Origin of the sequence: Paraburkholderia sp. LEh10 (genome assembly GCF_017814945.1) — a bacterium.
In the GTDB taxonomy this organism is placed as follows: Bacteria; Pseudomonadota; Gammaproteobacteria; order Burkholderiales; family Burkholderiaceae; genus Paraburkholderia.
In genome coordinates this window covers 115,344-209,328 of sequence record NZ_JAGIPX010000009.1, presented here as the reverse complement: position 1 = coordinate 209,328, position 93,985 = coordinate 115,344, and the positions used below count along the sequence as shown (strand labels likewise).

General features: G+C 65.5%; 85 protein-coding genes and 10 pseudogenes (1 of these 95 running past the window's edge). 44 read left to right on the top strand and 51 right to left on the bottom strand.

Annotated features, from left to right (window positions below; translation table 11 throughout):
- Positions 1-85 precede the first annotated feature (85 nt).
- A pseudogene (locus J8I87_RS45950) lies at positions 86-415 on the bottom strand (transposase); the annotation flags it as partial.
- Positions 416-488: 73 nt separating this feature from the next.
- Positions 489-686: pseudogene (locus J8I87_RS44620) on the bottom strand (type VI secretion system baseplate subunit TssG); the annotation flags it as partial.
- A 45-nt stretch (positions 687-731) separates the two neighbouring features.
- On the opposite strand from J8I87_RS44620, the pseudogene J8I87_RS44615 reads away from it, so the two are divergent.
- Both J8I87_RS44615 and tssG read left to right on the top strand, forming a co-directional pair.
- Positions 732-884: pseudogene (locus J8I87_RS44615) on the top strand (type VI secretion system baseplate subunit TssG); the annotation flags it as partial.
- Between the two features lie 58 nt (positions 885-942).
- Positions 943-1,398: pseudogene (gene tssG / locus J8I87_RS10605) on the top strand (type VI secretion system baseplate subunit TssG); the annotation flags it as partial.
- A gap of 5 nt (positions 1,399-1,403) precedes the next feature.
- On the opposite strand, the pseudogene J8I87_RS10600 reads toward tssG, so the two are convergent.
- Together J8I87_RS10600 and J8I87_RS10595 are read right to left on the bottom strand one after the other, a co-directional pair.
- A pseudogene (locus tag J8I87_RS10600) lies at positions 1,404-1,561 on the bottom strand (type VI secretion system baseplate subunit TssF); the annotation flags it as partial.
- On the bottom strand, positions 1,522-1,755 hold the full coding sequence (locus tag J8I87_RS10595; protein ID WP_209931411.1) for a hypothetical protein: 234 nt from the start codon (positions 1,753-1,755) through the stop codon (positions 1,522-1,524). The gene J8I87_RS10595 and the pseudogene J8I87_RS10600, both read right to left, overlap by 40 nt.
- 363 nt (positions 1,756-2,118) lie before the next feature.
- On the opposite strand from J8I87_RS10595, the pseudogene J8I87_RS10590 reads away from it, so the two are divergent.
- Positions 2,119-2,429, top strand: a pseudogene (locus tag J8I87_RS10590) (DUF4148 domain-containing protein).
- A gap of 460 nt (positions 2,430-2,889) precedes the next feature.
- Positions 2,890-3,081, top strand: coding sequence for a hypothetical protein (locus J8I87_RS10585; protein ID WP_209931399.1), 192 nt, complete (start codon positions 2,890-2,892; stop codon positions 3,079-3,081).
- 67 nt (positions 3,082-3,148) lie between these two features.
- Here J8I87_RS10585 and J8I87_RS10580 read toward each other — a convergent pair whose 3' ends face one another.
- The gene (locus tag J8I87_RS10580) at positions 3,149-3,550 is read right to left on the bottom strand and encodes a hypothetical protein (protein WP_209931398.1); all 402 of its coding nucleotides are present in this window, start codon (positions 3,548-3,550) and stop codon (positions 3,149-3,151) included.
- Positions 3,551-3,930: 380 nt separating this feature from the next.
- Here J8I87_RS10580 and J8I87_RS10575 point away from each other — a divergent pair, with 380 nt between their 5' ends.
- Both J8I87_RS10575 and J8I87_RS10570 read left to right on the top strand, forming a co-directional pair.
- Positions 3,931-4,815, top strand: a complete 885-nt coding sequence (locus tag J8I87_RS10575) for an SGNH/GDSL hydrolase family protein (protein WP_209931397.1) — start codon at positions 3,931-3,933, stop codon at positions 4,813-4,815.
- Between the two features lie 146 nt (positions 4,816-4,961).
- Positions 4,962-5,276, top strand: a complete 315-nt coding sequence (locus J8I87_RS10570; protein ID WP_209931396.1) for a DUF4148 domain-containing protein — start codon at positions 4,962-4,964, stop codon at positions 5,274-5,276.
- A 100-nt stretch (positions 5,277-5,376) separates the two neighbouring features.
- On the opposite strand, the gene J8I87_RS10565 is transcribed toward J8I87_RS10570, so the two are convergent.
- A complete protein-coding gene (locus tag J8I87_RS10565; RefSeq protein ID WP_209931395.1) occupies positions 5,377-5,619 on the bottom strand; it encodes a hypothetical protein in 243 nt (80 codons plus the stop codon).
- A gap of 80 nt (positions 5,620-5,699) precedes the next feature.
- Between J8I87_RS10565 and J8I87_RS10560 the strand changes: the two genes are divergently transcribed.
- From J8I87_RS10560 to J8I87_RS10510, 11 genes and pseudogenes are all read left to right on the top strand, one after another.
- Positions 5,700-5,879 carry a hypothetical protein gene (locus tag J8I87_RS10560; protein ID WP_209931394.1) on the top strand — a complete coding sequence of 60 codons (180 nt, stop codon included), beginning with the start codon at positions 5,700-5,702 and terminating at the stop codon, positions 5,877-5,879.
- Positions 5,876-6,801: pseudogene (locus J8I87_RS10555) on the top strand (efflux RND transporter permease subunit); the annotation flags it as partial. The gene J8I87_RS10560 and the pseudogene J8I87_RS10555, both read left to right, overlap by 4 nt.
- Before the next feature lie 313 nt (positions 6,802-7,114).
- On the top strand, positions 7,115-9,700 hold the full coding sequence (gene acnB, locus J8I87_RS10550; protein ID WP_209931410.1) for a bifunctional aconitate hydratase 2/2-methylisocitrate dehydratase: 2,586 nt from the start codon (positions 7,115-7,117) through the stop codon (positions 9,698-9,700).
- 703 nt (positions 9,701-10,403) lie between these two features.
- Entirely contained in the window at positions 10,404-10,727 is a 324-nt protein-coding gene (locus tag J8I87_RS10545; RefSeq protein ID WP_209931393.1) for a DUF4148 domain-containing protein, read from the top strand.
- A 192-nt stretch (positions 10,728-10,919) separates the two neighbouring features.
- Positions 10,920-11,402, top strand: coding sequence for a hypothetical protein (locus J8I87_RS44610; protein ID WP_245253834.1), 483 nt, complete (start codon positions 10,920-10,922; stop codon positions 11,400-11,402).
- 84 nt (positions 11,403-11,486) lie between these two features.
- Complete coding sequence (locus J8I87_RS10535; RefSeq protein ID WP_209931409.1) at positions 11,487-11,900, top strand: hypothetical protein; 414 nt, start codon at positions 11,487-11,489, stop codon at positions 11,898-11,900.
- Positions 11,901-12,243: 343 nt separating this feature from the next.
- Positions 12,244-12,762, top strand: coding sequence for a MarR family winged helix-turn-helix transcriptional regulator (locus tag J8I87_RS10530; protein ID WP_209931392.1), 519 nt, complete (start codon positions 12,244-12,246; stop codon positions 12,760-12,762).
- Between the two features lie 16 nt (positions 12,763-12,778).
- Positions 12,779-14,956 carry an FUSC family protein gene (locus tag J8I87_RS10525; protein ID WP_209931391.1) on the top strand — a complete coding sequence of 726 codons (2,178 nt, stop codon included), beginning with the start codon at positions 12,779-12,781 and terminating at the stop codon, positions 14,954-14,956.
- Positions 14,957-14,990: 34 nt separating this feature from the next.
- Positions 14,991-15,200, top strand: coding sequence for a DUF1656 domain-containing protein (locus J8I87_RS10520; RefSeq protein ID WP_209931390.1), 210 nt, complete (start codon positions 14,991-14,993; stop codon positions 15,198-15,200).
- On the top strand, positions 15,197-16,264 hold the full coding sequence (locus tag J8I87_RS10515; protein WP_209931389.1) for an HlyD family secretion protein: 1,068 nt from the start codon (positions 15,197-15,199) through the stop codon (positions 16,262-16,264). The genes J8I87_RS10520 and J8I87_RS10515 overlap by 4 nt, the downstream gene beginning before the upstream one ends.
- Positions 16,261-17,829, top strand: coding sequence for an efflux transporter outer membrane subunit (locus J8I87_RS10510; protein WP_209931388.1), 1,569 nt, complete (start codon positions 16,261-16,263; stop codon positions 17,827-17,829). The genes J8I87_RS10515 and J8I87_RS10510 overlap by 4 nt, the downstream gene beginning before the upstream one ends.
- A gap of 17 nt (positions 17,830-17,846) precedes the next feature.
- On the opposite strand, the gene J8I87_RS10505 is transcribed toward J8I87_RS10510, so the two are convergent.
- The 3 genes from J8I87_RS10505 to J8I87_RS10495 all read right to left on the bottom strand — a co-directional run bounded on the left by J8I87_RS10505 (position 17,847) and on the right by J8I87_RS10495 (position 22,350).
- Positions 17,847-18,716: an alpha/beta fold hydrolase gene (locus J8I87_RS10505; protein ID WP_209931387.1), complete on the bottom strand. Its 870-nt coding sequence runs from the start codon at positions 18,714-18,716 to the stop codon at positions 17,847-17,849.
- A gap of 46 nt (positions 18,717-18,762) precedes the next feature.
- Entirely contained in the window at positions 18,763-19,995 is a 1,233-nt protein-coding gene (locus tag J8I87_RS10500; protein ID WP_209931408.1) for an MFS transporter, read from the bottom strand.
- Between the two features lie 111 nt (positions 19,996-20,106).
- Entirely contained in the window at positions 20,107-22,350 is a 2,244-nt protein-coding gene (locus J8I87_RS10495) for an NADP-dependent isocitrate dehydrogenase (RefSeq protein ID WP_209931386.1), read from the bottom strand.
- Positions 22,351-22,746: 396 nt separating this feature from the next.
- On the opposite strand from J8I87_RS10495, the gene J8I87_RS10490 reads away from it, so the two are divergent.
- Positions 22,747-23,955, top strand: a complete 1,209-nt coding sequence (locus J8I87_RS10490) for an MBL fold metallo-hydrolase (protein ID WP_209931385.1) — start codon at positions 22,747-22,749, stop codon at positions 23,953-23,955.
- Between the two features lie 201 nt (positions 23,956-24,156).
- Positions 24,157-24,522 (top strand): hypothetical protein, encoded by a 366-nt coding sequence (locus tag J8I87_RS10485; RefSeq protein WP_209931384.1) that lies wholly within the window; start codon positions 24,157-24,159, stop codon positions 24,520-24,522.
- 153 nt (positions 24,523-24,675) lie between these two features.
- On the opposite strand, the gene J8I87_RS10480 is transcribed toward J8I87_RS10485, so the two are convergent.
- From J8I87_RS10480 to J8I87_RS10460, 5 genes are all read right to left on the bottom strand, one after another.
- Positions 24,676-25,386, bottom strand: a complete 711-nt coding sequence (locus J8I87_RS10480; RefSeq protein WP_209931383.1) for a DUF899 family protein — start codon at positions 25,384-25,386, stop codon at positions 24,676-24,678.
- A 94-nt stretch (positions 25,387-25,480) separates the two neighbouring features.
- Positions 25,481-26,134 carry a glutathione S-transferase family protein gene (locus tag J8I87_RS10475; RefSeq protein WP_209931382.1) on the bottom strand — a complete coding sequence of 218 codons (654 nt, stop codon included), beginning with the start codon at positions 26,132-26,134 and terminating at the stop codon, positions 25,481-25,483.
- A 153-nt stretch (positions 26,135-26,287) separates the two neighbouring features.
- On the bottom strand, positions 26,288-27,016 hold the full coding sequence (locus J8I87_RS10470) for an FprA family A-type flavoprotein (protein ID WP_209931381.1): 729 nt from the start codon (positions 27,014-27,016) through the stop codon (positions 26,288-26,290).
- A 59-nt stretch (positions 27,017-27,075) separates the two neighbouring features.
- Positions 27,076-27,414: a DOPA 4,5-dioxygenase family protein gene (locus tag J8I87_RS10465; protein ID WP_209931380.1), complete on the bottom strand. Its 339-nt coding sequence runs from the start codon at positions 27,412-27,414 to the stop codon at positions 27,076-27,078.
- Between the two features lie 154 nt (positions 27,415-27,568).
- Positions 27,569-28,633, bottom strand: coding sequence for a phytoene/squalene synthase family protein (locus J8I87_RS10460; protein WP_209931379.1), 1,065 nt, complete (start codon positions 28,631-28,633; stop codon positions 27,569-27,571).
- 477 nt (positions 28,634-29,110) lie between these two features.
- Here J8I87_RS10460 and J8I87_RS10455 point away from each other — a divergent pair, with 477 nt between their 5' ends.
- Positions 29,111-30,991 (top strand): ABC transporter ATP-binding protein, encoded by a 1,881-nt coding sequence (locus J8I87_RS10455; RefSeq protein ID WP_209931378.1) that lies wholly within the window; start codon positions 29,111-29,113, stop codon positions 30,989-30,991.
- Positions 30,992-31,159: 168 nt separating this feature from the next.
- Positions 31,160-32,080 (top strand): serine/threonine dehydratase family protein, encoded by a 921-nt coding sequence (locus J8I87_RS10450; RefSeq protein WP_209931377.1) that lies wholly within the window; start codon positions 31,160-31,162, stop codon positions 32,078-32,080.
- A 66-nt stretch (positions 32,081-32,146) separates the two neighbouring features.
- Here the strand turns inward: J8I87_RS10450 and J8I87_RS10445 are convergent, their stop codons facing one another.
- Genes J8I87_RS10445 through J8I87_RS10430 form a run of 4 tightly spaced genes read right to left on the bottom strand, consistent with a single transcriptional unit; the run spans position 32,147 to position 36,382 of the window.
- On the bottom strand, positions 32,147-33,346 hold the full coding sequence (locus J8I87_RS10445) for a cytochrome P450 (protein WP_209931376.1): 1,200 nt from the start codon (positions 33,344-33,346) through the stop codon (positions 32,147-32,149).
- A 38-nt stretch (positions 33,347-33,384) separates the two neighbouring features.
- Positions 33,385-34,368: a 2-dehydropantoate 2-reductase gene (locus tag J8I87_RS10440; RefSeq protein WP_209931375.1), complete on the bottom strand. Its 984-nt coding sequence runs from the start codon at positions 34,366-34,368 to the stop codon at positions 33,385-33,387.
- Positions 34,369-34,386: 18 nt separating this feature from the next.
- A complete protein-coding gene (locus J8I87_RS10435) occupies positions 34,387-35,163 on the bottom strand; it encodes a class II aldolase/adducin family protein (RefSeq protein ID WP_209931374.1) in 777 nt (258 codons plus the stop codon).
- Between the two features lie 10 nt (positions 35,164-35,173).
- Positions 35,174-36,382: an amino acid aminotransferase gene (locus J8I87_RS10430; RefSeq protein ID WP_209931373.1), complete on the bottom strand. Its 1,209-nt coding sequence runs from the start codon at positions 36,380-36,382 to the stop codon at positions 35,174-35,176.
- A 147-nt stretch (positions 36,383-36,529) separates the two neighbouring features.
- Between J8I87_RS10430 and J8I87_RS10425 the strand changes: the two genes are divergently transcribed.
- The gene (locus J8I87_RS10425) at positions 36,530-37,465 is read left to right on the top strand and encodes a LysR family transcriptional regulator (protein ID WP_209931372.1); all 936 of its coding nucleotides are present in this window, start codon (positions 36,530-36,532) and stop codon (positions 37,463-37,465) included.
- Between the two features lie 221 nt (positions 37,466-37,686).
- Positions 37,687-38,205: a TlpA disulfide reductase family protein gene (locus J8I87_RS10420; RefSeq protein WP_209931371.1), complete on the top strand. Its 519-nt coding sequence runs from the start codon at positions 37,687-37,689 to the stop codon at positions 38,203-38,205.
- Positions 38,206-38,328: 123 nt separating this feature from the next.
- Here the strand turns inward: J8I87_RS10420 and J8I87_RS10415 are convergent, their stop codons facing one another.
- The 16 genes from J8I87_RS10415 to J8I87_RS10340 all read right to left on the bottom strand — a co-directional run bounded on the left by J8I87_RS10415 (position 38,329) and on the right by J8I87_RS10340 (position 56,401).
- On the bottom strand, positions 38,329-38,745 hold the full coding sequence (locus J8I87_RS10415) for a DUF302 domain-containing protein (protein WP_209931370.1): 417 nt from the start codon (positions 38,743-38,745) through the stop codon (positions 38,329-38,331).
- 35 nt (positions 38,746-38,780) lie between these two features.
- Positions 38,781-39,275, bottom strand: a complete 495-nt coding sequence (locus J8I87_RS10410; protein WP_209931369.1) for a hypothetical protein — start codon at positions 39,273-39,275, stop codon at positions 38,781-38,783.
- 500 nt (positions 39,276-39,775) lie between these two features.
- On the bottom strand, positions 39,776-41,224 hold the full coding sequence (locus tag J8I87_RS10405; RefSeq protein WP_209931368.1) for an NAD-dependent succinate-semialdehyde dehydrogenase: 1,449 nt from the start codon (positions 41,222-41,224) through the stop codon (positions 39,776-39,778).
- A gap of 240 nt (positions 41,225-41,464) precedes the next feature.
- A complete protein-coding gene (locus J8I87_RS10400) occupies positions 41,465-41,845 on the bottom strand; it encodes a PaaI family thioesterase (protein ID WP_209931367.1) in 381 nt (126 codons plus the stop codon).
- A 66-nt stretch (positions 41,846-41,911) separates the two neighbouring features.
- Positions 41,912-42,925: a substrate-binding domain-containing protein gene (locus J8I87_RS10395; RefSeq protein ID WP_209931366.1), complete on the bottom strand. Its 1,014-nt coding sequence runs from the start codon at positions 42,923-42,925 to the stop codon at positions 41,912-41,914.
- Between the two features lie 36 nt (positions 42,926-42,961).
- Positions 42,962-44,059 carry an ABC transporter ATP-binding protein gene (locus tag J8I87_RS10390; RefSeq protein WP_209931365.1) on the bottom strand — a complete coding sequence of 366 codons (1,098 nt, stop codon included), beginning with the start codon at positions 44,057-44,059 and terminating at the stop codon, positions 42,962-42,964.
- 9 nt (positions 44,060-44,068) lie between these two features.
- Complete coding sequence (locus tag J8I87_RS10385; RefSeq protein ID WP_209931364.1) at positions 44,069-44,986, bottom strand: carbohydrate ABC transporter permease; 918 nt, start codon at positions 44,984-44,986, stop codon at positions 44,069-44,071.
- Positions 44,986-45,942, bottom strand: a complete 957-nt coding sequence (locus J8I87_RS10380) for a carbohydrate ABC transporter permease (RefSeq protein ID WP_209931363.1) — start codon at positions 45,940-45,942, stop codon at positions 44,986-44,988. The genes J8I87_RS10385 and J8I87_RS10380 overlap by 1 nt, the downstream gene beginning before the upstream one ends.
- Positions 45,943-45,950: 8 nt before the next feature.
- Complete coding sequence (locus J8I87_RS10375) at positions 45,951-47,195, bottom strand: ABC transporter substrate-binding protein (protein ID WP_209931362.1); 1,245 nt, start codon at positions 47,193-47,195, stop codon at positions 45,951-45,953.
- Between the two features lie 68 nt (positions 47,196-47,263).
- Entirely contained in the window at positions 47,264-48,655 is a 1,392-nt protein-coding gene (locus tag J8I87_RS10370) for a GH1 family beta-glucosidase (RefSeq protein ID WP_209931361.1), read from the bottom strand.
- Between the two features lie 373 nt (positions 48,656-49,028).
- Positions 49,029-50,090, bottom strand: coding sequence for a hypothetical protein (locus J8I87_RS10365; RefSeq protein WP_409518744.1), 1,062 nt, complete (start codon positions 50,088-50,090; stop codon positions 49,029-49,031).
- Positions 50,091-50,261: 171 nt separating this feature from the next.
- Positions 50,262-50,432, bottom strand: coding sequence for a hypothetical protein (locus tag J8I87_RS10360; RefSeq protein WP_209931359.1), 171 nt, complete (start codon positions 50,430-50,432; stop codon positions 50,262-50,264).
- A gap of 72 nt (positions 50,433-50,504) precedes the next feature.
- Entirely contained in the window at positions 50,505-52,331 is a 1,827-nt protein-coding gene (locus J8I87_RS10355; protein ID WP_209931358.1) for a diguanylate cyclase domain-containing protein, read from the bottom strand.
- Positions 52,331-53,437 (bottom strand): extracellular solute-binding protein, encoded by a 1,107-nt coding sequence (locus tag J8I87_RS10350; protein WP_209931357.1) that lies wholly within the window; start codon positions 53,435-53,437, stop codon positions 52,331-52,333. The genes J8I87_RS10355 and J8I87_RS10350 overlap by 1 nt, the downstream gene beginning before the upstream one ends.
- Positions 53,438-54,143: 706 nt before the next feature.
- Positions 54,144-55,673: a HAMP domain-containing sensor histidine kinase gene (locus J8I87_RS10345; protein WP_209931356.1), complete on the bottom strand. Its 1,530-nt coding sequence runs from the start codon at positions 55,671-55,673 to the stop codon at positions 54,144-54,146.
- Positions 55,670-56,401, bottom strand: coding sequence for a response regulator transcription factor (locus J8I87_RS10340; RefSeq protein ID WP_209931355.1), 732 nt, complete (start codon positions 56,399-56,401; stop codon positions 55,670-55,672). Before J8I87_RS10340 ends, J8I87_RS10345 begins: the two co-directional genes overlap by 4 nt.
- Positions 56,402-56,688: 287 nt before the next feature.
- On the opposite strand from J8I87_RS10340, the gene msrB reads away from it, so the two are divergent.
- Genes msrB through msrA form a run of 3 tightly spaced genes read left to right on the top strand, consistent with a single transcriptional unit; the run spans position 56,689 to position 59,884 of the window.
- The gene (gene msrB, locus J8I87_RS10335; RefSeq protein WP_209931354.1) at positions 56,689-57,204 is read left to right on the top strand and encodes a peptide-methionine (R)-S-oxide reductase MsrB; all 516 of its coding nucleotides are present in this window, start codon (positions 56,689-56,691) and stop codon (positions 57,202-57,204) included.
- A gap of 51 nt (positions 57,205-57,255) precedes the next feature.
- A complete protein-coding gene (locus tag J8I87_RS10330) occupies positions 57,256-59,100 on the top strand; it encodes a cytochrome c biogenesis protein DipZ (RefSeq protein WP_209931353.1) in 1,845 nt (614 codons plus the stop codon).
- 37 nt (positions 59,101-59,137) lie between these two features.
- Positions 59,138-59,884, top strand: coding sequence for a peptide-methionine (S)-S-oxide reductase MsrA (gene msrA, locus J8I87_RS10325; protein ID WP_209931352.1), 747 nt, complete (start codon positions 59,138-59,140; stop codon positions 59,882-59,884).
- A gap of 57 nt (positions 59,885-59,941) precedes the next feature.
- On the opposite strand, the gene J8I87_RS10320 is transcribed toward msrA, so the two are convergent.
- The 3 genes from J8I87_RS10320 to J8I87_RS10310 all read right to left on the bottom strand — a co-directional run bounded on the left by J8I87_RS10320 (position 59,942) and on the right by J8I87_RS10310 (position 62,589).
- A complete protein-coding gene (locus tag J8I87_RS10320; protein ID WP_409518743.1) occupies positions 59,942-60,826 on the bottom strand; it encodes an aldo/keto reductase in 885 nt (294 codons plus the stop codon).
- 82 nt (positions 60,827-60,908) lie between these two features.
- Positions 60,909-61,310: a RidA family protein gene (locus J8I87_RS10315; protein ID WP_209931350.1), complete on the bottom strand. Its 402-nt coding sequence runs from the start codon at positions 61,308-61,310 to the stop codon at positions 60,909-60,911.
- 151 nt (positions 61,311-61,461) lie between these two features.
- The gene (locus J8I87_RS10310; RefSeq protein WP_209931349.1) at positions 61,462-62,589 is read right to left on the bottom strand and encodes an MBL fold metallo-hydrolase; all 1,128 of its coding nucleotides are present in this window, start codon (positions 62,587-62,589) and stop codon (positions 61,462-61,464) included.
- Positions 62,590-62,669: 80 nt separating this feature from the next.
- Between J8I87_RS10310 and J8I87_RS10305 the strand changes: the two genes are divergently transcribed.
- Positions 62,670-63,305, top strand: a complete 636-nt coding sequence (locus J8I87_RS10305) for a TetR/AcrR family transcriptional regulator (protein WP_209931348.1) — start codon at positions 62,670-62,672, stop codon at positions 63,303-63,305.
- Between the two features lie 153 nt (positions 63,306-63,458).
- Here the strand turns inward: J8I87_RS10305 and J8I87_RS10300 are convergent, their stop codons facing one another.
- The 3 genes from J8I87_RS10300 to J8I87_RS10290 all read right to left on the bottom strand — a co-directional run bounded on the left by J8I87_RS10300 (position 63,459) and on the right by J8I87_RS10290 (position 66,090).
- Positions 63,459-64,112, bottom strand: coding sequence for a glycosyltransferase (locus tag J8I87_RS10300; RefSeq protein WP_209931347.1), 654 nt, complete (start codon positions 64,110-64,112; stop codon positions 63,459-63,461).
- Positions 64,109-64,708, bottom strand: coding sequence for an SAM-dependent methyltransferase (locus J8I87_RS10295; RefSeq protein WP_209931346.1), 600 nt, complete (start codon positions 64,706-64,708; stop codon positions 64,109-64,111). Before J8I87_RS10295 ends, J8I87_RS10300 begins: the two co-directional genes overlap by 4 nt.
- Positions 64,709-64,947: 239 nt before the next feature.
- Positions 64,948-66,090, bottom strand: a complete 1,143-nt coding sequence (locus tag J8I87_RS10290) for an acyl-CoA dehydrogenase (RefSeq protein ID WP_209931345.1) — start codon at positions 66,088-66,090, stop codon at positions 64,948-64,950.
- 533 nt (positions 66,091-66,623) lie between these two features.
- Between J8I87_RS10290 and J8I87_RS10285 the strand changes: the two genes are divergently transcribed.
- Positions 66,624-68,192, top strand: a complete 1,569-nt coding sequence (locus J8I87_RS10285; protein ID WP_209931344.1) for an FAD-dependent oxidoreductase — start codon at positions 66,624-66,626, stop codon at positions 68,190-68,192.
- A 198-nt stretch (positions 68,193-68,390) separates the two neighbouring features.
- Here J8I87_RS10285 and J8I87_RS10280 read toward each other — a convergent pair whose 3' ends face one another.
- Complete coding sequence (locus J8I87_RS10280; protein WP_209931343.1) at positions 68,391-68,621, bottom strand: hypothetical protein; 231 nt, start codon at positions 68,619-68,621, stop codon at positions 68,391-68,393.
- Positions 68,622-69,063: 442 nt separating this feature from the next.
- On the opposite strand from J8I87_RS10280, the gene J8I87_RS10275 reads away from it, so the two are divergent.
- From J8I87_RS10275 to J8I87_RS10265, 3 genes are all read left to right on the top strand, one after another.
- Positions 69,064-71,319, top strand: coding sequence for a VTT domain-containing protein (locus J8I87_RS10275; protein ID WP_245253833.1), 2,256 nt, complete (start codon positions 69,064-69,066; stop codon positions 71,317-71,319).
- Positions 71,316-72,089, top strand: coding sequence for an endonuclease/exonuclease/phosphatase family protein (locus J8I87_RS10270; protein WP_209931342.1), 774 nt, complete (start codon positions 71,316-71,318; stop codon positions 72,087-72,089). Before J8I87_RS10275 ends, J8I87_RS10270 begins: the two co-directional genes overlap by 4 nt.
- Before the next feature lie 73 nt (positions 72,090-72,162).
- Positions 72,163-72,324, top strand: coding sequence for a hypothetical protein (locus J8I87_RS10265; RefSeq protein ID WP_209931341.1), 162 nt, complete (start codon positions 72,163-72,165; stop codon positions 72,322-72,324).
- A gap of 114 nt (positions 72,325-72,438) precedes the next feature.
- On the opposite strand, the gene J8I87_RS10260 is transcribed toward J8I87_RS10265, so the two are convergent.
- Together J8I87_RS10260 and J8I87_RS10255 are read right to left on the bottom strand one after the other, a co-directional pair.
- On the bottom strand, positions 72,439-73,053 hold the full coding sequence (locus J8I87_RS10260) for a glycine zipper domain-containing protein (protein ID WP_209931340.1): 615 nt from the start codon (positions 73,051-73,053) through the stop codon (positions 72,439-72,441).
- Positions 73,054-73,266: 213 nt separating this feature from the next.
- Positions 73,267-73,698, bottom strand: a complete 432-nt coding sequence (locus tag J8I87_RS10255; RefSeq protein WP_313064379.1) for a chemotaxis protein — start codon at positions 73,696-73,698, stop codon at positions 73,267-73,269.
- A 195-nt stretch (positions 73,699-73,893) separates the two neighbouring features.
- On the opposite strand from J8I87_RS10255, the gene J8I87_RS10250 reads away from it, so the two are divergent.
- Positions 73,894-74,592, top strand: a complete 699-nt coding sequence (locus J8I87_RS10250; protein WP_209931338.1) for a UdgX family uracil-DNA binding protein — start codon at positions 73,894-73,896, stop codon at positions 74,590-74,592.
- A gap of 43 nt (positions 74,593-74,635) precedes the next feature.
- On the opposite strand, the gene J8I87_RS10245 is transcribed toward J8I87_RS10250, so the two are convergent.
- Entirely contained in the window at positions 74,636-77,059 is a 2,424-nt protein-coding gene (locus tag J8I87_RS10245; RefSeq protein ID WP_209931337.1) for a PAS domain S-box protein, read from the bottom strand.
- Positions 77,060-77,345: 286 nt separating this feature from the next.
- Positions 77,346-77,855: an Lrp/AsnC family transcriptional regulator gene (locus J8I87_RS10240; RefSeq protein WP_209931336.1), complete on the bottom strand. Its 510-nt coding sequence runs from the start codon at positions 77,853-77,855 to the stop codon at positions 77,346-77,348.
- A 158-nt stretch (positions 77,856-78,013) separates the two neighbouring features.
- Here J8I87_RS10240 and J8I87_RS10235 point away from each other — a divergent pair, with 158 nt between their 5' ends.
- Positions 78,014-79,030, top strand: a complete 1,017-nt coding sequence (locus J8I87_RS10235) for a 1-aminocyclopropane-1-carboxylate deaminase (RefSeq protein ID WP_209931335.1) — start codon at positions 78,014-78,016, stop codon at positions 79,028-79,030.
- Between the two features lie 216 nt (positions 79,031-79,246).
- Here J8I87_RS10235 and J8I87_RS10230 read toward each other — a convergent pair whose 3' ends face one another.
- Entirely contained in the window at positions 79,247-80,014 is a 768-nt protein-coding gene (locus tag J8I87_RS10230) for a DUF4410 domain-containing protein (RefSeq protein WP_209931334.1), read from the bottom strand.
- Positions 80,015-80,346: 332 nt separating this feature from the next.
- Positions 80,347-80,535, bottom strand: a pseudogene (locus J8I87_RS10225) (hypothetical protein); the annotation flags it as partial.
- A gap of 1 nt (position 80,536) precedes the next feature.
- Here J8I87_RS10225 and J8I87_RS10220 point away from each other — a divergent pair.
- The 3 genes and pseudogenes from J8I87_RS10220 to J8I87_RS10210 all read left to right on the top strand — a co-directional run.
- Positions 80,537-81,343, top strand: a pseudogene (locus tag J8I87_RS10220) (MFS transporter); the annotation flags it as partial.
- A 30-nt stretch (positions 81,344-81,373) separates the two neighbouring features.
- The gene (locus J8I87_RS10215) at positions 81,374-82,189 is read left to right on the top strand and encodes an NAD(P)-dependent oxidoreductase (RefSeq protein ID WP_209931333.1); all 816 of its coding nucleotides are present in this window, start codon (positions 81,374-81,376) and stop codon (positions 82,187-82,189) included.
- Between the two features lie 83 nt (positions 82,190-82,272).
- Complete coding sequence (locus J8I87_RS10210) at positions 82,273-83,043, top strand: HpcH/HpaI aldolase family protein (protein ID WP_209931332.1); 771 nt, start codon at positions 82,273-82,275, stop codon at positions 83,041-83,043.
- A gap of 225 nt (positions 83,044-83,268) precedes the next feature.
- Here J8I87_RS10210 and J8I87_RS10205 read toward each other — a convergent pair.
- Both J8I87_RS10205 and J8I87_RS10200 read right to left on the bottom strand, forming a co-directional pair.
- A pseudogene (locus J8I87_RS10205) lies at positions 83,269-83,535 on the bottom strand (dihydroxy-acid dehydratase); the annotation flags it as partial.
- A 197-nt stretch (positions 83,536-83,732) separates the two neighbouring features.
- Positions 83,733-84,671, bottom strand: coding sequence for a dihydrodipicolinate synthase family protein (locus tag J8I87_RS10200; RefSeq protein WP_209931331.1), 939 nt, complete (start codon positions 84,669-84,671; stop codon positions 83,733-83,735).
- Between the two features lie 249 nt (positions 84,672-84,920).
- Here J8I87_RS10200 and J8I87_RS10195 point away from each other — a divergent pair, with 249 nt between their 5' ends.
- Both J8I87_RS10195 and J8I87_RS10190 read left to right on the top strand, forming a co-directional pair.
- On the top strand, positions 84,921-85,226 hold the full coding sequence (locus J8I87_RS10195) for a putative quinol monooxygenase (protein WP_209931406.1): 306 nt from the start codon (positions 84,921-84,923) through the stop codon (positions 85,224-85,226).
- 50 nt (positions 85,227-85,276) lie between these two features.
- On the top strand, positions 85,277-85,663 hold the full coding sequence (locus tag J8I87_RS10190) for a DUF488 domain-containing protein (protein ID WP_209931330.1): 387 nt from the start codon (positions 85,277-85,279) through the stop codon (positions 85,661-85,663).
- 142 nt (positions 85,664-85,805) lie between these two features.
- Here J8I87_RS10190 and J8I87_RS10185 read toward each other — a convergent pair whose 3' ends face one another.
- The gene (locus J8I87_RS10185) at positions 85,806-86,381 is read right to left on the bottom strand and encodes an ester cyclase (RefSeq protein ID WP_209931329.1); all 576 of its coding nucleotides are present in this window, start codon (positions 86,379-86,381) and stop codon (positions 85,806-85,808) included.
- 109 nt (positions 86,382-86,490) lie between these two features.
- Here J8I87_RS10185 and J8I87_RS10180 point away from each other — a divergent pair, with 109 nt between their 5' ends.
- The gene (locus J8I87_RS10180; protein ID WP_209931328.1) at positions 86,491-87,405 is read left to right on the top strand and encodes a LysR family transcriptional regulator; all 915 of its coding nucleotides are present in this window, start codon (positions 86,491-86,493) and stop codon (positions 87,403-87,405) included.
- Between the two features lie 51 nt (positions 87,406-87,456).
- Here J8I87_RS10180 and J8I87_RS10175 read toward each other — a convergent pair whose 3' ends face one another.
- The gene (locus J8I87_RS10175; protein ID WP_245253831.1) at positions 87,457-87,819 is read right to left on the bottom strand and encodes an MFS transporter; all 363 of its coding nucleotides are present in this window, start codon (positions 87,817-87,819) and stop codon (positions 87,457-87,459) included.
- Between the two features lie 364 nt (positions 87,820-88,183).
- Here J8I87_RS10175 and J8I87_RS10170 point away from each other — a divergent pair, with 364 nt between their 5' ends.
- The 5 genes from J8I87_RS10170 to J8I87_RS10150 form a co-directional block, all read left to right on the top strand.
- Positions 88,184-89,860, top strand: a complete 1,677-nt coding sequence (locus tag J8I87_RS10170; RefSeq protein WP_209931327.1) for a methyl-accepting chemotaxis protein — start codon at positions 88,184-88,186, stop codon at positions 89,858-89,860.
- Between the two features lie 39 nt (positions 89,861-89,899).
- Positions 89,900-90,391 (top strand): chemotaxis protein CheW, encoded by a 492-nt coding sequence (locus tag J8I87_RS10165; protein WP_209931405.1) that lies wholly within the window; start codon positions 89,900-89,902, stop codon positions 90,389-90,391.
- Positions 90,392-90,534: 143 nt separating this feature from the next.
- The gene (locus J8I87_RS10160) at positions 90,535-91,968 is read left to right on the top strand and encodes a CheR family methyltransferase (RefSeq protein WP_209931326.1); all 1,434 of its coding nucleotides are present in this window, start codon (positions 90,535-90,537) and stop codon (positions 91,966-91,968) included.
- On the top strand, positions 91,949-92,773 hold the full coding sequence (locus J8I87_RS10155) for a chemotaxis protein CheW (protein ID WP_209931325.1): 825 nt from the start codon (positions 91,949-91,951) through the stop codon (positions 92,771-92,773). Before J8I87_RS10160 ends, J8I87_RS10155 begins: the two co-directional genes overlap by 20 nt.
- On the top strand, positions 92,770-93,985 hold the beginning of the coding sequence (locus J8I87_RS10150; RefSeq protein WP_209931324.1) for a hybrid sensor histidine kinase/response regulator. Its footprint extends 1,286 nt past the window's final position; 1,216 of the gene's 2,502 nt are visible here — the first part of the coding sequence; it begins with the start codon at positions 92,770-92,772; its stop codon lies off the right edge, out of view. Before J8I87_RS10155 ends, J8I87_RS10150 begins: the two co-directional genes overlap by 4 nt.

The window sequence follows — 93,985 nt, the reverse complement described above, 5'->3', positions numbered from 1 at the left end:
GGTGAACCGGCTCTTCTTCATGACTTCCTTTCTCCGTTGGAAGCCATTCTCTCAAGTTTCAGCTGGTCCGAAAATTCCACGGCAGGTCAGTTGGATGGGCAATCGCCTTTTGCATGACTGTCGTGTCTACAATCACGCGCTTCACACTCAAGGCCTTGACCACGCCTGCGCGCTTTGCCGCTTCAATCGTCTCGGCCAGCAGCTCTTCAATGCCGGCTTCGTCTAGCCGCTTGCGCCAGCGCGTCAGGCTCGACGGGTCGACCGGCGGCTCGGTCTGCAGGTACGTTTCGCCGGTGAACACCTGCCAGTACGGGTTTTCCACCCACTGCCAGACGACCTTCGCGCCCAGCACCACGAACTCCGGGTCGTATTCAAGGTCCACGCCGCATGGCGCCTCGTCGCTGACAGGACTCATCCAGCCATGAACGGCAACCGTCTTCGCCGCGTTCTGCGAAGTTTTTGTGTTCCTGCTCACGCCATATCCTTCATCAGTCGGGCTTCAGCATCCGCTTCAGTTGCGCCGCGTAGCCTTCGGGCTCGAAGCGCATGCCTGTCACGGGCACATGGGTTGGCGACTCGCCCAGCCATCCCGACCAGCCAAGCTGCTGCTCACCTTCGAGCACGGCGGGCGACGCGCTCTGCGGCCTGATCTGCAGTTCCAGTTCCCACCGTATCTCCTCGCCAACGATTTTCGCGTGCCCGTGCGCATTGAGGAGTACGTATTTAACTGGATGGAGCGGCCTTTGCAGAGGCAAAGCCGGCTGGGTTTGCCCGGCGCGTCTTCCACAATGGGCGTGAACGCGATGCTCGGGGACCATATTCCGGACCGGCAGTGCAAGTTCCGCATCGTGATCGGACCGCTCGATCTGAGGGAGTACCTGCGTTTTACGCCACAGGGCACGCAACTGCTGCGCCTGATCGAATGGGTGCGGGCATTCGCTTCCGCAGACCGAACCGTTCCGGCTGGGCCAGTTGCCGTACCTGGCGTTCGCGCCCAGCGAGATTGCCCGCGTGGCCGTGGAGCACGGGCGTCTGAAAGCCCGGCTCTTCGGGCTGGGCATGCTCGGTCCCAACGGTCCGTTGCCCATCCACGTGACAGAGATCGCACGGGAGCGCGAGGAGTTGCGGCACGATCCGACGCTCAGCCGCTTCCTGGATCTATTCCATCACCGCTATTTCACGATCTTCTACCGGGCGTGGGCAACGGCGCAGGCGACAGCCGGACTCGATCGTCCCGGTCACGAGAAGTTCACGTTCTACATCGCGAGTCTCACGGGCCATGACGTCAGGGAGATCGGGCAGGGGCCGCTGCCGTCGCACGCACGGCTTGCCGCAGCACCGCATCTGATTCGCGAAGCCCGGAATCCCGATGGAATGGCGGCGACCCTGTCGCACTATGTGTCGAACGCATCATCGAGGCGTTCTGCATACGGATCCCCCACTTCGCCCGCCTGCATGCCTAGGCGCGCGGCGATCTTGGGATGCTGTTGCGCGAACTCCCCCGCGAGTTCCGCATATAGATCAATTCATGGTTGTAGTACTCCAGCAGCCGCGGATCCATTCAAAAATAACTCTAATTCGTTGTACGTATAAACGCCGTCGGCAATTTTTAACACCATCAGCATGCCGATGCAATTTTTGAGAATTTAAAAGCGGTAAACGTTTGTCAGATTCCTTCGCGCGGTCGAGATCGAGCCCGCCGAACTCCCAGAACGAACCGCCCATCGTATAGATCATGCCCGCGGCCATGTTCATCGGGCAGAAGCCGCCTTGCGCTGCATAATTTGGAGTGCCGAACTGCTTCGCGAACAGGCCTCGACTCCTGATCGCTTTCGTTGCGTTGGCCGCAGCGAGATCGCGCCTGGGGCGAGCCGGAAATCGACTGTCTCTCCCGCGCGGTCAACTGCACGGTAGGGATTAAATCCCTTCGACGCGGACTTTCATATACATCTGGCCGATTCTCCATGACGTCACCATTCCCCGGGTTTCCCACATTCAACAACAATCTCCTCCAGAACCGTGCCTTAATCTTACGAGCCTGCTTACCTAGACTGTGGTCACTGGATTACGAACAGGTCCGTTCGTAGCTGGACAAGACAAGGTCTGGAGGTAGTCGCCATGAAATCCCTTATTCAAGCTGTCGTCGTTGCCGCCGCACTCGTTGCTCCGGCTGTGTCGTTCGCGCAGTCGAATGCGCCGTCACGCGTGCGCAAGTGCGTGCCGAACTGATCCAGATCGAGAAGGCTGGATATAACCCGGCTCGCGGCGAAGACCCGTCCTACCCCGCCGACATCCAGGCTGCCGAAGCCAAGGTGGCCGCGCAAAACGGCGCAGCCAGCGGTTACGGTAGTGGTATGAATGGTTCGTCAGAGGCGGGACGCCCGGCCGTATCGAAAGCGGAGTGGAACGCAATGTACAACCGTCCCTGATGGGCGGCTTCAGGCGCACAGCCCGTATGCTGTAAAGAAGTATCCGGTCTGAGCAGCGCTCTGAGCGCGCACGCCTCGCTTTAAGGCACTGGCTCGCTAGCGGGGACGCCCGATAGCGGGCCACAGTTATATCGAATACCTCCGCTTTCGGCGCTTCACGTTCGATGGCTTCGCCCAGAGACTCGAACGATCATTTCGTCGCGGCACGGCTAATGCTGCCTCGCTTAATGCTGGCAGGTCCGCATCGAACTGCCCGCTTGGAACCGTGCGGCGGCCTTGGCTCGCTCGACGCGACGCCTGCACGAAACGGCGCAACGTTCTGCTGCATCTGCATGATCGAGGTCGTCGGCGCCCGCGTTTCTGTATCTGACATCAGTTGCGCAAGCGGATAGGCTTTGCGCCGGACTCACCGCTGCGGACTAAAATTCTTGCTATGCGACCGATGCGCGGGAGGGCGATCATGATGAGACTGTTCGGCATACTGGCTCTGGCCGCGGGCGTTGCGGGATGTGCCGTCCCCCAGCCGTACAACGGCTACCCGGCTTACGGAGACGGTCCAGGCTATTACGCGCCAGGTCCCAGCATTGGCGTCGGCGTCGGCGGTGGCAGCTTCGGTGGCGGTGTGGGTGTGGGCGTGGGCGTCGGTTTCTAGCGCCCTGCTTCACGAGCCGTCAGGGTTGCGTACCGTTTAGAGAAGCTGCGACCCGGCCCGCGCGCTGTCAGCCGTGCGACCCGGTGCGCATGCCGCCCACGCCAACCTTGCCTCGACGGCTTTTGCGATGCGCCGAACTGCTCGGGCGATGCTTCTTCCTGGTGACGGCGGTGAGTGTGACCTGATCCGCGGGGTAGTAAATCGCCCTGTGCACCGCTACGCGACAGGCCGGCTGGTTCGGATGGGGAGAAAGCTTGACCGTTCTGGCGCCGTAAAATTTACCCCTGTCCTTGATGACGCTTCCCGGTGCGACCGACAGCGATTTGCCACCCGGCGCAGGCGCGTTCGCAGTTTCGAGCGGGTCGAACCAGGCATCCGCACGCACGATTGCATGCCTGGCGCCGTCGACAGTGACATATGTCGCCCTTTCGACGAGCGCGTAGTTGGAAACCTTGAATTCGATTGCCATGATGGACATCTCTGCGGACGATGCCGACACTAATAGTTTAGTGGCATTGCCCCGATCGATGCTGCTTGCTACACGCCGCCGATCCGCGGTTTGCTGACGTCATAGCGCTGCGGCTACGTGTCGAGGCCGGGCACGGAATACTCGAAGCAGCCATAAGCCGTTAGGGCGCGATGTGGCCTCTGATCTGATGACGCAGCAGTTCGCCATCGGCGATGCGTCCGCACAGCCGCGTGCAAATGCCAGCCGCCAATGCGCGCGTTGCCCCGACGGGTCCTCCTGCTTTCTCACACGTTCCCCCGGACAAAGGCGACGGCGAAAGTACAATGACTCCCTGAACGCGCGCGCACCGGCGCACTCCCTGCAGGCGCAACGGAGAAACCATGACAGGTCCGGCGAACAACCACTATGAGAGCTGGCAGGAGCAGATCCAGCAGGATCTGAAGGCGCGCATCAAGGCGCACCAGCACGACGTGCAACGGGCGAAAGCGCTGCATGCCCGGGGCGCCAGCGCTCCCGCGCCGCTCATCCTCGTCGGCGACGGCGATTCCTGGTTCGACTACCCGCTGCCGGATCCGCTTCACCCCACGGACGTGTTGCAGGCGCTGAGGACTGCGGGCGAACCCGCTCCGATGATCCTCAAGCTGGCGCACTACAGCGACGCGACCACGACGCTGCTAGGCGTGACCAAGCGCAACCGCCTCATTGCCCAGTTACAGGATCCCGCCAATGGCCCCATCGAAGCCCTGCTCTTTTCCGGCGGCGGCAACGATGTCGTCGGCGACCAGTTCCGCTTCTGGCTCAACGACGCGAGCGCCGTCGGCAACGATTCTGCGCTGGGCGTCAACATCCAGCGCCTCGGCGACATCTTCGGTGTGGTCGAGAGCGCCTATCTCGACCTGATCCGCATCCGCGACCAGTGCGCGCCTCACGCGCCGATCTTCGTGCACGCGTACGACTTTGCAATTCCCACGGGCATCGCGGCCTGCCATCTCGCGGGACCGTGGCTGCGTCCGTCTCTCGTCGATCGTGGCTGGTCAGGCCTTGCGCCCGGCGCGCTGATCGTCAAGACAATCCTCGCCCAGTTCCGCGCGATGCTGCAGCGGCTGGCCAGCGAGCCTACCCACAACATGGTGCTGGTCGAGACGCAAGGCACGCTCGCGCCAGGCGACTGGGCCAACGAACTGCATCCCACCGGAGCGGGTTTCGCCAAGATCGCCGCCCGTTTCAGGGCCGCGCTCGCCACGCGGTTTGCGCATCGCATTTGAAAGATCCGCTGGGTGTCGCATTGTCTTAAATCCCGCAAAATAAAATTGGCAATGTAGGCGTTTACCCTGTATCTGGCGATCGCTAGAATCTTTTTGATGGTTACGGAACACCGTGATAACCGAAAGCAAGATTCTGGAGGTAAATCGTGAAGTCGTTCATCAGGGCCGTGGCACTCGCTGCAATCATCGTTGCTCCCGTCGTATCGTTCGCCCAACCGAACAGTGGGGTCACACGCGCACAGGTTCGCGCGGAGCTCGTGCAGCTGGAGAAGGCAGGATACAACCCGGCGACGGCCAATCCGGATGACTATCCGCAGAACATTCAGGCTGCCGAAGCGAAGGTCGCTATTCAGAATGGCGACGCAAGTGGCTATGGCTCGGTCGCCAACGGTGCTAGTCACTCGGGAAATCGTGTGGCAGCCGGTCCCACCGGGCCGCATTCGACTTACTTCGGCAACTGAAAAAGCCTCGAAGGGATTTCCACCCTCGAAGGCGACCGTGCACCCACGTGCAGTAAAACAAACGCAAATTCCAGACAAAACTGTCGGCGAAGACGCCTGATTAAAAGAAGAGAATTTGCGTCACACCACTCGCGCGCCGTCGCGCCTGAATGACAGATGCGCACCCATCGACGGGACCATGAACAGCTTCGCGCGATGCGATCCATTGCACGCGGACGGCTTGCACGCACCGGCTTCGTCTGAAGAACCGGTCACGGTCTGACACGCGCGAAGCGTCCGGCGTTGGCGCTTTCGACGCGACAAAGAAACCACTGAAGCCGGCTTTATCGAAGGCGAGATCCATACTTCCTCCAACGCTGCGTGGCTCGTAGCAGCGCGCAAACCGTCATCTCAATCATCGACATTTATTAAGGAATCCAATTGATGTCACGCAAGCTCAGACGCGGCAACCTGCGCGTGCCAGACGCGGGCCTCGGGCCAGGCGAGCGCATCGTCGTCAACGGACTGATGTGCGCGCGCCGCTACGACACCATAAAGCCACATCTCGTCGACATGGCCGATGCGGCGAAACCGGCTGCCTCACAGGCAAGAGGCTCATCATGAACATATCCAGGTTCTTTATCGACCGGCCCATCTTCGCGGCCGTGCTGTCCGTGGTCATCCTGCTCGCGGGTCTGATCGCGCTCACGAAGCTGCCCACGGCCGAGTATCCCGAAGTGGTGCCGCCTTCCGTCGTGATCCGCGCGCAGTATCCCGGCGCGAATCCGAAGGTGATCGCCGAGACGGTGGCCTCTCCCGTCGAGGAGCAGATCAACGGTGTCGAGAACATGTTGTACATGCAGTCGCAGGCCAACAGCGACGGCAACATGACGACAACTGTCACGTTCAGGCTCGGCACCGATCCGGACAAGGCGCAACAACTCGTGCAGAACCGTGTGTCGCAGGCGCTGCCGCGTCTTCCCGAAGACGTGCAGCGTCTGGGCGTGACCACGGTCAAGTCGTCGCCCACGCTCACGATGGGCGTGAACCTCGTGTCGCCGAACGATCGCTACGACCTCACCTACCTGCGCAACTATGCGCTGATCAACATCAAGGACCGCTTCGCGCAGGTACCCGGCGTCGGCGAAGTGGTGCTGTGGGGCTCGGGCGATTATTCAATGCGGGTGTTGCTCGACCCGACCAGGGTGGCGAGCCAGAACCTGACGGCCAGCGATGTCGTCAAGGCGATTCGCGAGCAGAACGTGCAGGTCGCCGCCGGCATCGTCGGCGGCGCGCCGATGACCAGCAACGTCCCGCTGCAACTGAGCGTGAACGCGCAAGGGCGCTCAAGTCGGAGAAAGAATTCCGCCGCATCATCGTGAAGACTTCGCCCGATGGCGCCGTCACGCATCTCGGCGATGTCTCGCGCGTCGAAATGGGCGCGTCGGAGTATGCGCTGCGCGCGAGCATGGACGGCAAGAAGGCGGTGCAGATCATCATCTTCCAGCAGCCCAACGCTAACTCGCTGCAGATCTCCGACCACATCCCGCAAGCCCACGGCCGACATGCAGAAGGACAAGGACATGCCCGGGGATGAAGCCGAGATCGTCGCTGCGCACAGGGAAATGAACGGCGCCTGAACGTCATGATGTCATCCCAAACGCCGTTTCGGGATGACCGCTTTCGTGCTGGTGCAGCGTTCACGGCGGCCTCGAACGGGGCGGTCAACTCTTATATAAGACATAAGACATTTGACGTAGCAGGGCATTACAATTAGAATCGCGATCAAAGCAGTGGCCGGAACAGCTTCGGCGTGCCTGAAAAGCCCTCCCCTGAAACGTAATACCAGCAGGTCTCCCATGCTTGAAAACTTTCGCGCTCATGTAGCCGCACGCGCCGCGCTCGGCATTCCTCCCCTACCGCTGACGGCTCAGCAGACCGCCGATCTGGTGGAACTGCTGACGAAGCCGCCCGCAGGCGAAGAGCAGACCCTGCTCGACCTGATCACCAACCGCGTGCCCGCAGGCGTGGACGAAGCCGCCCGCGTGAAGGCGGGCTTCCTCGCCGCCGTGGCCAAAGGCCAGACCGCCTGCGCGCTGATCTCGCGCGAGCGCGCCACCGAACTGCTCGGCACGATGCTCGGCGGCTACAACATCGCCCCGCTGATCGAGCTGCTGTCGGACGCCGAAGTCGGCGCCGTGGCCGCCGACGCGCTGAAGAAAACCCTGCTGATGTTCGACCAGTTCCACGACGTCAAGGACCTGGCCGACAAGGGCAACGCCAACGCCCGCGCGGTGATGCAAAGCTGGGCCGACGCCGAATGGTTCACGAGCCGTCCGGAAGTGCCGCAAAGCCTGACCATCACCGTCTTCAAGGTGACAGGCGAAACGAACACCGACGACCTGTCGCCGGCCCCCGACGCCACCACCCGCCCGGACATTCCGCTGCACGCACTGGCGATGCTGAAGAACGCGCGTCCCGGCATTACGCCGGAAGAGGACGGCAAGCGTGGTCCCGTCGGGTTCATCGAGTCGCTGAAGGAAAAGGGCCACCTGGTCGCGTATGTGGGCGACGTGGTCGGCACCGGCTCCTCGCGCAAGTCGGCCACCAATTCGGTGCTGTGGTTCACGGGTGAAGACATCCCCTTCATTCCGAACAAGCGTTTTGGCGGCGTGTGTCTGGGCGGCAAGATCGCCCCCATCTTCTACAACACGATGGAAGACGCCGGCGCGCTGCCGATCGAACTCGACGTGTCGAAGATGGAAATGGGCGACGTGGTCGAACTGCGCCCATACGAAGGCAAGGCTCTGAAGAACGGCGAAGTGATCGCCGAGTTCCAGGTCAAGTCCGACGTGCTGTTCGATGAAGTGCGCGCCGGCGGCCGCATTCCCCTCATCATCGGCCGCGGACTGACGGCCAAGGCACGTGAAGCGCTGGGCCTCGCGCCGTCGACGCTGTTCCGCCTGCCGCAGCAGCCGGCCGACAGCGGCAAGGGCTTCTCGCTGGCCCAGAAGATGGTCGGCCGCGCCTGCGGCCTGCCGGAAGGCCAGGGCGTGCGACCGGGCACGTACTGCGAACCGAGGATGACCTCGGTCGGCTCGCAGGACACCACGGGTCCCATGACCCGCGACGAGCTGAAGGACCTGGCATGCCTGGGCTTCTCGGCCGACCTCGTGATGCAGTCGTTCTGCCACACGGCCGCCTATCCAAAGCCGGTGGACGTGAAGACTCACCAGACGCTGCCGAACTTCATCAGCACCCGTGGCGGCATCGCGCTGCGCCCGGGCGATGGCGTGATCCACTCGTGGCTGAACCGCATGCTGCTGCCCGACACCGTGGGCACGGGCGGTGACTCGCACACCCGCTTCCCGATCGGCATCAGCTTCCCGGCCGGTTCGGGTCTGGTCGCCTTCGCGGCCGCCACGGCCACGATGCCGCTCGACATGCCGGAGTCGGTGCTGGTCCGCTTCAAGGGCAAGATGCAGCCGGGTGTGACCCTGCGTGATCTCGTCAACGCAATTCCGCTGTACGCGATCAAGCAAGGCATGCTGACGGTCGCCAAGCAGGGCAAGAAGAACATCTTCTCGGGCCGCATTCTCGAAATCGAAGGCCTGCCCGATCTGAAGGTCGAGCAGGCGTTCGAATTGTCGGATGCTTCCGCCGAGCGTTCGGCCGCCGGTTGCACGGTCCACCTGAACAAGGAACCGATCATCGAATACCTCAACAGCAACATCACGCTGCTGAAGTGGATGATCGCCCAAGGCTACCAGGACCCGCGCAGCCTGCAGCGCCGCATCAAGGCGATGGAGCAGTGGCTGGCCGACCCGCAACTGCTGTCGCCCGATGCCGACGCCGAGTACGCAGCCGTCATCGAGATCGATCTCGCCGACATCCACGAGCCAATCGTGGCCTGCCCGAATGATCCCGACGACGTGAAGACGCTGTCGGACGTTGCGGGCGCCAAGATCGACGAGGTGTTCATCGGCTCGTGCATGACCAACATCGGCCACTTCCGCGCCGCGTCGAAGCTGCTGGAAGGTAAGCGCGACATCCCGGTCAAGCTGTGGGTGGCCCCGCCGACCAAGATGGACCAGAAGCAGCTGACGGAAGAAGGTCACTACGGCGTGTTCGGCACCGCGGGTGCCCGTACCGAAATGCCGGGCTGCTCGCTGTGCATGGGCAACCAGGCACAGGTGCGCGAAGGCGCGACGGTCATGTCGACGTCGACCCGCAACTTCCCGAACCGCCTGGGCAAGAACACGAACGTGTACCTCGGCTCGGCGGAACTGGCGGCGATCTGCTCACGCCTGGGCAAGATCCCGACCAAAGCCGAGTACATGGCCGACATCGGCGTGATCAACGCCAACGGCGACAAGATCTATCAATACATGAACTTCGACCAGATCGAGGACTTCAAGGAAGTCGCCGACACCGTGGAAATGTAAGCGTGCTGTCGGGCTACGGCGTGCTGTTTTCGCCGTAGCGCCACGAAATGGCGCCGTGGGCTGAATGCCCGCGGCGTTTTTTTTGGGCACTACGCCGCAGTGGGATCATTTGACAGCCTCACGAAAAGGGCTGTCGCTGAATGGCTTCCTGTGCTCTCCCGTATCGTCCGCTGGGATCCGATCACAGTGGCCTGCCAAGGCTGGCAAAAACATGACGCGTAAGGCCGTCGCAGCACAATGATTCAAGCCACCGCGCACACTAAAACTGAGTACGCGTCCGGTTGCCCTATACGAGTACTTCGCGGCCGCCGGCTACCTGCCGTTCAAATGTTGCCGAAACTGCATTCATCGCGGAATGCCTGGCCCGAACGAGAAAAAACATAAACTCGGGAATAGAAAGCGGACTTGCGTCGTATCACCTTGCGTGACTCCCTCGTGCGCTCTGCACGCACACCGAAAGCCACGCGTAAGTCAGGTGTGGCCTTAAGAATTCACCACATCTGTTTCGCCCAGGAGCTTGCTGACAAGCCGTTACGTTGTCCGCGTTCCTGATCGTCTTGTTAATGCCGGTGCGTTCAATAGCGCACTGCGTTGCGCATCTCATCGGGCCTGGGCCGGCATATCAGCGTTAGAAGTTTGTCAGCATGGATGTCGCGGGCCGGCAGCACGCCTACGGTGGCACGGACATCAAAAGGAGCTCATCATGAAATCGCTCGTTTTCGCAATCTCGGCAGTGTCGGCCCTGGCACTGCCGCTCACTGCCTTCTCACAGACCGACGCGGCGCCAACGCGAGCGCAGGTGCGTGCCGAGTTGCAACAACTCGAACAGGCGGGCTATGACCCTGCGAAAGGTGAAGATCCGAATTACCCGGTAGACGTTCAGGCGGCCGAGGCGCGAGTGTCGGCGGCCAACGGAGCCACAGCTTATGGGGGCACTTCTTCGGGCTCATCTTCGTCGGGGTCACGCGCAACGACACGTCCGGCTTCCGGCGACGAGCTGCGCCAGATTTACTTTGGCGGAGAATAGGCGTTTCGCTAACCTCGACAGTCTCTGCTGCTCGGCGCGACAAATCCGGGCGCCGTAAAGATAGGGCTTGGGCCCGCCTCGTTTGATCGAGCGGGCGCAGCCCATTGCGCCGTACGCAGCGTTTCCTGACATTGCGTGACGCCCGCACGACACGGCGATCACTTCCGTCGCCGCACCCGGCGCCCGCGCAGAATGCCTTTCCGCGACCCGCCAGCACGACGGCACGACGGCACGACGGCACGACGGCACGACGGCACGACGGCACGGATAATCGTCATTCGCGCCGAGTTCCGTCAATGCCTCATCAAGTTCTCCAATCACGATTTCATTGAGAGCGTCACGCACGGCCGGCTGTTCAGCCAGATGGTCGCGACGCCATTCCCGATAACCACTTCGATAGTTCGATTGCTCACGACAGCGTTTCAATATGACTTCGGCAACCCCAATGCCTTCTCGGCAATGAAGCACAGGATCAGTTGCGGGCTGACGGGCGCGAGGCGTGAATCCACGGAGCCGATGCTCCAGACCTATGCGGGCCGCGATCTCGTCGCTCTTCCCTATGAGACGGCGATATTCGAAAGCAGGCTGAGGCTCTTCTATCGCAGGAAGACGTACATGTCGCCTGCCGTGCAGAAGTTTCGCCCGACGTGGCACGAAGCGTTATCGTCCACGTGAAGGCGCGCGTGCTCCGTTTACCGACCCGTTGCGCGAGATGCCATTACAATCCAGCACTTCGATCCGACAGCATTGAACTGCGCGATGATCAACCTTCTTGCATCGACCTTCGCGGCGGCTATCGCCGCCGCGAGCCTCGCCACCAGCACGGCCGCGCTGGCCGACACCGCAGGGGGCGGCGGCAGCGGCGCCCAGCAGTGCGCGATTGGGTATGTGACGGGCGTCGGCGGATCGATGCAGAGCTTTCGTGAATACCTGGCGACGCCCGACAGAGACAAATTCCGCTACCTGGCGGACAACGAGCTTCACTGCCAGATCTCCGACGAGGGCCGCACGTCGGCGTGCATGGGCGTCACCAACCTGCGCAATGAAAAAGTCAGCGTGTACGACGATATCGACAGCACGACGATGGCCGTCGTCGCCCGCGTTGAGCTCGAACGGGGCACCTACCCGGTGATCATCGTCGTCCGGAAGCAGGACGTTCGGTGCGAAGAATGATCTCCCCGAAGCGCTGATCTCACGCGCAAGCGGCCGTCGATCGCGTCCCGCGCAGCCGTTTCGCGACAGGCCGGCGAACTCGCGTTGCGATCGGGCTCATTCGACTCATATCCCACACTTCGGGCCGCGCTCGCCAGTCAGTTCTCGATCCGTCAAGCTCCCGCAACATCCCTGCCTCAAGCTGCTTCACCGCGGTCCGCTTTGCTTCCCCATCGCTGCCCTTCGCAGCCTTTGAGGGCGCTCACCCTCCAAAACATACCGAAAGAAAATTTTGAAGCATTCCCTTAAAAAGTCCAGGTCGATAGGATGCTAACGAACCAAAACCGACATACAATCCCGCCCCATGGCTAATCTCCACCTTCTGCGCCGCTCGGTCAGCAGCACGCTGGTTCTCGCCGCGCGCCGCTGGCGCCGCACGAGCCATAGCGTGCTGTCCGCGTATAACGTTTCCGAGGCCTGCGCGGGGCCGCTCCTCGCGGCCAACCGTCTGGGCGAGGCCGTGCGCCAGGTGACGCTCGCGGAACACGTCGGCATCGAAGGGCCGTCGCTCGTGCGCCTGCTCGATCAGCTGTGCGCGGCGGGACTCGTGCGCCGCGACGAAGACCCCGACGACAAACGCGCCAAGACCATCACGCTGACGGACGAAGGCCGCGCCGTCACCGCGCGCATGGAAGAGCGGCTGATGGAACTGCGCGCGCGCGTGCTCAAAGGCGTGAGCCGCGAGGATCTGGAAACGACGCTGCGCGTGCTCAACGCGTTCAACGCATCGCTGGATGCGACGGTTGCGCCCGGCAGCAAGGGGGCGTCCGGCGCGCCTGTCCGCTCCATCCCGGCGGGATCGGACAGCCGGCGCAAGACATGAGCGACGCATAACCGCCATGGTCTATCCTTCAGCCCGCGACTGGCTGTTTTCCGCCAAGACGTTCGCGGCCGCGATGATCGCGCTGTATATCGGCCTTGCGCTCGAATTGCCGCGCCCTTACTGGGCGATGGCGTCCGTCTATATCGTCTCGAACCCGTTCGTCGGCGCGACGCGCTCGAAGGCGCTGTACCGCGCGCTCGGCACCGCCCTCGGCGCGGCGGGCGCGGTGCTGATCGTGCCGCCGTTCGTCGAGTCGCCGTTTCTGTTCAGCGCGATCGTCGCGCTGTGGACGGGCACCCTGCTCTATCTGTCGATGAACGACCGCTCCGCGCGCAGCTATGTGTTCCTGCTCGCGGGCTACTCGCTGCCGCTGATCGCGCTGCCCGCCGTCACCAATCCAACCGCCGTCTTCGATCTCGCCATCACGCGCACGGAAGAGATTCTGCTCGGCATCGTGGTCGCGAGCACCGTGGGCAGCGTCGTGTTTCCGAGCCGCCTCGCGCCGACGCTGATCGAACGCACTGACGCCTGGTTCCGCGACGCCGCGTTCTACGCGAGCGAAACGCTGTCGGGCCGCATCGCGGGCGCGCCCATTTCGGCCGCGCGGCAGCGGCTCGCCGCGACCGTCAACGGGCTGGAAATCCTGCTGAGCCAACTGACGTACGACCACACCCGCCCCGACATCGTGCGCCGCGCGCGCGCGTTGCAGGGGCGCATGCAGATCTTCCTGCCGCTGATTTCGTCGATGGCCGATCCTTTGATCGAACTGATGCGCGAGCGCGGCGCGCATCCCCCCGAGGTCGAAGCGCTGCTCGCGGACGTCGCGAAGTGGATCAGGTCGCCCGCGCTCGAAGCGAAACACGCGGACGAGCCGGACCTCGAGGCGCAAGCGCTGCACGAGCGCGCCGCCGCGCTGCGCCCGCCTGCCGAAGCGCTCGCTGACTGGGGCGGCGCGTTGCTGTCGAACGCGCTCTGGCGGCTTGGGCAGGTCATCGACGTCTGGCAGGACATCCGCTGCCTGCGCGCGGCCATCGTCCACGAGACGGCCCTGTGGCGCCCGCGCTTTCGTCACTGGCGGTTGGGCGGCACCGAGCGCTTTTTCGATCGCGGGATGATGCTGTTTTCGACGGCGTCGGCCGTCGGCGCGATCATGGTGGCGTGCGGGCTATGGATCACATCCGGCTGGAACGACGGAGCAGGCGCGGTGACGCTCGCGGCCGTGTCGTGCTGCTTCTTCGCGGCGCTCGACGAACCCGCGCCCGCGGTCTTCAAGTTCTTCCTGTCGACCTGCGCGAGCGTCGTGCTGGCGGGCCTCTACGTGTTCGTCGTGCTGCCGCATGTGCACGACTTCGCGATGCTCGTGCTGATCTTCGCCGGTCCGTTCCTGATCATCGGCACGCTGATTCCGCGCCCGCAGTTCAATCTCGTGACGATGCTCGTCGCCGTCAACACGGCCACGTTCATCAGCATCCAGAGCGCCTACGACGCCGACTTCTTCGTGTTTATCAACAGCAATCTCGCGGGCGTCGCGGGCCTGCTGTTCGCCTTCATCTGGACGCTCGCGACGCGGCCGTTCGGCGCCGAACTCGCGGCCGCGCGCCTGACGCGCTCGGCATGGGCCGATGTCGTGACGAGCGCGTCGACGGCCGCGATCGAGGACCAGCGCGATCTGTACTCGCGCATGCTCGACCGGTTGATGCAACTGCTGCCGCGCCAGGCCGCAACCGATTCTCATCGCCATCCGTCGATCGAAAGCTTTCGCGACTTCCGCGTCGCGTTGAACGCGCTGGACTTGCGGCGCACACGCCGCAAGCTGACAAGCGACTTGCATGGGCCCATCGATGACGTGCTGGCGGGTGTGCGGCAGTATTTCGAGCAATGCATTACGCGGCGCAATCGCCAGCCCGTGCCGCCCGCGCTGATCGATACGATCGATGCCGCTGTCGCACAGGTGACGACGCGCAGTATCGAGCGGGCGCAAGGCGGCACGCAGCCGGGGCAGCCAGGAACAGCCCCGGCGCAGGGAGAGGTGCAGGCACAGTTGCAGGGCGCGGGCGAACGACGGGCGCCCGCGCTGTCCGGCGAACGCTGGCTGCGCGACACGCTGCATGCGCTCGTCGGCATGCGCCTGTCGCTCGCGCCGCCGCGCAGCGCGTCAGGCGGCAACCCGCCGCTCAAGGAGGAGACTGCGTGATGCCCCGTCAACCTTACTTATTCTGTCGACGCACATGATCGGCGAAATCGACATCCTCGGCGTGTTCGTGCCGGCCGTGCTGGTCCTGATGCTGATCGCCTATCTGGTGAATCTGGCGATCCGCACCATGCTCGCGCGCGTGGGCTTTTACCGCTTCGTCTGGCACCGTTCCATTTTCGATCTCGGCATTTATGTACTGGTGCTGGGGCTTGTCGTCATCGTTTCGCACCGGTTCATAACGTGAAGAAAACCTGGTTCTCCGTCGGGCAGATCCTGCTCACACTCGTCGTCGTCGTGATCGCAGCGGTCGTGCTATGGAAGGTGGTCGACTACTACATGTTCGCGCCGTGGACGCGCGACGGCCACGTGCGCGCCGACGTCATCCAGGTCGCGCCCGACGTGTCGGGGCTCATCACCGAAGTGAACGTCCTCGACAACCAGCAGGTCAAGCGCGGCGAAGTGCTGTTCGTGATCGACCAGGCGCGCTACACGCTCGCGCTGCGCAACGCGCAAGCCACCGCGCAGCAGCGCCGCGCGACGCTCGACCAGGCGCGCCGCGAAGATGCCCGCAACCGCACGCTCGGCAACCTCGTCGCGCGCGAAGCCGTCGAGGAAACGCACTCGCGCGTCGAGACGGCGGCCGCCGCGCTCGCCGATGCCGAAGTCGCGATCGATACCGCGCGCCTGAACCTGCAGCGCACGGTGATCGTGAGTCCCGTCGACGGCTATCTGAACGATCGCGCGCCGCGCGTCGGCGAGTTCGTGTCGGCGGGACGCGCGGTGCTGTCGGTGGTGGACATGCATTCGTTCCGCGTCGACGGCTACTTCGAGGAGACCAAGCTGCGCGGCATCGACATCGGCCAGCCCGTCGACATCAAGGTGATGGGCGAGCCGGGCGTGCTGCGCGGTCACGTGCAGAGCATCGTCGCCGCGATCGAAGACCGCGACCGCCAGCAAAGCCAGAACCTGCTGCCGAACGTGAACCCCGCATTCAGCTGGGTGCGTCTTGCGCAGCGCATTCCCGTGCGCGTCGCGCTCGACGAGATTCCCGCCGACTTCCGGATGATCGCGGGCCGTACGGCGACGGTGTCGGTGGCCGGCATGGGGCCGTCGATCGGGCGCCGTTCGGCTTCGAATGCGGCTTCGAATGCGGCTTCGGAAACGCCGGCTTCGAATCCGGCTTCGGGAATGCGGGCTGCGTCGGCGTCAGCGGCGTCCGCCGGCGCGGGCGCATCCGCGACGGGCGCGCCTCGCGCGGGCGGCGCATCGTCGCTCGCCACCGGGCCCGCATCGGGCGCATCGCGATGAAGCGCATCCCGTCCATCACGGCAGCGCGCGTCGGCGGGACGCTGTTGCCCGCGCTGTTGCCCGCGCTATTGCCTCTCGTCGTCGCGCTGAACGCCTGCACGACGGTCGGCCCCAACTACAGGCTGCCCGAGAACGCGATGGTCAACGCGCCATACGCGAACGGCGCGATCGACGGCGCGGACGCAGCGCCCGTCACGCAGCAGCCCGTGCCGTCGAAATGGTGGCGTCTGTACGACGACCCCGTGCTCGATCAGCTGGTGATGGAAGCGCTCGCATCCAACACCGATCTGCGCGTCGCCGCGGCCAATCTCGCGCGCTCGCGCGCGGAGGTCGAGTTCGCCAGCGAACAGGGCGGCTTTTCCGGCAAGACGTCGGCGGCGTTCCAGCGCGCGCAGGAATCGGCCGAACAGTATCTGCTGACGGAGAAGATCCCCGTCGTCAACGAAGGCGCGCTCGACCTGAGCGTTTCGTACGAAATCGATCTGTTCGGCAAGCTGCGGCGCGGCGTCGAAGCGGCGAAGGCCGACGACGAAGCCGTCGAGGCCGCCAGCGACCTTGCGCGCGTCACGGTCGTGGCCGATGTCGTGCGTGCCTATGTCGAGTCGTGCGCGGCGGCTGACGAACTCGCGATTGCGCAGCAGTCGCTGTCGTTGCAACGGCAACGGGTCAAGCTCACGCAGCGGCTGCGCGACGCGGGCCGGGGCAACCAGCCGGACGTCACGCGTGGACAGACGCAGGCCGATACGCTCGCCGCCGATATCCCGCGCTTCGTCGCGCGCCGCCAGGCGGCGCAATACCGGCTCGCGATGCTGCTTGCACGCGCGCCGTCCGAATTACCGCCCGCCGCCCTCGCCTGCAGCAAGCTGCCGCATCTGAAGCAGCCGATTCCCGTCGGCGACGGCGCCGCGCTGCTCAAGCGCCGCCCGGACGTGCGGCAGGCCGAACGGCAGCTGGCGGCATCGACGGCGCGCATCGGCGTCGCAACGGCTGCGCTGTATCCGTCCGTGAGCATCGGCGCGTCGGCGGGCTCGGTCGGCCTCGCCGCCGACCTGTTCGGCCCGGCGACCAACCGCTGGGCGTTCGGTCCGCTGATCAGCTGGACCTTTCCGATCAACGGCGAGCGCGCGCGCGTGCATCAGACGCAAGCCGCAACGAGCGGCGCGCTCGCGCACTTCGACGGCGTCGTGCTGAACGCGCTGCGCGAAACGCAGACGAGCCTCTCGACCTACGCGTCCGATACGACCCGCGCCGATGCGTTGCGCACCGCGTACAAATCGGCCGTGCAGTCGGCCGACGAAACGCACCGGCTGTATGTTGCCGGACGCGGGTCGTTCATCGACGACCTCGACGCGACGCGCACGCTGACGACCGTTGCTTCGCAGGTCGCGGCTGCCGAGAGCCAGGTGGCGATCGATCAGGTGAACCTGTTCCTCGCGCTCGGCGGCGGATGGGAAGAGGACCAGAAAGCGGCCAGCGCCGAAAAGGTGGGCGCGAAGATGGGCGCGAAGATGGGCGCGAAGGCAGGCGCGAAGATGGAAGCGAACGGCGGCGAGAAGCACGAGTAAGCGCATACAGGCGCGCGCTACCCCGCTTCAAAGAGGGTCCCGACGAACCGCTCGATCACGCCGTTGAACAGCGCCGGCCTTTGCAGCGGCGCGAAATGGCTGACGTTCGGCAAGACGATCAGTTCGGCGTCCGGGATGGTTCGCGCGAGATAGTCGGCGTGTTCGCGCTTGATGAACTCGTCGTGCTCGCCGATCGCCACGGTGACGCGCACAACGATCTGCGCGAGATCATCGGCGGTGTAGGTGGGCTGCGTGCGCTGCATCTCGCTGACGGCGGCGACGAACGCGTCGAAATCGCCGGGCGTTGAAGAGAGCGCCTGGTAGTCGTCGCGATGCCGCCTGAAGCACGCGTCGATCACGGGCGTCGGCACGAATGCCTTTGCGCCGCCGGGGTCCATGTTGCACGCGAAAAAGAACACGCCGGCGACGCGTTCGGGCACGCGCCGGCCAAGGATCAACGCGGTGCACGCGCCATCGCTCCAGCCCACGAACGCGGCCCGTTGCACATGAAGCGCATCGAGCACGGCGAGGACGTCGGAGGCCATCAGGTCGTAGCTGTAGGGGCGAGTGTCGCGCGTGCTGCGGCCGTGTCCGCGGCTGTCGATCAGGATCGCTCCGTAGCCCGCGGCAACGAGCGCGGGCACCTGATAGCCCCAGTTGCCGCGATGTCCGAGGCCGCCATGCAGCAGTACGACGGGCTGGCCCATAGTGGGCTGGCCCATAGTGGGCTGGCCCATCACGGGCTGGCCCATCGCGGGCTGGCGCGCGCCATAAACGGACCACGCGATGCGCGCGCCCTCGTTGTCCACGAAGCCCTCTTCGTCCGCTTCGGGAAGCGGCGCGGCGCCATGCGCTTCGAAGTGCTGCAGGTCGTCGTCCCGTTCCATGTCGATCCCGCTCCTCGCCGGTGGCGAACGGTTCATTGTGCCAACGTCATTCGACGCTGTCCGGCGAGCGGTCGCCCAACCGCGCGACGCGCGGCGCACCGCTTCGGCGAAGCCCGCTCGCCAGTACGGCCACGGCCCCGAGCGCGCCCATGCCGAGCGAAATCGCGACGACCACCGCGCCGATGCGCCCATTGCCCGAAAACAGCCCGACCAGCAGCCCCGCGAGCGGCTGCGTCAGGTTGTTGAGCATGATGACGACGCCGAGCGTCTTGCCGTAATCCCCGGCGGGAATGATCGCCTGGCGCACGCTGCGGATGTAGATGCTGAACATCTTGTCGAAGCCGACGATCAGCAGGAAGCCCGCGACATAGCCCCACACGGACGGGCTCAGACCCGCGATCAGCCCACCCGCGAAGATCGCGACAAACGACACGAGCCCCAATGCGTTGCGCGCAATCCGCACTCTGGCGATCACGAGCAGAATCGCGATCGTCGCTATCGCGCCCGCCGTTTGCACGCACGCATAGAACGCATCCCGCCGGCCATGCAGTCCCGTCACCATCGCGGCCGACGTGGCGAGCGTCACGCCGATCACCAGATTTTCCGCGGCGGCGAGCGCGACCAGCCTGCCGAGGCCCGGCAGACGCGCGACATGCGCAAGCGCCGTCTTCACGGGCGCGAGCCAGTTCACCGGCTCGTGTCCGCGCATCGTCCATTCGAAGCGGCTCGCGCGCTGCCAGAGCAGCGTCGCGCCGTCGGCGGCAAAAAACAGCAGCGCCGCGACGCCGACGACGATCTCCCAGCGCCACCAGCCGAGCAGCAAACCGGCGAGCATCGGCCCGAGCACGACGCCGACCTGGTCGGCGATCTGCGCATACGACAGCACCTTTTCGAAGCGCTCCGACACGAAGCTCTGCGGCAACAGCACTTCGCGCGCGACGAGCCCCTGGCTCGTCAGCGCGCCGCACACGGCGGACAGCGCGATCAGCCAGCCGATCCCGCCGAGTGCGGCAAAGCCCGCCATCCCGGCCGCGCAGGCGAGCGCGCGATAACGCTGACTCGCGCGCAACACCGTGACGGGCGACATCCGATCGCACAGCGCGCCGCACACGGGGAACACGATATAGCGCGGGAAAGCCTCGATAAAGAACGCGATGCCGGACGACGTCGCCTTTTGCGTGGTCTGAAACACGACGAGCGGGACGAGGAAAAGCAGAATCTGGTCAGCGAGCCGCGAGAAAAAGAGCGACGCGAAGAACGCCTGATGCTGGGCGCGCATGCGATTGTGAGTGGTGTTCACGCGTTCGTTCGACGGCAATCCATCGGCCCATTGAAAAAGCCCGCGCATCGAAATGCGCGGGCTTCGCTTACTGCGCCACGGCGTTCAGGGTCAGGCCGTCACGGCGGCCAGCGCGGCGTTGAACGTCTTGCTCGGACGCATCACCGTCTCCAGCTTCGCGAAGTCCGGCAGGTAGTAGCCGCCGATCTCCACTGCCTTGCCCTGCACGTCCGACAGTTCGCCGACGATCGTCTTCTCGTTGTCCGACAGCACCTTCGCGAGCGGCGAGAACTTCGCGGCAAGCTCCGCGTCGTCCTTCTGCGCGGCCAGTTCCTGCGCCCAGTACATCGCGAGGTAGAACTGGCTGCCGCGGTTGTCGAGCTCGCCCGTCTTCGGCGAGGGGCTCTTGTTGTTGTCGAGCAGCTTGCCGGTGGCGGCATCGAGCGTTCTCGCGAGCACCTTCGCCTTGCCGTTGCCCGACTTGATGCCCAGCTCTTCCAGCGACACGGCCAGCGCGAGGAACTCGCCCAGCGAATCCCAGCGCAGGTGGTTTTCTTCGACCAGCTGCTTCACGTGCTTCGGCGCCGAGCCGCCCGCGCCCGTTTCGTACATGCCGCCGCCCGCCATCAGCGGAACGATCGACAGCATCTTCGCGGACGTGCCCAGTTCCATGATCGGGAACAGGTCGGTCAGGTAGTCGCGCAGGATGTTGCCCGTCACCGAGATCGTGTCCAGACCGCGGATCACCCGCTCCAGCGAGAAACGCATCGCGCGGACCTGCGACATGATCTGGATCTCGAGACCCGACGTGTCGTGGTCCTTCAGATACGTCTCGACCTTCTTGATCAGCTCGTTTTCGTGCGGACGGTACGGGTCGAGCCAGAACACGGCCGGCATGCCCGAGTTGCGCGCACGCGTGACGGCGAGCTTGACCCAGTCGCGGATCGGCGCGTCCTTCACGAGGCACATGCGCCAGATGTCCCCCTGCTCGACCTGCTGCGTGAGCCCGCTCAGCACTTCGCCCGTCGCGTTGTCGACGATGCGCGCTTCGCCGTCTTCCGGAATCTCGAACGTCTTGTCATGCGAGCCGTACTCTTCGGCCTTTTGCGCCATCAGGCCGACGTTCGGCACCGTGCCCATCGTCTTCGGATCGAACGCGCCGTTGGTCTTGCAGAAGTTGATGATTTCCTGGTAGATGCGCGCGAACGTGCTCTCGGGAATCAGGCACTTCGTATCGGCGGGACGGCCGTCGGCGCCCCACATCTTGCCGCCTGCGCGGATCATCGCGGGCATCGATGCGTCGACGATCACGTCGTTCGGCGCGTGCAGGTTCGAGATGCCCTTCGCCGAATCGACCATCGCCAGCGCCGGACGGTGCTCGTGGCACGCGTGCATGTCGCGGATCACTTCTTCGCGCTTCGATTCCGGCAGCGCTTCGATCTTCGTGTACAGATCGACGAGGCCGTTGTTGACGTTCACGCCCAGTTCGTCGAACAGCTTCTGGTGCTTCGCGAACGCATCCTTGTAGAACACCTTGACGGCGTGGCCGAAGACGATCGGGTGCGAGACCTTCATCATCGTCGCCTTCACGTGCAGCGACAGCATCACGCCCGTCTTGCGCGCATCTTCCATCTGGTCTTCGTAGAACGCGACGAGCGCCTTCTTGCTCATGAACATGCTGTCGACGATCTCGCCATCCTGCAGCGCGACCTTCGGCTTCAGCACGATCGTCTCGCCGCGTTTCGTGACGAGTTCCATGCGGACTTCACGCGCCTTGTCGTTCGTGATCGACTTTTCGCCGTGGTAGAAGTCGCCATGCTTCATGTGCGCGACGTGCGTGCGCGACGCCATGCTCCACTCGCCCATGCTGTGCGGGTGCTTCTTCGCGTAGTTCTTGACGGCGGCGGGCGCGCGGCGGTCCGAGTTGCCTTCGCGCAGCACCGGGTTCACCGCGCTGCCGAGACACTTCGAGTAACGCTTCTGGATCGCTTTTTCTTCGTCGGTCTTCGGGTCTTCCGGATAATCCGGCACTTTGTAGCCCTTCGACTGCAGCTCCTTGATCGCGCTGACCAGCTGGAACACCGACGCCGAAATGTTCGGCAGCTTGATGATGTTCGTGTCCGCGTCCTGCGTGAGACGGCCCAGCTCGGCCAGGTTGTCCGGCACGCGCTGCTCGTCCGTCAGGAATTCGGCGAACTCGCCGAGGATGCGGGCCGCCACGGAAATGTCGCTGGTCTCGACATTGACGCCAGCCGGCGCGGTGAACGTACGGATGATCGGCAGAAAGGCACTCGTCGCGAGCAGCGGGGCTTCGTCGGTCAGGGTGTAGATGATCGTAGGTTGCTTGGTACTCATCGCTTTGCTCTTGGTCGAGAAAGGTTGGGAAATGCCGCCGGCGGCGCCACGGCCGACGCGAATGCCCCGAATTTTGCCTTATTTTGCTTTTTGACGGTTCGAAACGGGCCGGTCGAATGGGCTTCGAGGCAAAAAATTGCAGGAAGCGGGCTGCTTTAGGCGACCTTTATTCGGCGAGAACGCACTTCATTTCATCTGTCTGTTTCACTGCACGCACAATTTTTCCTGCACGCGGCTCGATCCGGGCGCGACCGTTGAACACTGCCGCGCGCGATTCGACATTGCGCGCGGCACATGGCGCGACGATGAACCCGGCTGCCGGCGCTGCGCCCAGACTGCACGGACACACCGCTCGCTGTACGCTTTGCTGACGTCCCGACTCTCATTTTGCTCTCGATGCCACTTCCGTTGCGTGTCCGCTTACTGCTCGCCGCTCTCGCCATCAGCGCCACGGCGGCAAGCTGCGGCGCCAGCGCGCAGCAGAACGATCCGACGCCCGAGCGGCTCGCCGCGAGCGGCATTCACCACGCCCCGCGCGCCGACAGCGGATTCGAAAACGACGATGGGCCGCTCGTGCGCGGATCGTTCCTGAAATGGCGCTGGAACCGTCTGATCCACGGTCTGCCGCCGCCGCCCGCGAACGGCTACGCGTTTCCCGTCGATCACCCGGACGTCGGCTGGATCAGCGCGAACCGCAGCGAAAACGCGATGACGTGGATCGGCCACGCCAGCACGTTGCTGCAGATTGGCGGCGTCAACATCCTGACCGACCCGGTCTTTTCCGGGCGCGCGTCGCCCGTCGCGTTCGCCGGCCCGAAGCGGCGCATGCCGCCCGCCCTCACGCCCGATCAGTTGCCGCACATCGACGTCGTGCTGATTTCGCACAACCACTACGACCATCTGGACACGGCGAGCGTGCAGGCGCTCAACGCACAGCCGGGCGGGCCGCCGGTCTTTCTCGTGCCACTCGGCATCAAGGACTGGCTCGCGAACAAAGGCATCACGAACGCGCAGGAACTCGACTGGGGCGACCAAACGCGCGCGGCGGGGCTCGACATCTGGTTCGTGCCCGCGACGCACTGGTCCGCGCGCAGCCTCGCCGACCGCAACGAGACGCTCTGGGGCGGCTGGGTCGTGAAGACGCCCGCGGGCGCCCGGCATCCGTATGCCGTCTACTTCGCGGGCGACACCGGCTACTCGGACGACTTCAAGCGGATCGGCGCGGCGTTCGGCTGCTTCGATCTCGCGCTGATTCCGATCGGCGGATATGAGCCGCGCTGGTTCATGGGGCCGCCGCACGTGGACCCGCAGCAGGCCGTGCAGATATTCGAGGACGTGCACGCGAAAAAAGCGATCGGCATTCACTGGGGCACGTTCGAACTGACGGACGAGCCGCTCGACGAACCGCCGCAAAAACTCGCCGAAGCGGCCCGCGCCGCCAACCTGCCCGACGACGCGTTCACGGTCCTGCGCCACGGCCAGACGATCCTGCTCGACGCGCCGGCCCAAACTGCCAGCGATAAATCCAGCCATCCACCCGCCAAGACATCCGGCAATACCGCCGCCGCGAAGATGGCCGCCACGCGCGGCGCCTGCACACGCTGAACGCGCGCCGCCGCATCGCGCCCGTCAGCGCCGCCCGGCGCTTGCGACCGCCCGCCATCGCACGCTCGATATGACGCGATGCGCCCGCATCCGGTTAAACCCTGTCGTGCATGGCACAACCTCGTGTTATTGTCGTACACACGGGTTTGAGCTTTGCTACGCGGAACTTACGTCCTATCCGTAACCTTTGCGAGCGTCGCCATGAGTGATGTACGCCATCTTCTGAACCAACGCGACCGGGTCGAGCTGCTGTGCTGGCTCACCTGCGGAAGCCTCGGGGCCTGGTATCTGAACGAGGCCTGGCCCACGCCGTCCTTCCACGTGGAGGCCGCGCACAAGTGGCTCGACCGGCATAACCGAACCGCGGACTGGCTGTGCGTCGCGAAGCTGTCGGCAATCGCGCTCGACATCGCGCAGCGGCACGCGTCGTTCGTCGAAGCGGATTGGGCACGCGACGCCGTCGAGGAAATTCTCGACACCGACGAACTCGACGCACAAGCCCGGCTCGTGCTGGCCGTATTCGGCGATTGCGAACGCGCGCTCGCCGACAAGCGCCTCGCGGACTGAGTCGCGCAGCGACACGCCGACCCACGGCAACACCAACAGCGCGCCGCGCTCACGCGGCCTGAGCGCACGCGGTCAGGCTGCGCGCGCGTGCCCCACAGCAGCGCATACCCGACACGCACGACACCGCCCGCGCCCAACCCTCGCGCACGCACGTCAGCGCGTGTAATCGAGCTTCGGATACCAATGCGGATCGCGCCCCTCGGGCGTCATGTCGAAGATCGTCCACATCGGCATCAGATCGGGCGCGCCGCGCGGGTCCTGCCCTGGGTCGGCCGTCTGAAAGCCCATCTCCGCTGCGTAGAAATGCCGGATCGTGCCGTCGCGGCGCGTGAACACCTGGAATGCCGGCTCGTCGCCGCCGTCTTCGCCGATCGCGCCGAAGTCGCGGCTGTACTCGCCGTTGACGTCCGAATACAGCTTCAGGTCTCGCCAGCCGCGCTCCTTTTTGAACGCAACGAGCCGTTCGATCGGCGAGCGCGCGACCACGGCGAGCGCGATGCGTTGCCCGATGTCGCGCGCTTCGCCGTCCCACGCGCTCAGTAACGACGTGCACATGGGACACGGCCGCTCGCGCTGCGGCCCGAACATATAGCTATAAATGACGAGCGTGTCCTTGTCGCCGAACAGCCCGGCGAAATCGACAGGACCCGCTTCGCCAGCGAAACGGTAGTCGCCCGTCACTTCGCCGCCCTGCGGGAGCGCGCGGCGCTGCTCGGCAACGCGCTCGATATGGCGGCGCAGCTCGATTTCCTCGGCGAGCAGCGCGTCCCGCGCGCGCCGGTACTCGACGCTTTCGTTCGGAAAATGCCTGCCGTTGCGCGTTGCGAGTTCGGCGGCGGGCATGAGGGAAGAAGCAGAAGACATGATCGGCCTCCATTGAAGAGCCTTCGGAACAGGGTGCCCGGCGCCGCGCCATTCTCGCGACGCCGGGGCGGCCGCTGAAAACGGTCGTGGACGCTCAGTCGCGATCCGGCGCGCCGAGCGGAAACAGGTGCCGGTACGGCCGCGCTTCATCGACGGCGCGCGCGAACGATGGCCGCTTCAAAAGACGCCTGCGGTACGCGAGCACATGTTCGAACTGCGGGTCGATCCCGTGCGTCCAGTCCGCGTAGAACAGGAACGGTGCGGCGGCGCAGTCGGCGAGGCTGAAGCCGTCGCCCGCCGCCCACTCGCGGTCTTTCATCACGTTGTCGAGCCACGCGTACGAGGTTTCGAGCTGCGTGCGCGCGTCGGCGACGCCACGCGTATCGTGCTCGCCCTCGCTGCGGAACGTGTCGAAGACGATTTTCTGCTGCGGCGTCGCGAGGTAGTTGTCGAAGAAACGGTCCATGCTGCGCACTTCGAGCGCGGCGCGTGGATCGTGCGGCACGAGCCGCACGGGGCCGGGATGAAAGAGCCCCAGATGCTCGATGATGATGCTCGCCTCGGCGATCGTGCGGCCTTCGTCGACGAGCAGCGGAAAGCGCTTCATCGGCCAGCGCGCACAGAGTTCTTCCATCGCGCCGGGTTCGTCGAGCCTGCGGTACTCGAACGGCGTGCCGTTCTCATACAGCGCGATGAGCGCCTTCTGGCAATACGAAGAAAACGGGTGGGCGTAGAGCTTCAAGGTCATCGTCGTCGTCCTTGCTGGCACATAGCGGACGACATGTCCGCTTATCTTGACGACGGGCGGCGGCAACGGAAATCGACGTCATCGGCGAAAAAAAATCCTGCTGCACTGCGGCGACGCGTCGCCTGCGCGCCGCAGTGCTCACGCAATGGACACTCATTCGTGCAGCGATTGCGCCAGCGCGCGGATCAGCGCCGCGCAGTCGCCTTGCCACGCGCTGCCGTGCATGCAGGCGAGCGTGAGCGGTTCGAGTGCGGCAAGCCTCTCCAGCATCATGTCGCCGTGTTGCGTGTGCGAGTAATAGTCGAGGCTTCGACGAAAGGCCTCGCTGGGGCCGAGGATGTCCGCATCCGTGATCGCGGGCAGATCGGCGCCGCCTTGCGTGAACAGATCGCCGCACAGCAGCGTGCGCGTCGTATCGTCGATCAACATCCCGCATTCCCACGCGTGCGGCACATGCGGCGTCGCGAGCCAGCGCAGCCGGTGGCGGCCGAGCTCGACAGCCTCGCCGTCTTCGAGACCGCGCGCGGGCCGGTCGGCGAGATCGTCGATGGAGACGAGCTTGGCAATCGATCCGCACAGCGGCTGCGCATCCGGCGCGATTGCGAGCCATTCGTTCAACGAACCGCACTCGTCCGCCTCGACGTGCGAAAACGCAATATGACGCAGCCGCTCGGGCGGCAACACGGACGCCACCGCTTCGCGCACGAGCGCGAACATCTTGCGCGGACCTGTGTGAAACAGCAGCGGCGCGTCGTCGGCGATCAGATACTGGTTGAAGGAGAAGCCGTCCCCATTCGCAAAGAAGATGGGCGTGTTGATCCGGTAGATGCCGTCCGCCACTTCATGGACGTTGGTGCCCGACACCGCATTGGTCATCGTCATGACGCAGCCCTCCGCGCGGCGCGCGCGCGTTCGTGCAGCGCACGGGCGGCGAAGGCGGCCTATCCGCCCAGCGCGGCGAGATTCAATGGATAAGCACGCCCGATCCACGCCGCGGAGTCGCGATGATCGCGCAGCGCGTTGCCCGTGTTCGGATGAATGAAGACATCGAGCGCGCCGTGGTTCAGCACGAGCCATTCGAACAGCTCCGCGAACAGCTCGCGGCCGAACGCGAGCTGGTACGACCACATCGGATGCGGACCGACGGGGCGCTCGTGAAAACGCCCCATTTCGAGCCTGCCGCCAAAGCGCGCGTCGATGGCCTCGCGCAGCGACCATGCGGCGTCGCGCGTCGCCTGATCGAAATACACGTGAGCGTGCCAGTTGACGATGTCGGTCATGGTCCGTTGCGGCCGATGCCGCCCTGTGCTGCGGGTTGTGCGAAGTTCATCATAGGCGCTCGACCGCGGTATGAACAAACGGGAATGATGCCGGGCGAGTTCAAGCGCATCGAGCGCATCAAGTGCTTCATGCGCTCCATGCGCTTCGTTCGCTTCATGTGCTTCGGGCAATGGCGAGCCGCGCTTCGATATCGCCGATCAGCTGTTCGATCCATTCGCGCAGCCGCGCATCCGACAGCGCGACGGGCACCGAGCGCGCGATGATGCCGTACACCGCATTGCGCCGGATCTTCGACACCTTCTGCGGCTCCAGCCAATGCGCGTTGTCGACGAGCAGAAGCAGCGTTTCGAGGCCGATCACGATCGGCCATACGCATGCGAGCCGCAAGCGCAGCGAGAAGCGCGGAATCACGAGCGTATAGTCGAGCGCCGCGCGAAAATGCCCGAGCGACTTGCGCACGAGCTCATGCATCAATGGTTGCGCGCGCTTCGATGCGCCCGGCTCCAGCAACGCCTGCGGCGTCAGCCCGAAGCGATCGAGCATCGCGGACGGCAGATAGCAGCGCCCGATGCGCAGATCCTTGCCGCAGTCGCGCAGCACGTTGGTCATCTGCAGTGCCTTGCCGAAACGCACGCCGCGCTCGAGCATCGTCGCGGCGTCGTCCTTCAGCGTGCCGGGCAGATGCGCATACGTCATCTTCGTCCAGAACTCGCCGACGCAGCCCGCCACCAGATACGTGTAGCGGTCCAGCTCGTCCCATTCGCGCAGCGCGACGATGCGGCCCGAACGCTCATCGGGAAAGGTGCGCAAATCGAACTCCATGCCCGTCGTCAGCGTCGTCACGATTTCGCGCACGGCCGCGCGGTCGGATTCGTCCAGTTGCGACAGCACGTCCAGTGCGGGTGCAATCGATTCGAGCAGCACCTTTTCGTCCGATTGCGTCTGCTGGCCCGCCACCTCGCCGGCAAGGCGCCGTGCAAGCCGGCCGTCGTCCGTCGCGCCGTTGACCTGCTCGCGCAGCGCGAGCAGCAACGCGAGGCGCTGCCCGGGCGGAATCAGCGCGGTATCGGCGATCGTGTCCGCGGCGCGCGCGAGCAGATACGCAAGGCCGACCGGGTCGCGCATGCCCGCAGGCAGAATGCGCAGCGTCAAATAAAACGAGCGGGACACCCCTTTGAGCAGCGGGCCGAGCAGAAAGGCCCGAGTGGAACTGGACATGAATTGAGGTCGAATCAGGTTGAGCCAGGCGTGGCAAGCGAAGTTGGAGTATTCAGCGCTGCCGCATTGTATCCGGCACGCGCATGCCGGGCTGCGATGCGCGGCGATCGCGCGGCGAACCATGCACAAAACCAACACTTCACGTCCGGTCAAAGGCACACACACGCTCACGTGACGCAAGCTTTCTTGCTACAATCCGTTCACGCATCATCTTCAAGCCGCAGCACCTCATTCACTCAATCACCCAAGGGAGGCGTTCAATGCACATAACGTGCATCGCTTTCTCTCGCGGAGTGTCTCGACGCGTCATCAGCTCCCGGAGCTAGGTCGCCGTCCGCGCCGGCACAGAGCGGCCCGCGCCTTTACTAGACAACCAGTTTTCTTCGTCGCCGCCGCACATTGGCGCGCACTGGCCGTCTGCCCTCGAATCATCTGACTGGATAGCGCTGCGCCGCTTCGCGCCGCACGCTGCGACACATGGCTAGCAAAAAAACCGACTTTGGCGCGCAAGCGTTCAGAAGCGTTCTCGGCTTCACTTTCAATCACTGGCACAGGCAGCCCGTGCGCGTTGCCGGCATCGCGGCGTTCGCGCTGATGGCCGCGTTCGCCGATGTGCTGACACCCATGTTCGCGGGCCGGCTCGTCGATGCGCTCACGTCGGCAGGCGCGGGCGGCAGCGCGGCCACCTCGTACGCTTCGCACGCGGCGCTCGCCGCGTTCTTCACGCTGGTCGCGCTCGGCATCGGCGGCACCGTGCTGCGGCAACTCGTCTATCGCAGCATCATCGTGATGACGCTGAAAATGATGAGCGCGATCTGCGCTGACGCGTTTCATCGCGTGCAGCGTTTCTCGACCGACTGGCACGCGAACAGCTTCGCCGGTTCGACCGTGCGCAAGGTCACCCGCGGCATCTGGGCGCTCGACCTGCTCAACGACACGTTGCTGATCGCGCTGCTGCCGTCGCTGGTGATGCTCGCCGGCTCGACCGTGCTGCTCGGCATTCATTGGCCCGTGATGGGCGCCGTGGTCGGAGTGGGCTCGCTGCTGTACGTTGCCGTGACGGTCACGCTGTCGCTCGGCTATGTCGCGCCCGCAGCGCGCCTGGGCAACCTGTGGGACACGCGCATGGGCGGCGCGCTCGCCGACGCCGTCAGCTGCAATGCCGTCGTCAAGGCGTTCGGCGCGGAAGAGCGCGAAGAAGCGCGGCTCGAGCGGGTGATCGCCAAATGGCGCGCGCGCACGCGCCGCACGTGGCAGCGCGGCACGACCAACGGCGGCGTGCAGGGCGGCATGCTCGCGCTGATGCAGGCGGCCATTGTCGGCTCGGCGCTGCTGCTGTGGCTGCGCGACGAAGCGAGCGTCGGCGACATCACGTATGCGCTGACCACGTTCTTCGTGCTGCAGGGCTATCTGCGCGATGTCGGCATGCACGTGCGCAACCTGCAACGCTCCGTCAACGACATGGAGGAGCTCGTCGCGCTCGATCGCGAGCCGCTCGGCATCGAAGACAAGCCGGGTGCGCGCGCAATCGATATCCGGCAAGGCGAAATCCGCTTCGATAACGTGACGTTCCGCTATGGCGCGCATCGGACGCCGCTCTACAGCGACTTCTCGCTGCGCATCGCGCCCGGCGAGCGGATTGGCCTCGTCGGCCATTCGGGCTCGGGCAAGACGACGTTCATCAAGCTGATCCAGCGCCTCTACGACATCGACGCGGGCCGAATCACGATCGACGGGCAGGACATCGCCGATGTGCAGCAGGCGTCGCTGCGCCAGCGGATCGCGATCGTGCAGCAGGAGCCCGTGCTGTTCCACCGCTCGCTCGCGGAGAACATCGCGTATGCGCGCCCAGGCGCGTCGTTCGACGACATCGTGCGGGCCGCGAAGCTCGCCAGCGCGCATGAGTTCATCGCCGCGCTGCCGCTTGGCTACGACACGCTCGTCGGCGAGCGCGGCGTGAAGCTGTCGGGCGGCGAGCGTCAGCGGGTGGCGATCGCGCGCGCGTTCCTCGCCGATGCGCCGATCCTGATCTTCGACGAAGCCACATCGAGCCTCGACAGCGAGAGCGAAGTACTGATCCAGCAGGCGATGGAACGGCTGATGGTCGGACGCACGACGCTGGTGGTCGCGCACCGGCTGTCGACGGTGCGCGCGCTGGATCGGTTGCTGGTGCTCGACAAGGGCCGCGTCGTCGAAGAAGGCAGCCATGAGCAGTTGATCCGGATCGACGACGGCGTGTACCGCCGCCTGTTCGAACGTCAGGCGCTGGAGCTGACGAAAGGGCTGCTGCTCGATGACGGCCCGGTGCGCGGCAGCGAGCGCATGACGGGCGACCGGAGTCTGATCGCCGGCAAGTAGGCGGACGCAAGTAAGCTGACACAAGTAAGCAGACGCCCGACTCATAAAAGCTGCGGGCGGTTCGATGCGTCGAACCGCCCTGTTTTCTGGCTGCATGCTGCAAGCCCGAACGGCCGCGGCTTGCTATCATGAATGCCCCTGCGATGACCCGCTTCAGGCAACACTGCGATGACACTGCATATCGACACGCCCCTCATCGAATCCCAGCCGCTTAGCCGCACGCTCAACCGCCGCGTGCTGCTGAAGATGGATGCGCTGCAACCGCCCGGCTCGTTCAAGATACGCGGCATCGGCTACGCGTGCGAGGAGCACGCGAAGCGTGGCAAGCGCCGTTTCGTGTCGTCGTCGGGCGGCAATGCGGGCATCGCGGTCGCCTATGCGGGCCGCGCGCTGTCCGTGCCCGTCATCGTCGTCGTGCCGCATAGCACGGGCGAACGCGCGAAGGAACTGATCCGCATGCAGGGCGCGGACGTGATCGTGCACGGCGCGACCTGGCAGGAAGCGAACGCATTCGCGCGCGAACAGACCCGTCCCGACGACGCGTTCATTCATCCGTTCGACGACCCGCTGCTGTGGCACGGCCATGCATCGATGATCGACGAAGTCGTGCGCGCGGGCGCGAAGTTCGATGCCGTCGTGTTGTCCGTGGGCGGCGGCGGCCTGATGGCGGGTGCGATCGAAGGCTTGCGGCGCAATGGCCTGAACGATGTGCCCGTCGTCGCCGTCGAAACGGAAGGCGCGTCGTCGCTCGCGCAGTCGGTGCGCGCGGGCAAGCGGATCGAGTTGCCGGGCATCACGAGCGTCGCGACGTCGCTTGGCGCTAAGCAGGTCTGCGAACAGGCTTTCGCGCTCACGCAAACGCATCCGGTCGAATGCGTCGTGGTCACGGATGCGCAGGCCGTGGACGCGTCGCGCCGCTTCGTCGACGATCATCGCGTGCTGGTCGAGCCAGCATGCGGCGCGAGCGTGGCGCTCGCCTACCGGCCGACGGAAGTATTGCAGCGCTTCGAGACCGTGCTGATTATCGTATGCGGCGGCGCCGGTACGACGATCGAGCAACTGGAGCACTGGCAACGCGAGATGGCGTGAGCGTTTCGATTGCACGCGTGCATCTCGCGTGCAATGTCGCGTGCAATTTCGCATCGCCCCGTCAGATCACAGCGCGCCGATCAGCCTTTCAACGCCGCGCAGATTGTTCCGCTTGCGCCACGCAAGCGCATCGAGATTCGTGAGCCTTAGCTGCGGCAGCCGCGTCATCAGCTTTTGCAGCGCGATTTCAAGCTCCATCATCGCGAGGCGCGCGCCCAGGCAATAGTGAATGCCCGCGCCGAACGTCAGCAGATGCCCGGAAGGCTCACGTTCGATATCGAGCGTATCGGGCGCCTCGAAGCGCTCCGGGTCGCGGTTCGCCGAACCGAGCAGCATGAACACGATCGAGCCGCGTGCAAGCGTCTGGCCATTGACATCGATATCGTCGAACGCGGTGCGCACGACCATCTGCACTGCCGTGTCGTAGCGCGCACACTCGGCGACCGCCTGCGCAACCAGTGACGGCTCGGCGCGCAGGCGCTCCAGTTGCGCCGGATGCCGGTGCAGCGCGATCAGCGCATTGCCGAGCATGTTCGACGTGGTCTCGTGTCCCGCGACGAACAACAGGATCACGTTCGACACGATCTCCGCCTCTGAAAGACGCTCGCCGCCCTCTTCCGCCTGAATCAGCGACGACACGATATCGCTGCCCGGCCTTGCGCGGCGTTGCGCGACCACTGCGCCGAAGTACTGTTCGAGATCGAGCGCCGCGCGGTTGGCCTGCGCGAGCGCGTCGGCCGACAGCGGCGCGAGATCGAACGCGGACACGAGCAGGCTTGCGGCGTCGCCGAAGCGCTTGCCTTCTTCGACGGGCAGATCGAGCAGACGGCAGATGATCTGCAACGGCAGCGGCATCGCGAACTCGCTCACGAGATCGACCTCGCGCTTGCCGCGCATCGCGTCGATCAGGCTGTCCGTTGTTTCTTCCGCGATCGTGCGCAGCGTCTCGATCTGCCGCGCGTTGAACGCCTTCATCAGCAGCGCGCGCAGGCGCGTGTGCGCGGGCGGATTCATCATCAGGAACGTGCGCTCGAGTGCCTGAAACACGGGCTGCTCGCGCGCGCTCTCGCCATAACGCGCGATTACGCTGGGCATATACGTCTTGCCCATGCGCCGGTCGGGCAGCAGCGCATCGATGACGGCATGGCGGCCTGTCAGCATCACGTTCGGCGCGAGCGGCACGAATGCGCCCGCGCGGCGGATGTTGTCGTAGAACGGATAGGGGTTTTCGAAAAATGCAGGCGACGACAGATCGGTAAATTTCATGCTTTGACGCACAGTGCAGGGAAGTTGAAAACGTGTGTTCAGGCCTGAGGATACAACCCGCGTGCGCGCGCATGCAGACGCGCGAGCCCGAACAGCGCATTCGCGTACGGCGTCGCGACACCCGTCAGCGCGCCGAGCTCGCACACGGCGCCCACCAGCGCATCGAGCTCGACGGCCTTGCCCGCCTCGACGTCCTGCAGCATCGACGTGCGCATCGCACCGAGCTTCAGCGTGACGGCGTGGCGATCCTCGGGCGCCTGCTCGATCGGAATGCCGAAGCGCGCGCCGATCTCTTTCGCCTCCAGCATCACACGCGTGACGAAGTCGCGGGCGAGCGGGTCGCTGAGAATCTTGTCCGTGGTGGCGCCCGTGATCGCGCTCACCGGGTTCATCGTCATGTTGCCCCACAGCTTGTACCAGACATCGCGCTGGATCTGCCCGGATGCGCTTGCATCGAAGCCCGCCTTGACGAGCAGTTCGACGAGCGATTTCACGCGCTCGCTCGGATGTCCCTGCGCTTCGCCGACGATCAGTCCGCGCCCCTGATGATGTGCGACGACGCCCGGCGCATCGACGCGGCAGCTCGCGTGCACGACGCAGCCCAGCGTGCGCTCAGCCGGAATCGCGGCGGCAATCGAGCCATCGGGATCGACGGACGCGAGACGTGCGCCCGCGAACTCGCCATGCAGCCCGTCGCAGAACCACCACGGCACGCCGTTCATCGCCGTCAGCACCAGCGTGTCCTTGCCGAGCAGCGGCCCGCTACGCTGTGCGACGGCCGCCATGCCAGGCGCTTTCACCGCGACGATCACAAGATCCTGCGCGCCGAGCGCTTCGGGCCTGTCGCTCGCCTGCACGCTGACCGCGTGCGTCACGCCGTTCTCGACGAGGCGCAACCCATGTTCACGCAACGCATCGAGCGTCGCGCCGCGCGCCACCACGCTCACCTCGCAGCCCGCCTGCGCGAGCTTCACGCCCATCCATCCGCCGATCGCACCCGCGCCGTAAATGCATACCTTCATGGTTCGTCGTCCCCGTAGTCAGTCCTTGTAACTCGCGTCGATTCGATCGACCTTGCGCACCAGCGCGTCGAAGACGTCCTGCCCCGCGCCGTAGCGCGCGTCGAATTGCAGTGCATCGCGCGAGCACTGTTCGGCGATCGCTTGCGGCACGTAGCGCGGGCGGCCCATCGCGAACGTCGCCACCTGGATCTCGCACGCGCGATTGAGCGTCCACAGGATCGCGAAGGTCTGCGGCAATGTCTCGCCCCACGCGAGCAGTCCGTGATTGCGCAGGATCACCGCCTGCCGGTCGCCGATATGCTCGACGAGGCGCGGCCCTTCTTCAGCATGAATCGTGATGCCCTCGAAGTCGTGATACGCGACGCGCTCGTGCAACTGCGCGCTGTAGAAGTTCGTCTGCTGCAAGCCGTCCTCCGAGCATGCGACAGCGACGCCCGCCGTCGTATGCGTATGCATCACGCAATGTGCATCGGGTATGCCTTGATGCAGCGCTGCGTGCACCGTGAATCCCGCGGGGTTCACAGGATACGTCGAGCCGTCCAGAATGCGCCCTTGCGCATCGATCTTCACGAGATTGCGGGCGGTCACTTCACTGTAATTCAGGCCGAACGGATTGATCAGGAACTGCTTCGCTCCGCCCGTCAAGCCTTCGGGCAGACGCACGGTGATGTGGTTGTAGATCAGCTCGGTCCATCCCAGCATATCGAAGACGCGATAGCAGGCGGCCAATTGAACGCGCGCCAGCCACTCGTCGGGATGCATCGGCGGCGCGGCTTGCGTGTCTCGCTCCTCCATGCCGCTCTCCTTATGCGCGCGCGCCGGATCCCGCGACGGCCGCGATCGCCGACGCCACATACGCGACGTTGCCGCGATTCAGGCCGGCGACGCACATGCGTCCCGAGCGCAGCAGATAGATGCCATGCTCGACGCGCAGCGTTTCGACCTGCTCCGCCGACAGACCCGTGTACGTGAACATGCCGACCTGCGCCACATAGCGCGCGCGCATCACTTCATCGACGCGGCCGGCGAGACCTTCGTGAATCGCATGGCGCATCTCATGTATGCGATCGCGCATCACGCGCAACTCGTCGTCCCACGACGCCCGCAGCTTCGCGTCGCCGAGCACGCCCGCGACGAGGCGCGCGCCGTGCATCGGCGGATTGCTGTAGTTCGCGCGGATCGTGAAGGTCAGCTGGCCGAGCACGCGCTGCGCTTCGGCCGCGTCCTTGCAAACCACGCTGAGCGCGCCGCAGCGCTCGCCATAGAGCGAGAAGTTCTTCGAGAACGAATTCGCGACGATCAGCGGCACATCGGACGCGGCGAGCATGCGCACGCACGCGGCATCTTCTTCGAGACCGTCGCCGAAGCCCTGGTAAGCCATGTCGACGAACGCGATCAGCTTGCGTCGCTGCAGCACGGGCAAGAGTTCGCGCCATTGCTCGACGGTCAGATCGACGCCCGTCGGATTGTGGCAGCACGCATGCAGCAGCACGATGCTGCGTTCAGGCAATGCGTCGATCGTGTCGCGCATCGCTTCGAAGCGCAGCCCGCCCGTCGCGTCGTCGTAGTACGGATACGTGTTGACGGTATGCCCCGCCGCTTCGAATACGACGCGATGGTTTTCCCAGCTCGGATCGCTCAGCCACACCTGCGAGCCCGCGAAGTGGCGCTTCAGGAAATCCGCGCCGACCTTCAGCGCGCCCGAGCCGCCGACCGTCTGCACCGTCGCGATGCGGCCCGCGGCGCGCGCCTCGCTGCTGGCGCCGAACACCAGCGCCTGCGCGGCGTCGCGGTACTGCGGCAGGCCCGACATCGGCAGATACGAGCGCGGCGTGCCTTGCGCGACGACGGCGGCCTCGGCTTCGCGCACGGCCGACATCACGGGCAGCGTGCCGTTTTCGTCGAAGTAGATGCCGATGCTCAGGTTGACCTTGTTCGTGCGCGGATCGCGCTGGAAGTCCTCGTTGAGGCTCAGGATCGGGTCGCCGGGATAGGCGGGTATGTGTTCGAACATGGCTGTGTCTCTATCGGTGTTCAGATGCGTGAAACTGCGAGCGGTCGTGAAGGCATGAACGCGTGGGGACCAGTGTCGGCGAAAAGCCCGTCCCGTCACAATCAATCGATTTTGGATGATTCGTAAGTTTAGCTTTAGAATCCGACGATGGCCCTCACACGCGTCACCATACGCCAATTCGAGGCGTTTCTCGCGATTGTCGATCAGAACGGCATTGCCGCAGCGGCGCAACGGCTGGGGCTGACGTCGTCCGCTGTCAGCCAGTTGCTCGCGGAACTGGAGCGCGAACTCGGCTTTCGTCTATTCGACCGGACGACGCGGCGCGTGAGCCTGTCCTCGGCAGGCCGCGATTTTCTCCCATCGGCGGAATCCGTGCTGCGGCATGTGCGCGCCGCCGAGCAGACGGCAAGCGATATCCGCAACCGCGCGGCGGGCATCGTGCGCGTCGGCGCGCCGCTCGTGCTGGCGAGCACGGCGATGCCGTATGCAATCGCGGGCTATGCGGCGCAAAAACCGAAGGTCGTGGTGCGCGTCGTGGACACGGATGTCGAGCGACTGGTGGAGCGCGTCGCGAGCGGCGACGTCGATCTCGCCGTCGGCCCCGATCGCGCGACGGGCGACCGCGTGCAGCGCGAAGCGGTTTTCAGAAGCCCGTGGGTGCTGTGGTGCGCGGCCAGTCATCCGCTCGCGCGCCGCCGGCGTCTGCGCTGGCAGGACCTGCGCGGCACGCCCATCATCGCGACGGGCCGCGATCATGAAGCGAGCGTCGCGCAAATGCTCGCCGATCAGCCTTCCGATGCGCGGATCGCGCCCGTCGAAGTGGTCGACAACGTGACGACGGCCTTCGGTCTCGCCGCGCAGGGGCTCGCCGTCACGCTCGCGCCTGCCTATGTGAAGCCGCTTGCGCAGACGTTCGGTCTCGCGATGCGGCGCGTCGTCGATCCCGAGACGATTCGCGAGGTGTGCATCTATCGGCCCGTGGACCGTTCGCTGTCGCCGCCCGCCGATGGCTTCGCGCAATTTCTCGGCAAGTGCCTGAAGACATGGGACCGCGATACGCAAGGCGAGCAGGCGTCGAGATAACGCGCTGCGCTCGTCGGAACGCGCGGCGGCCTATGCATCTTTTTCTATTGCACCTCCGTCTTTTTCCTTTTTTGGGTGCCGCGTCGATCGCGGTTCGCGGCGTCAAACGGCGAACGATGAGCCGATCGGGCAGGAAGTCGAATCGCGCGAGCATTGGCCGCATGCGCTCGCGCTCGTATGCTCGGCGATCTTTTACAGAAGCCACGGAGATTTCGTCGGACATGAAATTCGTCACAACACTCGCGGCGTGCGTTGCAGCCGTTTGCCTGCTCGCCGCGCCCGCGTTCGCGGCCGCGCCCGCGACGCCCGCTGCCATCTATCAGACGCAATTGCAGCCGCTCGACGGCAAGCTCGAATCGCTCGACCGTTATCGGGGACATGCGCTCGTCGTCAATTTTTGGGCGCCGTGGTGCGGACCGTGTCGCACGGAAGTGCCCGAGTTCGTCGCGCTGCAGGAGAAGTACCGCGGCAGCGCGCAGTTCGTCGGCGTGGCCCTCGACGAAGCGCCCGCCGTGCGCGCGTTCGCAAAAGACTATGGGATGAACTACCCGCTCTATCTCGCGGGCATGGGCGGCATCGCGACGATGCTGCGCGAAGGCGATACGCGCGGCGCGTTGCCGTTCACCGTCGCCTATGACGGCAGCGGACGCAAGGTCGGCTCGATTACGGGGCTTGCCAGCGCGGACGGGCTCGAAGCGCTGCTGGCAGTGGCGATCGGGTCAGGCGCGGTCAACCGCTAGGCGCACGGATGGAACACGACGGCATCTGCGTGACGTTCGGCCTTGCGCGCGTCATGCGCGTGGCTTCGCGACACTGATCGATGCGACCCGCAAGCTTGCGCGACGAAGCACGGGCGCTGCCCGTCACACGGGATCGCGCGCCGCCGCCATCTGGATCAGCGCCTTCGCTTTCGCAAGCGGCTCGACGAGCGGCGCGTCCAGCCCATAACCACCGACGAGCGCTTGCGTGATGTCGTCGATGGCGAGCCAGGTCGCGCGCGCCTGGTCTTCCCATACGAGGGCCTTCAACGGCAACAGCAATCCCGCGTGCGGATTCGCCTCCATGACGGGCGTGCCGCCTTTGGGATTGCCGAACACGATGAGCCGCGTCGGCCGCAGCGTCATGCCGACCTGCGCGGCGGCCTCGGACTGGTCGATATCGACGAAGATCGTCATGCCCTTGTCAGCGAGCAGGCCGCGCAACCTCGCGACCGTGATCGAAAAGCCATGCTCGCTTTTGAACGTCGCAACCGACGCGGGAAATCTGGCTGCCTGAGTCATCGCGCACCCCGGTGATGGCACTCAACGCAGTGTAGTCATTGCGGTGCGGCAACAGAAGCGGGTTGCTGGACCTGCGCCGCCATCGCGCGGAAGTTCTCGGGCGTCGCAAAGCCGAGATACTGCGCCTGCATCTCGGGCGTCAGCAGTTCGATCAGCGTGCTGTTCTCGATCCACAGCTCGATCACATCGAAGAAATTGTCGCCGCGCGTGCAGCGCACCGCGCGCCAACCTTCGCGCTCGCCAATCGCGATGACCTGTTGCTCCGATAGCGGCGTCGCAACGGCCATGTGATAGCCGCTGTATTGCGGGCGTGCGGATGTCGTCGAGGCGAGCGGCTCGCGCTCGTCGCCGGGCGTGAGGGTCAGGTCGCTCGGATAGGTCTCGATGATCGTGCCGCGCTCGTCGCACGCCACCGCCATCCAGGCGCCCTCGAAAGGCGAAAACGGCGCGGCAAAACCGCCCCACAGTTCGGCTAGCGTGCGCGCGACGCGCTCAGGATTTTGCGTGGGAATGGACGCGTGAAAGATCATCGAAACTCTCCAGTGACGCGTGATGAACGCACAGGCGCAAAGACGGTCTCGAGATTCGCGCGCTGCCGTTCGACACGTTCGACTCGACAAACGGGCGTGCCACAGCCGCTGCGCCGTGCGTTGTCGTTTTTCTTTTCACGCGCGCTTCGTGGAGCATTTCGAGGATTGCTGCATGCGCCGGGAGTGCAGCGAGTAGTAGAACGAGGCCGTGCAACCGCATTTGAAACGCGGCTTCGGCACGCGCAACAGACAGTTCGCGCGGCAGCCAGCCTGGCGATGCAGCAAAGCAGGACGTGCTGCATCGATCGCCATGCTAGAAGCGCACGACGATGTGACCAATCGGGAATTTTACTGACAGCTTTCGATTCGTCCGACGAACGCGCCCTTCGCGCGTTCGCCGTTCCCATTCAACAAACAGTGATAGCCGCCCGCCGTTGCAGCGGGCGGCGCTTCGAAGCGCGCCTGGGTCGCGCTTATTGCGTGTGGCTTATGCGTCGCGCTTATACAGCCATCACGGTGACGGCCTTCGTCACGAGGTACGCTTCCATTGCTTCCGGTCCGCCTTCCGAGCCATAACCCGAATCCTTCACGCCGCCGAACGGCATTTCCGGCGTCGGCGTCGCGGGCTGGTTGATCCACAGCATGCCGACTTCGAGGTTCTGCGACAGCAGGTGCACGTTGCGGAACGACTTCGTGAACGCATAACCGGCGAGTCCGAACGGCAGACGATTGGCTTCGGCGATTGCGTCTTCGATCTTGTCGAAGCCGCGAAGCGCGGCAACCGGGCCGAACGGCTCGTTGTTGAACACGTCGGCTTCGAGCGGCACGTCCGTCAGCACGGTCGGCGCGAAGAAGTTGCCTTCAGAGCCGATGCGCTCGCCGCCCGTCGCGACCTTCGCGCCCGTTGCGCGCGCATCTTCGACCACCTTCGCCATCGCCGTCAGACGGCGAGCATTCGCGAGCGGCCCGAGCTGCGTGCCATCGGCGAGACCGTCGCCGACCTTCAGGCCTTCCGCGTGCTTGACCAGCGCCGCCGCAAATTCTTCCTTGATGCTGTTATGCACGAGAAAGCGCGTCGGCGAGATGCACACCTGGCCCGCGTTGCGGAATTTCGCGCCCCCCGCTGCCTTGACTGCGAGCGCGACGTCCGCGTCTTCCGCAACGATCACGGGCGCGTGGCCGCCGAGTTCCATCGTCGCGCGCTTCATGTGCTGGCCGGCGAGTGCCGCCAGTTGCTTGCCGACGGGCGTCGAGCCCGTGAACGTGACCTTGCGGATGACCGGGTGCGGAATCAGGTAGCTCGAAATCTCAGCGGGGTCGCCGAATACGAGGCCGACCGTGCCAGCGGGCACGCCCGCTTCGACGAACGCGTGCAGCAGCGCTGCCGGCGACGCCGGGGTTTCTTCCGGCGCCTTCACGAGGAACGAGCAACCGCTTGCGAGCGCCGCGCTCAGCTTGCGCACGACCTGATTGACGGGGAAGTTCCACGGCGTAAATGCCGCGACAGGACCGATCGGTTCCTTGATGACGAGCGACTGGGCGTTCAGGTTGCGCGACGGCACGACGCGGCCATACACGCGGCGGCCTTCGTCGGCGAACCATTCGATGATGTCGGCAGCCGACAGCAACTCGACGCGCGCCTCCGCGAACGGCTTGCCCTGCTCCTGCGTCATCAGGCGCGCAATGCTGTCGGCGCGCTCGCGCACCAGCGCGGCGGCCTTGCGCATCGTCGCCGCGCGCTCGTTGGCGGGAATCTTGCGCCACGCTTCGAAGCCCTTCTGCGCGGCTTCCAGCGCGCGGTCCAGGTCGGCTTTGCCCGCGTGCGCAACCTTGCCGATCGGCTTGCCCGTTGCGGGATTGATGACGTCGAGCGTCTTGCCGCTGGCGGCGTCGCACCACTCGTTGTTGATCAACAGGCGGGTATCGGTGTAGCTGCTGGATGTGACCATGCTGTATTCCTGATAGTGGGAAGACGCCGGACCTCGCACGGTGCGCGGCCCGGAATGGGCTGGTGAAACATCGATCTTAGCCGATTGCGCGCAACCTTTCCTGGGCCATGCACCGTCGCGCGCCGCGAAAATGTGTCGCGATGTTACCGGTCACAGCGCACATGGCTTCATCATCGCTGACGATCGGCGAACGATCGGCCGGGATCGGCGCCGCTTCGCGGAACACGGCGGGTATGGTGCTCAGGCGTACTTGAACACGCCCTGCGCGCTGGCGATCAGGATCTTGTGATCGACCCAGGCTTCGGCGCGCGCGAAGAACACGGAGCGGCCTTTTCGCTCGAGAAAGCCCTTGCTGATGACGTTCTCGCCGAGCCCCTTGTCGAGGTAGCTGATCGTGAGCGACAGCGTGAACGCGTGAATCGGATCGCCTTCGCTGTAGACGCCCGAGTAGCCGGCCGCCGCGTCGAGCAGCGTGGCGATCGCGCCGCCTTGCAGCACGCGCTGGCGGTTGAGCGTCGCGGGCCGGATCGGCATCGTGAATTCGGCGTAGCCGCTTTTCCACTCGGTCAGTTCGACCGCGAGCGATTCGAGAAAGGGATTGTCGAGAGGCGGTGGCTGCATGAGAACTCCTGGTGAGCCCTCATGCTAATTCAGTTGATCGGCTCGATGGCGCCGCGCGTCCCTCTTTTACGCCGCTTTCACGTGCCCCACCGATGCGCGCATCGTCACCGTCACGGGATACTCGCGAAAGATCTCCCACTTTGTTCCGTAGCACTGGTTGATGAGCCAGCGCACCGCGTTCTGCGTGAGCTCGGCCGTCGGAATATGCACCGACGTCAAGGCGGGCGCCGCATACGCGGCCGAATAGTCGTCGTCGTAGCCGATCACGGATACATCGCCCGGCACTGAAATGCCCACCTGCTGGAAACGCGCGAGCGCGCTGACGGCCATCGTGTCGTTCGCGCAGAAGAGCCCCGTGAACGGCACCTTCGAATCGAGCAGTTGGCAGGTCGCCGCATAGCCGCCCTCGGGGGAGAAATCCGATTCGATCAGCGGCACCGTGTCGCGCGCAATGCCGTGGCGCGCGAGTTCATCGAAGAAGCCATCGAGCCGCTCCACGTTGTCGGACGCCGTGAACGGCCCGGAAATGACGGCGATCCGCCGGTGCCCGTGCGCCAGCAACGTCGCCGCCGCCAATTCGCCGCCGCGCCGGTGGTCCGCGCAGAACGACGCGTCGGGAAGCTGCCCGAATGCACGGTTCAGGAACACCATCTTCGGGTGCATCTGGTGCAGCTGGTCGAGGTCTTCGTCATGCAGATCGTGGCTGATGACGACGACGCCGTCGCAATCGCGTCCGATCAGAAAGCGCACGGCTTCGAGCGCCTGCTCGCGCGGCGTCAGTTCTCCGCAGCCCGTCGCCACGACCACATGACGATGCACGGCACGCAGCTCCAGATCCGTCTGCTTGAGGATCGTGCCGTAATACGAGCCGAAAAACGTCGGCACGAACAGCCCGATGATGCCGAGCTGCTGCGTGGCCATCGCGCGGCCGATGGAAGACGGCCGGAAGTTCAGTTCCGCAATCGCGGCCTTCACGCGCGCGGCCGCATCGGCCGACACGGGTCCTTTGCCGGAAATGGCGCGCGAGGCTGTCGAGAGCCCCACGCCCGCGCGTTGCGCAACATCTTTGAGGGTCGCCACGGTGTCTCCGTCCGCTTGGTTGGTTGCGCGTGCTGCTCAGAGGCGCGCGCCGCCTGCCTCGTCGAACAGCGATAGGTGTGCGCCGTCGATCGTGAACGCGACCGAATCGCCGACGGCGACGGGCGTCTTCTCCTGATCGATCGACGCTATCTGGGTGCCATGATAATCGAGCCAGATAACCCGGTGGTTGCCCATCGGTTCGACAAGCGACACTTGCCCGCGTTGATTCGAGTCCGCACCGATGCGCACGCGCACGTCCTCGGGCCGCATGCCGAGCACGCACGGTTTGCCCATCTCGGGCTGCGCGGCGAACGCATAGCGCGACACGTCGAGATCGAGCTGCGCGCCCGTGAAGCGCACACTGCCTCCCTGCGCAAGCAGCGTGCCGTTCAGGAGGTTCATCGCGGGCGAGCCGAGGAAGGATGCGACGAACAGGTTCGCGGGCCGCGCGTAGACTTCTGCAGGCGTGCCGAACTGCTGGATCACGCCGCTCTTCATCACGGCCATCCGCGTGGCAAGCGTCATTGCTTCGGCCTGGTCGTGCGTCACGTAGATCATCGTCACGCCGAGGCGCTGATGCAGTTGCTTGAGTTCGCGGCGCAGTTCGGTGCGCAGCTTCGCGTCGAGATTCGACAGCGGCTCGTCGAACAGGAACACGTCGGCTTCACGGACGATCGCGCGGCCGATCGCCACGCGTTGCCGCTGTCCGCCCGACAGTTGCGCGGGCTTGCGCTTGAGCAGCGGGCCGAGTTGCAGCATGTCGGACGCGCGCGCGACGCGCCGCTCGATCTCCGCCTTCGGCGTGCCGTTGATGCGCAGCGCGAACGACAGATTGCGCTCGACGTTCATCGTCGGATACAGCGCATACGACTGGAACACGAGCGCGACGCGCCGGTCCTTCGGATCGGCCCACGTCATGTCCTCGCCGCCGATTTCGATGCTGCCTTCCGTCACGTCGATCAGCCCGGCGATGCTGTGCAGCAACGTCGACTTGCCGCAGCCCGACGGGCCGAGCAGCACGACGAATTCGCCCGCGCGCACGTCGAGATCGAGCGCGTCGATCACCGTGTTCGCGCCGAGCTGGATCTTCAGGTCGCGGACCGCGACGTTTGCGATGTTCGGTGCAGTTGCCATGTCGTTCCCTCAACCCTTCACCGCGCCCGACGCGATGCCGCGCACGAACCAGCGACCCGAAATGAAGTACACCGCGAGCGGCACGACCGATGTCAGGATCGTCGCCGCCATGTTGACGTTGTAGATCTTCTCGCCCGTCGTCGTGTTGATGATGTTGTTCAATTGCACCGTCATCGGCAGGTTTTTCGTGCCCGCGAACACGAGGCCGAGCAGGTAGTCGTTCCAGATGTTCGTCACCTGCAGGATCATCGCGACGACGATGATGGGCACCGACATCGGCAGCATCAGGTGAAAGAAGATGCGCCAGAAGCCGCCGCCGTCGATGCGCGCCGCCTTGAACAGTTCCAGCGGAATGCCCGCGTAATAGTTGCGGAACAGCAGCGTCATCACGGGCATGCCGAAGATCGTATGAATGATCACGATGCCGGGCAGCGAGCTGAACAGATGCACGCTCGCGAGCACGCGCACCATCGGATAGATCATCACCTGATACGGAATGAACGCGCCGAGCAGCAGCACGCCGAACAACAGGCCCGCGCCGCGCGGCCGCCAGAACGACAGCGCATAGCCGTTGATCGCGCCGATCGCGATCGAGAACACCGTGCTCGGCACGACGATGCGCACCGAGTTCCAGAATCCCACGCGGATGCCGTTGCAGTCGAGCCCCGTGCACGCCGACTGCCACGCGTCGCCCCACGGTTGCAGCGTGAAGTGCGTCGGCAGCGCGAGCAGATTGCCGAGGCGGATCTCGTCCATCGGCTTCACCGACGTGACGAGCATCACGTACAGCGGCATCAGGAAGAACAGCGCGGCGATGATCAGAAAGCCATATACGCCGAGACGCGCGGCAGACATGCGCTTGCCGCGCCTCGGGCGGCGGCGCGGCCTGTCGGCGGACGGAACGGGAGGCTGCAACGCCGTGCTCATCACACCTCCTTGCGCGATGCGGCGCGGCTGCGGGCATACAGGAACGGCGCGAGGATCGCGAGCACGGTGGCCAGCAGCACGATCGAGGCGGCCGACGCGAGCCCGATATTGGCGCGGCCGAACAGGTAGTCCATGATGAACTTCGCGGGCACTTCGCTCGCGGTGCCCGGGCCGCCCTGGGTCATCGCGACGACGGCATCGTACAGCTTCACCACCGCGACGAACAGCAGCACGAACGCCGTCGATATCGACGGGCCGAGCATCGGTATCACGATGCTCGCATAGACGCGCCAGCGCGGAATGCCGTCGATGCGCGCGGCCTTCCACAATTCGTCGTCGATGCCGCGCAGGCCCGCGAGCATCACGGCCATCACGAGGCCCGATGCCTGCCACACAGTCGCGATCACGATCGTATAGATCACCCAGTCCTGATCGACGATCCAGTCGAAGCGCGCATGGGCGAAGCCCATCTTGTGCAGCAGCGACTGCGCGCCGAGCTGCGGATTGAGCATCCATTGCCACACGAGGCCCGTCGCGACGAACGACATCGCATACGGATACAGGAACACCGTGCGCAGCGCGCCTTCCGCCATCACGCGCTGATCGATGAAGATGGCAAGCAGCATGCCGATCACAAGACACGCGGCGATGAAGCACGCGCCATAAATGACGATGTGCTGCAGCGACACCAGCCAGCGGTCGTTATGAAAGAGCCGCACGTATTGCGTGAGGCCGACGAAGTCGTTCGACGGGAACGTGCGCGAGTTGCTGAGCGACACGCGCGCCGTCCATAGCATCGTGCCGAGGTACGCGAAGATCACCGTCAGCATCATCGGAATCAGCGCGATCCATGCGGCGGGCGGCCAGCGCTTGCGCAATGGCCGCCCGCGCGTCCTCGCAGCGGGTCGCGGGTTCGCCGTCATGTCGGGCAACGCGGGCGACTTGAGCGTCCCCATCGCGCGCCCTAGCCCTTCAATGCGCTGGCAAAGGCCTTTTGCGCATCGTCGGCCGACTGGTTCTTGTTCCAGAAGTTCGTGATGACGTCCGTCAATGCGCCCTGCACGTCGGGCGACACGAGCATTTCCGGGTTCGGCAGCTGGCGCGACTTGTCCTTCATGATCGCGATGCCCTCCTTCGCGCAGATGTCGAGCTGGTTCACGTCCACATCGGGCCGGATCGGAATCGAGCCTTTCTTCGCGCTGAACGCGACCTGCGCCTGCGGCGAGGTCATCACGGTCGCGAGCAGGTTCTGCGCCTTGATCGTATTCGCGTTGTCCGTCTTCGGAAACACGAACACGTCGCCCGCCACCAGATAAGGCGAGCGCGGACCGAAGCCGGGGAAGCAGCCGAAGTCCTTGCCGGGCGCCTGCTTCGCCGCCGAGAACTCGCCCTTCGCCCAGTCGCCCATGATCTGCACGCCGGCCTTGCCGGAGATCACGAGCGCCGTTGCGTCGTTCCAGTTGCGCCCGGGCGAGCCGGGATCGACATAGTCGTGCAGCTTCTTGAACGCGACGAGCACCTTCTTGAACGCGTCGGAATTCACCGCGTTCGCGTCGCGGTCGCGATACACCTTCAGATACAGATCCGGCCCGCCGACATCGGCGAACACGGCATCGAACGTGATCTTCTCCTGCCACGGCTGGCCGCCCAGCGCGAGGGGTATCACGCCCGCGTTCTTCAGCTTGTCGAGATCGGAGAGGAATTCGCCGTAGCTCTTCGGATCGCCCGCGATGCCCGCCTTCGCGAACACCGGCTTCGAATAGAAGAACCAGGCGGGCATGTGGATATCGACGGGCGCCGCATAGTAATGACCGTTGACCCTGATGCTGTCGAGTATCGATTGAGGGAAAATGGCCGCCCAGTTCTCTTTCGCGGCGACGGCATCGACGTTGTTGAGCAGGCCCTGATCGATCAGGTCATGGAACTGCTTCGACGTATTGAACTGCGCAGCCGTGGGTGGATCGCCGCCGACAATGCGGTTGATCGCGGTCGCGCGCGCCTGGTCCGCACCCGCCACGGCGTTGTCGATCCATTGACCGCCCGCCTGGTTGTACGCGTCGGCGAACTGGCGGATCGCCGCCGATTCGCCGCCCGACGTCCACCAGTGAATCACGTTGGCCTTCAATGGTTCAGCGCGCGCGATGACACCCGTGATGGCCAATGCCAGTGCGATACCGCTTTTCAACACCCACTGTTTTTTGCTGTTCATTCCGTCTCCTTCAGGCTCGATGCCCGATCTGTCAGGTCGACTGCAAACCAGCTTGTCGTTTGCGCGTGTCAGTTTCTGCTTTTGCGTTGCTCGATGAACTTCGCGACCAGCTCGCCGCTGCGCTTGACGGTGCGTTGCTGCGTGGCGTAGTCGACATGCACGACACCGAAGCGCCGTTCGTAGCCGAACGCCCACTCGAAGTTGTCGAGCAGCGACCACACGAAGTAGCCGCGAATATCGACGCCCTGCTTGACGGCCTCATCGACGGCGGCGAGATGGCGCTTCAGGAACGCGATGCGCTGCGTGTCCTCGACGCGGCCGTCCTGCACCTTGTCGTCCGACGCCATGCCATTCTCGGTGATGTAGATGGGCGGCAGGTTCGGGTACGCGCGATGAAAGCCCGTCAGCAGATCGCGCAGGCCGTCCGGGTACACTTCCCAGCCCATCTGTGTGCGTTCGACGTCGGGCAGCGGCACGTCGATGAAGCCGTGCGCGCCGTCGCTCTTCACGTTGGTGCGGAAATAATAATTGATGCCGAGGAAGTCGAGCGGCGCCGCGATCGCGGCGAGATCGCCTTCGAGCACGAGCGGCTCGGCGCCTGGCCACAATGTCCACAAGTCGGCGGGGTACTCGCCGTTGAACAGCGGATCGAGAATCCACGCGTTGTGCTGGACCTCGAACAGATGCGCGGCGCGCTCGTCGGCCTCGCTCGACGAAGCGGCCGTGCCGCGCCCGACGTTCGCGACGATGCCCTTGAGCGACGCCGGATCATTCGTGCGCAGCACCTCGGTCGCGTGCCCATGCGCGAGCAGCAGATGATGCATTGCCTGCGTCGCGTAACGCAGATTCGAATGCCCCGGCGCATGATGGCCGTTGCCATAGCCGAGGAACGCCGAGCACCACGGCTCGTTGAGTGTCATCCAGGCATCGACATGCCCCGACAGTTCGCGGCTCATCAGGTCCGCGTAATCGGCGAAGCGATAGACAGTCTCGCGATTGAGCCACCCGCCGCGATCTTCGAGATGCTGCGGCAAGTCCCAATGGTAGAGCGTGACGAAGGTTTTCAGCCCCTTCTCCTTCAGTCTGCCGAGCAGCCGCTTGTAGAACTCGAGGCCCTTGCGGTTCGGACGCCCCGCTTCGTCCATCACGCGGGGCCACGCGACCGACAGACGGTATGCCTCGAAGTTCAGCCGCGCGAGCAGCTCGACATCGCTCTCCCAGCGATGATAGTGATCGCAGGCCACCTCGCCCGTGTCGCCCGCGAGCACTTTGCCGGGCGTGGCCGAGAAGGTGTCCCAGATCGACGGCAAGCGGCCGTCCTCGTTGACGGCGCCTTCGATCTGATACGAGGCCGTCGCCGCGCCGAGCAGAAAGTCCTTGCGCCAGAGCACCGAATCGGCAGACGGCGTGAAGGGATCGCTTTGCGGACTGCTGCCGGGTGCCACTGCATCGTGTGCCACGGGACCTCCTCTCGTTTGATGGTTGGATTCGTCGATGAGACACCACGGTAAGACGGGATGGAAGTCTTCGGGTGGAAGCGCTTCCACACGTCCTGCGCACGATATCAGCGACGCTTTTGACGCAGCAATCAGGGTTTGTCTGGATCGCACCTGGCGCTGCCGGAGCCGCCATCCAATGGCATTGAGTGAGGCATCGAACCCATTGCCTGACGGGAAGACGGACGCGGCGTGAAGCGCGGCGGATCGCACGTCCTGTCCGCTTCGCCTCGCTCCGTTGGTTCCGTTTCGTTTCGTTCGCCAGAAGCAGAAGCACGAACGGCGCTCACCGCGCCGTTCGTGCTTTCGAACCTCACTGCCTGGCTTTGATGCCCGCTTACGCCCAGTGTGCGGGCACCCATACACGGCCGATCCAATGTCCCGGAACCCAGACAGCGACGCGCGGTTTCGGCGCGACATACACGACATGCGGGGGCGGCGGCGGCGCGACGACCACGACATGCGGCGGGGGCGGCGGCACGACGACGGGAGCCGGCACGACCACGGGAGCCGGTGCGACGACGACTGCGGGCGGGGGCGGCGGGGGCGCGACCACCACCGGCGCGGGCACGGGCGCAGCGACGACCACCGTCGAAGTCGGCGGCGGCGGCACGACGACGGCCGCACCCACCGTTGTCGTGGTGCCCGTCACGACGGTCGTACCACCCGTCGTGACCGTGCCGCCGTGCACGACCGTGCCGCTCGTCGTCACGGTGTTGCCGTGCGTGCCCGTCGCGCTGCCCGACGTCACCACGACGCCAGGCGCGACGCTCGTCGCGCTGCCCGAATGCGTGACCGTGCCGCCGTTGCTGCCCGTCACCGTGCCCGAGCGTGAGCAGGTCCAGCCGCCGCAATTCGTCGATGCCGCATGGTTGTAGGTGTTGCCGTTGCCCGTCGTCACCGAGCCCGACGACGAGTACTGGCCAGCGCCGTCGCGCGTCACCGAGCCCGACGTCGAAGCCGTCCGGCCATCGGAGCCCGTCATCGAGCCCGTGTGCGAGCACGTGCCGCCCGCGCAGCTGGTGTCGCCCGAATGCGCGACCGAGCGGCCGTTCGGACCGTAGGCCGTGCCCGAATTGGAGAACTGGCCAGGCGCCGTGCGCGTGACGCTGCCCGAGTTGGTCGCCACACCGCCGTAGGGACCCGCCACGCCGCCCGCGTGATTGCAGGTGCCGCCGCTGCAATAGCCGCCGTGCGCGCCGCTATATTCGCCGCGCGACGTGTACGCCGTGCCGTGCCCGTACCAGCCGGCCCACGCGGGCACGCTGACGAGCGACGCGCCCGCGCCGACCACGGCGGCTGCCGCCGCGACGGCGACGCGGCGCGATACGCCACGCGCGAGCGTCGATGCCGAACGATTCAGCAGACCAGAAAACGAGGAGAAGAATTGCGAGCGGATGTTCACGGCGGTGTCCTTCACGGTTCGGGCCACTTGCGAATGCAGCGTGGCGACGGATCAAATCGTAGAAGAACCAGCCCGCCAAGTCAGTTCAAAAACTATGTCGGGAAATGTCACGGCGGCGCGTGCAAAGTGCCTTGCCGCCGCGCCTGTGTCGCGCGCCGGACGCTATCAAGAGCGGTCGCGGCCGCGCGCGCGGGTCGCGCCCGTGACCACGCCGATGCCAAGCAGGATGACGGCGACGATCGCGACGTAGTGTTGCGCGACGTGCATGCTGACGAGTGCCCACGACACACCGCCAATGAAAATCAGCCAGCCGATCAGATAAATGGCCAAGGTCATCGGGTTCTCCTTTCCGCTGTGACGTGCAAGCTCCTGCAAGAAGCATGCCGCTGGGGAGAGCCCTGTTATGCGCTATGCGATCGCGTCGGCGCCATCCGCGGCGGGCTCGACTTTCTCGGGCTCGCTATCGAATCGACACGTGTCGCGCCCGTCCCGCGCGCGCTGCATCGCGATCAGCTCGCTGTACGAAAGCCATGCGCCCGAGCCGACCGATTTCGCCGCGTACATCGCAGCGTCCGCGTTGAGCAGAAGCGCTTCGGCCGAGTCGCCGTCCGCCGGGAACTGGCTGATGCCGATGCTCGCGCCGACCGTCATCGGCTGGTCGTCGATCATCACTTCGTCGTCGAGCGTGCGCACGATGCGCGCGGCGATCGCGGGCGCCGCATCGGCGGAGCGCTCGCCTTTGACGAGCACGATGAACTCGTCGCCGCCCAGCCGCGCGACCATGTCGCCGCTGTACAGCACATGCTGCAGGCGCCGCGCGACGATCGCGAGCACATCGTCGCCGACGGAATGACCGTATTGATCGTTGATCTGCTTGAAGCGGTCGAGGTCGATGAACAGCACGGCGAGGCGCTCGCCGCTCATCTTCGCGACGTCGATCGCTTCCTGCAGCTTCTGCATGAAGAGCATCCGGTTCGGCAGACCCGTGAGCGCATCGTGGCTCGCGAGGTGCGCAAGCTCGTGCTGCTTGCTGTGCAGCTCGTCCATCTGCACGCGGATCTCGCGGCGCATGCGTTCGAAGCAGCGCGCGAGCACGCCGATTTCGTCCGTGCGCTTGAGCGGCAACGCGACCATCGTGTGCTCGGAGAAGAAATGCGTGGCGGCGTCCGCGAGCGTATGCAGCGGGCGCGTCAGCGCGCGGGCGAAGAGAATCGCCAGCAGGATCGCGAACGCGCTGAAGATTAGCACCATGCGCACGATGCTGTCGCCCAGCATGTTCGCGCCGACGAGCACATTGTGCAGCGGCTTCGCGAGTCCGAGCACGATGAAGCGGTTGCCTTGCGATTCACCGAATGGCCGGCGCACGAAGGTCAACACATGGCCGTCCGCTTCGTTCGGCTGCGTGAGCCCATTCATCAGCACGGGTGCCGTCGACTGCTCGAAAAGCGGCCGGGTCGCGGCGAAACTGTCCTGCATGAAGACTCGCCGGCCCTTGTCGAAGCCGAAGGTCTGCGCCGGATCGGGATGCACGAGAAAATCGCCCCACTCGTTCGCGAGATAGACCTGATAGTCGGACGGCAGGTCGGCCTGCGAGAGCCGCAGCAGGCTCGCGAGATCGACGTCGATGACGATCACGCCGACCACGTCGCCGCGCGCGTCGGCCACGGGCGTGCCGACCCGCAGCGTCGGCTTGCCTTCTGCCGCGTGCGCGCCGTGCTCATGGTTGACGGTGATGGGGGAAACGTAGATGCGTCCCGGCGGCAGCGCGAGCGTGTCGAACACATACGCGAACTGGCCTTTTTCCTGCAACGCGCTCTCCTGCACGCGCACGCCGCCGCCCGATTCGCGGTCGAGACGGATCAGCTCCAGCCCATAGTGATTGCGCGCGATCAGCCTCAACTGCAGATACTCGGGATGTTGCGTGATGAAGCTCGCGAACACCTGTGCGAGCCGGTCGCGCATCGGGTTCTGCGGCGACGTGCCGTCGTCGGTTGCCGCGACGTTCGCGGCCGACGGCATCGTCGAGAGCACCAGCGCATCGGCGGCGATATCGTTGATGGCCGCCGTGAAGCGCTGCCCGAGCAGTTCCGTCGACGTCAGCAGACTGTGCTCCGCTTCATGCACGAGCATCGTGCGGTTCGCGCGATACGCGTAGTAGCCCGTCGTGCCCGACGCGAGCACGCCGATCAGCGCGAGCAGCACCGAAAGCTTGAACGTAAGGCCGGGGCGCATCATCAGAAGCGCTCCGGGCGGTCGCCGGACACGATCCTGCTCCACAGCAGCTCGCGTTTCTGGATGTCTTCGACGGGATGGATCCAGACGATATGGCTCTTTTCCGTGTTGCCGGGCGATTCGCTGAGCGTGTTCGCGAGCCCCTGGCGCTGCGTCAGCAGCCGGCTGACGTCAGGCTCGAGCATGTAGTTGATCCACGCGAGCGCAAGTGGCCGGTTTGCCGCGGCGCTCGTCATCGACCAGCAGTCGAGCCACGCGAGCACGCCTTCGTCGGGAATCACGTAGCCGACGTCGGCGCCCGCGCGGCGCAGCAACTCGACCTGCTGCGTGCCGTAGTTGCCGAACATCAGCGCGGCCTTGTGCTGCACGAAGAACGCGGCGGCTTCTTCGGGCAGGTTGTAGTAGGTCAGCAGGTTGCGCCGCAGGTCGATCAGCTTGCGCGTGATCGTCTGGATCTGCGCGCCGTTGAGCCTGAACGGGTCCGGATAGCCGAGCGCCAGCGCGGTGAACGAGAAATTGTGCTGCGCGCTGTTGTAGTCGAGCACCTTGCCGCGATAGCGCGGATTCCACAGTTCGTTCATCGAATGCGGGACGCCGCTCACCTGCTTGCGGTCATAGATGAGACCCATCGTCGAGTACGTGAACGGGATCGCGTAGACGGTGCCATGACGCGTGATCCCGTCGATGGAAGACAGCGCGCGAAAGCGCGGCAGCTGACGGCGGGTGTTCGGCAGGCTCGCGAGGTCGAGCGGCGCGAGCAGATTGTCGTGCCCGTAGCGCTGGATTTCAGCCGTATTCGCCGCGAGCACGTCGAACTGCGGTTGCGCGCCCTGATGCATCTTGTCCCAGAGCGCTTCGTCGGAATCGACCAGCGTGACTTCGACCTTCGCGTGGTAGCGCGCTTCGAATTGCTTCACGACGTCGGCGTCGGCATAGCCGGGCCATGCGAGCACGCGAAGCACGTTTTCACCTGCCGATGCCTGCGTGAGCAGCAGGCAGCCGAAAACAAAAAAGATGACTGAGTCAACGAAACGCTTCGGGCGGATAGCTGCGCGCGTGAATCCAGCACGCGAGCGCCGCCACCAGACATATGAGTCGTACCACCGCATTTCGTCTGTCCTTTCGCGATCCATAACCCATGCATTCCCAAGCGCACGCCAGGGCGGCGTCGGATCGGCGCGGGATGCGCTCGGAATCCGTGTGCACCGGCTGGCACATGCGAGGGAAGCAGCGTTCGGTCGCTTGCGAGTCACGCGCAACGATTCATTCATCTGAAGGAACAGCAGTCTAGCTGAATCGCGCGCGTCAAAAAATGATCTTCCGAGGTCTACACGCTGATAACGGCCGGGGATGACCGCATCTTTAACGATTAGAGTCCCCCATCTTTTCAAGCAGTGTTTCAGAAAATTTCGACCGGTGACGGGCACGGGCCGCGCAGCATTTGTCGGCTGGTTGAAACGGCCATTTGTTTTGGGCGTTTTTCGCGGGATTTACGGCGATGCGCGGCGAGTGTGCCGCTGGGGTACGTCGAGTTGAACGTTTGCGCGACCGGGCATCCGCGATATCGAAGCGTTACATTGCGCGTCATCGTAACGGCCGTTGATGACATTCGTGCGGTGTGCGCGAGGGTTTCTCGCGGTGCCCATCGCATGTCGTGCGCCTTTGCGTTTGGACGAGTCGCCCGTTCCCGGCGCGACTCGACGGCGCCTGCCAACTGCCGACGACAGGATTGCTCACGGATTGCCGTGGCTTGCGGGTGCAACGCCTCCGGCATCGCGCGACGCGTTGGCGCTCACACGGAAGCTCAGCCCGCGCTCACCCCACCGATGCCGTCACACGCCCACCTTTCTGCACACTTCCCGCGGGATGCAGCTCGAAGCAAAACGAGGTCCCCACTCCTTCCCGCTCGACGAGCCGGATCTGGCTGCCGTGCAACTGCAGCATGCGCTGGACGATCAGCAGCCCCAGCCCGCCGCGATGCGCGCCGCCTGACGAAAACGCGCGCTGGAACAGCCCCGCGCGCACTTCCGCCGACATGCCCGGCCCCGTATCGCTAACGGTCACCGATACCTTGCCGTCGCGAACCGCGAGGTCGACGTCGACGGTGCCGTCATCGGGTGTGTGCCGGATCGCGTTGTCGAGCAGATTGGTGAGCACGCGCTCGATCATGCCGAGATCGGCCGTCACGTTCGGCAGACGCGGCGCGATGCCCGCGCGCAACTGGACATGGCGCGCTTCCGCGGACAGCTCGAACTTCTGGAACACGTCCTGCACCAGATCGACCAGCGAGAAGTCTTCCAGCGCGAGTTGCACGTTGCCGTGCTCCAGCCGCGCGAGCTCGAACAGCGACTGCGCGAGCCGCCCCACCTTCATGCTCTGCGCGAGCGCAATCGCGAGATAGCGCTTGCGCTCGACGTCGCTCAGCGAATCCGACTTCATCGACAGCGTTTCCAGATAGCCGTGCAGCGACGTCAACGGCGTGCGCAGATCGTGCGAAATGTTCGCGACGAGTTCGCGCCGTTCCTGGTCCTGCTTCGTCAGCGCGCGCCATTGCTGGCCAATGCGGTCGGCCATCTGCGCGAACGTCGATTCGAGCGCCGCGATCTCGTCGCGCGAACGCACGCGCGCGGTACGTGAGCCCGTGCCCGTGAAACCCGTCACGGGAGGCTGCGCCTGCGGCTCGCCGTTCGCGTCGAATTTGCGCATCGCCTCCGTCAAACGGCGCAACGGCCTCGTGATCAGCCCGAACGCCATCAGACCCGCGACGAGACCGAGCAGCGCGACGAGTCCCATCGACCACAACGTCGTGCGCAACACCGAGCTTGCCGCGACGCGCGCCGCGAGCTCGTCGTGCGCCTCGCCTTGCAGCACGACGTACAGGTATTCGAGCGGCCGGTTGCCCGCGCGCGGGAGCAGCGCGGCGCTGAACACCTTGCGGCCGTCGACGCTGCGCGGATCATCGCCGAGTATCGGCAGCGGCTCGCCCGCGATGAACTGCTGAACCGGGCGCACGTCGACCTGCATCCGCTTCAGATGACCTGCGGGCGCATCGTCGCCTTCGATATGTCCGTCCTGATCCAGCAGGTACACTTCGACGCTCGGATTGACGACCATCAGCTGGCTGAAGATCTGCCGCAGCGCGCTCTTGCGCGAGCCGTCGCCGGTGTCGTCCGAGAGCGCCGGGTTGCGCGCGATATGCGTCGCCAGATCGCGTGACAGGCTTTGTATCACTTCCTTCTCGTGCAGATCGCTCGAACGGATCTGCAGCCATGCCGACGCGCCGCAGCACGCGAGCAGCAGCACGGAAAACACCAGCGACAGCCGCTGCGTCAAGGACAGGTTCACAGCGCGTCTCCGTCGTGCGCCGCCGGATCGGCGACGAACTTGTAGCCGCGTCCCCACACGGTCAGAATGCGCGCAGGCTGCGCCGGGTCGGCTTCGATCTTTGCGCGCAGCCGGTTGATGTGCGTATTCACGGTATGCTCGTAGCCCTCGTGCTGATAGCCCCATACTGCGTTGAGCAGATCCATCCGCGAAAACACCTTGCCCGGACGGCTCGCGAAGAAATACAGCAGATCGAACTCGCGCGGCGTCAGTTCGATCCGCTTGCCGTCGACGCTTGCCTCGCGCGTCAGCGGATCGATGAAGAGACCCGCAAGGTTCAGACTGCCCGCCTCCATGCGCGCGTCCTTCGCCATTGCATCGGCGCGCCGCAACAGCGCCTTCACGCGCGCAACCAGTTCGAGCACGGAAAACGGCTTCGCGAGATAGTCGTCCGCGCCGAGTTCGAGCCCGAGTATCCGGTGCACTTCGCTTGAACGCGCGCTCGTGATGATGATCGGCGTATAGCGCGCCATCGCGCGGGCGCGCCGGCAAATCTCGAGGCCGTCCACGCCCGGCAGCATCAGATCGAGGATCAGCGCGTCCCAGTTGCCCTGTTCGAGCAGCCGCAGCCCTTCGTTGCCGTCGGCGCTGTGAACGACCTCGTAGCGCTCGTCCCGCAGATGCAGGCTGAGCACATTCGCTATATCGACATCGTCTTCGACGATCAGTACGCGCTTCGGATGGTCCATCTGCTCGCTGGTATGGGCGCGGCCGCGAAGGTCCGCTGGACCCCGCTGCCAGCAAACGCAGCAGCGGGCGGGAATCACGAATAAACGAGGAATAAACGCTGCAATGCAACGTTCACCGCTCTGAAGCCAGTGCGCAGGCGACACGTGCATGCGAACCGACCCAAGCATTGTGCAGAATTTTCAGCGTCCGGGTTATCACAATTAATTTAAGTTTCCGTGAGGACCCGGATACCTCGGCGGACTTACGCTACAGCCATGTTCAATCGAGCAGCACGAAGGAGCACACGATGAAAAGCCGCAGGGGGTTTCTGTTGTCGGGTGGCGGCGCGCTCGCCGCGCTGGCCGCGCTCGCGCACTGGCGCGCATTCGCAGCAGGCGCGCCGGACGCGGCGAGCGGCGTGCCCGAGCGCTTCGAGGTCACGCATCCGGATGCGCAATGGCGTGAGCTTCTCACGCCCGCGCAATACCACGTGCTGCGCGAGGAAGGCACCGAGCGCCCGTTCAGCAGCCCGCTGAACGACGAGCACCGCAGCGGCGTGTTCGCGTGCGCGGGTTGCAAGCTCGAACTCTTCTCGTCGCAAACAAAGTTCGACAGTCACACGGGCTGGCCGAGCTTCTGGGCGCCGCTCGATCACGCCGTCGCGACGCGCGAAGACGCTTCGTGGGGCATGCTGCGCACGGAAGTCCACTGCCGCCGCTGCGGCGGCCACCTGGGTCACGTATTCGACGACGGCCCGAAGCCCACAGGCCTGCGCTACTGCATGAACGGCCTCGCGATGACCTTCACGCCGCGCGCCGTCTGACGCGTCGGCCCGACGCTTTCCCGATTCGCACAAACAACCACGCAAACCATCATGCTCCTCATCGTCCTCGCTTATCTCGGCGGCGCGCTCACGATCCTGAGTCCGTGCATCCTGCCCGTGCTGCCCTTCGTTTTCGCGCGCGCCGACCAGCCGTTCGTGCGCAGCGGCCTGCCGCTGCTCGCGGGCATGGCGCTCACCTTCGCACTCGTCGCGACGCTCGCGGCCGTCGGCGGCGGCTGGGTCACCCAGGCGAACCAGTATGGCCGCTGGCTCGCGATCGTGCTGCTCGCCGTATTCGGCGTGACGCTCCTGATGCCGCGCTTCGCCGACCGGCTGATGCACCCGCTCGTCAGCGCGGGCAACCGGCTGTCCGCGCTCGCGCAGGCGGACGGCGCGGCGCAAGGTCCGCTGCGGCGCGTCGGCGCGTCGTTCGTGCTCGGCATCGCGACGGGCCTGCTGTGGGCGCCTTGCGCGGGCCCGATCCTCGGCCTCGTGCTGACGGGCGCGGCGCTGCGCGGCGCGAGCGCCGGCACGACGCTGCTGCTGCTCGCTTACGCGGCGGGCGCGGCGACCTCGCTCGCCGTCGCGCTGCTGATCGGCGGCAAGGTCTTCGCCGCGATGAAGCGCTCGCTCGGCGCGGGCGAATGGGTGCGGCGCGGCATCGGCGTCGCGATGCTGGCGGGCGTCGCCGCGATCGCGCTCGGTTTCGATACGGGCGTGCTCGCGAAGGTCTCGACGGTGGCGACGAGCGGCATCGAGCAGCGGCTCGTCGACACGCTGTCGCCTTCCAAAGGCACGGGCGGCGCGACGCTGTCCGCGAACGCCCCGGCGATGACGCAGGCCGCCGATACGCGTCACGCCGACACGAACGCAGCGCCCGCCGAAGGCGCGATGATGCGCGCGTCGAGCGCGGCTGCGGCGCTGCCCGTCGAAGGCACGCTGCCGCCGCTGGCGGGCGCCGTCCAATGGTTGAACTCACCCCCGCTCACGGCTGAGCAGTTGCGCGGCAAGGTCGTGCTCGTCGATTTCTGGACCTACTCGTGCATCAACTGCCTGCGCACGCTGCCGTATGTGAAAGCGTGGTCGCAGAAGTACCGTGACATGGGTCTCGTCGTGATCGGCGTGCACGCGCCGGAGTTCGCCTTCGAGCGCAATATCGACAACGTGAAGAAGGCCACACACGATCTCGGCGTCGACTACCCGGTCGCGATCGACAACAACTACGCGATCTGGCGCGCGTTCGACAACCAGTACTGGCCGGCGCACTACTTCGTCGATGCGCAGGGCCGGATTCGCCACCATCATTTCGGCGAAGGCGAATACGAGCAGTCGGAAAAGGTCATCCAGCAACTGCTGGCGGAAGCGGGACATGCGGAGGCCGCAAAAGTGGCGACGGGTCTCACGCAGCACGCGGGCGGCGTCGAGGCGGCCGCCGACGGCAACGACATGCGGTCGCCGGAAACCTATCTCGGCTACGCGCGCGCCGAGAACTTCGCGTCGCCGGGCGGCGAAGCCGAGAACCGCGTGCATACGTATGCCGCGCCGACCCATCCCGATGTCAACGACTGGGGCCTCGCGGGCACGTGGAAAGTGGGCGCCGAGCACGCGACGCTCACCGCGCCGAACGGCAGCATCGTCTATCGCTTTCATGCGCGCGACCTGCATCTGGTGCTCGGTCCCGGCGCGAACGGCAAGCCGGTGCGCTTTCGCGTCAGCATCGACGGCGCCGCGCCCGGCAACGCGCACGGCACCGACGTGAGCGCCGACGGCTCGGGTGTCGTCACAGGGCAGCGGCTGTATCAGCTCGTGCGTCAGACGGGCGACGTGACCGACCACACCTTCGCGATCGAATTTCTCGATCCGGGCGTCGAGGCCTACGCGTTCACCTTCGGCTGACCGATATCACTCTTCTTTGATTCGAGGAACTACCACCGTGGACAAGAAACTCATCGCAGGCGCATTCGGCTGGACCCGCACGTCAGCGGGCAGAATCGCGGCGCTCGTCGCGCTCGGCGCGGGCGCGCTCGTGTGGCAGCACGGCGCGCTGGCGGAACAGGCTGTGAAAATTCCGCCGCCCGCACAGGACGAAAAAGCAGGCAGCGCGCACACGGAAACGGCCGTCTTCGCGGGCGGCTGCTTCTGGGGCGTTCAGGGCGTGTACGAGCATGTGAAGGGTGTGAAGCAGGTCGCGTCGGGCTACACGGGCGGCGCGGCCAGCACCGCGCAGTACGAGACCGTCAGCGGCGGCGACACGGGGCACGCGGAATCGGTGCAGATCACCTATGACCCGACGCAAGTTACATACGGCCGCCTGCTGCAGATTTTCTTCTCCGTCGCGCACAACCCGACGCAACTGAACTACCAGGGCCCGGATCACGGTACGCAATACCGCTCCGCCGTGTTCCCGCAGAACGCCGAACAGCGCAGCATCGCGCAGGCCTATATCGCGCAGCTGAGCGGCGCGAAAGTGTTCTCCGCGCCGATCGTCACGAAGGTCGAGGACTTCAAGGGCTTCTATCCGGCCGAGCAGTACCACCAGAATTACCTCGTGCTGCATCCGGAGTCGCCGTACATCATGATCAACGACCTGCCGAAGATCGATTACCTGAAAAAGATGTTCCCGGACACCTATCGCAGCGATCCCGTCTTGCTGAAAGCGTCCGCGTCGTCCGCTTCATGAGGTGTCGCGTTGCCAGGCCTTTGCGCGGTTCGCCGGTTGCGCGCACGACGCACTGGCTCAGCCGCCGACGGCTTCCACGATGCGCGAGCACATCGCCTTGTCCGGATACGGCCCGACGCCGGCGCGCACGTTATCGGCCATGTATTCGGGGCGTCCCGTGCCGGGAATCACGACCGTCACGGCCGGTTGCGCGAGCACGAATTTGAGCAGCACCTGCGCCCATGTCGCGCAGCCGATCTCGGCTGCCCACGCGGGCAGCGGCTGCTTGCCGACGCGCGACAGCAGCCCGCCGCCGCCGAACGGCTGATTGATCACGACGCCGATGCCGAGATCACGCGCGAGCGGCAGGATGCGCTGTTCGGCGTCGCGGTCGTCGGCGGCGTAGTTGATCTGCACGAAGTCGGGCTTCTCGCTGCGCATCACGCTCGCGACTTGATCGAAAGCACTCGACGTGTAGTGCGTAATGCCGATGTAGCGGATGCGCCCACGCGCTTTCCAGTCGCGCAGCGTTGCAAGCTGCGTGCGCCAGTCGACGAGGTTGTGTACCTGCATCAGATCGATGCGCGGCTGTTGCAGGCGGCGCATCGACCCTTCCATTTGCGCGATGCCCGCTTCGCGCCCCTGGGTCCAGACCTTGGTCGCGACGAATGCCTTGCCGTGCGCGCCGAGCCGCGTGAGCAGCGTGCCCGCGACGGCTTCCGACGAGCCGTACATCGGCGACGAATCGATTGCCGATCCGCCCGCCGCGAAGAGGACGTTCAGCACCTCCGCGAGGCGCGCCTGGCCGCTCGCGTCGTCGCCGACATCAAACGTGCGCCACGTCCCGCAGCCGACGATGGGCAACGCTTCGCCCGTCGATGGGATCGCGCGCCGCTCCATGCGCGGCGGCGAATTTTGCTGAGCGGCGACGAGTGACGGCATCGACATGGCGAGCGGCAGCATCATCGCGCGCCGCATAAAGCCGCGGCGCGCGGCAAGTTCGACCGGGTATCGCATCGGCTTTCTCGACGGCGACGCCAGCGCGTCAACCCGGACGGCGCGCGATGAAGTCGATTTCGACGAGCGCGTCGCGCGCGAGTCCCGTGACGCCCACGCAGGTGCGCGCGGGCAGACGTCCCGGCGGAAAATGCGCGGCGTAGACAGCATTCATCGCTGCGTAATCGCGCTTGAATTCCGTCAGGAAGATGCGCGCGGAGACGACGTGTTCGAGGCTCAGGCCGATGCCCTTGAGCACCAGCACGAGGTTCTCCATCACGCGCTTCGTCTGCGCGGCGACGCCTTCGGGCAGCGGCGCGGCGTCGTCGTCGGGCGACGTCGGCATCTGGCCTGTGACGAACACCCAGCCGCCCGATTCCGTGGCGTGGGAAAACGGGCCGACGGGCGTCGGTGCGCCCTCGACCATCCAGAACTGCGTGGTTTCGCTCATCTGATCAGGCTCCGTGGGTTCGCATCGGCCGGTTTTTGAAAGCGCAACGTTTTGCCGTGGAGAGTGCGCGGCGACGGGATACCTTAACGCGGTTCGCGTGAGGTTGCATGCGCGCCATTCTCCGCAACGGCAGCCCATTCAGCCGTCAGCCTCACCCGTTGCCCTGCCCCGCTGGCCGGCACGATGCGCGGCGGCGCGCGAACTTCGGCGCATCGACGGCCTCCGTCACGTCGCGCCACCAGCGCTCGCCCCGGTGCGGCGACGCGAGGCTCAGCCGCTCGCCCATGCGCGGCGTCGCAAGCGCGACGCCGTGTGCGGCCGCCAGTCCGACGACGCGCTCGAACGGTTCCTGCCAGCGGTGCATCGCCAGATCGAATGTGCCGTTGTGGATCGGCACGAGCCAGCGTCCGCGCAGATCGATGTGCGCCTGCACGGTTTCGTCGGGCTGCATGTGGACGTACGGCCATTGCGCATCGTAGGCGCCCGTCTCCACGAACGTCACGTCGAACGGGCCGAGCCGCTCGCCGATCGTCCTGAAACCGTCGAAATACCCTGTGTCGCCGCTGAAAAACACGCGCAGGTCGCCATCGACGATCACCCACGACGCCCACAGCGTACTGTTGCCATCGAACAGGCTGCGCCCGGAGAAATGCTGCGCGGGAGTGGCCGTGAACTGCACGCCGTCGATCTCGACGCCTTGCCACCAGTCGAACTGCCTCACCTTCGACGCATCGATGCCCCACGCGATCAGCCGGTCGCCGACCCCGAGCGGCGTCAGGAACACGCCCGTCGTCCCAGCGAGCGCGAGCACCGTCTCGCGGTCCAGATGGTCGTAGTGGTCGTGCGACAGGATCACGCCGCGCAGCGGCGGCAGCGCCTCGCGCGCGATGGGCGGCGCATGAAAGCGCTTCGGTCCCATCCGCCTGAACGGCGACGCGCGCTCCGCGAAAACAGGATCGGTCAGCCAGAACTGGCCGCGCAGCTTGAACAGCAGCGTCGAATGGCCGAGCCGGAACAGGCTCCCGTCAGGCGCGGCGTCGAGGTCCGCGCGCGTCAGCGCATCGACGGGCAGCGCACCCGACGGCGCCGTGCCGTCCGGCTTGTTGACCAGCACGTTCCACATAATGCGCAAGGTCTTGCCGAGACCTTCCGCCGGGCGCGGCTTCACGTTGCGAAAACGCTCGCCGTCGTGCTGCGGCGACGTGCGGGACAGCACGCGCCCGCGCTGCGCGGCCGCGATGCCCAAGACCTGACTGATGTTGCCGATGATCGATTTCATGCGAGCCGTCACGTTGAAGGTAGACTGCACAGTGTAGTTTATTGTCTCGAAAAGTAAACCATCCAGTGTAAAATTAACGCATGGATGAGAGCACGCCCCTTTCCCGTCTGACCGATCGCAAGCGCGCGGCCGTGATCGAAGCGGCCATCGACGAATTTCGCGCGTCGGGTTTCGACGCCACCAGCATGGACCGCATCGCGGCGCGCGCGAGCGTGTCCAAGCGCACCGTCTACAACCATTTCCCCAGCAAGGATGCGCTGTTCGCGGCGATTCTCCAGCAACTCTGGGACGCGAGCGCGGGGGGCGAAGCGCCCGGTTATCGCGCGGATCAGCCGCTGCGCCCGCAGTTGCTCGCGTTGCTCACGCAGAAGCTGCGCCTGTTGAACGACGACGCGTTCATGTCGCTCGCGCGCGTCGCGATCGCGGCGGGCATTCATTCGCCGGAACGGGCACGCGACATGGTGGCGCGCATCGGCGAGCGCGAAGAAGGTTTGACCGTGTGGATACGCGCGGCCGCTGCCGATGGCCGCCTCCAGACCCGCGACCCGGCATTTGCCGCGCAGCAGCTTCAAGGGCTCGTGAAAGGCTTCGCGTTCTGGCCGCAGGTGACGATGGGTCAGCCGCCGCTGACGACGGACGAGCAGAAGAAAGTCGCGGAGTCGTCGGCGGATATGTTTTTGGCCTGCTACGCGGCGAATTCGAGCGACCGGAACTGAGCGGCTCGCATCCCGACCGCCTCGCGGGCTTAACGCCCGCCAGTTGACGCGTGCTTGACGCGTGCTTGACGCCTGCTTGACGCCTGCTTGACGACTGCTTGACGCCTGCTTAACGTCCGCTGATCGCCTGCTTATCGCCTGCTTAACGTCCGCTTACCGCCTGCCGAGCGCCGCCAGCGTGTCGCCGAAGCCGCCGCGCACCCTAGACGCAAGGCGCGCGCTCGTCACGACGCGCGGCGCCGCGCTCCACGCGATCCGCGCGCCCGTCTCGACGAGCAACCCGACGAGCGCGACATCCTCGCTGCACGCAAGCGGCGGAAATCCTCCCGCGCGGCAATACGCAAGCGTCGACACGCCGAGGTTCGCGCCATGCACGTGCCGGTGCCCGTCGGCGTTCAGATACGCGCGATAGAACGCGTCGCGGGTCAGTGCGTCATGCTGACGCCAGTCTTCGATGATGACGGGACCGCACACCGCCTCCGCGCCCAGCGCCAGTTGCGCGACGAGCCAGTCGGCCGCGACGCGGCTGTCCGCATCGGTGAACGCGAGCCAGCGCACGCCTTGCGCAACCAGCGCCGCCGCGCCCGCCGCCCTCGCCTTGCCGACATTGCGTGCTTCGAGCATCAGCGCGTGTGTATCGAAGCAGCGCGCAATCGACGCCGAGCGGTCCGTGCAGCTATCGAGCGCGACCACGATCCTGACCGTCTCACCGCGCAACGCCGGATGCGCGGCCGCCATGCGCGCGGCCTGCAGGCAATCGGCGAGCAGTTCTTCTTCGTTGTGCGCGGGAATCACGATGCCGATCATGCGAGCCCCTCGCGCTGCGCAATCGAGCAGACTTCCTTCGACCACACGTCCAGCAGCAGATCGTGCTCCGCGTGTTGCACGAGATGGGTCAGCGCGGGCAGCGCGCCGAACGTGGCGTGCACTTCGTCGGCCGTCTGCAGCTTGCCTTCGAACGGGTGACGCCAATGGCACGCGACGAGCGCGCCGTCGCCCGTCAGCGATGCGCACGCGCGCTGCGCGAGTTCGGCCGTCGCCTCGCGCGACAGGTAGTAGCACAGCTCGCCGATCACGATCAGGTCGAAGCACGCGTCGGGCCATTCTTGCGGAATCGCACGCTTTTCGACGATGACGTTGCGCGCTTCGCCAAGACGCTCGCGCGCAAGACGCACTGCAAACGCGCTGATGTCGCATACCCGCAGCCGCTCGCAACGCTGCGCGAGCAGCGCCGACAGTTCCCCGTTCGAGCACGCGGGCTCGAAGCCGAGCCGGTAGCGCTCGCGCGGCAGCGCCGCGATCATCAGATGACGCTTGCGGCGCTCGTACCAGCTATCGCGGTAGTTCCAGGGGTCGTCGTCCTGACGGTACAGGTCGTCGAACCAGGCGGCGGAAAATGACATGCGCGTCCTTTTTGTTGTCGTGCGGAGATGCCGGACTCAGCGCGAGCGTGACGGGAGCAGCACACGCGGGCGTATCGCACGCGGGCGCATGACATGCGGGCGTATCGCACGCGGGCGCATGACATGCGGGCGTATCACACGCAGGCGCATCGCACGCGGGCGCATGACACGCAGGCGCATCGCACGCGGGCGCATGACACGCGGGCGTATCACACGCGGGCGCATCGCACGCGGGCGTATCACACGCGCCCCAGATTCCATGGCTCGCGGGCGTCGTCGCCATCGACGAGCGTCAGTCCCAGCGCACACTCGTCGCGCTCGGCATGGCTTTGGCGCAAGAACACGGGCAGATCGGCGATCGCGTGCGCAAACCAGTCATCCGTGCAGAACGGCACGGCGCCCAGAGCGCGCGATACGTGTTCCATCACCTGCCCGGCCGCCTGCTCGACGGCGACGCGCACGCGCAACGCGCACTGCCGCGCGTCGTCACGCGGATGTTCGTCGATCCACGCGGCCGTCTCGCGCAACAGCGCGGCGACGGAGGACAGTTCAGCGTCGGCGGCGCCCAGATGCGCGCACGCATGCGGCTCGGCGTGCCGCTTGACGCTGCTGCGCAAGATCGCCGCGAGGGCCGCCGCGCAGCCGTACCAGCATGCCGCGATGCCCGCGCCGCCGTGCCAGAAACCCGCACGCGACAGATACGCGCCGCTTTCGCCGATCTGCACGGCGCGCGCGCCGTCGAAGCGCACCTCGCTCGTGGCCGTCGCGCGCATGCCGACGGCCTGCCACCCGCTCGCATCGATCGCGATGGAAGGCTGCGACAGTTCGACGGCAGCCAACACTGGCTCGCCGTCGCGCCACGCCGTAACCAACGCATGCGATACATGCGGCGCGCCCGAGCACCACGGCTTGGCGCCTTCGAGCGTCAACGCGTCGCCGCCCGCCGCATGCGCAATCAGCTTGCGATCGGGCGGCTCGGCGGCCCATACGGCCCAGTTGCCATCGTCCGCGAGTTCGGCGCGCTGCAACTCGGCGAGGATCGCGAGCGCGTCGGTGTGCCCTTCGTAGAGCTTCACCAGCGACAGATCGCACGCCGCCACGGCCGCAAGTCCGCGCCAGCGCGTCGCCGTTTCGCCGCGCCCCGGCAGCGGCAGCCAGTCCATGCCCCGCGCACGCAGCGCGTCGAGCGTGGCGGCGCGGCCCGCCGCGTCTTCGTCGTGATAGCGCACGCCCGCCACATAACGTTCGAGCGCGGGCACGAGCGCATAGCGCCGCGGCCCGGATTCGGCGTCGGGTTCCTCGTCGGACAGACGCAGTCCGCTGTTGATGTACCACGCAGCGGGCGCGGCGCGCCGCAAGGGATCGTGGCCGATATCGTTCATACGCTCCTCCATGACGAGCCGGGCGAGGCCGGGCATTTGTACGCGCGCCACCGACAGTTGCGTGCGTGTGCGAACGGCCATGCAAGCGCTGTGCCCACGAGGTTGCGTGCCCGCTTGCGTGACAACGTGTTTCGCGTGCGCGGTGTTTCGCGTACGCGTGGTGTTTCGGTGTTTCGGTGTTTCGGTTGTTTCGGTGTTTCGGTGTTTCGGTGTTTCGGTGTTTCGGTGCTTCGGTGCTTCGGTGTGCTTCGGTACTTCGGTGCTTCGGTACTTCGGTGCTTCGGTGCTTCGGTGCTTCGCGTGCTTGGCCGTGTTGCGCGTGCGCGCGGTGCTTGCACCCGAAACACCGCTTGGCCGCCTTCGTGTTTCGCGTACGCGCGGTGCTTCGGTGTTTTCGCGCACCCGAAACACCGCTTGCCCGTCTTCGCGGGTCGGACGGCATGGCGCTTGCGTGCCTTACATGAATGACCCTGCGTGAGCGCGAAGCTGCGCGCGCCGCAGTCGCAGCGCGGCCGCTCCAGACGAGGAAAACAATGGCTACAGACACGACAATGCAAAAGGTTGCCCGGTTCCCCGATCTCGCTGACAACGGCATGAAGCGCATCGACGCGAACGGCACGCCGATTCTGCTGATCCGCTGCGGGAACGCCGTTCATGCGTTCGGCGCGGAGTGTCCGCATGCAGGCGGGCCGCTCGAACAGGGCGCGCTATGCAACGGACGGCTGGTGTGTCCATGGCACAAGGCGACGTTCGACGTCGCGAGTGGCGCGATCATCGAGCCGCCCGCGCTGCTTCCGTTGACCCGCTACGCCACGCGCATCGAGCATGACGACGTGCTCGTCAGCAGCACGCCGCAGCCGCCGGAACGGGCGCACGCGAAGGCCGCCGACAGCCGCACCTTCGCCATCGTCGGCGCAGGCGCGGCGGGCGCCGCAGCGTGCGCGGCGCTGCGCGAAGCGGGCTTCGCAGGACGCGTGGTGCTGATCGATCACGAGCCGCGCACGCCTTACGACCGCACGGTGCTGAGCAAATTCGTGCCGTCCGGCGAGATGCCGCCGGACGCGATCCCTCCCCTTCTACCCGACGATTTCTTCGCGACGCACGCGATCGAGTTCATCCAGGCCGAGGTCGCGACGCTCGATGCGCGCCAGCGGCGCATCGATATCGGCAGCGCGCCGTCGATTCGCTACGATGCGGCGCTCGTCGCGACGGGCGGCGTACCGAAGCGGCCGGCGTTGCAAGGCGCCGATGCCGACAGCGTGAAGGCGCGTATCCGGCTCTTGCGCAATCGCGACGACGCACGGCGTCTCGTCAACATGGCTGAGCAAGGCGAGCATGCGCTCGTGCTGGGCGCGAGCTTCATCGGCCTCGAAGTGGCCTCGGCGTTGCGCGAGCGCAAGCTGCGCGTGACGGTGGTTTCGCCGGGCAGCGTACCGTTCGAAAAGCAGTTCGGCGTCGAACCCGGCCGGTTGTTCATGCGGCTTCATGAAGCGCATGGCGTGCGCTTTCGCATGGGACACCGCGCGAACGCGGTCGCACCGGGCACGGCGGACGGCGCATTGCGCGTGACGCTCGATAACGGCGATACCGTGGCGTGCGACTTCGTCGTGGCGGGCATGGGCGTGACGCCCGCGACGGGCTTCATCGCAGGCGTGACGCGCAATGGCGATGGCAGCGTCGACGTCGATGCGTCGATGCGCGTGGCCGACGGGCTCTATGCAGCAGGCGACATCGCCCGCTTCGAACTACAGGCGCTGGGCGGCGGGCGCGTGCGCATCGAGCACTGGCGCGTCGCGCAACAGCATGCGCGCATCGCCGCGCACGCGATGCTGGGCTTGCCCGCAGCGGAACCGCTCGTGCCGTTCTTCTGGACCTATCACTATGGCAAGACCTTCGACTATCTCGGCCACGCGCGGCACCGGGACGAAACGATTTTCACGGGCAAGCCCGATACCTTTGAATTCATCGCGCTGCTCGGCGAGAAAGGCAGGCTCGTCGCGGCGCTCGGCTGCAATCGCGAAAGACAGATAGGGCTGCTTGGCGAAGCGATGCGCAAGCCGCTGGGCCTTGCTGACGCAAGGAAGATTGTCGAGGCGGCGTAAAGGGTGATGCACTGAGGGCTGATTCACTGAGGCCTGATGCACTGAAGGCTGATGCACTGAAGGCCTGATGCACTGAAGGCTGATGCACTGAGGCCTGATGCACTGAAGGCTGATGCACTGAAGGCCTGATGCACCGAAGGCTGATGCACTGCGTCTTCGCATGATGACATGCGAGGCGCAGTGCACTTTGCTTCGGCTTTACGGTTCGCGCTTTTGGCCTGTCGAGCTATCGCGCTGCGATGGACGTCCGCCGCCCCCTGGCGGCTCCGGACGATCGCCCGTGCCAAGCGGCACTTCCGCTGTTTGCGTCGGATGCGGATTCGACCGTGCCGGGTTGGTTCTCTTCATTGTTTCGGTCGGCTCGCCGGGCTGCGTCGTGCTGCCGGGTTTTGCTGGTGGTGCGCTGGCCGTCTGGTGCCGTTCTTCCATGTCGGTTCTCCTTCGAATGACGATGAGCGCCTGCCGCACGACGCGCGGTGGAAGATCTACATGCGGCGTGGAAGCTTTGCACGCGCGCGTTCCGGTGCGAATTCCACCTGCCGCGCTCGCGGCGCATCGAACTCGTCAGCGTCACGCGTCAGGGCTGACGCTGCCCGCCCTGATGCTGCGGCGGCTTCTGGTTCTGCTGTTGCTGCCCGCCATCGCGATTCGGTTGATGAGGGGTCGCTGGATGATTCGGTGCTGTCTTCTGCGTACTACTCATCGATTGCTTCAACGTGCGCTCCTTTCGTTTCGTGGCCGCGCGCGGAATCGATCCGGCGCGAGGACTCACACGATGAAACCGGCAAGCGGTGTACCTGTCACGCGCACGCGCCGCAGCCTTGTTGCTGCATAGCGTGAGGAACAGCATTTGCTGAAAGGCGTTCGTCGGATGTTTGCTACCGGATTTTTTCATGTGCCGATGACCCATCACGCGACCACCGCCACAACAGTCGAACCCGCCGATCAACGGTCGGCGAGCCCTGTCGGAAATCAGGGAAAGCACAACCCGCGCCCGCTGCTGCGCCCTGGCCACAACTGTCAACTGCAAGAGAGAACCCGACGCTTTCGCATCCTGATCGATGCAGCCGATTACTTCTCGGCGTTGCGGGCGGCGATGACGCGTGCGCGCCATACGATCTACATCGTCGGCTGGGATATCGACAGCCGTCTGCAACTCGTGCCCGGCGGCGCGCCGGACAATCTGCCCGCAGGCCTCGCCGATTTCCTCTGCGCGCTCGCGGAAACCAACCGCCATCTGCGCATCTACATCCTCGCGTGGGACTTCGCGATGCTCTACGCGTTCGAGCGCGAATGGCTGCCCGTATACAAGATGGGCTGGCGCACGCACCGGCGTATCCGCTTCCGCCAGGACGGCAGGCATCCACTTGGCGCCTCGCATCATCAGAAGATCGTCGTCATCGATGACGGGCTCGCGTTCGCTGGCGGCATCGATCTCACGCGCTCGCGCTGGGACACGCCCGCGCACGATCCCGACGCGCCGCTGCGCCGCAACGCCGACGCCGCGCGCTATCCGCCAATGCATGACGTGCAGGCGATGTTCGACGGCGCCGCCGCGCATGCCGTCAGCCGTCTGGTGCGCGAGCGCTGGCGACGCGCGACGGGCACGCCGATCGACCTGTCGCCCGACTCGACACACCGCGTGCCCGGCGCGAACGGCTGCGCGGACATCTGGCCCGCAGGCGTCGCGCCCGATATCGAAGACGTCGAGCTGGGCATTTCGCTGACGGAACCGGCCTATGAAGGCAGGCCCGCCGTCGAGCAGATCCAGCAGCTCTATCTCGATGCAATCGCGGCCGCGCGGCACACGATCTACATCGAGAACCAGTACTTCACCGCGAGCCGCGTCGGCGAGGCGCTCGTCGCGCGCCTTGCAGGGCGCGACGGCCCGGACGTCGCCGTGGTCGGCCCGGAACGGCAAAGCGGCTGGCTCCAGGAAGCGACCATGGGCGTGCTGCGCGCGAAGCTGCACGAGGCGCTGAAGCAGGCGGACCACCACGGACGCTATGCGATGTATGCGCCGACCATTGGCGCAATGAACAGCACGCATGGCCAGATCATCAACGTGCATAGCAAGCTGATGACCGTCGACGACGAGATACTGATCGTCGGCAGCGCGAATCTGAACAATCGCTCGATGGTGCTCGACACGGAATGCAACATCACGCTCGAAGCGTGCGGCGACGCGCGCGTGCAGGCGGCCATCGCGTCGGTGCGCAACCGGCTGCTCGCCGAGCATCTCGATGTGTCGGCCGAGGCCGTGCAAGCCGCGCTCACGACGCAGCGGCTCAACGACGCGATCGCCTCGCTGCGTCACGGCGGGCGCACACTGATGCCGCTCGATCCCGGCGTTTCCGGCGATCTCGAAGATCTGGCCTCGCGCGTGTCGGTGCTCGATGCCGAAGCGCCCGTCGCGCCGCAAGAACTCGTGCGCCATTTTCTGCCCGAAGAGCACAGCCGGCCGCTCACGGGCAAACTGCTCGCTTTCGGCACGCTCGTCCTGATCGTCGTCGCGCTCGCCGTGCTGTGGCGCTTCACGCCGCTGCGCGACGCAATCAGCTTTTCCGCGCTCGTGCACGGCGCGCAGCAGGTGCATGCGTCGCGGCTCGGGCCCGTCGCGATCGTCGCGCTGTATGCGCTCGCCGCGAGCGTCTCAGTGCCCGTCACGCTGCTGATCGCAGTCAGCGGCTTCGTGTTCGGCGCGCTTTGGGGCAGCGCTTACGCGTTCACGGGCACGATGATTTCCGCGTGCATCACCTACTACGCAGGGGCAGCGCTCGGTCACGATGCCGTGCGCAGGCTCGCCGGCAGCCGCCTGAACCGGCTCAGCGAAAAGCTCGGCAAGAAGGGGTTTGTCACGGTCGTGCTGCTGCGCGTCGTGCCCGTCGCGCCGTTCACCATCATCAATCTCGCGGCGGGCGCCTCGCATATCGGGCTGCGCGACTTCCTCGCGGGCACGGCGCTCGGCATGGCGCCCGGCATCGTGCTCGCGACGACGTTCGCCCATCAACTGGTCGCCGCCGTCCGGCATCCGTCCCTGCTGGGGCTTGGGCTCGTCGCGCTGATCGGTGCTGCGCTCGTCGGGCTGTCCGTGGCCTTGCAGCGATTCCTCGCCAACCGCTCATGAACGACCGAGGCCCGACCTTGCATCAAACGGCCGCCCCGCACAGGGCCGCAGCCGGGGCCCGCGCGCTGCGGCTCGCCACCTACAACATCCACGGCGCGATCGGCACGGATGGCCTGCGCGCTCCCGAACGCATCGCGAGCGTGATCCGCGAGCTCGACGCCGACATCGTCGCGTTGCAGGAAGTGCCGCTGGGCGGCAGCCTCGCGCCAAACGCGTTGCCTGTGTTGCGTGAAGCGACGGGCATGGACGCGATCGCCGGCCCGACGCTCGACACGCGCGAGCGGCGCTACGGCAACGCGATCCTGAGCCGCCTGCCCATCTGCGCGACGCGTTCGCTCGATTTGTCGTTCGGCACGCGCGAGGCGCGCGGTGCGCTCGATGTGGATGTGCAGATGGGCGTTTCCGGCGGCAGGGCCATGCCGCTGCGTGTCGTCGCGACGCATCTGGGCCTGTCGGCGCGCGAGCGGCGCGCGCAGATCCGCGCGTTGATTGCCGCCTTCGATACGCCGCGCATGCCCGTGATCCTGATGGGCGATCTCAACGAATGGTTCATCTGGGGCCACGCGCTGCGCATGCTCGTGTCCCATTTCCGCGCCGCGCCCGCGCCGCGGACATTTCCGTCGCGTTTTCCCGTATTCGCGCTCGATCGCATCTGGATGCATCCCGCGGACAGGCTGCTGGACGTACAGGTGCATCGCAGCATGCTCGCCCGCGTTGCGTCTGATCATTTACCGCTAGTCGCGCGGATCGCGCGGGAGCATTATCCATAATGGCCCGCACGGAAATGCAGGCGCAGCGCGTGCATCTTTGCGGGTCCGTTCAACTTTCTTCATGGAGCAGCCAATGGTCAGAAAGAACTACGCCCCCGATGAAAACGCCCCGCGCCACCCCTATGGCGACAAGGATGCGGGCGTCGGCATGGGCCGGATCACGCTCGACGACGAAGACGATCTCGAAGACGACCTGGACGATGAAGAGGACGAAGAAACCCCTGAAGGGCGCTGACCCGGCGGCACAGCGCCGGATCGCGCGAATCCGGCCCGATTGACGAAAGCGCAACGAAAGAACCCAGCGCGCGGTGTCACGCCGCGCGCTGCGTTCGTTTTAACGGCGGCTACTTCACGCGTGCCGCTCGGCGGGCCTTTCGATGCCGCGCGCGTCATCGCGCGATTCGCCCGGCACCGGCTGCGGCGCTCGCGTCGGATCGAAGTCGGCCCAGCGGCCCTGCTGCCAGCGTCCCGATGCGCGTTCGATGGACGCCCCGCCTGCGTCGCGCAGCACATGGGCCGCCGTCTGCTGGTTGTCGGGCGTGACATGCACCGCGAGCAGCACGCCGGAATCGCGCACTTCATGATGGACGCGCTCGTGACGCATGTCTTTGCCGCCGCCGCGCGTCTGGTACATTGCGCCGATCAGCGAGCCGATATACGCGCCCACCCCCGCCGCGATCGCGGACACGAGCACAGGCGCGGAGAACGCCGTGAAGATCGCGACGCCGACCACGGCGCCCGCCACGGCACCGAGCGTGACACCCATGCCGGCGCCTTTCGGCGCACCGGTGGCAGCGGCGTCCTTGTTTTCATCGCCACCGATCGGAAAGCGCGCGTGCTGGCCACGCGGATTGACGAAGAACAGCGACACGTCCTCTTCGACGAAACCCGCAGCGAAAAGACGCTCGGCGGCCGCTTCGGCGGCGGGGAACGTGGTGAATCGTGCGGCAACGATGAGCGACATGATGCCTCCTTTCCAGACCTTCGTTCGATAAAAGGCGGCGGCGCCTGAGTCACGTCCTGAGCGGCGCCCGAGCCACGCTTGAGCCACGCTTGAGCCACGCTTGAGCCACGCCTGAGCCACGCCCTGAGCCGCGCCTGAGCGCCGTTTGACCGCGCCGCCCCGCTACGATCGGGCATTGAGCAACGCGTGCGCCCGCACCGGGCGCTTCACGGTCTAGCTTCCCCGCTCGGTGCGTCGTTCGCGTCGCTGCGCGTGCCGCTCGTCATCCTGCTCTTCGTCAGCTTCCGTATCTTCGTCGGGGCCCTCGGCGATTTCGCCCGCGATGCCTTGCGCCGCTTCTTCCTCCCCCGTCGCATCGATCACGCGATCCACGTCGATGTCTTCGTTCTGCTCGAGCGTCGAATCGCCATCGGCGGATGCGCGCTCGCCCGTGCCGGCGCGGTCGGTATCGCTGGCAAGTTCGGCGTCGCCTGTTTCGAGCGCGTGATTGTCGAGTTCGCTGTCGATGTCGAATTCGTGGCGCTTCGCGCCCGCCACGTCGCTGCCGCTATCCGAGGAGTCGCTTGGCCCAAGCGATGCATTGTCGTGTCCCGTTTGCCGGACCACGGGCTGTTGTTCGTCATCGGGATTCAGTGTGCTCATGATGGCCTCCAGAGTGGGTCGTGATTCAGTGCTGCATCGCTCTGGGGCCGCAAGAACCATTCCGCTGTGCGAACGAACAGGCTCGCGCGGCGGCACCCGAATGAAATCGACTGTGGGGGAACGATGAAATCGACTTGGGGGAACGCGCCTTGCTGACGTGTCGACATGTGCAGCGCGCACATCTTCGACGCCAACGTTATGAGCACCCGCAAACCCGCCACGCCGTCCGATGCAACCGATGCACCCGCCGATGCACCCGCCGATGCACCCGCCGATGCACCCGCTGTAGAGCGGGAGCAGCAGCCGACGCGTCTCGGCGATTGCCGCCGCTGCGCGCTATGGTCGAAGGCGACGCAGGCAGTGGGCGGCATCGGTCCTAAGCATGCGCCGATCATGATGGTCGGCGAGCAGCCCGGCGACAAGGAAGATCAGCAGGGCAAACCATTCGTCGGCCCAGCCGGTCAACTGCTCGATGATGCGTTGCAGGAAGCGGGCGTCGCGCGGCGCGACGTCTATGTGACCAACGCCGTCAAACATTTCAAATGGGAGCCGCGCGGCAAGCGGCGCATGCACAAGACGCCCGCGCAGCGGGAGATCGATGCATGCCGTTACTGGCTCGAACGGGAGCTGGCGTCCGTCGGCCCGCGCGTGATCGTCGCACTGGGCGCGACCGCGTTGAAGGCGATCCTCGAAGACCGCGCCGCGCGCCTGCAAGCCGTGGTCGGCAAGGTGCTCGAACACGGCGGACGCCATGTCGTGCCGACCTATCATCCGTCGTTCGCCTTGCGCGCGCCCGACGAAGCGACGCGCCAACGCGCATACGCGGCGATTGTCGCGGCGCTGCGCAAGGCGGGAACGCTCGCGCAGCGCGATGCGTCGCGCGAGCGCGATGAATGAACACAATCGATCAATATCGTGCAGCGCGAGTCGTCGTCGGCCGTCAGGCCTGCGCGGCCAGCGCTTCTTTCAGCTGATCGAACGAATACGGCTTGCGCAACGCTGTCCATTCGAACGGCAGCGACGCACCGTGCGGCGGCGCTTCCATGCCCGACGCGAACACGACCCGCCGCGCGGCCCCCATGCCGACCGCCGCGCGCGCGAGATCGATGCCCGACATGCCAGGCAGCGTCAGGTCGGTGAGCAGCACGTCGAATGGCTGCCTTTGCAGGACCTGCAGCGCCTCTTCGCCGTTGCCCGCCGCCTCGTACGCGTGACCGAGCAGGCCAAGCAGTTCGCACAGCGCATCGCGCGCGGCCGCCTCGTCTTCGACCACCAGAATGTTCAGGGCGGCGGGCGCTGCCTCGCGCTGCGCGCCAGTGCTCCCGTCGAACATGCCGCGCACCTTGCGCGCAAGCTGCATGCGGCTATAGGGCTTTTGCAGCAGATCGGCGCCGTGCTGGAGCTGCGCGTCGAGCCCCATCGTGTCGCGCGTATGGCCCGACGCGAACAGCACTTTCAACGACGGGCGCATCAGCAGCGCCTGACGCGCCATCTCCGGACTCAATAGCGGACCGGGCATGACGACATCGCTGAACAGCAGATCGACTTTTGCGCCACTGCGCAGCACGGTCAACGCCTCCGTCGCGTCATTGGCCGTCAGCACGGCGTAGCCGAGTTGCGACAGCATGTCGACCACCGTCAACTGCACGCGCCGGTCGTCTTCGACGACTAGCACGGTCTCGACGCCGCGCAGCTCGTCCTCCGACCCGGCCTCGTCATGGGCGGGAGGCCGCACGGTGGGCGGCTGCGTCGAACGCGGCAGGTAGATCGTGATGGTCGTGCCGACGCCCGGCGTGCTCGCCAGTTCGATATGTCCACCGCTTTGCAGCACGAAGCCGTAAGCCATGCTCAGTCCGAGACCCGTGCCCTGTCCTTCCGGCTTTGTCGTGAAGAACGGATCGAACGCACGCTCGGCGACTTCCGCGTTCATGCCCGAGCCCGTATCGGTGACGGTCATCTTCACGTATTCGCCTGCGCCGATCTGCATCGTCGCCGCCGCCCGCGCATCGAGCGCGGCGTTCGACAAGCCGAGCGTCAGCACGCCGCCCGAGGGCATCGCGTCGCGCGAGTTGATAGCCAGATTCAGCACGACGTTTTCCAGCTGATGGGTATCGACCAGCACGTTCCACAACCGGCCGCCGACATGCGATTCATGGATCTTCACCCGCACGCGCTCGCCGAGCGCGCGGCGCAGCAGGTCCTCCATGCCGCGCAGCACATCGCCGAGATTGACGACGATGGGCAGCAGCGCCTGGCGGCGGCCGAACGCGAGTAGTTGCGACGCGAGCTTCGAGCCGCGTTCGACCGCCTCGATCGCGCGGCCGATGCGCGCGCGGCTCCATCCATCGTCGTGCCGCGCGCCGAGCAGCTCCAGGTTGCCGCGCAGCACTTGCAGCACATTGTTGAAGTCGTGCGCGACGCCGCCCGTCAGCTTGCCGAGGGCTTCCATCTTCTGCGACTGGAACAGCGCCTTGCGTGTCTGTTCGAGCAGCTCGGCCGCCTGGCGGCGCTCGGTGATGTCGCGCGTGATTTTCGCGAAGCCGATCAGCGCGCCGCCCTCGTCGCGGATCGCGTCGATCACCACATGCGCCCAGAAGCGGCTGCCGTCGCGCCGCACGCGCCAGCCCTCGGCTTCCCAGCGCCCTTCGCGCGCGGCCGTCTCCAGCCCGCGCCGCGGCACGCCCGCCGCCGCGTCTTCCGGCGTGTAGAAGCACGAGAAATGCGAGCCGATGATCTGCTCGTCCGTATAGCCCTTGATGCGCCGTGCGCCCGGGTTCCAGTTGGTCACGTAGCCTTCGGGCGACAGCATGAAGATCGCATAGTCGTTCACGCCCTGCACCAGCAGGCGAAAGCGCCGGTCGCTTTCCAGCGCGGCATCGGTGGCGCTCTTCTTGTCGCTGATGTCGCGCACGACTCGCCCGTAGCCGAGCAGCTCGCCCTGTGGCGAGTACAGCGCAGTGAGCACGACGTTCGCCCAGAACAGCGTGCCGTCCTTGCGCACACGCCAGCCTTCCGTCTCATAGCGGCCTTCTTCCCGCGCGCGCTGAAGGCCGAGCTCCGGGATGCCTGCGCGCTGGTCGTCCGCCGTGTACAGCACCCTCACGTGCTGGCCCAGGATGTCCTCGGACCGGTAGCCTTGGATGGTCTCGCCGCCCCGATTCCAGCTGACGATTGTGCCGTCGGGCGCCACCGCGAAAATCGAGTAATCGGTGGTGGATTCAGCCCACAAGCGCACCCATTCGCTGCTGAAGGCGGCCGCGCACGCGTGCGGCGTCTTCGCCGCGCCGCCCGCCGGCCCGCGCGGCAAAGACGGCTCAGCGTGCTGTCCGGCAACGCCGCCGATGTCGTTGTTGTCGTCGCTCATTGCCCGCTCATCGCCCATGGTCGTTGCCCACGCTGATTGCCGACGTTGATTGGCCACGCCGATTGCGCACGGTGATTGCGCACGAAACGGCTCGTCTGAGCGGCTATTGTATAAGCACCGTTTGCCGTCCGGCATGCCGATCTAACCTGATGCCGCCGCTGTTTTCGCCACGCTGATTGCGCACGGTGATTGCCCACGAAACGGCCTCGTCTGAGCGGCTATTGTATAAGCACCGTTTGCCGCCCGGCATGCCGATCTAACCTGATGCCGCCGCTGTTTTCGCGCGTCATAGCGGAAACTTCGTCGTCGAAAGGATTTCCCTGAGCACCATGAAGCTGCGGATCTGCCGCACGCCGGGAAGGTACAGCAATTGCTCCGCGTGGAGCCGGTTGAAGCTGTCGCTGTCGCGCGTGCGCACCAGCATGAAGTAGTCGAACTCGCCCGTGACGACGTGGCACTCCATGCAGCCCGACACCTTTTGCGCGGCCTTTTCGAAGGCGGCGAAAGATTCGGGCGTCGAGCGGTCGAGCACGACGCCGATCACCACCAGCATCCCCGCGCCGACCGCTTTCGGATCGAGCAGCGCAACCGTCGCGCGGATCAGCCCCATTTCCCTGAGCCTTTCGACGCGCCGCAAACAGGCGGGCGCACTCAGCTTCACCTTCGCCGCAAGCGCGACGTTCGAGATCGACGCATCCTGTTGAAGCTGTTTGAGGATCGCGCGGTCGATGCGATCGAGCTGCGACAGCGGTGCCGCATCGCCTGAATCTTTGGTTCGTAATTTTGTTGCGCGCATGTCCGGTAATGAAAAACAAAAGTAGGTTGACTCGCTCACTGCCCTTTCGAAAGTAGCTTGGGCCGATTTATTTCGCAAGCTCATTTCGCCGCGTCTTTTCTATCATGTGTTTCAGCGCGGCATCGCCGATGCGCTTCCCAGACCAACGGACCTCGACCATGAACCTGCAACGTTTTCCCCGCTATCCCCTGACCTTTGGGCCGACGCCGATCCAGCCGCTCAAGCGCCTCTCCGAGCATCTCGGCGGCAAGGTCCAGCTCTACGCGAAACGCGAGGACTGCAACAGCGGTCTCGCGTTCGGCGGCAACAAGACGCGCAAGCTCGAATACCTGATTCCCGACGCACTCTCGCAAGGCTGCGATACGCTCGTGTCGATCGGCGGCATCCAGTCCAACCAGACGCGCCAGGTGGCCGCCGTCGCCGCGCATCTGGGCCTGAAGTGCGTGCTCGTGCAGGAAAACTGGGTGAACTATCACGACGCCGTCTATGACCGGGTCGGCAATATCCAGATGTCGCGCATCATGGGCGCGGACGTGCGGCTCGTGCCCGACGGTTTCGACATCGGCTTTCGCAAGAGCTGGGAAGAGGCGCTCGAAAGCGTGCGAGCGGCGGGCGGCAAGCCGTATGCGATTCCCGCCGGCTGCTCGGATCATCCCCTCGGCGGCCTCGGCTTTGTCGGTTTCGCCGACGAAGTGCGCCAGCAGGAAGCGGAGCTCGGCTTCAGGTTCGACTACATCGTCGTGTGCTCCGTGACGGGCAGCACGCAGGCGGGGATGATCGTCGGCTTCGCGGCAGACGGACGCGCGGACCGCGTAATCGGCATCGACGCGTCGGCGAAACCGGAGCAGACCCGCGAGCAGATCACGCGCATCGCGCGGCGCACCGCGGAACAGGTCGATCTGGGCCGCGACATCACCGCGCAGGATGTCGTGCTCGACACGCGCTACGGCGGCCCCGAATATGGCCTGCCGAACCCAGGCACGCTCGAGGCGATCCGGCTGTGCGCGCGGCTCGAAGGCGTGATGACCGATCCCGTCTACGAAGGCAAGTCGATGCACGGCATGATCGACAAGGTGCGGCGCGGCGAATTTCCCGAAGGCTCCAAGGTGCTGTACGCGCATCTGGGCGGCGTGCCCGCGCTGAACGCGTATAGCTTCCTGTTCCGCGAAGGTTGATTTGACGTGGCTTTCGTGAGGCGTTCGCTGGCGAAGCCCGTCGTGTGAATGCAAACGGCGACTATAGCTTCTTGTTCCGCGAGGGTTGATCGGGCGCGCCTCACGCGAGGCGTTCGCTGGTGAAGCCCGCCCTGTGAATGCAAGCGGCGACGCACGATGGCGTCGCCGTTCTTTCTCCTCGCGACGAGCCGGGCCGCACCCCGGCTCCCGCCCCGCTTACTTCGCCTGGTCGCTCGACATCCACCCTTCTTCAACGCCGATCATCGCAACCTGCTTCGCCACTGAATCGGCCAGCTTCTTCGCGTCGCTCGTGACGGTGTCGCCCTTGTGCTCCGAGCCGACGTGCAACGCGCCGCCCACGGCCGCCGACGTCGCGACATGTCCGACCGCCGCGCCGACGCCCGCCGTCTCCGCGACGCCCGGCATATGGCCGCTGTTCGCGTCGGCGTCGAAGGTCTGCACGAGTTGCGGCATGCCGCCCGCGGGCTTGTACAGCACCTGCACGTGCGCCTTCACATCGCTCTTGCCGGCGCCGAGTCCGATCAGCGTGCGACGTCGATGATTGCCGGCGTCGATCGATGACAGATTGCCTTCGATGATCAGCACGTTCTGATCGGCGGGCGGCGGCGCATCAGTGCGGATCACATGCACGCCCATCGATTGCAGCTTCGCGACCACTTCAGCCGTCAGCGCTTCACCCGCGGCGGCGGCTTCCTGCGTTTGCTGCGACTCTTGCGACGCACCCGAGAAGCCCGCGCTCAGCTTATGAACGAGGCCGCTGTCGTCGAGCTTCACGGCATCCGGGTTGCTCGCGAACGTGTAGACGTACACGTTCTCGGGGCGCGCCTGCGTGAGCGTCGAATATTGCGCGGTGTTCGTGACGCTCGCTGCCGCGCAGCCGCTCAGCAGCATTGCGCTGAATGCGAGGGCAGCCGAAGCGCTGCGCAGAGTCTTGCCACGAACGTTGTTGAGAGAAGCAAACATGTCGAAGTCCTGTCATCGGTCAGAAGATTGAGCGGATCGTCCGATGGATTGCTTCACGCGAGGCGGCATCGGCGATTTCACAGTTGCGTGAATCGCCGGTTCGTTTTGTTCTGCAGCTCTGCACGCGGAACGCAGTATGTGCGAGCGGCGGGGGGGAACGCTATCGATGAATTATGTCGGCTTATGTCATGCCGCGCGCGGGCTTGCGCGACGGGCGTCTAACACGTCATGGACGTAGCGGCGCTTCGCCGAAGCCCGCTTCGAGACCGCCTTGCGCGGCGAGAGCGGCACGCCTCCGCCCTCGCGCTTTCACATTTGCAGATGCCCGGCAATCACCGCTGGTCGACGACGGATGTGTTGTACACCGTGCCGCCGATCGTCACGTTGGACAGCGAGATCGCATTCACGTTGTACGCGTAGATCGGCCCTGGCGTCGTGGATGTGGCCGTGCCGTCGCAGACGGGCGTGCCCAGATTGCAGTTCGTGATTGTGACGCCCGAGATGGGGGCAATGCCGGGCGTGGTCACGGGCGGCACGGCGCTGATCTGGGTCGCGCTGTGGCTCGTGTTCTTCCGCAAGCCCGACGAGCATCCGAACCTGTCGGACGAGGAGCGCCAGTACATCCTGAGCGGCCAGGAGCACCGCCCGCAAGACGCGACGACGCGTCCTTCGTGGCGTCACGTGCTGTCGACGCGCCGCTTCTGGGGCATCGCGATTTCGCGCTTTCTCGCCGAGCCTGCATGGCAGACGTTCAACTTCTGGATTCCGCTGTACCTGTTCAGCGTGCGGCACATGAACCTGAAGGAGATCGCGCTGTTCGGCTGGATGCCGTTTCTCGCCGCGGACCTGGGCTGTCTCGTCGGCGGCTATCTCGCGCCGTTCTTCATTCGCCGCTTCAACGTGTCGCTGATCACGTCGCGCAAGCTGGTCATCATCTGCGGCGCAGTGCTGATGGTCGGCCCGGCCTGCATCGGCCTCGCGGCGAGCACGTATGTCGCAATCGCCCTCTTCTGCACAGGCGCGTTCGCTCACCAGGCCATTTCCGGCGCGCTGTTCACGCTCGCCTCCGACGTGTTCGGCCAGCTTGAAGTGGGCACGGCCACTGGCTTTTCCGGGATGTGCGGCTGGCTCGGCGGGATGATCTTCTCGTTGATCGCCGGCGCGTTGGCGACTACCCTCGGCTATAACCCGCTGTTCGTGTGCCTGATGCTGTTCGATGTGATCGGCGCGACCGTCGCATGGAAGCTGATCATCCATGGCGAGCCGTCCGTATCGCCGCGCAAGGCCGCGCCCGCGGACCTCGCCGGGCGGTCGACGTGGGCCCGCTAATTTCCTGAATCCGTGCCACAAGGTTTGACGATGACGAAGAAGATTGCGTTGAGCGGTGCGGGCGGCCAGCTTGGCCGTTTCCTGCGCGCCGCGTTGAATGAACGCGGCGTGAACCTGCGTTGCGCGGCGGGCTCGCGCGCGCTGGAACCGCTGTTCGAGGGCGAAGACGTGATGCACGGCGATCTGCGCGATCCCGCCGTAGTCGACGGGCTGCTGCAAGGCGTCGACGTGCTGATCCACATGGCGGGCACGAGCGTCGAGCGCCCGCTGGCCGAGATCATCGAGAACAACTTGCGCGGCCTCGTCGAAGTGTACGAAGGCGCGCGCCGTCATGGCGTGCGGCGCATCATCTTCGCGAGCTCGAATCACGCGATCGGCATGTACCCCGTCGAAGACAAACTGGCGCTCGACTGTGCGTTCCGCCCCGACGGGTTCTATGGGCTCAGCAAGGCATGGGGCGAATCGCTCGCGCGCATGTACTGGGACAAGCACGGCATCGAAAGCGTGTGCATCCGCATCGGCAGCTGCATCGAAAAGCCGACCGAGTTTCGCCATCTGAGCACCTGGCTCGGGCATGACGACTTCCTGCATCTGATCGACCGCTGCCTCAATGTGCCCGATGTCGGCTTCCAGGTGGTTTGGGGCGTGTCCAACAACACGCGCAGCTATTGGGACAATTCGGCAGCGGCACTTCTTGGCTATCAGCCGCGCCAGAACGCGGAAGACTATGCCGACGAAATCCTCGGCAAACCGAATCCGCTCGATCCCGTCGCCCAGCGCTTTCAGGGCGGCGGTTTCGTCACGATCGACTACACGCCGCCAGAAAAGCGCAACCTGCGGCGCTGAGCGACGCACCGCCCGCCGCGCGCCTGAGCGGCAATCTATGTCTGTAATGACATTGTGGGAACGATCCTTCTGTGGAGAACACGATGAAGCTTCCGGAGAATCCATTCAAACGCGCGCTGCAGGCCGGGCGTCAGCAGATCGGGCTGTGGTCGAGCCTGGCGAGCCATGTGTCCGTCGAGATTCTGGCGGGCGCGGGTTTCGACTGGCTGCTGCTCGACATGGAGCACGCGCCGAATGAACTGCCGATGGTCCATAGCCAGTTGCAGGCGTGCGCGGGCACGTCCGCACATCCGATCGTGCGGCCGCCGTGGAACGACATGGTGACGATCAAGCGCCTGCTCGACAGCGGCGCGCAGACGCTGCTGATTCCTTATGTCGAAACCGAGGACGAAGCGCGCAACGCGGTGGCGTTCACGCGTTATCCGCCCGAAGGCGTGCGCGGCTATGCATCGGCGGCGCGGGCGTCGGGCTTCGGCCGTGTGAAGGACTATCCGAAGCTTTGCGCCAACGAACTGTGCGTGCTCGTGCAGATCGAAAGCCGGCTCGGTCTGCAGAACCTGGAGCGGATCGCGGCTGTCGAGGGCATCGACGGCATCTTCATTGGACCGGGCGACCTGTCCGCTGCGCTTGGGCATGTCGGCGACATCAAGCACCCCGACGTGCAGGCGGCCGTCGAGGATGCGATCAAGCGCATCGTCGCGTTGGGCAAGCCTGCCGGCATCCTGATCGGCGATGAAGCGCTCGCGCGGCGTTATATCGAGTTGGGCTGCACGTTCACCGCGGTAGGCTCCGACATTGGCTTGCTCGCGCGCAATGCCGAGCAACTTGCCGCAAAATTCAAGGCGGCCGGATAGACAAGCTGGTGTCGTGAAGCACCCGTCCATTTGCATCGTGCGGATGGACGGGTGTTTTGTTTTGCGGGTCTTTTTGCGTGGGTCTTTGCGTTTTCCGAAACCACTACTGTGCACCACTGAGCACCGCTGCGCATCTGGATAAATCGTGCCGCGCGCTGTTGCCTCCGCTGTGTTCTTCTGTTTCGGAGACGGACAACACGTCCACCGCATCCGCGCCAGGATCGCTCAGTGAATCTCCGGCTCGCCCGCCTCGGCGCTCGCGCCGCCGCGTTGCAGGAAATCGAAGTCGCAGCCCTTGTCGGCCTGCAGCACATGCACCTGATGCATCGCGCCGTAGCCGCGTGAAAAGCGCGGCGGGGGCGCGACCCATTCGGCCTTGCGCCGCGCAAGTTCTTCATCCGATACCAGCACGTTGAGCTTCCTGTGCGGCACGTCGAGCTCGATCATGTCGCCGTGGCGCACCAGCGCAAACGGCCCGCCGATGAACGATTCCGTCCATCGCGAGGAAGTTTCGGTAGAGCATCGTCGTCGGCTTCTGAAACGGCTCCGACAGCGTTTGCACGGGCAGCTCGATGGGAAAGCCGCCCGCCTGCCAGATGCCGCGCTTCGAGCCGCGCCACGCGGCCCGCCCGCCTCCCTTCAATCGATCAGGGCCATCACAAGGCCATCAAGCGGCCACCACGCGGCTATCAAGCGGCCACCGCGCCCGCAACCTCGCGTTCGAACGCGAGCAACTCACGCGCGGCCTGCGCAACGGCGGCGTGACGCTCGACGGGCGTTTCGCTTAGCAGCGGCAAGATCGAACCCATCTCGGCGATGCCCGAGAACGTGACAGCGTCATGCAGCACGCGAATCAGCGAAATGTTGTCGCGCAATGTTTCGAGCGGCATGAATGCGTCGTACAGGCGCTGCGCTTCGGCGTCGCGGCCTTCCTTTGCGGCGGCCAGCAGCGCCATCACCGCATGCGACGCGATGCAGCCCGAGCCCGTCGTCCATGCCGCGAGGCCGAATTCGCGCAAATGCGTGAGCGCCGGGCGCTCGCCCATCCCGGAGATCACGCGCGACGGGCTCACGCTTTGCAGCAGACGCCGCAGATACGGATCGTTCGACGGGTTCTCGCGAACGATCGCGTACTTGACGGCGATCAGCGTGCCGCGATCGACGAGGCGCGCGAGCGTATTGACATCGACGTAGTCCTCGCTCTTGATGTAGAGCGTGAGCGGCAACCCCGCCGCATCGGCGATGCGCGTCAGTCCCGCTTCGACGCCCGCGGGCGTCGTGAAGCCGGCGAGCGGCAACACCATCGCGGTCCGATACGAGGTTTGCGAAAGGATGCGCGCCTGATCGAGCATCTTGCCGAAGTCGGGACCGATGGCCGGAATCACGCGCGTCGCGGGCGCTGCGCTCGACGACAACATGTCGAGCAACTCGCGGTACTCGCTCACGGCCACGTGATAGAAGTTCGCGTTGCCGCCGTACAGCAGCGTACGCACGCCGCCCGCCTCGATATGGCGGATTAGCTTCTGGTTGGCGTCGATATCGAGCGACAAATCTGCGCGGCGCGCGAGCGGCGGGACTGCCATCACGGTTGAGCCGAATTCGCGCTCGACGATCTGGGACTCGTTCATATGGTCTGGATTCGGGTGAGTTGGCTGACAAGTCTGGAAATTAGCATCGCCCTCCCAATGTTGTCAAACAACTTTTGACGACTTGGTGTTTTCCACGAAATCGTTTGACAACAGCGTTCCGCGCCGCCCGGACGCGCCGTGACCAAAGTTGACATCGAAGGTGACCTACGCGTCGTCGCCTTCGAGGCCGACAGTGGTTAAATGGGAGAGATGCTGAGGGGACCATTCACCGTCACAGGAGGCAAGATGATGATCAAGTACGCACTGTTCGCGCGTTTCGAAGCCAAGCCGGGCAAGGAAGCCGACGTCGAAGCGTTTTTGCAGAAGGGACTGGAAATGGCGAATCAGGAGACCACGACGCCGATCTGGTTCGCGCTGAAGATCGCCGAGCGCACCTACGGCGTCTTCGATGCGTTCCCGGACGAGGCGGGGCGTCAGGCGCATCTCGACGGCCCCATCGCAACGGCGTTGATGGGCGTCGCCGACGACCTCTTCACGGGGCCGCCGCAGATCGGCCGCATCGATGTGCTCGGCATGAAGAACACGCTCTGCTGACAGAGCGGGCGCAATACAAACCCAATCGAAAACCAAGGAGACCTTAGCTCATGGCCATTCGTATCGTTCAACTCGGATCGGACCGCGCGCCCGATGAAGGCGTGCGCATCGGCACCGTGCGGCGCCCGCCGCGCGGCGTGCCGAAAGCCGACTTCGGCAGCCGCAACTACTACGACGTCTGGCTGCCGACGCTGTCGCCGAGCGCGGAACTCGTCACACAGGCGCTGGCGGCCACCACCGACGCCGAGTGGAACGCCTTCGTGCGCAAGTTTCGCGCGGAGATGAACAACGGCGACGCATCGAAGGTGCTCGATACGCTCGCCGCGCTATCGGCCACCGCGAATTTTTCGGTGGGCTGCTACTGCGAGAATGAGAACCGCTGCCACCGCAGCGTGCTGCGTCAACTACTCGCGGATCGCGGCGCGACGCTCGCGTAACCCCGCCAGCCCACGCGTCGCGACCCGACGCCGCGGGACCGGTCAGCACGTTCGGCACGTTCGGCACGTTCTGCACGTTCTGCACGTTCTGCACGTTCGGCACAATCGGCACAACGTGCTCGATCAGACAATCGCACCGCCGTCACTTCGCGACGACGCCAAGCTGTTGCAGGAAGGTCAGGTTGTCTTCGAGATGCCAGTTGTCGGCGATGCGGCCATTCGCGATCCGGTAGATATCCGTTGCGATGAAGTCGATGTTTTGCCCCTGCCCCGGCACGCCCTTGAACTGGCCGGTGAAGTGGCCATGAAAGCGCAGATGCACGACGACGCGATCTCCCGCGACCACCATCTGCTCGATGTCCGCGTGCATGTCGGGCACGGCGGCGCGCACGAACCGCGACGCGGCCAGCGGTCCTTCGATCCCCTGCGCGCGTCCCGCCGGCAGCGTCCGGTCAGTGAAGCCGGGCGCGAGCGCGGCGCGGGCGAGCGCTTCGTCGCCCGTGCTCCAGAACGTGTCGTAGCGGCGCGCCGCGAGGATTTCCGCGTCGCGTTGCGCTTTGGGCAGACTGCGATCGACGCTCAGATGTTGCGGCTCGATGAGCGCATCGTCCGTCGCCGCGTTCACCGGCGCGGCGGCGATCGAACCGATGGCGATCGCCCCGAACGCGAACGCAGCCGACAGCGCACGGCGCAGTGTGCAAGCAGAACGAAGCGGCATGACGAACTCCTTGAAGAAAAACAAAGGTTTGGATGACGGGTATGCTAGTCTTCGCGCCACGGAAGAAATACCGCTTCCACACGGACAAATACTTTCCTTTTTGAGAAGAATGAATGCCACCCGGATCGACAGCCTGCCGGCGCTGATTGCGTTCTCCCATGTCGTGTCGGCGGGCAGCCTGTCAGCGGCGGCGCGCGAAATGGATCTGCCGCTGTCCGTCGTCAGCAAGCGGCTCGCGCAACTGGAGAAAAGCGTCGGCGTGCGGCTGATCCAGCGCACCACGCGCCGCCAGACGCTCACCGAGGAAGGCGCGCTGTTTCATGCGCGCGTCGTGCGAATACTCGACGAGATCGAGCAGGCGGAAGAACTGCTGTCGCAACGCCGGCATGAAGTCAGCGGGCTGCTGCGCGTGACGGCGCCCGGCCAGCTCGGACGCCAGAAGATCGCGCCGCTGATCGCCGATTTTCAGCGGCTGCATCCGCAGCTCGCCGTGCAGCTGGAATTGACGGATACCGTCATCGATCTCGTCGAAGGCGGGCTCGATCTGGCCATCCGCTTCGGCAGCCTCGCGGACTCGTCGCTGATCGCCCGCACGCTCGCGCCGAATTTCCGCGTGCTGTGCGCATCGCCTGCGTATCTGAAGGCGCATGGCGTGCCGAAGCACCCGCACGATCTCACATCGCACCGATGCATTTTGATCGGCGACCAGCGGCGCGCGGAATGGCGCTTCGAAGGCGACGAAAGCATCGCCGTGCGTGTCGACGGCGCGATCGTCACGAACGACGGCGAGGCCGCGCATCTGCTCGCGCTCGCCGACGCGGGGATCGCGGTCAAGTCGATCTGGGACGTCGGCGACGACATTCTGAGCGGCAGGCTGCGACGCGTGCTGCCGCAGCATTCGATGTCAGCGGCGCCGCTGCATGCGATCTATCCGCATAGCCAGCATCTCGCGCCGCGCGTGCGCGCGTTCGTCGATTTTCTGCGCGAGCGGCTTGCACAAGCATGGCGCTGGGACACACCTTGAGCATCAGGCCGCTCGCCTCGCGCGAACCGATGCGTGCGCAATCGTGCGCGACTACGCCGCGATGCCGAGCGCGGCGTATGAAGGAAGCATTCCAATGGCGAGCGTTGCGAGCGCCGCGACGAGCGTCGACGACATGAAGGCGATGCGCCTGCCGCGCTTGTCGCCGAGCAGGCCGAGAAACAGGCCGCCGATGGGCCGTAACAGCTGCCCGATCGCGAGCACCGCGAACGCCAGCGTGGCGGGCGCGGGCCCGATGCCGGGCGGAAAGAACGCGCGCCCGATGTGCTGCGCGAAGAAGCCGTAGATGACGAAATCGAAGATCTCGAGCGCGCCGCCTGTGCTGGCGAGAAGGACCGTCCAGCGCTGACGCGCGCCCAGCGACGTTGACGGCAAGGCAAGCGTATCGTCGAGCATGACAACCTCAGCTATCGCCAGGCACATCGGCCACGCCCGTTTCGAAGCGCTTCAACGGGGGCATTTCGCGGTCGACACCCCGGCCAGAGTGCGTTTCCGACAGCGCATGCTGTTGTTCATCAATTGTTCTCGGCGACAAAGCCGCGCTTCGCAAAGCCTTGTTATGCGTTTCGCAACACACGCGCATCCGCGCGTGGACGGCATCGACGTTCAAAACGCCGAACTGGCGCGGGTTGCGGGCACTTTTTGGGATAATGGAGCGCCGCAGAATCCTGTAGCTTTCCAATAACGTCGGCGTGGACGGCCGGGATGATCGTGATCCTCGGCGCCGCCTATTACTTCAACACTGAAAGAATCATCGACAATGGCCACTGCGACGTCACGCACCAGCGACACCACGCTGCTCGATCCAAAGCACGCGGGCCGCTTCACGCTCGGCAACCGGATCGTGCTCAGCTTCGGCGCGCTGTTCGTGCTGATGCTGGTGATGGCCGCGATCTCGTGGACGCGCCTGCGCGTCATGGACGACGAAGCGCTCAGCATGGGCCGCGACTCGGTGCCCGGGCTCTATCTCGCGACCACGATGCGCGCGACGGCCAACGACGCCTACGCGACGCTCGAACGCGCGCTCTTCGTCGAAGGCAGCGAAGACGGCATGAAGCGCGATTTCGAACATGTGACGCAAGTGCTGCGCCAGTTCGATCAGGTTTCGGCCGAGTATCAGGCAACGCTCTTTCGCAATGAAGACCGCGAGCATTTTCGTTCCTTCAAGGCCGCCTGGGACCTCGCGCTGCCGCAGCTGAACGATGCGCTGCGTGTTGCGCCCGCATCGAAAGAGCAGGCGCGGGCCGCCTTCGTCAAGCTCGCGCCCGCATGGGAAAGCGTGATTCGCGCGGCCAACGAGCTCGTCAACGAGAACCGCCTGCAGGCGGACGAGTCCGCGAGAGCGATCCGCGACTCCGTGACCGGCACCGAAATCACGCTCGCGGCGGCGCTCGGCGTCACGCTGCTCGTCGCGCTCTTCACCGGTTATTCGCTGCACCGCGCGATCACCGTGCCGATGGCGAGTCTCGTCGAGGTGCATAACGTGATGCGCACGGGAAACCTCACGCAGCGACTCAGGCTCGGCCGCCGCGACGAATTCGGCACGCTGGAAGACGGCTTCAACCGGATGGCCGAGGAGCTGGGCAGCCTCGTCGCCCAGGCGCAGAAGTCGTCGCTGCAGGTGACGACGTCCGTCGCCGAGATCGCGGCGACCTCGAAGGAACAGCAGGCGACGGCCACCGAAACGGCCGCGACGACCACGGAAATCGGCGCGACGTCGCGCGAAATCTTCGCGACCTCGCGCGATCTGCTGCGCACGATGAACGAAGTGTCGGCCGTCGCGGAGCAGTCCGCGACGCTCGCGGGCGCGAGCCAGAGCGGACTCACGCGGATGGAAGACACGATGCGCAGCGTGATGGAAGCGGCGGGCTCGGTGAACGCGAAGCTCGCGATCCTCAACGAGAAGGCCGTCAACATCAACCAGGTGGTCGCGACGATCACGAAGGTCGCCGACCAGACCAACCTGCTGTCGCTGAACGCGGCGATCGAAGCCGAGAAGGCGGGCGAATATGGCCGCGGCTTTGCCGTCGTCGCAACGGAAATCCGGCGGCTCGCGGACCAGACGGCCGTCGCCACCTACGACATCGAACAAACGGTCAAGGAGATCCAGTCGGCTGTATCGGCGGGCGTGATGGGCATGGACAGGTTCTCCGAAGAAGTGCGGCGCGGCATGCGCGACGTGCAGCAGGTGAGCGAGCAGTTGTCGCAGATCATTCACGAGGTCCAGACGCTCGCGCCGCGCTTCCTGCTCGTCAACGAAGGCATGCAGACACAGGCGACGAGCGCCGAGCAGATCACGCAGGCGCTCTCGCAGCTTTCCGAGGCTGCGCAGCAGACAGCGGAGTCGCTGCGCCAGTCGTCGCAGGCCATCGACGATCTGACGCTCGTCGCCAATCAGCTGCGTACGGGTGTCTCGCGCTTCAAGATCGAAGCGTGATGTCGATCGCACAGGCGAGCGCCTGATACGGCGGCGATGATGCTCTTTCTTCTCTTCGAACTCGACGCTGACCGCTATGCGCTAGATGCGGCTGCCATCGTCGAAGTGCAGGCGCTTTCGGCCGCGAAGGCGATTCCGGGCGCGCCTGCGTGGGTGGCGGGCGTGGTCGAGCGGCGCGGCGAGCCCGTGCCCGTGATCGATGTCGCGCAGCTTGCGCTTGGCCGGCCGTCGCAGCGCTTGCGTTCGACGCGGCTCGTGTTCGTCCGCTATCTCGACGAGCACGACGGCGAACAGGCCAATCACACGACGTCCACGCACATTCTCGGCCTGATCGTCGAACGCGCGACGCAGACGCGCCGAATCGAATGCGAGCGCTTCGCCGACAGCGGCATCGCGACGCCGCAAGCGCGCTGGCTCGGCCCCGTTGCCACCGACGAACTGGGCATGATCCAGTGGATCGACGTGCAGCAGATGCTCGACGACAAAGTGAAGGCGCTGCTCTTTCAACAACGGCAGGCCGAACCGCGATGAATGTGGCAATGAATGACGCAGTAACGGCCCCCGCAGTAACGGCCCCGATAACGGCCCCGATAACGGCCCCGTTAACGGCCCCATTAACGGCCCCATTAACGGCCCCGATAACGGCCGAAGTAATAGCCCCAACATCCACCGCGATGACGGCCGCGCACACCATCGTCCCGCGCTTCGAAGCGTGGCTCTTGCGGGAGACCGGCATCGACGCATCGTCGCTCGGCGTCAACGCGCTCGAGCGCGCGGTGCTCGAACGCGTGCGCGTCGCGCGTCTTGCCGCGGACGCACACGATGCGAGCGCGCCCGTCGAAGCCGCCGACATCGAAGCGTACTGGCAGCAACTGACGATGTCGCCCGACGAACGCCAGGCGCTGATCGAAACGCTCGTGGTGCCCGAGACCTGGTTCTATCGCGACCGCGAAGCGTATGTGGCGCTCGCGCGACTCGCGAACGAACGACTGGTGCGCGACCCGATGCATGTGCTGCGCGTGTTGAGCGTGCCGTGCTCGACGGGCGAGGAACCCTATACGATCGCGATGACGCTGCTCGATGACGGCATCGGCGAAAACCGCTTCACCGTCGATGCGCTCGACATCAGCGCACGCGTGATCGAACGTGCGCGCGCGGGCATCTATGGGCGCAATTCGTTTCGCGGCCACCCGCTCGCGTTTCGCGACCGGCATTTCACCGCGCTGCAAGACGGCTGGCAACTAAGCGAGCGTGTGCGCGCGACCGTGCGCTTCGCGCATGCCAATCTGTTCGACTTGCAGGCAAACGCGCAGGCGCCGTACGACTTCATCTTCTGCCGCAACGTGCTGATCTACTTCGAGCGCGAAGCGCAGGACCGCGCGATCCGCATGCTCGACGCGTGCCTAGCGGACGGCGGCACGATCTTCGTCGGCCCCGCTGAAACCGGCCTGATGATGCGGCACGCGATGACGTCGGCGCGCATTCCGCTCGCGTTCGCATTCCGGCGCAGCACGGCCGGGGACACGGGCGCGGCGCTCGCGCTCACGCACGTTGCAACGGGCACGAAGAACGCGGCGCCGAACGCTGCGGCGGCCTTCATCGCGCCCAAGCCGGTGCGCGCTTCCACGCTCGATGCAGCCCCGCGAGCCGCGGCACGGCAGCCCGCCAGCCGCGCGATCGCGCCGCCGTCGACGCGCCCCGAACAACGCATTCAAGCCGCGCGGCCCGCCGCCGACACAACGCTCGACACTGCCCGCCGCCATGCCGATGCCGGCGAGTTCGACGAAGCCGAGCGGCTCGCGCACCAGCATGCGACCGTGCATGGCCCGAATGTCGATGCGTTCTATCTGCTCGGCCTGATTGCGGATGCACGCGGCCACAGCGCCACCGCCGCCGACTTCTACCGCAAGGCGCTGTATCTGGACCCGGCGCACTACGAAGCGCTCACGCATCTGGCAGCGCTGCTCGACATCGGCGGCGATCGCCAGGGCGCGCACAACCTGATGCGGCGCGCGCAACGCTCGGCCGCGCAGTCGGCACAATCGGCGCAATCGGCGGCGGACGAACCGCAACGTTCACGAGGATTCCATGCAGCACGACGCTCCTGATATCGCGAGCCCTTCCGCGCGCGTCGACGATTGCTGGAATCGTATCGGCACGCGCGGCGACAACACGTGCCCACGGCTCGCCGTGCATACGCGCTGCCTGAACTGTCCTGTGTTCGCGCAAGGCGCGGCGCGGCTGCTCGACGGCCCGTTGAGCGACGCCGACCTCATGCCGCGCGCCGACGCGGCCACACGGCACGAGCGTGCGGCAACCGGCATCACGACATCGCGCGGCGATGCATCGACGCAGGCCGCCCTCGCCTTTCGCATTGCCGGCGAATGGCTCGCGCTGCCGGTTCACCTGCTGCGCGAAGTCGACGACGTTCGCGCAATCCATTCGCTGCCGCACCGGCGTTCGCGCGCGGTGCTCGGCGTCGTCAACGTGCGCGGCGCGCTGACGGTCGCCGTCTCGCTCGGCGAACTGCTGAACATCGAGCGCACGGGCGACGCTCGCGCATCCGCGCGCAACGGCTATGCACGCATGCTCGTCGCGGCGCACGGCGGCGGGCCCGCCGCGTCTGACAGCGCGCGTCATCACTCGCTTCACAACCCGCTCGACAACTCGCCCCAAAACTCGCTTCACAGCTCGCTTCACAGCTCGCTTCACAGCTCGCTCCCTGTCGCGTTCCCCGTCGATGAAGTCGAGGGTGTCGTGCGCTTTGCTCAGTCCGCGCTGCTCCCCGTGCCCGCGACGCTCGCCCATACGACGGCCTTCCACGCGCGCGGCGTGCTCGCCTGGCGCGACAGGACGATCGGCTTGCTCGACGCCGAACGCCTGTTCGACTCGATCGCCCGGAGCTTGCGATGACGGACGACGACTTGAGCCGCCAGTCGCTGCGCGACCTGTTCCGCGAAGAGGCCGCTACGCAGTCGCGCGTGCTGTCCGCTGGACTTCTCACGCTCGAACAGCGTCCCGCCGACGCCGCCGCGCTCGAAGCCTGCATGCGCGCCGCACATTCGCTCAAGGGCGCGGCGCGGATCGTCGGCTTGCAGGATGGCGTCGATATCGCGCATCTGATGGAAGAATGCTTTGTCGGCGCGCAGCGCGGCGAACTCGAGCTGACGCCCGCGCATATCGACATCCTGTTGCGCGGCGTCGATATGCTACTGCGCGTCGGTGACGCCAAGCCGGCCGCGCCCGTCACGCGCGCGGACATCGACGCGTTCGTGCGGAAGCTGGCGTCGCCCGGGAACGCCGCGAGCGGGCCAAGCGAAGGCGCGCTCGCGAACGACGGCGTGAACAATGGCATCGACGCCTACGCGCTGCTGCAGGCGCAGTTGCAGGCTGAAGCGGACGCAAATGCGCAGGCAGAAGCGGACGCGAATGCGCACACCAATACGCACACCAATGCGCACGCTATTGCGCAGGCAGAAGCAGACGCAATTGCGAACACCAATGCGCACGCAAAAGCGCAGGCAGAAGCAGACGCTAATGCGCACGCAAAAGCGCTTGCCCCACGGCAGCAACCCGCGCCGCTCGCAGCCGCCGACGCAAGCGCTGGCAACGCCGGACAAGACCTCGCGCCGCCGCGCGAGGCGCTCTCGCATGCGTCTGCGCCGTCCGCCGACCGCATGCTGCGCGTGCGCGCCGCGAATCTCGACCGTGTGTTGAGCCTGTCGGGCGAAGTGCTCGTCGAGTCGCGCTGGCTGAAGCCGTTCGCGGCGTCGATGCTGCGCCTCAAGCGCACGCAGCGCGAAACGTCGCTTGCGCTCGACGCGCTCTACGACGCGCTCGCCGAACATCTCGACGATGCCGCGCTCGGCGCGCTCGCCGATGTGCGCACCGCGCTCAACGGCATGCAGCACACGCTCGGCGCACGCATCGACGAGCTCGATCACTATGACCGCAGCAGCTCCAACCTCGCACAACTGCTCTACGACGAAGCATTGCAATGCCGGATGCGTCCGTTCGGCGACGCGACGCACGCCTACCCGCGCGTGGTGCGCGATCTCGCGCGCTCGCTAGGCAAGCGCGTGAAGTTCGAGATCGTCGGCACATCGACGCAGGTGGACCGCGACA

Bases quoted from the DNA above. Each gene is read 5' to 3' on its own strand.
- J8I87_RS10595 (WP_209931411.1), bottom strand. From the start codon at position 1,755: ATGAACATGGCCGCGGGCATGATCTATACGATGGGCGGTTCGTTCTGG.
- J8I87_RS10585 (WP_209931399.1), top strand. From the start codon at position 2,890: ATGATGAGACTGTTCGGCATACTGGCTCTGGCCGCGGGCGTTGCGGGA.
- J8I87_RS10580 (WP_209931398.1), bottom strand. From the start codon at position 3,550: ATGGCAATCGAATTCAAGGTTTCCAACTACGCGCTCGTCGAAAGGGCG.
- J8I87_RS10575 (WP_209931397.1), top strand. From the start codon at position 3,931: ATGACAGGTCCGGCGAACAACCACTATGAGAGCTGGCAGGAGCAGATC.
- J8I87_RS10565 (WP_209931395.1), bottom strand. From the start codon at position 5,619: ATGGATCTCGCCTTCGATAAAGCCGGCTTCAGTGGTTTCTTTGTCGCG.
- J8I87_RS10560 (WP_209931394.1), top strand. From the start codon at position 5,700: ATGTCACGCAAGCTCAGACGCGGCAACCTGCGCGTGCCAGACGCGGGC.
- acnB (WP_209931410.1), top strand. From the start codon at position 7,115: ATGCTTGAAAACTTTCGCGCTCATGTAGCCGCACGCGCCGCGCTCGGC.
- J8I87_RS10545 (WP_209931393.1), top strand. From the start codon at position 10,404: ATGAAATCGCTCGTTTTCGCAATCTCGGCAGTGTCGGCCCTGGCACTG.
- J8I87_RS44610 (WP_245253834.1), top strand. From the start codon at position 10,920: ATGCCTTTCCGCGACCCGCCAGCACGACGGCACGACGGCACGACGGCA.
- J8I87_RS10535 (WP_209931409.1), top strand. From the start codon at position 11,487: ATGATCAACCTTCTTGCATCGACCTTCGCGGCGGCTATCGCCGCCGCG.
- J8I87_RS10530 (WP_209931392.1), top strand. From the start codon at position 12,244: ATGGCTAATCTCCACCTTCTGCGCCGCTCGGTCAGCAGCACGCTGGTT.
- J8I87_RS10525 (WP_209931391.1), top strand. From the start codon at position 12,779: ATGGTCTATCCTTCAGCCCGCGACTGGCTGTTTTCCGCCAAGACGTTC.
- J8I87_RS10520 (WP_209931390.1), top strand. From the start codon at position 14,991: ATGATCGGCGAAATCGACATCCTCGGCGTGTTCGTGCCGGCCGTGCTG.
- J8I87_RS10510 (WP_209931388.1), top strand. From the start codon at position 16,261: ATGAAGCGCATCCCGTCCATCACGGCAGCGCGCGTCGGCGGGACGCTG.
- J8I87_RS10505 (WP_209931387.1), bottom strand. From the start codon at position 18,716: ATGGAACGGGACGACGACCTGCAGCACTTCGAAGCGCATGGCGCCGCG.
- J8I87_RS10500 (WP_209931408.1), bottom strand. From the start codon at position 19,995: ATGCGCGCCCAGCATCAGGCGTTCTTCGCGTCGCTCTTTTTCTCGCGG.
- J8I87_RS10495 (WP_209931386.1), bottom strand. From the start codon at position 22,350: ATGAGTACCAAGCAACCTACGATCATCTACACCCTGACCGACGAAGCC.
- J8I87_RS10490 (WP_209931385.1), top strand. From the start codon at position 22,747: ATGCCACTTCCGTTGCGTGTCCGCTTACTGCTCGCCGCTCTCGCCATC.
- J8I87_RS10485 (WP_209931384.1), top strand. From the start codon at position 24,157: ATGAGTGATGTACGCCATCTTCTGAACCAACGCGACCGGGTCGAGCTG.
- J8I87_RS10480 (WP_209931383.1), bottom strand. From the start codon at position 25,386: ATGTCTTCTGCTTCTTCCCTCATGCCCGCCGCCGAACTCGCAACGCGC.
- J8I87_RS10475 (WP_209931382.1), bottom strand. From the start codon at position 26,134: ATGACCTTGAAGCTCTACGCCCACCCGTTTTCTTCGTATTGCCAGAAG.
- J8I87_RS10470 (WP_209931381.1), bottom strand. From the start codon at position 27,016: ATGACGATGACCAATGCGGTGTCGGGCACCAACGTCCATGAAGTGGCG.
- J8I87_RS10465 (WP_209931380.1), bottom strand. From the start codon at position 27,414: ATGACCGACATCGTCAACTGGCACGCTCACGTGTATTTCGATCAGGCG.
- J8I87_RS10460 (WP_209931379.1), bottom strand. From the start codon at position 28,633: ATGTCCAGTTCCACTCGGGCCTTTCTGCTCGGCCCGCTGCTCAAAGGG.
- J8I87_RS10455 (WP_209931378.1), top strand. From the start codon at position 29,111: ATGGCTAGCAAAAAAACCGACTTTGGCGCGCAAGCGTTCAGAAGCGTT.
- J8I87_RS10450 (WP_209931377.1), top strand. From the start codon at position 31,160: ATGACACTGCATATCGACACGCCCCTCATCGAATCCCAGCCGCTTAGC.
- J8I87_RS10445 (WP_209931376.1), bottom strand. From the start codon at position 33,346: ATGAAATTTACCGATCTGTCGTCGCCTGCATTTTTCGAAAACCCCTAT.
- J8I87_RS10440 (WP_209931375.1), bottom strand. From the start codon at position 34,368: ATGAAGGTATGCATTTACGGCGCGGGTGCGATCGGCGGATGGATGGGC.
- J8I87_RS10435 (WP_209931374.1), bottom strand. From the start codon at position 35,163: ATGGAGGAGCGAGACACGCAAGCCGCGCCGCCGATGCATCCCGACGAG.
- J8I87_RS10430 (WP_209931373.1), bottom strand. From the start codon at position 36,382: ATGTTCGAACACATACCCGCCTATCCCGGCGACCCGATCCTGAGCCTC.
- J8I87_RS10425 (WP_209931372.1), top strand. From the start codon at position 36,530: ATGGCCCTCACACGCGTCACCATACGCCAATTCGAGGCGTTTCTCGCG.
- J8I87_RS10420 (WP_209931371.1), top strand. From the start codon at position 37,687: ATGAAATTCGTCACAACACTCGCGGCGTGCGTTGCAGCCGTTTGCCTG.
- J8I87_RS10415 (WP_209931370.1), bottom strand. From the start codon at position 38,745: ATGACTCAGGCAGCCAGATTTCCCGCGTCGGTTGCGACGTTCAAAAGC.
- J8I87_RS10410 (WP_209931369.1), bottom strand. From the start codon at position 39,275: ATGATCTTTCACGCGTCCATTCCCACGCAAAATCCTGAGCGCGTCGCG.
- J8I87_RS10405 (WP_209931368.1), bottom strand. From the start codon at position 41,224: ATGGTCACATCCAGCAGCTACACCGATACCCGCCTGTTGATCAACAAC.
- J8I87_RS10400 (WP_209931367.1), bottom strand. From the start codon at position 41,845: ATGCAGCCACCGCCTCTCGACAATCCCTTTCTCGAATCGCTCGCGGTC.
- J8I87_RS10390 (WP_209931365.1), bottom strand. From the start codon at position 44,059: ATGGCAACTGCACCGAACATCGCAAACGTCGCGGTCCGCGACCTGAAG.
- J8I87_RS10385 (WP_209931364.1), bottom strand. From the start codon at position 44,986: ATGAGCACGGCGTTGCAGCCTCCCGTTCCGTCCGCCGACAGGCCGCGC.
- J8I87_RS10380 (WP_209931363.1), bottom strand. From the start codon at position 45,942: ATGGGGACGCTCAAGTCGCCCGCGTTGCCCGACATGACGGCGAACCCG.
- J8I87_RS10375 (WP_209931362.1), bottom strand. From the start codon at position 47,195: ATGAACAGCAAAAAACAGTGGGTGTTGAAAAGCGGTATCGCACTGGCA.
- J8I87_RS10360 (WP_209931359.1), bottom strand. From the start codon at position 50,432: ATGACCTTGGCCATTTATCTGATCGGCTGGCTGATTTTCATTGGCGGT.
- J8I87_RS10355 (WP_209931358.1), bottom strand. From the start codon at position 52,331: ATGATGCGCCCCGGCCTTACGTTCAAGCTTTCGGTGCTGCTCGCGCTG.
- J8I87_RS10350 (WP_209931357.1), bottom strand. From the start codon at position 53,437: ATGCGGTGGTACGACTCATATGTCTGGTGGCGGCGCTCGCGTGCTGGA.
- J8I87_RS10340 (WP_209931355.1), bottom strand. From the start codon at position 56,401: ATGGACCATCCGAAGCGCGTACTGATCGTCGAAGACGATGTCGATATA.
- msrB (WP_209931354.1), top strand. From the start codon at position 56,689: ATGAAAAGCCGCAGGGGGTTTCTGTTGTCGGGTGGCGGCGCGCTCGCC.
- J8I87_RS10330 (WP_209931353.1), top strand. From the start codon at position 57,256: ATGCTCCTCATCGTCCTCGCTTATCTCGGCGGCGCGCTCACGATCCTG.
- J8I87_RS10320 (WP_409518743.1), bottom strand. From the start codon at position 60,826: ATGCTGCCGCTCGCCATGTCGATGCCGTCACTCGTCGCCGCTCAGCAA.
- J8I87_RS10315 (WP_209931350.1), bottom strand. From the start codon at position 61,310: ATGAGCGAAACCACGCAGTTCTGGATGGTCGAGGGCGCACCGACGCCC.
- J8I87_RS10310 (WP_209931349.1), bottom strand. From the start codon at position 62,589: ATGAAATCGATCATCGGCAACATCAGTCAGGTCTTGGGCATCGCGGCC.
- J8I87_RS10305 (WP_209931348.1), top strand. From the start codon at position 62,670: ATGGATGAGAGCACGCCCCTTTCCCGTCTGACCGATCGCAAGCGCGCG.
- J8I87_RS10300 (WP_209931347.1), bottom strand. From the start codon at position 64,112: ATGATCGGCATCGTGATTCCCGCGCACAACGAAGAAGAACTGCTCGCC.
- J8I87_RS10295 (WP_209931346.1), bottom strand. From the start codon at position 64,708: ATGTCATTTTCCGCCGCCTGGTTCGACGACCTGTACCGTCAGGACGAC.
- J8I87_RS10290 (WP_209931345.1), bottom strand. From the start codon at position 66,090: ATGAACGATATCGGCCACGATCCCTTGCGGCGCGCCGCGCCCGCTGCG.
- J8I87_RS10285 (WP_209931344.1), top strand. From the start codon at position 66,624: ATGGCTACAGACACGACAATGCAAAAGGTTGCCCGGTTCCCCGATCTC.
- J8I87_RS10280 (WP_209931343.1), bottom strand. From the start codon at position 68,621: ATGGAAGAACGGCACCAGACGGCCAGCGCACCACCAGCAAAACCCGGC.
- J8I87_RS10275 (WP_245253833.1), top strand. From the start codon at position 69,064: ATGTTTGCTACCGGATTTTTTCATGTGCCGATGACCCATCACGCGACC.
- J8I87_RS10270 (WP_209931342.1), top strand. From the start codon at position 71,316: ATGAACGACCGAGGCCCGACCTTGCATCAAACGGCCGCCCCGCACAGG.
- J8I87_RS10265 (WP_209931341.1), top strand. From the start codon at position 72,163: ATGGTCAGAAAGAACTACGCCCCCGATGAAAACGCCCCGCGCCACCCC.
- J8I87_RS10260 (WP_209931340.1), bottom strand. From the start codon at position 73,053: ATGTCGCTCATCGTTGCCGCACGATTCACCACGTTCCCCGCCGCCGAA.
- J8I87_RS10250 (WP_209931338.1), top strand. From the start codon at position 73,894: ATGAGCACCCGCAAACCCGCCACGCCGTCCGATGCAACCGATGCACCC.
- J8I87_RS10245 (WP_209931337.1), bottom strand. From the start codon at position 77,059: ATGAGCGACGACAACAACGACATCGGCGGCGTTGCCGGACAGCACGCT.
- J8I87_RS10240 (WP_209931336.1), bottom strand. From the start codon at position 77,855: ATGCGCGCAACAAAATTACGAACCAAAGATTCAGGCGATGCGGCACCG.
- J8I87_RS10235 (WP_209931335.1), top strand. From the start codon at position 78,014: ATGAACCTGCAACGTTTTCCCCGCTATCCCCTGACCTTTGGGCCGACG.
- J8I87_RS10230 (WP_209931334.1), bottom strand. From the start codon at position 80,014: ATGTTTGCTTCTCTCAACAACGTTCGTGGCAAGACTCTGCGCAGCGCT.
- J8I87_RS10215 (WP_209931333.1), top strand. From the start codon at position 81,374: ATGACGAAGAAGATTGCGTTGAGCGGTGCGGGCGGCCAGCTTGGCCGT.
- J8I87_RS10210 (WP_209931332.1), top strand. From the start codon at position 82,273: ATGAAGCTTCCGGAGAATCCATTCAAACGCGCGCTGCAGGCCGGGCGT.
- J8I87_RS10200 (WP_209931331.1), bottom strand. From the start codon at position 84,671: ATGAACGAGTCCCAGATCGTCGAGCGCGAATTCGGCTCAACCGTGATG.
- J8I87_RS10195 (WP_209931406.1), top strand. From the start codon at position 84,921: ATGATCAAGTACGCACTGTTCGCGCGTTTCGAAGCCAAGCCGGGCAAG.
- J8I87_RS10190 (WP_209931330.1), top strand. From the start codon at position 85,277: ATGGCCATTCGTATCGTTCAACTCGGATCGGACCGCGCGCCCGATGAA.
- J8I87_RS10185 (WP_209931329.1), bottom strand. From the start codon at position 86,381: ATGCCGCTTCGTTCTGCTTGCACACTGCGCCGTGCGCTGTCGGCTGCG.
- J8I87_RS10180 (WP_209931328.1), top strand. From the start codon at position 86,491: ATGAATGCCACCCGGATCGACAGCCTGCCGGCGCTGATTGCGTTCTCC.
- J8I87_RS10175 (WP_245253831.1), bottom strand. From the start codon at position 87,819: ATGCTCGACGATACGCTTGCCTTGCCGTCAACGTCGCTGGGCGCGCGT.
- J8I87_RS10170 (WP_209931327.1), top strand. From the start codon at position 88,184: ATGGCCACTGCGACGTCACGCACCAGCGACACCACGCTGCTCGATCCA.
- J8I87_RS10165 (WP_209931405.1), top strand. From the start codon at position 89,900: ATGCTCTTTCTTCTCTTCGAACTCGACGCTGACCGCTATGCGCTAGAT.
- J8I87_RS10160 (WP_209931326.1), top strand. From the start codon at position 90,535: ATGACGGCCGCGCACACCATCGTCCCGCGCTTCGAAGCGTGGCTCTTG.
- J8I87_RS10155 (WP_209931325.1), top strand. From the start codon at position 91,949: ATGCAGCACGACGCTCCTGATATCGCGAGCCCTTCCGCGCGCGTCGAC.